Source organism: Mesorhizobium sp. M0306, assembly GCF_040321655.1.
Lineage (GTDB): Bacteria > Pseudomonadota > Alphaproteobacteria > Rhizobiales > Rhizobiaceae > Mesorhizobium.
The window spans coordinates 1-94,127 of the sequence record NZ_JAMYRY010000025.1; the positions used below are offsets into that span (position 1 = coordinate 1).

The following is a 94,127-nucleotide window of genomic DNA, read 5'->3' on the forward strand; positions in this document are numbered from 1 at the left end:
CCGACGGCGAGGTTGACCCGGCACGGGGTGCTCGTCGCATATCCTGATTCCGCTGTCGCATGAACCCCACGACTTCGCTTAGCGAAGCCGAAGTTGATCTCTGCCATCTACAAGGTCGAAGCATCAACCCCGCATATTTGTGTCGTAAGCTGACGTGCCGCGAATACGCCTTTTTCGGTTGGCGGGCTTTATGGCGGACGCGCAACCTATTCTTGTATTTTTATCAACGTAAACAATGTCGTATGGCGGAGAGGGAGGGATTCGAACTCCGCGCTTGGAAAAGCGTCCCTCGGCGGTATCCCTCTACCGACTCGAACCGCGACCGTTTCTTAGGTCGCGCCTACCGTTTTGCACGCCCTCCCCTGCCCGGCCGTGGCGGAAGGTTGAACCAGTTGGGCGACTGCTAGGTTCCAGACTGGAGGTAAGGTCGGCTCGCTAAAAGCACGGCAGGTGGCATGCGGCACATGCGCGACAACGGCGGCGGAGGGTTTGAGAGGGCCGGAGCCCCGAAAGCTTTCGGCAGTTCGAACGATATAGTCGAACGGCCGAAATCGGGGCGCAAAGCTGCCATTCGGCACAAAGATAACAAATAGCATCGGCGATCGGCTGAAGCCGCTCCTTGTCAGTCTGCTGGCGAACCGCGTAACCGGGACAGATTTCCGGGCGAAGGGGTTTGCAGGCGAGCGCGTTCGTGATTCACCCTATGCGTGACGCTACCACCGACTGATTCGTTTGAAGGCTGTCGCTCGCGGAACTCCGCGGGTTGGTTACTGCGCTGATCGGCGAAGTGCGCGGTCCAAACATGGTTCGAAGTGGTCGATCGCAGGGCCGCGTCGCACGGTGCAGAAGGCCATGCATCGTTGATTATGCGCAAACTGCTATCGCGCGCCTAGTCGGAACTCGCGCATCGAACAGTACATCACGTCTTCCGTCCCCAGCGCACCGGCGGCCTCCCCGCTCGCAATCCAAATAGACGTCTTTCAGCTGTTTGATTGGCATGTCAGCGTGAGCGAACGCGAGGTCCTGAGCGTCAGAAGCCGACAATGAAGCCGGACTGATTGCGATCAGCACGGTGCCGAGCGTCACAGGCGCGAGGGACTTAACAACTGACATGATCATTTTGAGATCCTCCCCAGCTCCCGTCGGTCAACATTCAGTCCTTGGGGTCGCAGGTGTAGTGCCGTTCGAAGGTCCCGTCCGCGCGCCGCTGCTTGTCGAAGCCGCGATGTAAGGCTCGATCGCGCGCTCGTGGACCAGCCAAAGGGGATCTCGGCCGAGGCGTAGCCACTGCCGGCGGCCAACCGTTTCGGGATCGAGGCCGAAGCGATCCTGGTGCGCTCGATCGTCGTGCCGGCCGCGCCTGCCTCCGCATGACGGATGGCGCGGCTTCGCAAATCGCACATGATTTCGTCACGTGAGATGCCGATGTCGCCAAGAACGTCATCGGGTAAACGGCTCAACTGGTCCGTTGCCGACAAGAGAGCTTTTCGCTCGGCGCGGAGGCGTAACCACCTGCGAAATGGACCAATGGCGGCAGCATGAATTATAACCATGATCAGATCGTCCCTTCATTGATCTGAATTGACCGGTACGGAACGGCGCGAACGGCACTCCGGGCGAGAGCGTCAGCCGTCCGCGAGGCAAATTAGGCGTAGTGGTCGATGGATTGGTTTTGCCGCGGCGTGCCCATACGGCGGGCGGTGGCTGGCCCCGGGCCACGCATGTAATAAAGCTCCGGGCGGTAGCGCGGCGCGACGAATTTGCGAAACCCCGCAGCAAGTTTTGTGACGGGAGCCAAGAATTTCATGACTGTTCCCTTTCCCTTCGCCGGCTTGCACACGAGCCGGCGGGCCTGACGTGCAACAAGGATATGACAGTCGAACCAGGCTCGGCTGTGGGAATTCCCACACCGGGGAAAACATTGGCGAAATCCGCTCCCAGTTTGCATCCCGGAAAGCGGGGCCTGCGGCCATCAAATTTCCTTGGATAGGGAGTAAGGTGAAGTACACTTGATTGAACAAGAGACCGTTGTGACAGGCTCTCTGGCCTTCATCTCAAGACTTTGCGATGCCGACCTCGCCGCGCTGACCAAACGGTGGCACGAGCGCAGCTATCGACACAACGAGCTAATCATTTCCCACGGCGACACTGGTCGCGATGTCTTCTTCCTGCTGGAAGGACGGGCTCGCGTGACACTGGTTTCAGCGGACGGCAGGGAGATAGCGTATCGCGATGTCGAACCGGGTGACATTTTCGGGGAGCTCGGAGGCATTGACGGGATTGCACGCTCTGCCAGCGTAGTCGCGCTGGAGGCAACCCGCGCTGCACGGCTGTCCGGCACAGCATTCCGGGATATCGTGATGACCCACCCGACTTTTGCCTGGATGCTGCTTGAGCATCTGTCTGCCCAGCTCCGGCGCATGACCGAGCGGGTATTCGAATACAGCACTCTGGTCGTGCGAAAACGGCTGATCGTCGAGCTCCTGCATCGGGCGGAGAAAGCCGCACTCGTGGACGGCGAGGTGTCCATAAGCCCGGCACCGACGCATTCCGAGCTGGCGGCAACGATGAGCACGCACAGGGAAGCGGTCTCGCGCGAAATGAGCGACCTCGCCAAGAGAGGCCTGATCGAAAAGCGCGGCAGCAGGTTATTGCTGCATGACGTCTCGGCACTACGGGCGCTGGTCGACAAGAAGGAATAGCGAAGGCTGTCGCTGCGGCGGGGGCACCGCACGTTTCATACTCCTCGGCCGCAAGTGATTATTCCTTCCGGCAAACCGGGCAACCTAGCGTGCCAGCGCGCGGATCGGACTTTGATCGCTTCACCCCTTGCAAGAATCATGACTCGGCTTCTTGATGCGGGCACGGAACGTTATCCCCAGCCTGCTTGCAGACTTACAAGGGCGGATCGAAGGGTGAAGCCGCATGACGTTAAATACCAAATCTTCGTCAGCTCGACCTACGCCGATTTGGTGGACGAAAGACGGTCGGTCATCGAGTCCGTCTTAACCTCGGGCATATTCCTGTGGGGATGGAGGCATTCCAAGCCAGCGACGACACTCAATGGGATTACATTAAGCGGCGCATCGATGACAGCGACTACTACGTACTCATCGTAGCAGAGTGGTACGGCTCAGAGTTGAAGGGTAAGAGCTACACCCAGATGGAGTACGAGTACGCCGTCGCCCAAGGCGTGTCTACCGTGGCGTTTTTGCTCGAAGGCGGTGCTCGCAAGACGTGGGCCGCGGAAAAGGTCGAGTTCGAGAAAAAGGCCAAACTCGAGAGATTCCGAAAGCTGTATGAAAAGAAGCTCGTCAAATATTGGCGCAACAAGGACGATTTGGCGGGTAAGGTTGCGATGGCTATTAGACGTTATGACCGTGGTCTGAGCGGCGGCCCGCCCTTAGTCTTTGCAGCTGTTAAGCAAACGGGGGTTGCTCGGGAGTGCCGAGCCGAGCCCCAAGCGAAGAAAGGACGAGCCATGGAGCAAGATAACGTTTTTTACGTCGGTGTCGATGTGTCGAAAGCCAAGCATGCTGTTGCGATTGCCGAGGGCGGACGCGGTGGAGAGGTCCGGTATTTCGGCGAGGCGTTCCCCGCGCGTCGTCACCGGAACGTCGTAGCCGTGAAGCCGAACCGTGACGGTCCCGTCATCATGAACAAGCGTCACCTCGCCAGTCATCGTGATCGTGTCGCCTTCGGACAGTTTCGCCATCGGCATCGCCCTCGCAAAGGCCGCCGCTGAACTGGACGTGGAAAGCGCCATCATCGACGGTGAGATCGTCGTATTGAACGAGACTGGCCTGTCTGACTTCGGAGCCTTGCGGAAAGCCATCACCCGACGCCAGCACGACCTCTATTCGTCGCCTTCGATCTTCTGCATCTCAATGGTCACGACCTGCGCGACATGGCGCTGGAGGACCGCCGCGAGATCCTTGCCGAGATGATCCCGGACGGTGGCCGTATCCAATTCAGCCAGGCGCTTCCCGGCGAGGCTAAGGCGATCTTCCCACCTGATAGACCAGGCGGGGCTCGAAGGCATGGTGTCGAGGCGCAAGCACAGCAAATACCGGAGCGGCAATTGCGACTGGCTGATGGATTGACCCACGACCTCACCACCGATTTGGCAAGCTTTCCGGGGCTCGTTCTCGAAACGATTGCCATGATCCACCCTGAGCTTTCCAAGCTCAGAGCTCCGGGGGTTCGAGTCCATGTTATGAGCGCTTTACAAAAAATCTAATAGAATCAATTGCTTAAATTCATGTTTTGGTGGGCCCGGAGGGTGTTCATAAAGCGATAAAAATCAATTTCTTAGAGATCAGTGGGACTTCAGAGTATTCAAATCTTTTCCAATGTTTTTCGATGTTGTTGTCCCACTCAGAAGTGCCTCAGTCCACCAAGCCGACGCACTGAACGCCTCACTCGGAAGGGAGGTTTGCGCAAGGCGAAAGGAAGATCGCGTCGGTGTGCAGCCTTCCTGAGAAAGGTCGCGGTAGCGCCAACTGCTGACGCTCAGCGCGAAGACATCAATGTCCTGTTATGGGGCCGTCAGAGGACCGGCCGCTTCTCGCGCCAAGAAAGCGATAGCAGACATGCAACTAGGTGGTACAAAGTCTCTAGCGTGACCCTTTCGAGACATTTGCGTGCGGCATTTGCGTCTCGAAAGCGGTTCTTTAGTGCTACCAGCACCAACGACCGTCTGCGGTCGTTCAGAACACGGGTTACAGTCTCTAAACCGGATATTGGACCGGGCAGCCGCCGGAAATTGATCGAATGGAGGTGATCGCCTGTCAGGAGGCGTTCAAAAATGACCTACGACCGCGATCTTCATCGCGGCCGTTTTCATGGTGTCATTCCCGGCTATGCTGACAAGTTCTTTATGATCGGCAGCTTGCGGATCGTCTTGCCCGTCGCCGCCCGTAGCGCGTTGGCGACGGCCGGGCCGATCGGCGGCACACCCGGCTCGCCAACGCCCCTGGGCGGCTCGTCGGACGGCACAATGTGCACCTCGACGCGCGGCATCTGCTCGATCCTGAGCGGCATATAGGTGTCGTAGTTCTCTTGGTCTACGACACCGCCCGTCAGGGTCAGCTCCTCCTGGAGGATCGCGCCTAGGCCGAAGCCGATACCGCCCTCCATCTGAGCGCGGATCTGGTCAGGATTTATCGCGGTGCCGCAATCTACCGCGCAGACGACGCGGTCGACTTTGAAATCATTTCCATCGTTGAAGGTGATCTCCACCACCTCGGCGACATAGGTCGAGAGGCTTTCATGCAGGGCCACGCCGCGGAAACGGCCTTCCGGCAGAGGCTTGTCCCAGCCTGCCTTCTCAGCAGCCAATTTCAGCACGCCGGCATGCCGTGGATGGTGACCGAGCATCGACAAGCGGAAGTCGACCGGATCACGGTTCGCAGCGGCGGCGAGCTCATCGATCAGGGTTTCCATTGCGTAAGCGGTGTGGGTGGAGCCTACCGAACGCCACCACAGCACTGGGATGTTCACGTCCGTGGTGGTCAGCTCGACCTTCAGGTTCGGGATCGCATAGGGCAGGTTGGTGGCGCCCTCCACGGAGGTCGGATCGATGCCGTTCTCGATCATCGCCGCAAAGGGCGAACCGCCCGCGATCGATTGGCCCACGATGTGGTCATGGAGAGCGACGACATTGCCTTCCTTGTCGAGCCCCGCCTCGACTGCGTGCACATAGGTCGGCCGGTACCGCCCACCCCGCATGTCGTTCTCGCGGGTCCACTGCACCTTCACTGGCTTGCCGGGTCCCAGTGCACGCGCTGTGGAAACAGCTTCTATAATGAGATCTGCGTCCGAGACCGCTCGGCGGCCGAAGCTGCCGCCGGTCTTCATCACGTGCAGCCTCACCTTGTCCGGCGTGGTGCCGCCTACTTTAGCGGCAGCCGCCTGATAAAGGTCGGGCATCTGGTGTCCGCCCCACACGTCGATGGTGCCGTCTTCGTTGATTCGGGCGGCCGCGTTGAGTGGCTCGATCGAAGCATGGACAAGATAGGGGAATTCGTAGTGCCCTTGGATGACTTTCTCAGCACTGGCCAACGCTGCGGGAGTGTTACCGTCGTCGCGCGCGGTGGCCGCGCCCGGATCGTCTGCTGCCTTAGTGTATTCGGCCATGATCTCGGCCGTGCCGCGCCTTTCGGCCTTCTCTTCGTTCCAGGTCACCTCCACGAGATCGCGGCCCTTGAGCGCCGTCCACATGTCCCTGCCGACGACGGCAATGCCGCGCGGCGTCTGGACGACATCGACAATGCCGTCGAGTGCCTTGGCCTTGGAGGCGTCGAAGCTCTCGATCTCAGCGCCGAACTTCGGCGGATGGATCATAACGGCCGTATTGAGTCCATCCATCTTGAGGTCGATCGTGTAGGTCTGCGCGCCATTGGTCTTGCCGGCGGAATCGTAGCGCTTGAGGCTGTCCGATCCGATCTGGGCCCACTTGTCGCGCGGCTTTAGCGGCACGTCGTCGGGAACCGGCATTCCCGCTGCGGCTTCAGCCAGGTCACCGAAGCGCGCCTGCATCCCTGAGGCGTGCGACACGACCCCGGAAGCGACTGTGATCTCGCCGCCTGGCACGTCCCACCGCTGCGCCGCGGCCGCCACCAGCATGGCCCGTGCGGCAGCACCCGCCTTGCGGTAGCGCTCCCACGACGAGCTCATCGACGTGGAGCCACCGGTTCCCTGCGCGGCCCCGCCCCAGGCGAGATTGCCGTAGAGCGCGGTATTGCCATATCCGCCGACCACGTGGACCTGCGCCCAGGCGCCGTCGAGCTCTTCCATAACCAGGGTGGCGATGCCGAAATAGGAGCCTTGTCCCATCTCGAACTGCGACGAGTGGATGACGATTCGGTTCTCCGGTGTGATCTCGACATAGGTCTGGAAGGGGTTCGCCTGGACCGCTGCAGGCGTCGTTTGTGCGTTGGCGGGCGCGGCCATCATTAGCCGGTAGCCCACGGCGAAGCCCGCGGTGGTGACGGCCGTGCCGAGGAGGAACTGGCGCCGCGTGGGCCCCACGGCATTATGCTTCGGGAGAAACTGCAACATGCCTCAAGTCTCCAGCCGGTTGGCGGTCTCGTGGATGGCCGCGCGGATGCGATGATAGGTGGCGCAGCGGCAGAGATTGCCGCTCATCGCCGAATCAATATCATCGTCCGTCGGCTTCGGCGTCTCTGTCAGGAGGGCCACGGCCGACATGATCTGGCCAGACTGGCAATAGCCGCATTGAGGTACGTCGAACTCGGCCCACACGGCCTGGACCGTTTCGCCGATCTTGCCCGACACGCCCTCAATGGTGGTGATCGAGGCTCCTTCGATGTCGCCGACTGCGGTCTGGCACGAGCGCGTCGGCATGCCGTTAACGTGAACCGTGCAAGCGCCGCACTGGGCAAGGCCGCAACCGAATTTCGTTCCTGTGAGTCCGATGCCGTCACGGATCGCCCAGAGCAGCGGCATCTCTGGATCGACGTCGAGTGTTCGCGCCTCGCCATTGAGGGTAAAAGCGACCATGGCTTGCTCTCCTTGTCCTGAGCTGGCTATCTCGTTGCGCCTCCGCCCGGCTAGGAACCGGAATCTTCTTGCTGAGGCATAGCGACCACAGACTAGGATCGCGAAGCTCGAGCAACAAGCCGCTAGCTGGCAATCGCGAGATCGTGAAGTGGCTCGTGTCGAAAGGCTGGAGGCAACTGAATGTCATTTTTGGGCCCACCGGCCGGTCAGTTTCCGGCTCGATGACCTGGTTGGCAGTCATTCCGCTTCTAAGCCTAAACCCCAGACATGAACTGTAGCAGCATCATAAAAGACGACATCAAGCGGCGATTTTTCGTTGCGCTGCACCGCTAGCTCGTTCGCGTGGTTCATTATCCGCTGGTTATCCGCGGATGCTGGTTCACCATAGGTGCCAGAAACTTGCCACGCGCTATGCGGTTAAGGATGTGGTCGTCATTCGTAGCGAGCGAATGGCCGAAAATGAAGAAGCAATGGCTGGCGGTCTTCCCATTCGCGGTGAACTGCTTGAAGCCTTGGTACAGGTAGGCATTGTGACGGATCTTCGCCTTCTTCTGGGCGCTGGTGGGCTGATGAAGGGCGGCTTAGGGTCATGATTCCCGCTGCAATGACCGATGAGTCACAGACGCTGCATTTCGCGCTAGACCGCAACTGCGGTATTCTCGATCATACGCTCAGCCATCCTATTCGCACCTCGTTGCCGCCGTTCGCCGCACCTATCGATCGGAGGCCTTCCAGCCTCGCGATAGCCGCGCTATGTGGCTGCACACAACCTGACGACGAACAGGAGCAAGATTGGACATAGAAGCCAGCACAAGATCGCCCTCCCCCTGTCCTTGCTCGTTTTCATGCGAAAACAATCGAACTGAGTGCTGCGGGGATAGCGAGGTCGATTTGGCCCACTTCAGAGCGAAGTCGGCCATAAGCCATTGATATAATTTTGGTGGGCCCTGAGGGTGCTTGGAAAGTCAGAAATATCAAAGGCTATTCGACAGTGGGACTGTGTTGCGTTACTATGCTCTCCGGTCTTTTCCGGTTGATTTGTCCCACCCCTGATGCCGATTGCGGTCATTCGCCGCTGCCTTGGTCAATTCCCGATTCCACAAGCATCCGGTCCTGAGTGGGCAGACGGGCTTCCTAGTGGTAATTAGTCAGCGACACGTTGACCGTTCTCGTCACGCGGGTGAAATCTACGTTCGACCATATACGTCGTCGAAGCGAACGATATCATCCTCGCCGAGATAATCGCCGCTCTGCACTTCAATGATCACCAGGTCAATTCTGCCTGGGTTCTCCAGCCGATGCTTATGGCCGCAGGGGATGTAGGCTGATTCGTTTGTCGCCAGGAACAACTCCTGCTCGCCATTGACGATTTTCGCGGAGCCGCTGACCACGACCCAGTGCTCCGAACGATGATAGTGCATCTGCAGGCTCAGCCGCCGACCGGGCTTCACCTCGATGCGTTTGATCTTGAAGCGCTCGCCTTCCTCAAGAACCGTGTAGGTACCCCACGGCCGATGTACCGTGCTGTGGACCAGGTGAGCTTCATGTCCTGAAGCCTTGAGGCCCTCGAACAGCTTCTTGACGTCCTGAACGCGGTCGCGGGATGCGACGAGCAAAGCGTCCGGGGAATCGACGATCACCAGATCGCTGACACCGACCGTGCCGATGACGCGCTTGTCGGAGCTCACATAGCTGCCGGTCGTGTCGACCATATGCACATCGCCGCGGATCCTGTTCCCGCTTTCGTCGGGGGCGATCAAATCGGCCATTGCGTTCCAGGATCCGATGTCGTTCCAATCCATGTCGCAGGCAACCACGGCAAGTTTGTTCGTCTTCTCCATGACAGCGTGGTCGAGCGAGATTCGCGGGGCGGAGCCGAAATGCTCAGGCGCGAGTTCGATTTTGGCAAAGCCTTCGCCTTGACTGAAGCGGCCGTTCTCGTAGCTGTCGGAGACGGCCTGGATCACCGCGGGGCAATGCGATGCCATCTCGTCGAGCATGGTTTGTGCGCTAAAGCAGAAAATGCCGGCGTTCCAGAAGAAGCGCTTGGACGCGACATAGGCTTTGGCTGTGTCCAGATCCGGTTTTTCAACGAAACGGACGACTTTCTCACCATCCGCTTCGATATAGCCGAATGCCGTGTCCGGTCTGGTTGGGGTGATGCCCAATGTGGCGATCCGCCCGAGCTTCGCATGTTCGATGGCCCGGCACATGACGTCTAAAAATGCAGGCAGGTTGCCAACCATGTGATCGGCTGGGAAGACGCATAGAATCGCGTCAGGGCCTTGCGTTGCCTTGGCATGGATGGCGGCTGCCGCAACGGCTGCGGCCGTATCCCGGCCTTCAGGCTCGAGCAGAAAGGTGCGTGGCAGGACCACGGAATCTAGTTCGTCGAACTCGTCCTTGGTAAGGAAGAGGTGTTCCCCAGATGTCACGGCGACGAGTTCCACTACGCCCTTTATCGAACCGACGCGCAACACAGTGTGCTGCATCAGTGAATGCCCGTCTGCCACTTTGAGGAAAGGTTTAGGGTGCGATTGCCTTGAGGCGGGCCATAGCCGCGATCCGGCTCCGCCGCTGATGATGACGGGAACCACTTTCATATAACAACCTCGATTTCGTCTCTGGAGTGATTGCCCGCGCCCTTTCGAGCGTTAGCGTCACGATCGCCGTCGCTCTGGCTTGGTCTGCGGCCTCCGAGTAACAGCGAAGTTCTGGCGCGTTGCCGAACGGCCTCAGATGACGACGCTATCGGTATCGTACGACGCTTCCATGGCCTCGATGAGAAATGGACATTCAACTATGCCTGTTGGTTGCATCCGCCGAATTGTGCAGGTGACGGGTCTTAACTGAGACCAGAGATTCTTTGGCTGTCTTCTATCAAAATCAAACGACTTGGCTCCTTCAGATCGAACTCAATTACGCGTGGTACGAAAAGGCGTGCATATCGTGTAAAGGCGCTCGTCGGAGGAAACCGAATTACAGTATCGCAGCGCCCGAGAAGATACATCTCAACGAGGGCGGAAATTGCGCCGTCCATCCCAAGTGCTGCAGTGTGTAAGGGGCCGTCTTGATCGGATCGGAAATGCTTGGGGACGGTGAGAAGATCGGGAAACCTGGCCGACAGGTGATCCAGGATCTGCGCGCTGTCCGTGCACAAGAACAGCCGCACAGGCTTGGGGTGCGGTAACGCTTTAGCCTTATCAACCGCAGTGCACACTTGTCGAACGGCGAACTCCGGATCGGCCCAGTAGGGCGCATGGTCCATGATGTCTTCACCGTTACCATGTCGAACATGAACCCCGATGATGCTGTGCCCCTCAAAACATTGTTGGTAAATGGCATCTATGCGTGTTTGAATTTCAGACCGAGGCTTGACACTCTGGAAGACCTGCCGCTCGGCATCCTCATCGCAGCGCCACATCAAGCAAGCGTCACACACTACTGTGTTCGCTTCGACATCGTGTTCGGCCTGAAAGAGCTCGCCCAACTCGTCGCGCTCTTGGAAAATCTGCTCATCTGGGCGGTAAAGGCAGTCGATCGCTGGCCTATTCCACCACTCCGGGAAGAATGGACCCGGGAAGGAAAAGTCGTTGATCCGGTCGTCGCAAATAGCCGGTACGCCAGCGATGTCATTGATCGGTTCGAAGAACACCGGAAAGGCATTTGTGAAGGGTTGGTCGAGATAGCAGGACCCGCGCCAGTCGACGGCTAGCGTTCGTCCCGACCGCTGAGCGTAGCGCCAAGCGGCCGCCAGCGACCATAGACAATCACCGAACCCCGTACGCCTCTGAGAGACGACGAACCTGCGCTTTACCAATCCACTGACCTGCATTTTCGGAAATCTCGTTTCAGAGACGAGGTTGCATCTGGCTTGGGATCCCTTAATCGATACTAGTCGACCGTTACGCCGGGCGATTTGGTAGAGGCTGCGCGTGGGGCAGAAGAGCTCCCTCTGCACTGCCTATCCTTATCTCTGTGACGCTCGCAAATCTTGACGCCGGGTACTCCCGCTTCCGGTTAAATTCAGCGTTCTCTAATGCGCCGGGCGACATCTGTAAAATTGATTGCGTGGATGTGGCCCATCCATGTGTTGGATACTAAGGCATTCCTTGATGATGGGCCTCTGCTGACGCGAGGCCGCGCTTTGCTAAGCGAAACAGCCGTTCGAGGCAGTCCACAAAGTCCCTTTTTCAAGTCCAATTCTTAACTGCCTCAACGTAACATGTCATTTGCGGGCGTTTCCTGAAGGACGGATGTGCAGGACCCGCCAGCCGTCGAATGTCAGGCGCAGGCCATCCACGTCATTTATGGCCATCATGGCGTCCGGTCCCATCGAAAGATGCGACACGGCGCCCTCTGACGCTTTCAAGTGCGCCAACATGGCGCAACTCGTGTCGACCGGATAGCTTTCGATCCGGCCGGACTGAGCGACTGGCACGCGATGCTGTGCGACGACGGCCAGAGAGGAATTTTGGCGTCTGCAGCCATGTGGAGGATCGTTCCGACGGTTCTGCGGGTTCTCGGTGTCGGAGCCGACACCTGTGCGAACCCGCTCTCGTCCGTTTTCGACAGGCCGTTGAGGTTCATGACCCTGTTGTTCGCCGAGATCACCCGCCAGTTCAGCGATCCAGGTGAAGATCGGCACGCCTGTCGATGCGGCGATCATCGCCTCGGCCAGCGAAGATGATGAAGAGGGCCATTGGGTCAAGTACAAGCGCCGACCAGCGTTTCATTGCTTCAAAGCCCATTTCGGTGCCTACGCCGATACGGCCCTTGTCGAGGAGATCGCCGTCACGGCGCCCACACCGAGGACGGCAACGCCGTTCCTGATGCTCTGCCCGACAATCCCGGCGAAGTGTTTGCCGACAGCGCCTACCGAGGCAATCATCTCGGCGACGCGGTGCGCGCCAAGGGTGGAAGGCCGCGCATCGTCGCAACCGCTGTGGGGGCGCGACGAGGCCGAAAGCTCGACGCCTGGAACCAACCGATCCACAGAATTTGTACTCGGATCGAGAAGATCTTCGGCACCTGTAGCCGGATGCGATGGCGAGGGCTGGCAAAGGCGGCCGTTCAAATTCGCCGCACTGCGATCGCCTACAGTATGAAACACAGTTTGATGGTCGCCTCGTCCCCCCATCGTTGAAGCCCAGCTACCGTTTTCGGGCTAGCGCGCCCGAAATTCCTTGGAGGTCAATACGTAATGCCCTACCCGGCTTTTCGCCGCCGTCTCAAATGTGCGGTTCGCCCAAAGCCCCCGACTGCCACGAACTTTGTCTTCGCGCGGAGCGAAACCTCGCGCCCACGACTTTGTGCCGCCGATGTGCCGCGCTGCCCTGTCAAACAATCCATTTTGTGGATGCACCTCATCCAAACAATCGATTTCACTGATCAAAACAATTTCCATTAGAAGACGCTGAAGCAGGCAATGATTAAGATTACTTGGTTAGCGCAAGAGAGCGGTAAGGTGGAGTTGTCGGCTTGGACCCACATGCCCGCAATTTTATCTGGGAATGGCTACGTGCCCTGTTGGCGCAGGGCAAGACGATTCTACTGGCCACCCACTTCGTGGAAGAAGCGGAGCGGCTATGCAACCGACCTGCGTGCTTGAGAACGGACGTAGACTCCCAGGAGGGCGTCCTCACTCGCTGATTGATGAGCAAATCGGGTGCGACGTGATTGAAATCTATGTCGCTCACCCCGTGAGCTGAGTTCGGCACTCAGGCCGCATGTGCGACTTAGGCAGGTTAGCGGCGAGACTCTGTTTTGCTATGCCTCCAAGCAGGAGCAGGTGTGCTCGCTGGCTGACACTGTCAATGACGAGCTCCGCGCCGCATCTGTCGAAATCCTACCATAGGGTATGGGGCGGGCCGCAGTTTGCTGGCGGTGTGGCGAGCCGGAGTCGAAACTTCAACTATAATAGAGCAGGAAGAAAATGGGCGAGAACAGGAAAGTTGCTCTGGTTACGGGCATAACGGGACAGGATGGTGCCTATCTTACCCGTCTTCTGCTGGAAAAAGGCTACGTCGTTCATGGGATTAAGCGACGTTCCTCTTCCTTCAACACGGGTCGCATCGAAGACATCTACCAAGACCCGCACGATCCCGATCCGCGCCTAATTTTGCATTACGGTGACCTCACTGATGCGACCAATCTCATCCGAGTAGTTCAGGAATCCCAGCCAGACGAGATTTACAACTTGGCCGCTCAGAGCCATGTCCAGGTGTCGTTCGAAACGCCGGAATACACAGCAAACGCCGACGGTATCGGAACATTGCGACTTCTTGAGGCGATCCGCCTCCTCGGTCTGAAGGACAAGACCCGCTTCTATCAGGCCTCGACTTCAGAGCTCTACGGCCTCGTGCAATCCGTACCGCAGAACGAAACAACGCCCTTTTATCCGCGCAGCCCTTACGCCGCCGCCAAGCTCTACGCCTACTGGATCGTGGTCAACTATCGCGAGGCCTATGGTATCCATGCTTCCAACGGCATTCTCTTCAATCATGAAAGCCCACTGCGCGGCGAAACTTTTGTGACGCGCAAGATCACCCGCGCCGCCGCTGCTATCTACCTCGGCAAGCAGGACAAGCTTTATCTCGGCAATCTGGATGCTCAACGCGATTGGGGCCATGCGCGTGAGTACGTGCGTGGTATGTGGATGATGATGCAGCAGGATCAACCGGATGATTACGTGCTGGCGACGGGCAAGACGACCCCTGTCCGCCAATTCGTCGAATGGGTTTTCGAAGATGTCGGCGTCGAGCTCGAATGGCGTGGTGAGGGAGTCGACGAAAAGGGCTATGATGTCGAGACCGGCAGATGCCTAGTCCAGGTAGACCCACGCTACTTCCGCCCCACGGAAGTCGATCTTCTCCTGGGCGATGCCACCAAGGCGAAGGAGAAGCTCGGCTGGGTGCATGAGACATCCGTGCGCGAGCTCGCCGCGGAAATGGTGCGGGAAGACCTCAAGGTCATGCAGACATCGGTAATAATGAAGGAAGCATAACGTGCGATCTGAAGGGAAAAGCGGTGTGTGGGTCGCGGGCCACAAGCATGGTGGGCAGCGCTGTTGTACGCCGCCTCGCGTCTGAAGACTGCAAAGTTATGGCCGCCCTGACGTTTCCCCCAAGTTTTATCCAGACGTGAGTTCGTTTCCGGGGGTGGATTTGCCCTGATGCGCGATGGACGCGACGGGTGCTGGTGCGGAGCGTTTCACGTTGCGCAGCGCGAGCGACCGTCGCGGGTTGAAGGTCGATGCAAATTCGTTGGGTGTCTGCCATCCGATGTGCGAGTGCGGACGCGCGCCGTTGTAATCGGCGCGCCATACATTGAGCCTCGCGCGGGCCTGGGCCAGGGACGTGAACCGCGTCTCGTTGAGGAGTTCATCGCGAAGGCGGCCGTTGAGCTCTCGATGAAGCCGTTCTGCATCGGTTTGCCCGGCGCAATGTAGTGCCATGCGACGCGGCTCTGATCGGCCCATGCCAGGATGGCATTGCTGGTGAACTCGCTGCCATTTTCACTGACGATCATCTTCGGCCGGCTGCGCTCGATCATGAGTTGTTCCAACTCCCGCGCCACCCGCACCCCAAGACCGAGGAATCCGCGACCAGTGCCAGGCACTCGCGCGTGCAGTCGTCGACGGCGGCGAAGATGCGGAAGCGGCGGCCGTCGGTGAGTTGAATCCGACACGAAGTCGAGCGACCACCGTTCGTTGGGACGCTGCGGCACCAGCATGGGTGCCCTGGTCCCGATGGCCCGCTTGCGCCCGCCACGACGGCGAAAGGGCCAGCTTCTCCTCGCGATAGAGCCGGAAGAGCTTCTTGTGGTTAATGACATAGCCCTCGCGCCTCAGCATCACGAGCAAACGCCGGTATCCGAAGCGGCGTCGCTCCTGCGCGATCGGACGAGTTGGGAATGCCAAAGTGGAACGGTGAACTCAACCCATCCAGTCCGCGTGCTACGAGAGCTTTCCGGACATATCGCGGGTGTCCCAGTTTGCGCCATGGGCAGACGCTTGGCATCAATGCCTTGAACGTCTCGTAGGGGCCGGAGAACGAACCCTCGGATTTCGGTTCGGCGGCCGGCCATAGCTGTCATTGGCACTGCTGAGACCGGCCGGCGGCTTCCGACCCGACTACAGTCGTTCAGGACAGGAGAGCGGCGATGTAAAACGGACCTTGCACTTCGCGGGCAGCACGAATCATATCTGTCTCAAAAGTGAGGTGCAGGACAGATCGGATTTTATCGGAAATCCATTGACTAAGTGGAGCCCGGCACCGTCCAGGCGAAAACAATTTCTCCCTTTAGTTGTAATCCACGCCTACGATCCCTAAATTCCCGGGGGCTGAGCAATGGGGAGGGGTTATAATGATTTACCACAACATGGTCGCGGGATGGATGGGGTTTCCGTACCTGAGTATTTCGAACGGCCTGACGTATTCCTACGCAATTGGTTATAAGCTAAAAGATAAGACGAACGAGCATTGGACCGCCCGCTTTATACGATTCAAAGACAAGAACAATAAGGCTGAATGGGGTGGAGCAACGGTATTCTATGAAGCTGTCCCGGCCCTCATAAATAATTTAGGCGTTAGTCCGAAGCGGACAGCATTTATTCCCGCTCTGTCATCCAGCGAAACTAAGGCTGACTCAAACAGGTCTTTGCCATGGATCGCCAAGGAATGTGCTCGCCTGTGCGGAGCGCAGTATATTGACACAGCCCTTTTGAAGAATGTGCATCAGAGGATCCATACGATCTTCTCCGGCGATGGCCGAACTGCAGAACTCGACAAAGCAAAATATCAGTCAATTAAAATAGATGCGGATCATGTCTTCGTTTTTGATGATATTATCACTCGTGGTGATACACTGTCACGCATCGCTCAAGCGGTCCTTGCCACGAATCCAAAGTGCAAGGTCTACGGTGTGGCGTTTGCAAAGGCTGAAAGTGTGGCCTACTGCCCCAATCCTGATAACGATCAAGTTCCTGCCAGGTGGGACGTTCTCTGGAAGCAAGGCGAACAGGAGCACGAAGCGAAATTCAAGAAGGGCTAGACCATGGCTGCATCGCCCATATCATCAACTTCTGTGGCCCTCACCGCCTTGATGAAACTCAAGGGAGTAGGGCGTCGCGGCGCCTTACGCATTGTCCATGGTCCCATTCCAGATGGCGATGCGAGGGAAATCATCGCTGACAGAGCGATGCGCGCAAAGCTTCCAGAAAGCGAGCTATTCAACGCGTGGGACCGCGCTGAAGTCGAACTGGAAAACACGAAAGCTGGCGGCATCAAGTTCTACTCCTTCCATGATGAAGGGTATCCGGAGCGGCTGCGAAATATCCCCGATCCTCCGGCCGTCCTCTATGTGAAGGGTGAGCTATCGGGTCTGCACGCAGCTAAATGCCTTGCTGTCGTGGGAACGCGAGAGCCTACCTCCTATGGAGAGGCCGTTGCCAGAAAATCGGCCGCAACTGCCGCCGAAGCAGGTTTCACCATCGTCAGCGGTCTTGCGCATGGCTGCGACACTCTGGGGCATGAAGGCTGCTTAGACGCTCACGGCGTAGGGATCGCGGTTATGGCGCACGGCCTTGATAAGGTTTACCCCGCCGCTAATCGCGGATTGGCTACGCGTCTGCTGGAAAACGGCGGTTGTCTCGTCAGCGAGTACCCGCTCGGCGTCACGCCGATGAGAACAGCCTTTGCAGAGCGCGACCGCATCCAGAGTGGATTATCAGATGCTGTGCTTGTCGTAGAAACGGACGTTAAAGGCGGAACCATGCATACGGTTCGCTTTTCACGCGAGCAAAGGCGAATGCTGGCTTGCATAGATCATCCAGCAAAGTGGAAGCACGAGGATAAGACAAAGGGAAATCAGATGATGATCGCGGAACAATGGGCGCGAGGCATTGCTGACGGCCCTGCTCTTACTCAATTCCTTAAGGAGATCGAAAAGGTAGAGCCTTCTATCGAGCCTGCACCAGAAAAACCAAAAAATGATGATCCTCAAACCTCGATGGCTTTCTAGATGATTATATTTGATTTCGACCAGACCCTTGTCGATACATCTTCAGTCGAGCATCTGCGCGCTGCGGGCAATTGGAAAGCCGTCATGGCGCAAGCGGCGAAACTCCCTGTGTACGATGGGATCAACGAACTGATCCAAGAACTGCATGAGGCTGGACAGACCATCGCTATCGTTACAAAAAGCCCGGACATGGTACCAAGGGCATTCATAAAAGCCCACGGCTGGCCGATAGATATTGTCGTTGGCTATCACCATGTGAAGAACCGCAAACCCCATCCAGAAGGCTTGCTGCTCGCCATGTCAAAGGCGGCGGCAGCCTCGGACGTCTCTTACCATGTCGGTGACCAGGCACACGATACCGAAGCTTCTCGCGGCGCAAAGGTGGTCGCAGTCGGTTCCGCATGGGGATGCTCCGATATGTCAGAACTGGAAGCTTCGAAGCCAGACGTTCTGTTCTCGTCGGTTGCCGCGTTGCGAAAATACTTTAAGTCCGAGTTAGGCATATAGGCAGCGGGGCCCGAAGGGCGGCACTCATTGCAAATGTCAGGATTTTTGGGACAACTGATTGGCCGCATTTTCGCAAGCCAGCCTAAGAACTGCCATTCCGCTTTCCACCACCATCAGATGTTAAACGTCGCCAGTACGGACGGCAGCTTTCAGGATCGTTGGCAATACCGCTGAATGGCGAACTTTCAGCGCAGAGCCGGCATTGGTTCGGGGCAGATCAGCTCGTCTATTGTGCCCTGTGTTTTCGGCTTGCCGCCGGCAAGTTGCTTCAATGCATTCGCCCGCCTAATAAGGTGCCCCTCGGACTCACTGGTCGCTGTCACTTATTCGGACCCTGAAATTGGCTGCCGTTGCGATTTCTCTGACTTGTCGACGACAGGGAGCCCTTCCTTTCTGGCCTTGGCAAACGCTCGATCGCTCTCCAGGAACTCCGCCAGCATGAACGGGATGAGTTCCGCTACCGATTCGGACTCGCCATAGGTCTGACGATAAAGCGCTGCATAGTCCTTCAGTGCTTGGTTCAGGTCTGCACTTACGCTTATGGTGATCTTCGAAGGAGTCCGGTCCGGAAGTTTGGCGAGTTTCAGATTGGTCATGATGACTCCGGTCAATTCGGGTACGGCCGCAGCACAAGATCCTTGTGCACGATGACGCGCAGTGGCCAACCGGGCCGGACAGTGATGGTGGGTTGGATATTGAGGTTCTTCTCGGTGATGCGCTGGCCAGCTCGACTGACGTTCTGCTGAGCGGATTCGCGGATTGCTTTGACCAGGTCGCTTTCGTCTTCCCCGAGGCTCAGCTCGGTGCCGACCCCTACCAACGTGGCCAGCGCAACGCCTTTGATCAGCTGCCAGGTGTGGAAATCCACCTTGTCCTCAAGCCCGGCATAGCCGGCGGTGTCCGTCGCCGGCAGATTGTCGATTTCGATCGAAGAGCCGTCGGGCAGCAGTATCCGTTGCCAGACCAGCAGCGCGCGCCTTTGTCCAAAGGCAACAACGCTGTCATAGGTGCCAATCAGGCGAGAGCCTTGCGGAATGAGCAAGGTGCTGCCGGTGACTGTGTCGTGCACATTCTCGGTGACCTGTGCGACGACGAGGCCGGGCAAGTCGGAATTGATGCCAGTGATCAGGCTCGCTGCGATGACGCTGCCGGCCATCAGCTGATACGGCGAAGCCGGCGTCTGCAGTGCATGCAGATTGTAGATTCCACTTGTGTTCCGCTGGCTGACAAAATCGAGCTTGCGCTGTTGATTGTTTTGGTCGCCCTCGGCCGGTGCAACGGAAGCTGAATCGCGTGCGGCATCGGATTGTGGAGCCGTTCCATCAAAGGGTGGACGCCCGCCCTGCCCGTTGCCGGCGGCATCCGCTTGCCGGGGTCGATTTTCGATCCGGAAGAAGACTTGCGATTCGCGCGCCTCGATCGCCTGCTGGGCAAGGCGCTGCTCCTCCGCCGAAACCTCCTGGCCCGGCGCGATGCCCAGCTGGCGTTGGTGCTCAAGGATGGGGCGGCCGAGGTCGCCGGGCAGCGGTGGTCCAAGCACCGGAGGCTTGGGCTTGATCCCGGAATAGTCCTTAGGCAGCCTTTCAATTGCCTCCGCGGTTGGCTTCCGCTCAGTGTTGTAAAGCTCTTCAGCCTGCTCTTTGATGCGCAGCGCCGGTCCCTGCAGCGCCATCATGGTGACGCCTAGAACGGTCCCGGAACCAACAGCAGCAATGGCGACAATAATGCCGCGCTTGAAGCGCACAGCGCGGCGAGGCGAGGCCCGCAGCTGCAGCTGTTCTGGATCGAGTTTCGGTGAAGCATCGGAGCGGGAAGTATCCGTCATGGGCCGTCCCTCACATGCTGGAACGCGAAAAGAGCAATTTCCGCAGCGGCGCTTGCCTGCCGTCGGTCCTCGTGATGCGCACCACCTGTTGCTGCTTGGCGCCGAGGCGCAGTTCGGCCGCGGCGAAGAGGCGATCGACAATGTAATAGTTGCCGCGTATGCGGTAGTTGACGAGCTGGTTGTCCCCGTCAGCACCGACGATGAAGAGCGGCGGGGCCTCACCCTGATCGATGCGGCGCGGAAACTCGATGTAGACCTTGCTGCCATCATCGAACGCGCGCGTCGGCCTCCAGGGCGGTATGTCGCCGGTAATCGAATAGCGGAAGCGAATATTTTCGAGAGCCACATTCGACGCCACTGGCATAGCAGCCTCGGCCTGCGCATCGCGCCGGCGTAGCGCGATAATCTGGTCCTCGCTGTAGGTCCAGGAGATTGCCGCCATGGCGGTCTTATCCGTGCTTTGAAGCTGCAAGTGATAGCTTCGCCGGTCCGTGGTGATCACCAGATTGGTGGCAAGTCCTGGCGCGAAGGGCTTCACCAGCACATGGGTGCGCTGGTCATCGCCGGAGCCACTGACGGTGTCGCCAATTACCCAGCGCACTGTATCGCCGGCCGACACGGATTGGAGTTTCTCGCCTGACTGCAGAGCGATATCGCTGACGCGCTCCGGTGCGGCATAGAGCTGGTAGAGCGCGCCTTCCGCAAAGGGGTAAACCTGCACCGCATTCACATAGCCATATTTGGTGGGTTGCTGCGTCGCCGCCTTGTTGGCATCGGCGACACGTTCTTCAGGCGAGCGCCTGTCTTCAGCAGCCTTGCCCGGCTCGGGCTGCAACTGGCCGGGCAGCGGTAGCGGTTTCGGCACTTCCACGACTTTGACGGGCTTCTCCGGCGCCTTCTCGATTGCCGCCGGTTGGAACTTGGCAGCATCATAGGAAATCTGAGGTAGCGGCACCGGCTTCGAGGCACAGGCGGAGATGACCGCAGCCGACGTCGACAGGACCAGCGCAGTGCGGAGCGACGAGAGTCTATTTATCATTGGCGGGCTCCTTTGGGGGAACGGAAGTCTGCGCGGCACTGTCGAGCTCGCGCGACCAGTCGATGGCATTGATGAAGACGCCGAGCGGGTTTTTGCGCAGCTGATCGGTATTGTTCGGCGGCCGGATCACAATGGTGAGGATCCCGGTCCAACGCGTTGTGCTGGCGAGGCTGCCGCGCTCAAAGACCTGCTCGGTCCATTTGACTTGAAAGGAGCTGTCGGACGCTCGAACCACGCTCGTCACCTGCACCGAGACGCTGCGCGTGCCGATCTTGCCGAACGGGTCGTTGGCCTTAGTGTACTCGTTGAGAAAGAGGGCTCCGCGGTCGGTGGCAAAGTCGTAGGCCGAGAGCCAATTCTGCCGCACCAGCACCGCATCGGTGGAAACAGAGCGGACATTCTGGATGAAGCGGCCGAGATGCCAGGCGATCTGGGCATCGGTGGGCTCGTAGTCCCGGATTGCTGGAGCGACGGCGCGCGCCTCGCCGAAACGATCAACCTCGACGACATAGGGCACGACGCAGCCCTGCATCGACTGCCACAAGAGTCCACCAGAGAGCCCGGTGGCCAGAGCGAGGCAGCCAAAGGCCATCAGGCGCCAGTTCCTTGCCTGCACGCGCGCAGTGCCGATGCGCTCGTCCCAAAGTTGGGCGGCCTTCTGGTATGGTGTGACGGGGTGGGGCGTTTTCCCGTAACGCTGAACAGGTCGCTTGAAGAGCATCTAGTCTTCCTTATCGTTGAGAGAGGGGTTGGCGCCGCTTCCACCCCGATCGCCATCGCGGACGGCCTGCGTGGCGGCGTGGCGATGGGCGCGCGCGGTCTGTTCGGAACGCAAGCGCCTCGCCCACGCCGGCGCGGCATTGGCACCTGACGCGGCAGGGTTTCCGGTCATTGATGCGGTCGGCGTGCCGCCCGTCGCGGTCCAGGCGGCATCGCGGCCGGCATCGGCGCTGCGCCGGAATGGTTCTGTTGCAGATCGCATTCCCCGAATCGCGGCGCCGCCAGCTGCGCCGGCAACGCCCTGCAGTCCAGCAGCTACGCCGGAGAGGCCGGACTCGGGCGATGTTGCACGCCTCATCTGCCAAGCTGTGGAAGCAGCCGATCCCATGGCCGTGCCGGCTCGAACGGCGGCGAGACCGCCGCCGGTTGCCATGCGCGCGCCGGCAAGCGCCGCACCTCCGGCAACGAGCGTTGATCCGGCGGCCGCCGCGGTGGTTCCGAGTGCGGCTCCCGCGCCAAGCTGCGGCGCGCCGGAAACAAGACCCGAGGCAATTCCCGGTCCGAAAATGCCGAGCCCAAGCAGCGCCAACGCGCCCAGTACCTGTGACATGGCCGCGGCCAAGTCCGGCTCCTTGCCTTGCAGGGCGGAAGCGAACTCGCCGAAGAGCGTGGAGCCGATGCCGACGATGACGGCAAGCACCATCACCTTAATGCCCGACGAGATCACATTGCCGAGCACGCGCTCGGCCAGAAACGCCGAGCGGTTCCAGAGCGCGAAGGGCACCAGAACAAAGCCGGCCAATGTGGTGAGTTTGAACTCCAGGATGGTGATGAAAAGCTGGATGGAAAGGATGAAGAAGGCGATGAGGACCAGGAACCAGGCGAGAAGCAGCACGAAGATGGTCAGCGCGTTGCCAAAAATCTCGGGGAAGCCGACTAGCTGGCTCGCTTGATTGAGCAGCGGCCAGGCGCCCTCGAAGCCGGCCGCGGCAATGCGGCCTGGCCGCAGGAGACTGTCGGCGGACAAATTGCCGGACGAAGCGTTGATGCCGAGCCCGGCAAAGGAGCGGTAGATAATGTCGGCAAGGCTTCTGAAATTGTTCAGGATGAATGCGAAGGCGCCGACATAGAGCACCTTTCGGACGAGCCGACCGAGAATATTGGGTTCGCCGCCGAACGCCCAGACCAGGCCCGCCAGCGTGATGTCAATGCCGATCAGGATGGTAGTGAGAAAGGCGACGTCGCCCGAAAGCAGACCGAACCCGCTGTCGATATAGCGGATGAAGGTCTGCATAAAGCGATCGATGACGCCGAGGTCATTCATGTCGCCGTCTTCCTCGTTGTCTTGAAGACTGCTGATCAGTTGCCGGGATAGGCCGTACCGGTGCCCAGGAAACGCTTCGTCGTCTCGCGGGCGGCTTCCTCAGACTGCGCCTTGCGGGCAGCATCTTCGGCTTCAGCCCGGAACTGGGTCGCGAGCAGCGTCTGGATCTGCATCTGCTGCTTGGTCGAAAGCGCGATCAGCTGATTGGTGGCCTGGCTTGCCTCAAGGGCACCTGCCGCGCCCTGACTGCGGTTGACGAGATCGGTAAGCAGGTCGCCGTCGGCCCGCACGTTCTCCACGATCTGCGACTGCGCGCTCATGGTTTGGCGGAACGCCTGCATGGCGTTTTGCCAGCGCTCGCGCGCGGCGCTCGCCACATCGTTGACCTCGATTGTGGCGTCGTAGCTTTCCGGATATTGCACACGCCACTGGTTCTGAAGCTTGTCGAGATCGAAGCTCAGGCCGCTGGCCTGGGTCATCAGGCCGTCGATCCGTTGGAGCGAACCTGTGAGCTGGCCCACGGAAGAAAAATCCAGGCGCTGCAGGTGCCGCGCCATGTTCTGCAGCATCGTCGCCTGGTTCTGAAGCGACTGGATCTGGTTGTTTATCTGCTCCAGGGAACGTGCCGCTGTCAGCACGTTCTGCGCATAATTCGACGGATCGAACACGATCAGGGCGTGGGCCGGCTGGACGTAGTCGGCCATTGGTTTTGCGATCAGGGAAACGGTGATCAGGCTGGTGAGAAGGCGGCGCCGCATCATGACGATTGCTCCTTGTCTGGTTGAGGGAATTGCTGGAGAAGCTCGGCAGCCCAATCGAGGCCGCGCGCAATCAGAAACCGGGCGGCAAAGCCCTCCTGTCCGTGCTCTGACAGCACCTTGTCGATTAGGGTCTGCGTGGCCGGATCAGAGGCGCCGCAGAGCGCAAGAGCGATCGGGCCGAGCCCGAGCTCGAAGAGGCGGTTGCCGCGGCGCGACTGCAGATAATACTGGCGCTTCGGTGTGGCACGGGCGACCAATTCGATTTGCCGCTCGTTCAGGCCGAAGCACTCATAGGCTGCCCGCACCTGCGGTTCCACGGCACGGTCATTGGGAAGAAAAATGCGCTGTGGGCAGCTCTCGATGATTGCCGGCGCGATCGACGAGGCAGCGATGTCTGCAAGTGACTGCGTGGCGAAAATGACGGAGACGTTCTTCTTTCGCAGCACCTTCAGCCATTCACGGATGCGGGCGGCAAAGAGAGGGTTGTCGAGATAGACCCACGCCTCGTCGAGCATCAGCAGCGTCGGCCGTCCGTCGAACCGCTCCTCGAGACGATGGAACAGATAGGTGAGCACCGGGAGCACAGCGCCTTGGCTGTGCATCAGCTCTTCGGTCTCGAAACACTGCACATCCGACAAAGCCAGCCGATCTTCATCGGTATCGAGCAGACGCCCGAACGGGCCATCGAGCGTGTACGGCATCAACGCGGATTTCAGCGCATTGGACTGAAGCAGGACCGACAATCCAGTGAGCGTGCGTTCCTGCGCCGGCGCGGTGGCAAGGCTGGTCAGGGCCGACCAGATCGCCTCCTTCACCTCCGGCGTTACGGTGACATTCTCATGGGCGATGAGGCCGGCGATCCATTCGGCTGCCCAGCTGCGGACAGCCTGGTCATTGATATTGCGCAGCGGTTGGAAGGCAAGCGCACCGTCCGCACCAAGCCCATGGTGCTCTCCACCCATGGCGAGTGTCGCCGCGCGGGCCGAGTTGCCCTTGTCGAAGACATAAACCTGTGCGCCGGCATAGCGGCGGAACTGCAGAGCGACGAGGGCAAGCAGAACCGACTTGCCGGCACCGGTCGGACCAACGATCAGCATGTGACCGACATCGTCAACATGGGTGGAAAGCCGAAACGGTGTCGACCCGTTGGTCTCTGCGAAGAGAAGCGGCGGGGATTCGGTCCCAGTCACGTTGGCGAGATGCTCGTTATCCACCGGACCGGCCCACGCCGACGACAGCGGCATGACATGGGCAAGATTCAGCGTGTGAACGAGCGGCTGGCGAACGTTAGCGTAGACATGACCGGGCAACGAGCCGAGCCACGCCTCGACCGCATTGATGCTTTCACGGATCGTGGTGAAGCCGAGCCCATTGACTATGCGCTCAACCGCTCGGAGCTTTTCCGCGGCGGCCTGTCGGTCCTGGTCCCATACCGTCACCGTTGTGGTGAGATAGCCGAAGCCGACGTGATCGCCGCCCAATGCCTGAAGGGCGGCATCCGCATCGAGCGCCTTGTTGTCGGCGTCACTATCGACGAGAGGGACGGGTTCGTTGGTCACGACCTCGCGCAGGATGGCTGCGACCGATTTGCGCTTGGCAAACCACTGACGGCGCAACCGGGTCAGTGTCTTTGTGGCTTCCTTCTTGTCGAGCGGGATGAAGCGCGTCATCCAGCGGTAGGCGAAATCCTGATGGTTGAGCGCGTCGAGGATCCCTGGCCGGGTGACGTTCGGGAAACCAAGGATGGTGAGGGTGCACAGATGCTGCTCACCCAGCATCGGCTCCAGGCCGCCGGTAAGCGGCGCGTCAACCAGAACACCGTCGAGATACATTGGCGTTTCCGGCATGGCGACCGGATGGCGGTAGGTCGAGATTGTGCCGTGCAGATAGGTTAGCGTCTCGGCATCATCGAGGGCGCGCACTTCCGGCATGAAGCCGGACAGCAAATCCAGGACGCGGTCGGTCTCGTCGCGAAACCACGCCAGCTCCTGGCGCCAGTCTCTAGCCCCTCCCGAATGATGCGAGTCGACCAGTGCGCTTTCCGCCCGCGCCTGGCCATCTGGCGCCGGCATGAAGACCAAGGTCAGATGATAGCGACTCTCGAAGTGCGCGACCTTGCCCTCGAAGGCCGCGCGCCGTTCCTCATCGACCAGCCATGAGGCAGCATCGGGAAAAGCCGAGCTCGGATAGCCCAGCGCTTCAACGCGCTCGGCCTCGAAAAACAACCCCCATCCGGAGCCCAACCTTCGTAGCGCATTGTTGGCTCGTGCGCAGATGCCGACCAATTCGGCTTCGGTCGCGCTTTCAACGTCGGGGCCACGGAACCGGAAGGTTCGCTGGAAGCTACCGTCTTTATTGAGCACGATGCCGGGCGCGACCAAAGCGGCCCAGGGCAGATGATCGGCAAGCCGATCGGCTTTGCCGCGATACTCCGAAAGGTTCAGCATGCAAGCCACCCCTTCAGGCGAAGATGACGGACAAGCACGCTGGCGAAGTCCGGATCGCGGCGAGCGGCAAAGACCGCGAGCGTGTGGCCGGCGATCCAGAGCGCCAGTCCGGCGATCCACTGCTGCAGGCCAAGGCCTATTGCCGCGGCCACCGTGCCGTTGAGGATCGCCACCGCTCGCGGCGCGCCGCCCAGCAGGATCGGCTCAGTCAATGCCCTGTGAAGGGGGACTTCGAAACCCTCGATATGCTGCTCTCCGGGGGCCATCAGACGAGTGCCCCGCCGCCGAAGGAGAAGAACGAGAGAAAGAAGCTCGATGCCGCGAAGGCGATCGACAGGCCGAAGACAATCTGGATCAGCCGGCGAAAACCGCCTGCCGTGTCACCGAAAGCAAGGGTCAGGCCGGTGGTGATGATGATGATCACCGCGACGATCTTGGCGACCGGTCCCTGCACCGACTCAAGGATCTGCTGCAGCGGCTGTTCCCAAGGCATGCCGGAGCCCGCTGCGTGGGCCGGGACGGTGAGAAGAAACGCGAGCGCGGTGGACGAAAGGAAGCGAAGCTTCTTGAGCATGAGGTGACCTTTCAAAACTGCTGGAGTTGCGGAAGCGTGAGCGGGGTGACGGCGTAATCACCGCTGCTGTCGAGACCGGTGACCTCAGCGATCGCGTCAATGCGGCGCGAGGATCCGCGCCCAGCGATAAAGACGATCAGATCTACCGCATCAGCGATGAGGCGGCGGGGAACGGTGACGACGGCTTCCTGGGCGAGCTGCTCGATACGGTAGAGAGCGGAGCGCGCCGAATTGGCGTGAACCGTCGCGATGCCGCCGGGATGCCCGGTGTTCCATGCCTTCAGCATGTCCAGGGCTTCCGCGCCCCTGACTTCGCCCACGATGATGCGGTCGGGTCTGAGCCGCAGGGTCGAGCGCACGAGATCGGCGAGCGTGACCGCCCCCCGCCTCGTCCTCAAGGCAACGCAATCCTTCGCCGCGCATTGCAGTTCGCGCGTGTCCTCGATCAGGATCACCCGCTCGTCGCAATCGGCGGCTTGTGCCAGCAGCGCATTGGCAAGTGTTGTCTTGCCCGACGACGTGCCGCCGGCGACCAGGATGTTGCGCCGCTCGCGGACCGCCTTCTTCAGCGCATCGGCCTGCAGCGGCAGCATGACCCGGTCGGCGACATAGTCGGCCAACGTGTAGAGTTTCGCCGCAGGCTTTCGGATGGCGAAGCATGGCCCCAGCACGACAGGCGGCAGCAGACCCTCGAAGCGCTCGCCCGATGGCAATTCGGCGCTGACAATCGGATTGTCCGCATGCGCCTCGGCGCGCACGTGGGAGGCGACCAGGCGGATGATGCGTTCGGCCTCAGAAGGATGCATGTGCACGCCGGTGTCTACCCGGCCTTCACCCAACCGGTCGAGCCGCAGCGCACCGTCGGGATTGACCATCACCTCAATGACGGTCGGATCGGCAAGGGCTTCGGTGATCGCCGGACCCATGGCGGTGCGCAGCATGGCGCGGCGGCGATGGTCGGCTTCCGGATGAGAACTCATCCTTCCCCTCCCCTGCGATCGTCGGTGCCAAGTGACCGTTTCCCGGAAGCGATTTGGCGGCCGACCTGTTCGACGAATTTGTCGAAGCGCTCCTGGGCAATCGCTTGCGTGGCCCTGTCCGGCACCGGCGTGTGAGCATGAAGCGTGATCGAAAAGCGGATGAAGAGCGCCAGGCTCTCCAGGATCATCTCGACATCGCGCCTGACATGTCCGAGGTCGCGGGAAAGACGGTCGAGCCTCTTGCCGTAGCGCTGGTCGAGTTCATTCTCCCCACGCCGCTCGATAAAGGTCTCGACCGCGTGCGCCACAATGGCCGATTTGGTGGTCGATGGATTGCGGCTGAGGTTCTCCAGCTTCTGGCTCAACTCGGGTTCAAGCAAAAACTGGTGACGAATGCGGTGGGGCTTCATGCTGCTCGTTCCCTCTGACCGGCGCTGATGCACCGGCGACGGGAACGAGCATCGTCGAGATCCTCGAAATCGCTTACGGCCGTTATCTACGCTGAGATGCGCCCGCGTATGGCGCGCCGTTCAGAAGCCGGGCACGATGTCCTTGTCGTCGCCCATTCCCTCGTTGAGGCCGTACGCACGTGCGGCGGTGGAAATCCGATCCATGACGCGCTTGTCGGCGAGCGTCTCGCAGTCATCGTCTGCGGGCGTGAACAGATCGCCTTGATCAGGCTCCTGGACGACGAGGGTCCGTTCTTCGCGCAGGCCCGGATGGCGCTGCTGCTGGACACCTCCGTCTTCGATTGCCGCGCCGGCACTGTCGTCATCGCCAGCAAGACGCCGATCCACGCCGCGCACCTGTCCGCTCCAATCGTCCGGGCGCGACGTGGGCCGATCCGCGTAGGCACCGTCGCGCAGCACCGGCGAAGGCAGCACTCGCTCCGTGAAATTCGGATCCTGGTAATAACGCAACTTCTTGGCGCGAATCGGCGGCAATCCCGAAACCAGGATTAGTTCGTCAGCCTGCGGCAACTGCATCACCTCACCCGGCGTCAGCAGGGGGCGAGCGGTCTCTTGGCGGCTTACCATGACGTGGGACAACCAGGGCGCCAACCGATGGCCGGCATAGTTGCGCATCGATCTGAGTTCCGTCGCGGTACCGAGCGCGTCCGAGATGCGTTTGGCCGTGCGCTCGTCATTTGAGGAAAAGGCAATCCGCACATGGCAATTGTCGAGAATGGCGTTGTTCTCGCCATAGGCCTTGGAGATTTGGTTCAACGATTGCGCTATCAGATAAGCGCGGATGCCGTAGCCTGCCATGAAGGCGAGCGCAGTCTCGAAGAAGTCGAGCCGACCGAGCGCCGGAAATTCATCCAGCATCATCAGGAGCTGATGCTTGCGGCTCTTCTTTGGATCGCCCTCCAGGCGCTCGGTCAGCCGCCGGCCGATTTGATTGAGCACCAATCGCACCAGGGGCTTAGTGCGCGAGATATCCGACGGCGGCACGACCAGATACAGCGACATCGGTCGCTCGGCATCCACAAGGTCGGCAATGCGCCAGTCGCAGGCCGATGTTGCCGCGGCCACCGTTGGATCACGATAGAGCCCGAGAAACGACATGGCGGTCGAGAGAACGCCTGAGCGCTCGTTCTCTGACTTGTTCAGCACCTCACGAGCCGCCGAGGCCACGACCGGATGGACCTGGGGCTTGTCCACCGTGCCGAGGTGGTTTGTGGTCATCATCCGCTGCAGTGTCGCAGCGAATGAGCGTTGCGGGTCCGACAGGAAGGTGGCGACACGGGCGAGTGTCTTTTCCTCTTCGGCGTAGAGCACGTGCAAGATGGCGCCAACTAGGAGTGAATGACTGGTCTTCTCCCAATGGTTCCGCCGCTCCAGCGCGCCTTCCGGATCGACGAGAATGTCGGCGATATTCTGAACGTCGCGGACCTCATCTGGACCTTTGCGCACTTCCAGCAGCGGGTTGTACCGCGCCGATCTCGGATCGGTCGGATTGAACAAGAGACAGTGCGAGAACTTCGACCTCCAGCCAGAGGTCAGCTGCCAGTTCTCGCCTTTGATGTCGTGAATGACGGCCGAGCCGGTCCAGGAAAGAAGGGTTGGAACAACGAGTCCGACGCCCTTGCCCGAACGTGTCGGCGCAAAGGCCATGACGTGTTCTGGTCCGTCATGGCGCAGATAGCGATAATTCAGTCCGCCAAGGAAAACGCCGGCCGGCTGAAACAGCCCCGCCTTCTCGATTTCCAGCTTCATGGCCCATCGTGAGGACCCATAGGTGGTGACCAACCCCCGCTGCCGTGCGCGCCAGAGGGACCCAGCTATCGCGGCGGCACAGCCCAGGAACCCGCTGGCTCCGGCAAGTATGCCAGCCTTGTCGAAGACTTCAGGCGCATAGGCGTCAAATTGGAACCACCATTCGAACAGTTTCCACGGCTGGTAGATCGGCCAGCCGACTGTCACAAACCATGGCGCGCCGAGTGGCGGCTGATAGGAGAGCATGTGGGCGCACCATTGGGTTGCAGTCCACACGCCAAGAATGACAATTGCGAATACGACAGCGATCTGCCCAATCAGCAACTTCGTGGGTGTCAATGGCTTGCTCCGCTCTTCTGGCCAGACGGACCAAACATCGCGCCGAGCGATGAGAATTCGAACGGCCGCTATGTGCGACTAGGTGCGATGACAAGGTTGATAGGCATTGTTCAGCTGCGAACAGCGAAAATCCGCCGCAGCAACCGATCGGCGGTGCCAGGTACGCGGTTTGGTCGCAGAAGATGTTGGGGCTTCAGGCGCGGGCACATTGAAGATGTGCTGACAGACAAACCTTTGGAGCCGACGCGTTTGTGCGAGTAGCGAGCTGAAAGGCTCGGCGAGAAGTCGTCGTTCTCAATCGGGCGACGGGGGATACATCGGCGAAGACGGCATAAGGCAGGATGGGCCAGACCGAGCCGACGGCAAGGTCGTAGCCAAGGCCGTGGAGCGCATAGCGCCTGGCCGGGAGGCCGCCGCCAGTCAGGCTTACGCGGCGCGTCGTTGAGCGAGGTGAAGACCCGAACGGGCTCGACAAGGGTCCACGGCGGTCACAATGTTGTGGTGGTGATCGCAGTAGACGCGATCCGGCGAAGTTGGCCCAGCACAAAAACGATAACCGCCGGGTACAGAAGCGTCTTCGCTCACCGGGAAGCGGCACTGACAGAGGCCTAGCTGAATGAGGGGGACGTCTCTCGAAGTTGGTCTGATATTTTCAGGCATGATGGTTTCCTAGTTCGTAGCAATTACCAGCTGACGGCCGCAGTGCGACCCGTCGGGACGAGCTTCTCTCGTTTTGGAGGGCTATGGGTCACCATATGGTGTTGGTAGCACCATCAATGAAGCCCTACGCCCTGCTTCTGAAGCCAATAGTTTGCGACTTAAGGCCACACGCGCGAACGCATTAGCAATCTACCATCGTGTCCCCGAGGCACTCGCCCGCCGCGGTTTGCCGGCGGCGGGGTGGCACTGGCTTGTGGCGCCCTAGGCCCACTCGCGGCGCTCGCACTCGATCTCGGTGCGGGTTTCCCTTGTCTCATCGCCCTGTCAGCGCCTTGCAAATGAGCGAAACCAAGCTGTCGCGCGCTCGCTCATGGAGCGCGCCGTTTGGCCGCCATGCAAGGAAATCATCAACGCTCATCCAATCAGCCGGGTTTGTGTCGGCGTCTGGCTGACTGAATTCCACATACAGATGCAGTTCGTCCGGCACGAAGACGGCCCTCCACAATCCTTCGATGTCATTGGCAAGGTTGTAGGCGAGGACGGTCATGGCGGGGCACTCCTTTCGCCGTGGAGCGTGCCTATCTCACGGGAAAATTCCATCACCAGAAGTTAGTATTGACGCTCGCGCTTTCTCAGAAATCCAACGTCCGCGTGATGCCGAAAGGTGCAGCCAGCTTTTTGTGCATCTCGATTGGGAACACGGGACCGCCGCGAAAGTTCGGTGCACGCAGCGAATCCTCCCCCTCCAGGTATTGCTGCAGATCGGTATCCCGATCGGCCCGCGCTCCCCGCAAGGGCGCGGGCCTCGGCCTGTGGTGCTCATATCTACTTCGATCCGCAAGATGGAATATGATCTGGATAGAAGGACCCCCTCGGTGTGGTTCGTCGCCAGCGGCAAGCGGCGAGTTTGAGGGGGTACCGCCGGAAACCTTTGCCGCGTTCCGGGCCGCGTTCGCCAAGGGCCGCTATTTCAACGACCATATCCGCAACAAATTTCCGCTACCATCTGGTTGCGAGCGATGACCCGGGATGACCAGACCTGCCGGCGGCTTAATCGGTCCTGTCGCTCCAACCGGCGGTTAGTAGACGCGTTGCCGCTGTGGCGCTTAGGGTTGGTTACGGGTGCGCGCTCACTTGGCAAGCCCAACCCCCCGCATCCCCCCGCCTGGTGCAAAGCGTTTGATCGGTCCCGCCGTTCTGGCAGTGCGGCGGGACTTTTTTGCGGTCCAGGTGGAGCATCGGCGCGCGGGGAAGGCGCGGTGCACGCAGCACCTTTTCTCATCCAACGTACGCGGTGGCGCGCTGAAGGGTCTCGACGTCGGTCTGCCGCCGGAGCTCAACTAGCTGGACTATTGCTCGACCGGAAGCGGCTCGTGCTGGGACTCAGCGTGGTGGAAGACCTGTCCAAGATCGCGCGCGTCGAACGTTTGGCCGCAGACTGGGCAGTAGACCAAGTGCTTCGACTCGTCCTCTACCGGCCCGTCATGCGGCCTGCCCTCATAGCCCGTCGCGATGTTGTCGGTTCTAATCCGGGGCAACGACAAGTGCCTTTCGTCGGTTTGGCGGCCTATATTTCTCTACCAACCGGACCTTGTCACGGTCGACCGTGACCAGCGGCCCGAGGTCGATCGTCACGGTGTCCTCGTCGATGCGCGTGACCTCGCCTTTTAGGTCGATTTGCTGGCCTCGGTTCACCTTGGTGTGGTCGATGATGGATGTGGGAAGTCGTCACCTGGGATAGAGACGGCTTACGCAGTCCTCTGTTATCCGCCTTCGAGCCGTGGCAGCACTCGCCACCTGGTCACCAATGCCTATTTCGCGAGCCATGCCATGGATTCTGGTGCGGGCACCGTCTTCTTCAAGAGGCTTCTAATATACGCCCGTCATCCTGAGGCTGACCTAGGACCAGAGTTACAAAAGTTGAACTTCATCGGGGAACACTCCTTCTGTCTGCCTGTTCGATTTGCCAGGCGCATCCCGCGCATTCAGACAGGAGAAAGAACATGAAACGCATCCTTTTGGCTTCGGCCGTGCTGGCGGTGTCGGCTGGGCTTTCCTTTGCCCAGACGACGAGCGGAACTTCGAGCGGAACCTCGACGAGCGGAACCTCGACCACGACAACCATGCCCAGTACGACGGATCAGGGCACCGGCACGACGAGCAGCGGGACCAACCTGTCCGGCGATCAGGGCACCGACACGACCACCACCAGCGGCACCACGAATTCGAACTCGGCCAGGGACTGCGCGCCCGGCCAGCAGACTGGCAGCGCTCAGCAGGCGGCGCCAGGTCAGCAGGACACGACAGCCAAGACCGCCGCGCCGGGCCAGGTGAAAAAGACCGACCAAGGTTGCTGATTGGCACATCGGCAAAGATTGGAATCACCAGCGTGTGGCTGGCCAGTCTCCCCCGACCACCGCCTGAACTCAACTCGGCTGGCGAGCAGGTTGCCGCCAGCCGAGCATCAGTTGAGGAACCTTTGCGCTTGCTTGTGCTTTCAGTGGGCACCCCTGGCTTCTGTTTGCTTTCGGTCAGATAGATACGCGATCGCCTCTATTCTAGCGCTGAACAGACCTGATGGCGCGCTGATCCACAGACATTCGCCAAAGCCCGCGTCTCTGGATCGAGGAGACGCGGGCTGGATCGGAGCACCACCGATCTTGCAGCAATATCGTATGGAGGATGTACTGCGTGCACCGAACCTTACCCGCGCCCCGGTGTTCCACCTGGAGCGCAAAAAATCCCGCCGCACACTGCCAGGGCGGCGGGACCGATCAAGCGCCTTTGCACCAGGCAGGGAGTTCGGGGGTGGGCTTTGCGAGGTGCGCGCGGACCGAAAGCGAACCTAGGGCAACAGCGGCAACGCGTCCGCCAACCGCCGGTTGGAGCGACAGGACGATTGAGCCACCGGCAGGTCAGGTCATCCCGGGTCGCTATCGCTCGCAACCAGATGGTAGCGGAAATTGTTGCGGATATGGTCGTTGAAATAGCGGCCCTTGGCGAACGCCGCCCGGAACGCGGCAAAGGTTTCCGGCGGCACTTCCTCAAACTCGTAGCGTTTGCCGCTGGCCACGAACCAGACCGAGAGAATTCTTGTGTGGGATCGTATTCCGTTTTGCGTATCGATGTGGAGGGCATGACGGCGGCGCGAGTCGAAAAGCAATCAACGAGCGGAAAGGCCGCCGCGTTCCTTGTGACTATAGTGGTGCGGTGAGGCACGAGGCTCAATGCGGAGCGCCAGCGGTCGCGATCGGGCCGTTTTCCTTGCGCCGACCCTCGCGATCTTGGTCTTACCCACGCATCGCTGCGGGATGTTCGCAAGGTGAATTGAGACCCGCCAAGACACTGATCCTCTGGGACTGTCAGGGCTGTTCGACGCATTCTATTCCGGAACAATGTCTTCTTCTGAAAGTTTTTCCTTAAATAGCAAAGGAGATTCGAAATGTCAGAAAGCCGGGAATGGTTTGTCCAATGGCTTAGAGACGCTCATGCCATGGAAGAGCAGGCAGAAACGATGTTGAACGGGCAGTTGAGCCGTATCGAGAATTATCCCGAACTGAGCGACCGGATCCGACAGCACCTCGACGAGACCAAGCAGCAGGCTGCCCGGCTGAAGACTTGTCTAGATCAGATGGACGAGGGTTCATCCATGATGAAGGATGCTGGCGGTAAGCTGACGGCGATGGCGCAATCGCTGAGCGGCGTCTTCGCTGGAGACGAGGTGATGAAAGGATCGCTCGCGAGCTACACGTTCGAGCACATGGAAATCGCCTCCTACACGATCCTGATTGCCGCCGCTCGATCGCTCGGCGAAACCGAGGTTCTTCGGGCTTGCGAAGAGAATCTGCGAGAGGAAGTCGCGATGGCGGATTGGCTGAAAACCCGTCTTCCCTCCACGACCGAGCAGTTCCTTGCGCGGGCCGAAGCGGACAGCGACAGCGCCAAACGGTGATCGGGTGGGAACGTAGTGATCGTGAAGTCGGGCTCGGCGCGATGCTCGTTAACACCGGCTCCGATGGCGACGGGAGAGCTTCCGCGGCTTGGAACTGAATAGGAGCGGCGGCGGACGGCAACGATCGAGGGTGCCCGTCGATCGTTGCCGCCAAAGAGAAACACAGGGAAAATTGCTTGTAGGCGTTGCCGTCGCATCAAAGCGCGCTCGATACCTGCTTCCGGCGTCGGCGTTCTTCGGATTTACCGGAACGACGTACCTGAAGGCGAAAGATCGATTTCCGCGCCACACTCCGCGTTAATGGCCATCGCCGGATCGAGAGGAAGTCAGCCGCTCCAGGGCTGGGCGGCGGGCGCGCCAACGTCTTCGGACTACTGGTGAAGCAAGTCCGATGTGCGCCTATCGCGACCCCGCTTCACCTGCCGTCCAGCCGTTCGCGCATTCGCGATCGTCGCTCTCGGCAACAGGCGGCGCGCGCGGCCAGGACGTGTCGCATGTGCGCGCTGTCGAAGGAGGCGCCCAGCAACATTGCACGTGAAGGCACGCGGGCATCCGATCGATCGTTAACCTTTCTCTGCAATGAGCGCCTTGTCGCCGGCGATCGGCCTCCGGCTCTTACGCATTATGGAGATCACATGTTGGTCCCGGCACCCGATGCCGGGAGCAGGTCTGCTTCGGAGCGTCGTGACAGAACTGGGCGACATGGTTGCGGTGGAGTAGGCGCCGTCGCCCTGGATGAACAACAACTGTCGCATGCGGTGCATACGTTGTCGAAGCTTTCGGTCGGCCGCGGCCGCATCGACGACCACAACGGCATCAAGTCGTTGCTGAAAGCCCGCAAGGTATCGTCAAGACATAGCGTGCCGGCGAAGATCCGCCCTCGCGACAGGGATTCGTCAGGCCGATCGGTCGGCAACGCGACCGGCCAGATGAGCGAGAGCTTACCCTCGGTGCTGGTCTCGACCCGGCTCGTATTGAGGCCTGAAGGGACATCTCCAAACGCTCAACGACGGTCGTCGATCACTGCCGACTACGGTCGAGGTCGTATGGCTCGTGGCCTAGCTCGTTGTGATGAAGCGCCTCTGCCATACACCTGATGTCGAACGCTTGGCCGCACGCCGGGCAGAGGACGAAATACTCCTCCTCCCGAAGTGGCGATGCATCGTGGTCTTGGGGGATGACGATGTCATTGTATTCGTCGGGCATTGGGTCCTCCGGCAACGCCGCCCGCCATGCTGGAACGCCTGCCGGCCGGATTTGTTTCAAAGTTACTGCGCTTAAGAAGAGGGCCGGAACGGGTGAAGCACAACGTCGGTAAGCGCAAAGCGAGGGCGCCCGAAACTCATCACGTGAGCTGAACGACTGCTTTTGCCAACTCGATGCTCGAAACCTGCCGATCTGCTTAGGCCGGTTCCGGACATTCGTGACCGGCCTCATAAGTCATAAGAAGCGCCCACCACCTACGGGACTCAAGCCGACATTCCCCGAGCCTTTCGCCAGGAACGGACTCTTTGCCAACCGCACATTTGAAGGCTATGCTTCCCACATCGGCCGCCAGCGCGTCGGACGCAGCCGACAGTAAGAGGTACGTGCTCTTGCCCGCATGGGAGAGAGAGCCATGCCCCAATCCCTTCTTCGCAACCATGTATTGAAAACCCTCTCCTCGGAGGATTTCGCGCTTTTGAGGCCGTCACTGCATCACGTCGAACTCAACAGCAAAGACCAGCTGGAAGTCTCTTATCAGCCGATCGAGCGTGTGTATTTTCCAGAGATGGGCATCGCGTCGGTGGTCGCTACGATGACCGGAGGGCGGCAAAGCGAGGTCGGCATCGTCGGCCACGACGGCATGACAGGAGTTGCCGTTATTCTCGGCCAGGACAAGTCGCCCAATGAAACCTATATCCAAGTCGCAGGTAATGGCTGGATCCTCCCGGTTGAAGCTCTTCGCTCTGCGATTGCGGAGAGCCAATCCCTTCGCGAGTCACTGCTTCGCTATGCCCACGCGTTCCTCATCCAGTCGTCCCGGACGGCACTGGTCAACGGCCACTCCAAAATCGAGGAGCGCTTGGCCCGCTGGTTGCTGATGGTCCAAGACCGCGTCGAAGGAAATAAGATCTACCTGACGCATGAATTCTTGGCGACAATGCTTGGTACCCAGCGCCCCGGCGTTACCACGGCCCTCCAAATGCTTGAATATCGGGGGCTGGTTCACGCCAAGCGCGGCGAGATCACGATTATCGACCGCGTTGGAATGATACGACTCACGCATGGTGCTTACGGGGAGGAGGAGCAAAGTCACTTCGGCCTAGCCTCCGCCTAACTGTCCTAAATCAGACAAACCCTTGCAAGCTACCGAATTCGTGCCGTAAATCGTGTGGGTCAGGGTTCAGGGAGGAATTCTCGATGACCACCACTTTTGACACAGTCACGCTTGAAAGAGCCGCCGAAGCCTATGTTCTCTCCAGAGGCAAGGCCCACTTCCTTTCGATAGCACAGGCAATCCGCGCCATCCGAACACTCATGCCCGCATGCAGGGCCACCGACCGCGAGCTGGAGGAGCTCTTGGCGGCAGCATCCATTATTCACGGTGTGCCAGTCGCGTTCGACTTAAAAACAGCCGTGGCCGCAGAACCACGGCTCCATTCATAGGGCCGGTGATGCCTGCGCTCGCGCAGACGCCTACGTATCGGACGTTCGCCAAGCGATTGTCCGCCACCTGATCGACAACATCGGCAGCCCGAGCATTTCGATATCCGAGGTTAGCCACACCGTGAGGAGAATGCTTCCCTTTTGCGAACTCACGGACTGGCAACTTTGCGATCTCATTGCGCGAAGCGCGATCGATGCGGGATTCACGATTGAATCCGACGGGGTGGGTCCCGAAAACGCATGTCGAGGCTCAATAGCGGAACAGCCGCTTTAGCCATGTGGCTCCCAATCACGGACGGTCAGGTTGTGGCCCACGTACAGCCGCCAGGCGGCAACGCGCCTGATATCGCACTTCGAGATCAACTCGGCCGCTTCCTGTTAGCCGGAGTTGCAAGCGGCCCCGCTAACAATCGTGGTTGCGCCTTTAGGGCATCGTGGTTCAGACCGCTGGCGGATTTAGAACTCATGTTGGCTTTGCGATCGGCTCATCGCTGCCGACTATCGGGGACCTATATAAAGGGGCATGTCCACGCGCCGTAAAATCAATGCAACAGCGAAGCTGATTGGAGAGTGGCCTTTAAGCCAGCTGCAACGTTTGGATCGTCCGTCAGAGCGAGGGGTATTTTTCTCGAAATACGCGCCCGCCTTCCAACGGAGTTCAGGAAATTGCTCAATATCGAGTCCCGCGTGCTTACCCTGCGCCTGCCTGAGGGCGCAGAGAATGATCTGCAGGTGGTATTCGGGATCCTATCCAAAGCACTGCAGAATATCGAAGACCTGCCCGTAATCCCCCGTGAAATCGAGGACATTCTGACGATCTCGACGGCCGAACGGCACCGCTGGCTGAAAGATGGTCGCTTGCAGAGCGCCGGGACGAAAACGGTGAAACTTCGCGGGCGGGCAAGGACATCACCTTTCACGTGTTCGACCCGCAGCACGTTGAGGATGTGCTTGACCGCGACCTGGTAACGGTCTGGCGCGAACAGGACGCAGCGACAGCTGCAGAGAATAGGCGGCGAGCCGCGGGCGCGTCACCGATCCCCGGGATCTTGGTGAGCGCGCCGGCGGCGATGATCCGGTCGAGCGGCTGCGACAGCGCCGTCAGACTGTCTGCCGCGCGCAAGTATGCCTTTATGCGATAGGGATTGTCGCCGCGCATAGACGCCCGTTGTGCGTATTCCCTCAAAAGACTGGCGACGGTCCTCGGATTGATCTTTGCCATGGCTTCAGCCAAACGAGGCCGATCTCCGCAGGTTCCGATCAGGCAAGGCCATGAGAGCCGCGTTGCCGTTTAGATCCCGGCTTTACTGCCTTTCTTCCCGCGTCGGCCGCTACAGATCGGGCAAGGATTGGTCAGCGCGACCCCGCCCCAGCGAGTCAAGGATAGCGCGGAACTGAAAGGCAGCGGCGCGGACGGCCTCAAAATCGAGGCCTTCATCGGGGTCGGGGTCGAACACGAGGCGGTCGGCCTTTTCGACATCCGTATCCGGTTTCTGCCATCGGCTTTAGAAGCCTGACATTCCGGTTCCGGTCCCCTTAAGTGTGCGTCCGGTTTTGATCCTCTCGTCGAACCCATGTTTCGATTGACGATTAGTCGACGTGCCCCATTGACGCCAAGTACCTCGCCCAGAGCAGCTCCGATGCCAGTTTCAAGAAGTGCAAAATGGCCCATAAATGCGCCGACCAGGGGGAATGCTCTCGTATCCGGGTCTATATCGAGCAGCGCGGACTTGGTCAGCATTAGACAGCCTAACGGGTCCTTCCCAACATAGCCATGGGCACCGGCCTGCTACTCACGGAGCACCCCCTCCTCCTTGGCAGCAGCCTCGAAGCCTGACGGACCTCTTCCGAAGTCACGCGGTCCTGAAAGGGGTCGGCGCACAGTTGCACAGCCTTCCTCCACTTAGGTCCCATCTTGGTCCACTTCAGGAGTTCCTCGGCGGCACTCTCGACATTGTTGCACCCGTAAGTGACCCCAGGTCGGTCGGTCTTGACGTACACCGGAGGGGAGAACCAATGGGTTGCCACAACACCCTCCTACTCAGGGGAGAGATACATCTTGGCCTCCTTTGCGGCAGCCTCAAAGGCCTTTCGTACCACCTGAGGGTCAATCGGATCGCCCTCCAGATCTGACAGGCAAAGGGTCACCGCCTTGTGCCAGCGAGGTCCTCTCCGGGTCCACGTCTTGAGCTGCTCAAGGGCTGCCCTCGCATTGTTGCAGCCATGCCTGGCCCCGGTTTCAGTCTTCACGAACACTGGAGGGACGAACCAGATGGGCGCCATGATACCTCCTAGTCAGGGGAGAGATACACGTTGGCCTCCTTGGCAGCCACCTCAAAGGCTTCACGGACCTCATGGGGGGAGGATTTGCCCTCGAATGCATCGAGGCAGGATTGGACAGCCTTGGTCCACTTCGGGCCCTTTGTGTCCCACGCCATGAGTTGCTCGGCGGCTCCCTCGACGTGGCTGACCCATGGCGAATGCCCGGACGTTTCGTCTTCACGTAGACCGGGGGAGAGAACCAGAGGGGACCCATAAGGGGGAACTTAGAGCGGCAAGAACCCGCCGACCAACCCCGCTTTAGCCGCAGCTAAGGGAACGATGTAGGCCCTCGCGGGTTTAGAGGTCGTGGTCCTTCTCGGATGTGCAGCCGCTGTGGCGGGGTCCGTCGCCTCTCCCTCACCGGCAGCGGGCTCCTTTCGCGAAGGCGGTGTTGGTAATAGACACCTAGAACCTTATACCGCATCCAATTTAGCTAGTTCTCATTGGGGGAGTAATGTCCCCTCCTCTTTTGCAGCAGCCAGGAATGCCTTGCGGGCCTGCTCAGGTTCCATCTCGTCGAAAATCACGGCCATGCAAACGCGCACCGCGAGGTCCCAGCAAGGGCCACGCTTGGTCCACTTCATCACCTCCTCGCCGGCTTTCTCGGCGTTGTTGACGTTGCGGATGATCCCGGGACGCTCGGTCTTGACCGGGACCGGAGGGTTGAACCAGTGGAGAGCCATACGTCACTCTTTGTCGGCCCGATCAAGTTCCTCCAGCAAATACCTTTGCTCAGCCGGGAGCTTCCGTTCTGCAGGCAGGTTTAGCAGCTTGCACGGTAATTGTGGATTACCTCTGACTATTAAAAATGACGCAGGACGGCGCGCCTCCGTTGCGATGCCACAGTGACTGAAGTTGGCTGACAGCTACTCCTGGGCGTCGAAAGCCACGCAGAGGCCCATGGCAGTTGCTGCCTCGACGATTGCCTCGGTTAGTTCTTCGTCGGAGGCCACCAAATAAGGCGCAGCCTCCCGCGCTTCGCGTAGTGCCGCTTTTATCGAGACCGGATCGCGACGGTCCGCCCTGTTGAGGAGTATAGTGATTGCTTGCTCTAGAAGCGGACCGACCCTTTGCGCGACGCTCATCCAGCCCTCCCCAGGGACCACGCCGAAGGGGAATCTACTCACTTCCTGACGGACATCAACGCCATGTACGAATCGTACAAATTGGCACGGTGTAACCCAGACCCGCGCCGGCTTTTCCACGAATGACTGCCAGGGAGATCACCACCTGACGCAGAAGTCGGCTGGGCACTCCGGACCACGAATCCAACGCCGACGGGAGATTTAGGTACCGGGCTCGGCGTTGTCGCCACGGAAGTGGTAGCTGTCCACCACCCTCTCGCGAGCAGGGCCGAACAGTGGCGTCGAGAGTAGATCCTCCAGCTTGGCGTTGGCCGACCAGGGCTCGTCTATGAGGCACCAGTCAAGCAGGAAGTGGTCGCCAACTTTGGAGATCAGCAGCCCAACGCCGATCCGAGTTTTGAGATCGTACTTCGCCGCTTGGGTAAACAGTTCCACTGCGTTCGTTCTCATCCTGATCCCGTCCTCGCCAATGACTGGCCAGTCGGGGTCCATACTTGCGACCATGAAAGTGCAATCGGTCATCGGGAACGCGAACCTGAATGGTCGACGAGGTGTTCCAGCCTTGCTAGCCTCGAGGGACACGACAAGCCGCCTTTTGAACTCGCGCCAGATGGATCGGGGGACGCGAGCGAACTCCTCCATGATCCGGTAGTAGTCCGTGCTCCTTTCAGGGTTGACGATGTGACTTTGGAGGTCCCGCATGATGTATGAAAGATCAAACCCGCCAACATCCTGCACGAAGGCGCGCAACTTCTCGATCGATCCAGGCTCCGGCAAGTCCATCTCCGACAGGAACGCGACCATGATGTCGGGCTCCTCCACGACCACGCCGGCCTCGCGCAGTTGCGGCAGGACCAACTCTCGATATTCGAAGTACAGCCGCACGTCGTCGGGGACGCGCAGTTTGTCCAATATTCCCAGATAGTCGTGCGCGGCCACGATATGAATGAAACCCACCGTGGCCGAGACGTGGAACTTGGTCTCCCTGCAGTCCGCAGGCAGCAGCCGGCCAGGAAGGAAGACGACGATCTTCTTGAGGTCTAGGAGGTCGACCCCCTTCACCGCTATCTCGTGGCCCTGTGCGTTCGTGAGGCGGATCTCCTCGTGCTCGGCCAGGTATCGCACCGTGTCCTTGATCTGATCCGTCGCTTTCCGGAGCACCTTCCTCGGGAACCACTGTCGCTCAGCCTCAGGGTCCGACGTCTCCTCAGCCCGTTCCTTGAGCTGGAACACCATAGCCAATGATCCGATCTTCACCATTCCGTCCGCCAGTTCGACCTGCTGTTTCGGACGAGGGAAGAATCTCGTTTCGGAGAAGGTGAACTCCTTCCAGAAAGTGGTGGCATTGAGATGTGAGGTGAATTCTTCCAGCGTCATGTCGTACAGATAGGCTATTGCCGGTACACGTTGAAGTGCGGCTAGGGATCGTCAGCAATCAGATAGCCGCGCGTCGGTTACCGGTATTGAAAGAGAGATAGAGACGCCTCGCTCTCCTGACCCCATCATGCGGCGGCTCCGCGCCGACCGCGAAGAGAAGCGAGTGACCCGCGGGGCGACATGGTCCGGAAAAAAGACAGGAAACGCTTGACCTCACCGACCCCAATCAGAGAAGTCTGCTAGTCATCGTCCTATTTCGCTCCGCCAGTTCCCAACAGTAACTTGGCCAAAGCAAAAATAATAGTGGCTATAGCAACGCAAAAAGCAATAATCAAAAAAATTCCCCCAGCGTTTAGATCTTCAATCCAAACGACAGCAGCCAAGCCGATCAAGAACCCAATAGCTCCGGCCGAACCGTATTGTAAGAAGTTCATCTATCCGCCCTTGATGCCGAAAGCAGACGCAATCTCCTTGCCGTATTTATTTGATACGTCTCGTATCTTTTTCTTGAAATTATCCAAGTTCCATCCTGGTTTAAATAAATCGTTGTCACCCTGTATCTCGCCCTTCCAGGCGTTCATCGCAGCGACGAAATCACCGTATTCTTCGAACTTTGACATGTCCTCATACAAGATTATTGGCTTCTCGTCTCGTATGCTTTTCCCTGGCGCCCAAGCAATCAAAAATGGTCCTTTCCCGTCAGGCGACCACCCAGCGCGCCTAGCGGAATCGATTGCGACCGTTGACATGGACAGACCAAAATTCGAAACAACTACCTCGCAGTCTTCCTTCTTTGATCCCGCGTTGAGTTTGTCGGAAATATTATCATCATTTATCGGCCAAACTGTAACCATCTGGTTGGCTGGCGACAGATCTAAGTTGAAAGCAGAGACAAAACTATTGAGATATGCCTGGCACACCTTAAGATGTCTATCTTTGTCAAACTCAGAAGCTTTAGCAGGAAATGCTAAAATGCCGTATGCCCCGAAATTTTCAGGAGGGTATTCTCCTGGTCCGCTGAACATCCGACTCGCCTTAACTCCTTTGGACAGTGTATTACCTACATCTTGCACTGCATTGGTTAATACCTGACCTATTTCTTTTATCGCCTTTAGATCCTTGAAAGGATCAGTAAACCAGTCGGCGTCAGCCTTGACTGATGAGAAGACCACGATGGGGAGGCAAAGCAGTAGAGCGGACAATTTCCGGGCCATAGTCGAAGCCTTATTGTTTCGAGTATTCCTGCATAACATTATCATACTGCGGTCCTTTTCCAAAACATTTGCGGGCTGTTGAAAAACTGTTTTGTTCACGGAACGTATCGGGATCAGACCGAGCACAGACCAGATTCAAAACAGGTATCTCCGAGCCTTTTTCATCAGCCTGTTAGGAGGCCACAGGGGGTTGGGTCACGCCTTGACCCGGCGTGCGGGAACCGGCGGGGGGAGCACCGCGCAAGGGAACGGGCGCACGACGCGGCACGGCGGCTATGCCGTCAGCCAGCGCGTCAGAAAGCGCATCGAAGAGGCGTTCGGCTGGATCAAGACGGTCGCCGGGCAGGAGAAGACAAGTTGCGCGGTCGCGACCGCGTCGAGTGGGCCTTCACCTTCGCTGCCCCCGCCTACAATCTGGTGCGATTGCCGAATCTGCTGGCGGTGCCGGCATGACCGCGCCCGCGGGCTGCCAACTGGTCGGCCACTGGCGGATCATCGAAGCCGATCTGTGGGATCGCAGCTGCCTGAACCTCGGTAGACCCGCAACCATCACCGTCGGACCCGACAACCATGGCGAGATCGCCTTTGGCGCCCTGCAAGCCGGCCTCGATATCAGTTACAGCTCCTCGACGATCTTCTTCACATGGGCCGGCTTCGACGAGATGGATGAAGTCACCGGCGATGGTTCGGCCGAATTAGCTCGACGACGGCTCGATCGAGATCATATTCGCCTACCACAACGGAGACGAAGAACAGCCTGCTAACGTAAAAGGCTGTTCAGATAGTCCTCGCTCCCGAGGGCGTAGCAGACCATGAGCCCGTACAACAGGATTGGAACTGTTGTCTGCTTGCAATGCGCCGGCGTGTTGGCCAGCAGCATTTGCGACCGCCGTTACGAAGAGACTGATCAATAGCGACCAAGACCGCAATCCGGAGCGGGACAGCTTGAATAGACCCGTGCGAGCAATGTCGCAGTGTCCCCTGAGCCAGCATCTTGGCCGATGACTGCAAATTCCGCAGTGTGGTTCATGATGTTCCAGAAAGAAACGGGCCTGAACGGGTGCTTTACCCGCCAGAGCCCCGCCTGCGGCCAGCGACGGGAATGGACATTTTCTGATATTCAACTGGCAGGGGATACCAATTGTCGCAAACGATGGCCCTCACATCCCGCCCGCCCGATGGGGAGTGGTCAAGCCGTACGGGCTTCTCAAACACTCTCGTGAGAACTAAGGCTTTCGAAAGCGCAGCGCCCCACCGGAAAACATGAGGGCAGCGCCTGACTTCTCATTCGCCTTCACGGTAAATCCCACGAGACTTTCGGGTTCGGCAAATACAGGCACATTAAATTCAACGATGAACGAGTTTCCGTTGACCTTTGCAATCGTGGGCAACGACTTTGTGACCTGCTCCACCCAGCAGGGCTGATAGCGCAGCTCGACCTGGTAGGGCGGCGTTCCACCGGACAGCTTTCCAGCAATTGATGCCTTACTGCCGCTTGGCAGGGATTCCTGATTCCAAGCGAGTTCCGAGATCGTCAAGGCCTGCGGCGCCGCCGTCCCAAATCCCGCGGAGCCGTAATAGAAGCCCAGAATGGTCCCCAAGACACCTATGATGATGGCGAGCAGGTCCTTGCCTAGTGGAAATCGTAGTTTAACGTCCTCCGGCCCCATCCAGAACGTCGAAACGGCGACCAGCACGATCACCCCGGTAGCACTCGAGGCAAACAAAAAGGTCAGAAGTCCGCGAGCACCTTCAGCCGATGAAAGCGTCGTGAAACGACCTGGGTTGTTTATGCCCCATAATACCATACAATAAATGCAAGAAAGCGACCGCGCCGGCAGCTAAGACCGCCAGGCTCATCACATCCGAGTAATCATGGCCAGCTTTGTGCTCAGCTACTTCCAATTGGCATATTTACTGGTCAGCGTCTGCTGAAGACGTCGCTTCTCATCAGCGTCAGAAATCGCATCAATCTTGGTATAAATGTCGCCCAGCACCATCTCTGCCAAAGGGATTTTCGCCCGCAAGAAACTCAAGGTCCTTATCGCCGGAGCTTTTCTGGTTGGCGATGTACGTTGAGAAACCGACAGCACCACCAACAGGCTGTTTGTGCCGAACAACCCATAGATATACTGCCAACACGGCCGAAATACCCCACCCGATGACCGCCCACGAAATTGACGTCATGTTCTATGCCCCCACCCGCACAATTAGTGTTGCGGTTAAACATGATTGTTCATTTGCCCCCCTAGCCGAAAGGCTTATTCTTCTGCAAAGACGCTCCCTTAATTCGGGCCGCAGATCTTCTCTAAAGTGTCCGTTCCAAAAAGAGTTGAGTGATTTCAGCAGGTTGTGATTCCGTCGGATTTGCAAGATTCGATGGAGATCACGATGGCCTGGACTGAAATCACCCGTGCGCATTATGAGCGGCGTTGCGCCCGCTACGCAAGCGATCTGACCGATGCAGAGTGGGTGCTGATTGCGCCAATGATGCCGTCGGCGAGCCGCATCGGCCGGCCGCGCAAGACAGACCTGCGCGAGGTCGTGAACGCACTTCTTTTCCTCGCCTCGTCGGGCTGGCGCGTGGCGATTGCTGCCGAAAGACTTCCCACCCTTTTCAACGGTGCAGAAGTACTTCTATCGCTGGCGTGAGGCGGGCTTGTTGCGGACCATCAGCAACAGCCTCGTCATGGCGGCGCGCGAGGCTGAGGATCGGGAAGCGAGCCCGACGGCGGGCGTGATCGACAGCCAATCGGTCAAGACCACGGAAAGCGGCGGAATTCGTGGCTTCGACGCGGGAAAGAAGATCAACGGGCGCAAGCGTCACATCGTTGTCGACACCATCGGCCTGAGGTCGGGCTCGTCGTCCACGCCGCTGATATCCAGGACAGGGACGGCGCACCGGCTGCCCTCAAGACCATTCTCGAACGCTGGCCGTGGCTGCGACACGTCTTCGCCGACGGCGGATATGCCGGACCGAAGCTTAAGGGCGCGATGCAAAAGATCGGCACGTTCACCCTGGAGATCGTCAAGCGGACGGATAAAGCCAAAGGCTTTGAGGTCCTGCCGCGCCGCTGGGTCGTGGAGCGCACATTCGCATGGCTGGGGCGATGCCGCAGGCTGGCCAAGGACTGGGAGAAATCCCTCGCTTCCGCAGAAGCCTGGATATACGTCGCTCACATTCGCCTGCTCACCCGCAGGCTCGCAAGAAGTTGATATCAAAACACTCTTTTTGATTCAGGCTCTAACACCAGTCCGAGCACCTAAGGACTACCCGCAGGCGGGGATTCCCCGATCTCTTGCCTCTTGTCGGGAACAGGTTTCGACAGCAAACCCGTTCGACCAGATGGTAACTTGGTCACTTCCGCCTACCCCCTTGTAGCAGCTGCCGTCGACCGGCGAAGTCTTCTCTTTCAACCCAGTTGCCTGAGAGCGCCTGAAAGCCAACACCGAAGCGCAATGAAGCATGAGCTCCGTTATCATGTGATCATCAAGCTGATTGGAACTCAGAGCCTCCTTGATCCTGGAAATCTGGTCAGGGGGGCCTATGTCCTCTGCACCGACACTGACCAACGCTTGAAAATGTAGGCGTTCCTGACTCTTTGTCTTCTTGTCGTTTTTGGTACGCGACTTGGCTTTGTCAGCTTTCTGCGCTTCGGGAACTGTTTTCCTTGATTTTCCCATCGAACAACACCTTCACTGGAGGGGACTGACCAGGCCTCTGAGCCCGGTCTGAAGCTGAGTATTGAGATGCGTAGCCTCGGCCAAAGGCGTAAGGCCCGTTGGCCTTCCCTTGACCGATTTATCAAGCGGGCCGAACGTGAACACGAGTTCGTGGGTCCGGTCGCGATTTGTGCTGAAGAATGTTCCGGAGGGGTTCACACTCGCCCGAACGAGCTTCCAGGTCGGCGTGATCGAACCGGAAGTGACGATCTTGAAGGACACGGTTTGCGAAAGCACGTTTTTCTGTCCGGTGATCGGCACGCTGGATCCCGGGCTGTCAGCAACATTGAGTATCGTGGCGCCGATGCGACCTTCAAGAAGTGAGGACAGCTTCAAGTCACTGTCGACAAGGAGGGAGCCTTCCTTGTTTCCAAGGGGGTCGCGGCACCCTCTTTTAGAGGAGTCGACGGAGAAAAACTGGGGCCTGTACAAATCCGCCACAGTGAAAAAGACGTTCGTCTTTTGCAGACGGGTCGCTTCAGCGGAACCTGCTAGTCCAGCAGCCGCAGTGAATATCGATGAAGGGCCCGAAGGTGGGGTAAGAAGGACCGTCGGGTTCACCGATGTCTTTTCGACAACTGTGAGGTTGATGGCGACCTCAACGCCCCAGTTGTTGAGGAAATCGGTATAGGTCTGTTGTGTCTTTCGATATTTTGCGTCTCTTCTGTCATTCTCTATCACTTGCGTTACGGTGTAACTAAGCTCGCAGCCAACGCTTCTGATGATCGTGCTGATCATGTCGCTTTCTTTAAGCGTGTTTACGTTGGGCCATTCGCGAGTGCTCGGAACGTACGTTCCGCAGTCGGCAAGGGCAAGGCAGAAGACAGACGTCAGCACGCAGCGCCAGAAGCACATAGATACCACCCCCAATGCTCAGACTTAAAAATGTATAAGCTTTTCGGGAAGGGACATAATTGCCTCCTCGACTTACCCCCTATGCTCAGCCGTAGCCTTCTAATGATAAAATCTAAATGCCCGCTTCGGCGATAAAGAAGGTAGATGCGATTCCAATGAAATCCTTGTGCCTGAACGGCACTCGATGACGGAAAAGTTTATGAAGCCCCCTAGCCTCTTCTAGGCCATCATCACTCAAGTGTGTGATATTGGCAATATAGCTCCGCAGCGATTGTCGTTGCCGGAGTTATTTTTTCTAATTCTGGTCACAACTGTTGGCAGCGTCGCGGTTGGCCCCGAAGGCTCTGACTTTCGGATTCTTCGACTTCTGGTTGGCGCATCGGGGAAACGACGACGCCACTACTGTACCGACAAAAAACCGGCAAGATGCACATCGCGGCTTGGATAGCTTGTTTCGGCGCCTTCGAAGCGGTTCAGGAGGCGCGTTTGCCCCCGGCAGCGTTCTCATCCATGCAGCGATCGAGCAAGCCATTCTGGTGACGAGATTCCCGGGGTGAGTGCCGTCGCGTTTCGTTCTCCGTTTCCTTGCCCTACACCTAGTTTTAGTTTAACGGTCGCTGCCAAGTTCCCCACGTAAAGTAAAAGGAAGCGGGCCGACACCTCTTGGGGGCGGTGGGGAAGGAAGCTTATGGGGCCGTCGGCCTAGCGGGTTGGGGTCCGCCACCGTGAAAGATACCAGGGTTGGCTATTCCAAATAATTGCGCGATCGCGGGAGGTCTGGCTAAACCTTAGCTTTCCGCTTCGCTGGCCCCTTCTTAACCGATGCACCAGGTTTCCGACCTAATCCGATCGATTTCGCCAGTTCCGATCTCTGTGCGGCATAGTTTGGCGCAACCATCATAATCTCTGGCAAGTCCCCATTTGGACCGGTATTCGTCGGGTGTCATTCCAAGCAAGCCCAAGTGGCGCTTCATCGACTTGAATTGGCGACCGTTTTCCAGAGAAATAATGTAGTCGCGAAACACCGACCTTTTCGGATTGACCGCGGGTGTTTGAGCTGGCGCCTCGACGACCGCCGGCTTCCGAAGCGCCGAGAGGGCGGAATTCACAGAAGCAATGAGGTCAGGCAGTCCCGCAACCGGGACAGAGTTGTTCTGGGCAAAAGCGGCGACGATATCCGCAGTCAATTCAATCAATTCAGCATCACGCCGATCGGCTTCTTCAGTCAATGGTTCGAACTCCTTTGTTGCCTCGCCTTCGTATTGAGGAAAGTCCGACAGTGCAAGGAAATCAGCAGCCTAATCAGCTTTCCAAAGGCTGAAAGTCTGGACGGAGGAAGGACTTGCATCAGCTTTGTCGCCCCTTCCACAACTACTTTCCGTGAAAGTACATCTCTATCGTCCAGCTTGGGCGCCCTGCTCCAATCGCTATGTCCACGATGGATCTGAATCAGATTTTTCGCCTGGGCCCCCAGCCAGACTCTCACAGACGGAACTGTGCATGGCGGAAATGAGAGGCGAATCAATCGGATTGCAGGTGTCGGGATCGAGCCCATCCGCGCGTCCTTATATAGACTCGTCAGCAAGACGAAGCATGCGCAGCTGGCTCAAGCGATTGCTGTCCGTCCGAAAAATTCGGGCAATGATCTATCCTCTGCAATAACCGCGATACGAAGAGGTTGGGCCGCAGGGTCGAATGTCGCGCGCAGGAGCTTCCTCAGAAAACTGGTCTCGTCGTTGACGTCGCACTTCTGGACATCAACACCAGATATTGGTGTGAACATTGGGCACTCTGCGGCCCGCGCGATCCCCGGCGTCAGCAGCAAGAGTACGAAGAGGACAGCTGCCCGCAGTATCATGGTGCCTCGCCCATCTCTCCCTGATCTTTTAGCGAGCGTTCCCAGAAGAATCGCGCTTGATAAGCAGTTACAGCAAGCGTCGTTACACCGAGGAACGTCAAATCGTCCTTCCCGCTATCAGTTTAAGAATTGGAATCAGGGTTAGCGGGGCGCAGCAAAGCGGAGGCAGGAAACTCGCAACGGTAAATCTTGCGGTGCCACCGCCTTTAAAATAGACGCTCCCCAGATACCGCTCCTATGGTCCCAATCAGAACAGCTACCAGATTGATGACATCGCTGGTCGCAACGAAAGCTTCATTCGAGGGAAGCGCGAAGGGACTGACGAACGCGCCACCAGCGAGGTAACATATTTCCGAGAAATAAGATCACCGCTCCGACTGTGACGGCCTTTTGCAAGACCTTCATCGGTGAGAGCGTGAAAATCACAACCGCCAAAGCGACCGATGCGACAAAGACGACGAGCGAAATCATATTACTGCTCCTATCCACCTAAGGCCGCAGGTCCTCGAAAAGATAGAAGTTGGCCGCATCAATCTTAGGGCGACAAAAGCTGCTGTACCCTGGCTAAGGTTTGCGCAGGTTCCATGGCCGAGATGATTTCTGTCGGCTCGCCACTCGTGTGAAACGGCGTCATAAATTTGATCGGGGTTCCGTTGATTTCTGTTAACTGGCCGCTCCAAGCCAGTGAATAGAGCTTCTTCAGGTCGGCAGTGTCGTCTGCGGTCAACTTACTGTCCGCGCCGTAGTTCATGATGCTGAACTTCTTATGCGTCCCAAAAATGATGGAGGGCCAAGCGGTCTCACTGACCTGCGCGAAAAAATGCCTAAGTCCAAAAATGTGACCGATTTCGTGAACTAAGGTCTCAATCTGCTCTGTCGGGTCTTGTTCGAATATCTTGGGATAGATAGTCACGACGTGCCGCCCGCCGTCGGGGAAGAACGCGCTGGCCAGTACGCAACCGTTGACGTCGCAGTCGTCGCTGTGTTTCACCACAATCTCGAAATCCCAGGCGTCGTCTCGCTGCGCGAACTTGATTGGCACTGCATCGCCCCAAGCAAGAATGGCCTTCGCGAACAAATCCTCAACTTGAGCCTTGACTTTGGCGGGATCTGCAAACGATTGCACGGAGCTCTCACGGAACTTCCAGCGCAGCGTTGTTCCTTTTGCCCACAAAGGAATAAAGCCTTCTGAGGCGTCGACGACGATTTCTAACGGGGATTTGCCCTTTGGGGTCTTGTGCCCGCGTTCTTCGGTGTCGCAGCGGACACCCTCGCGGATGACGTGGACAAGGGGCTTGGTATTGCGCTCGGCGGCTTTATCGTCCCGGAGTTCCGGCGAAACGCTGGCTTTGGTGGACTTCGCGGGCGATAGTGTCTTTTCTTTTGTCCGTGCCATATGAAAGTTTCTCCCCATCCGTGATGAAACGCATTCGGCGATCTTGGTCTGCCGGGTTCCCGACTTGCAGCGCCCCACTAAACCCTTTTACGCTGGGACATTCTTAAACCAGCTTGCCCGCGTCCCGGGCAAAGCCTGCCCGTGGTCTTCCATTGCTGAAGGCGCAGCGTCCGGTTCGGGGCCGTAAATAATCCTTAAGGCCGCTTGCATCGTCGGCACATCCAAGACCCGTCCCGAGTGACCAGGATGATTGTGCCCAGCGTGATGGGTTGGGGATGATGACGCACGCGCTCCCTCCCACGGCTCGTCGTTCTTCACCCAAGTCCCGTCGACCGCGAACCATTCCACACCGTCAAGGGTCATTGGCTTGACCACTCCAGGTCGTACAGCTTCGTGGGCGCGATACCAGTCGTTGATGCGGTCATCGACCCACCCGTGCAGCCGCCAAAAAATCGGATTAATATGCGATGAAAAAGTCTCGCCTAGATAGTCGTACTCGGGATCCAGCCATTTTTCATCGAAGTCCAGTGCGTCGCGGCCGTTGGGAAGCGGCAAACCGCGCTTGGCCACATCACCGGTAGGGTCGCGGGTCACCGAGGTCCACCGCATATGCATCCAATTGTGGATGGTGAACTCAATCCGTGAACCAAGCTCGCCGAGCGACAGGGAGGCGAGGTAGTCCGCGGAGGTATAAAGCGCCTCCCATGCCTGGAATCGGCCATAAAGCGTTGAGGTTTTCCTCAATTCGAACAGCCAATTCGTCGTGTCAGGGTCACCCGGCACGACCCACGCTGGCGGCAGGGAGTATCCGTCGAGATTGCCAATCTGCGACGCCTTCGTTTCGGGCGCAAACGACGAGGGGAACTGCTGCTGCGGCAGACGTCGCCAGGTCCCGACAGAGGGATCCATAGCTCGAACCTCCTTCACCATGCGCCGGTGCATGTAGAAAAAATCTTCGCCCGAACCGTTGGCAAGTCGATCGGCCGCCAGACTTGCTCGCTCTTTGGTTTTTGGGCCAGGCTGCCAACCGGTTGCGCGCAGAGCCTCCTTCTTGGGGTCGCTCAGGTTGTCCCATGTGTCGCGCGAGGCGTGCCAAAGCGCATGATGGTAGCGATGCTCTGCCGAGCTCATCATGTCGATGATGCTTTTCGCTAGGGGTATCGTTTTGCGTGGTTCAAGGAAATCCGACTTGACCGCGACAAAAGAGAACACTGAACCCGCCGGCGCTCCATTATGGGCCACGGTGCGCGTCACGGTCCCTACGATCGTTGGGCGATTGCGCGGCGCGTCCGGCCACTCGGGGGATAGGTAGCCCCGGTAGTCGTAGATCCAGCCGTCATACTCGGATTGAGGCTTGCCCTTGGCACGCCAGCTGATCACCGCAGGGTTGCCAGGTATAACGGTGCCTTCAACGAGTAAGTAGGGTTCGGTACCTACACAAAGATCTGGGCGCTCCCCCAATAAACCATAGATGTGCCCGTCCTCGCTAACTTCGAGGGATAGTTCGGCTTCCCAGACTGTCAGTTTGCCAAAATCGCCAACATTCCCCGGCACATTTAGAAAGCTACGGTACGTCCAGATGCCAGGGATATCTAGATTGATACCCATCGACGCCCCCCACCCCTTCATTTCCGCTTCCTTACATTAGCAATAAAGCTTGGCGAGTCGACTCCTATTTGTCGTAATGTCGAAGTTGGCGGGTGCACCTTGAACAATCAGCGCACTAGATTCAGTTAAGACCCCATATGAATTTGCGAATGAGCGTCATCGAGGGTTTTCTCTGATATCGACATGTATGATGAACGAGCTCAAAACGTCCGGGAGTAGCGCGAGAACAGCTGAAGCCGGCGTGTCTGCAAACGCTCAGGCGGGTGGAGGCCGTCTCGGATTCGGAAGCGGCTGTTGTGTTGCGGTCCTTGCCGACGACGACTGTCCATACCACCGTCTTCATGTTGTCATAGATGGCTTGGGTCTTGATTTTCATTGGGACTCGTTCTTTAGTTATGTTCGAGGGCTACGTTTTCTGCAGAATAAACTGCGTTCAGACCCTGCGTTTGGCGTGAGTATTGTGGCGGACCGCAAGGCTTACGGGGTCGAGCATTTATGCGCGATCGTATGCCAGGAGATGCTTAGCTGGATTGACGAGATGTCGGTCCACGAGATCGTCTAACGTTAATGTTTTTTTTCACGCAGGCGGCGATTACTGCGGCGCACCGCGGACCGCCTTCCCAAGAAACAGCCAAGCATTCGGACCTGATTTCACTGCGATGCCTATCGAAGAAGCGAATAAAACGCGTAGGCTTCAGCGTCATTCGGATCGTCCGCGGGGTCTACAACGGCTACAGAAGGTTTAAGTACGACTTGCAAGGAGTGAAGCCAGACTCGCAGTTCTTTCGGGACCGCCAGTGGGGCGACTTTGATATCTGCCTCCAAAAATTCTACCCCCTTACAACGGGAGTGGCCCTCGGGCGCAGATCTATATGGAAAATGTCAATGCATTCACCGAATATTGCGCAGCCGACCGGCGACTGACGCACACTTACGTTCCGGGATCATGGGTGGGGAAATGGCAAGGGCTGCAGCTACAAAGAGAACCTTCGACGCACTGCCTGACACGATTGACTTCCGAGATGCAATCTTTACGCCGACACTTATCCGTGTCGCACCCGAAAGTGATATCAGCGCCTATTATGGCCTTGGCATACCCGTCCTGGATCAGGGCCGAGAAGGCGCATGCACCGGCTTCGGTTTGGCGACGGTCGCAAACTATCTCCTGAGGGTCCGAGAAAGGAATCCGGCGGCCGACGAAGTAAGTGCCTGGATGCTTTACGCGATGGCCAAGCGTTATGATGAGTGGCCCGGGCAAAATTACGAGGGATCCAGTGCGAGGGGAGCCATGAAGGGATGGTTCAAGCACGGTCTTTGCGCTTATGCGCTCTGGAAGGAACGCGATCCCGATCCCACTGTTGAGGAAAAGCGGTCGGCGGACGCGCTTGCTCGTCCGCTCGGCGCTTATTTTCGCGTGAATCACAAAGACCTCGTCGGCATGCACGCGGCGATTAACGAAACCGGCATTTTGTATGCCACGGCGCGCGTTCACGACGGATGGCAGTCGGTCAAGCCGGAACAGGAGAATATTGAATATCGTCCCGGGCAGATTGGCGGGCACGCCTTTGCGATCGTAGGTTACAATCGCCGAGGCTTCTGGGTTCAAAACAGCTGGGGGGAAAAGTGGGGCGCAAAAGGGCTGGCAAACCTGTCCTACACGGACTGGCTCGCGAACGGCACAGACGTATGGGTCGCGTCACTCGGCGCACCCGTCGACCTGACCTCGTCGCTTGCTACCGCAAACATGAGAGCGGACGCTCCGCGCAGCTACCAAAGCCAGGTTTATGCAGACCTTCGTCCATACATCATCACGTCGAAGAACAATGGTGTCTTGGACGACAAGGGCACCTATGGCTTAACCCCTGCTGGGTTGAAAACTCTGATAACTGAGCGGATGCCGCGCGCCATGTCATCATGGCAAACTAGGCGTGTGCTGCTCTATGCTCACGGCGGTTTGGTCGGTCAGGACGCTGCGGTGCAAACGGTTTCAGGCAATCTCGCGCCGTTGCTTCAATCGCAGGTCTATCCTCTCTCATTCATCTGGCGCTCGGACGTTTGGACGACTTTGTCAAACATATTGAGGGACGCAATTGGGCGTCGGCGGGACGAAGGCCTCCTGGACAAAGCCAAAGATTTCATGCTCGACAGGCTAGACGACACTCTGGAGGTCGGCGCGCGAAACCTCGGAGGTAAAGCGCTGTGGGACGAGATGAAAGAAAACGCGCGGATGGCGACGGAAGAAAAACTTGGCTCGGCGAACTTGGTAACCGACCATCTCATCAAGCTCCACAAGGACGGTGAGATTGATGAGGTCCATCTCGTCGGACATAGCGCCGGATCGATATTTCATGCCCCGGTCGTTTCAAAATTCGCCAAGGCCAAAGTCCCCTTAAAAACTGTCAGTCTTTGGGCGCCTGCGTGCACAGTCGCGCTCTTCAATGAGACCTATTTGCCAGCGCTCAAGAAGGGAATGATCGAGAAATTCGATCTTTATACGCTTGACGACCCAACGGAGCAGGACGACGATTGCGCCGGCATCTATCATAAGTCGCTGCTTTATCTTGTCAGCAACGCGTTTGAAACAACACCTCACATCCCTGCTCTAAAGGACGGAGTTCCTATCCTCGGCATGGAAAGATTTGCCAAAGATGCGCTGGGGACGCTATTCGACGGAACAACCAAGCAGTGGAATTTAGCTCCGGGTCCAGCCTCTAAAGCAAGGCACCACGGCGATTTCGATAACGACGAAGCGACATTACTGTCAACGCTGCATCGAGTGCTCGATGGTTCCGTAACCAAGATAGCCAAGGATCTCGCGAAGCGTAGGCCGACTGGCTCCAACATACAGAAGCGAGAATTCAGGCAGTCCCTCGACCAAAAGCTCGGCCAGCCTTCCGCAGCGAAGTGAAACCCATGCTTCCTAAGTCCCGGTGGGCCAGTCCGTCTACGCTGATACGCCTGGATATGTTACGGAGTTCAGAGCTCACGGAGCTTACTCTCCACGAACCGCAACACTTGGTGGCCACCTGCCTGCGGCTTCCCGCTCGCTGTGATCGTCGACTATGGATCGGCAAGAAGCGGGGGGCCGCCTCGGCTTACATTGAGCTTTGCCGCTAGGCGGGTCTTTCAACCGCGAAAGAAATCCATCAGATTGGCCCGTGGTGAGCGCGCGGTCTCCGCGCCGGCAGCGCCAGAGATTACTTTCTGTAGTATGAGAGGGGTCAAGAGTCCAATTTGGAATGCCGTCAATGCCTGCGCTTGGCTTCCAAAATTCAACCAAGTAAAAGCACCCGAGACAAATATCATCAGCGCTGTGATAATCCAGTACGGTGCACTTTTTAGATACTCTGGAAACCGTGGATTTGTCTTTAGGCCATACCAATGAACAAGCTCGGCGACGAAGCCCCCAAAAAGGCCAACCAGGAAAACGCTCAGCGCAGTGGTCAACGCTACTCCGCCACTCATGTCCAATCCTCCAGTTCGACTGCCAACCAGTCCAGATATGTTTGTAGTATAGCTGCCGATCGCTTTTCCAGTCCCATCTACATGAGTTCGCGGTCTCGGCTGCGTTATTCTGTGGAGGGAGCCTTTTCCTTGGCCAATGCAATTGCCGTTCTCTCTTCCAGCGATCCGCCCACCGGTCTCCATGATGAGGATCTTACGCGCAAGTCGCTGGAGACCATGTTTCGAGACATAGGGTCCAGGGAGGGGCAGCAAGCATGCGAACTCATTCTGGTGCTCTCGGGTCATGGTGACCAGACTGGGGAAGAGACTTGGTTCTGTACCTATGACGCTCGTCCTGATGGGATTGACCTGGCGGGCAGCGATCTTGCCGATCTGGTCATGCTTGCCAGACCGGCCAAGGTATCGGCGGTACTTGACTTCTGCCATGCCGGCGGCGTCGCGCAAGATTTTCAGGCGTCCTTGTCAAAACAAATTGGCCACGAAAATGTCCTGATCCTTGCTGGCGCATCCACGCGGCAACTGGCCTACGAGCACCCTGCCCTTGGCAGGGGTTTGTTCACGATCGCGCTGCACGAGGCACTCGTCGACAAGAGACTGTTCGCGCTCGCCGGACTGCGCAAATCCACAATAGCAACGCCGTTTGGCGTATCGCTATCGAGTGACCTGTCGCGGCTTTTTGTGTTCGCAAGGGAGCGCACCGAACAGCTCGCCTATCTATTTGCGGGCGGTCGCATGCAGACGCCGGAGCTGCATGGCGCTGGCCATCTTGAGCTTTCCTGGTCTGATGCAACAATCGGTCCTCCTTCTGCACCGGAACCGCGACGAGCGCTGGCCGGCAGAATCAGACGTGTGTTTGGCTGGGGTGTAACGATCGCCGCTACAATCGGCCTGTTGCTTTACTTCCTGCAGTACCACATCGCTGTTCAGCCGAACGGCTGGATCGAGTTGCGGCCCGGCCCGGCCTGGATGTCCTCGTTGCTTCCCGTTGCGGTAGGATCGGGTGTCCAGTTGGCAGTCGCAGTCGACGATCTTGAGCCCGCTTCGCCTCGCTGGGACGAGGAGCGGATCAACGCCCGAACCGCCCTGATGCGCGGCGGCATAGGCGGGCTGGTCAATCACCCGGTAGGTGATCAAGAAAACTGGGAGTTTCGGCTGACATCCGAATTATCCAAGGAAGCTGCCCGCCGAATGGATTTCGTCTCGTCACGCATTGACATGACCAGTATCTGCGAGGCGACAAACATTCGGCGCGATCGAATCCGCGAATATCAGTTTGCACTCGAAGCTGCGTTGCTCGATCGGGCACGGTCCTGCCCCCCTACTTATTTTCTTTTGAATGGCCCCGAGATCGTCGACCTCTACGCCGTCGAAGACGTGCAGACGATCGCCGACTACGGGCTTTCGGGGCTTTCCGACCAGGCAATACGGACTTATTTGGCGGGCCTTGCCTTGGCCTATCGTGAGCTCGGGGATGAGGACACGAGGCGACGCTCACTGGAAGCGGCAGTATTGTTGATCTCCGTTCGCGCTGAACGCGGAGCGGTCAAATCGGCGGATTGGCTTGCCTTATTGCGATTCGTCGAGGAGATAGCACGAAGCCCCAAGCTTGCCGTCGCACCTAACACCGCAGTGTTTCCGCGTCTGGCCAAGTGCGGAATGAGTTGGTGTGAACTGTCGATGAAAATTGTCGAATATTTTGCCGCGGGCCCGGAAGCCTCCGGCATGGGCAGCGCGGAAGGCTTGATGATGTGGCTGATGGCGAAAGACTCTGAGAGACAGGCGGCGGAAGGGGACGCCACTCGTTCATGGTCGCTCCCGCCCCTCCTGTTGCTTGCTCGCCGCGGCGAACTCGACGAACGAGACCTCGACCTGATCATTCGGCGTTTTGGCTTGTTCGTCCTTAATGGCGAGATGTTCTATCCAGACGCCATCTGGTTGCCGAGATTTGCGCGCGTGGTTCCCCTCAGCAAAGAGTGGACCACTGCGCTGTGGAACTGTGCGCTTGACACAACAGGCAAAGACCCGCGCTGCCTCGCTCTCGATTCTGGTTTAGCTGCACGCGTGCTTGCCGCGCAGGGTCGCTTCCTCAGCACCGCGGCATTGGCCCGACTGGTCTCGCGACTCGACGATAGCATCAAGGATGAGCGCGATATCGCGGCGTATGCATCCGAAATGATCGACCTTGCATGCTGGGCGCCCATGCCCGATCGCTGGGTCTCAGGTCTGGAAAGAGGCGTCGCCTACGACGTACAGATAGCGCCGCCGCGCGCTGCCGATCCACTGACAGGCGTACAAATCATCGAAGTCACCGACGTCTCCGTAGCGCAGGCGCTGTCCGCGTCGCTGAAGAGCGATCACGGCAGCACGTCGGCGACAATCGACCTGCTCAAAAGGTACGCGTCCAACCACTTGTCCTATGCGGGCCTTGACATCGTCTATCGCGCGCTGGCGCACAAGCTGCGACAGATGGACGATCCAATCGGCCTTGACCTCGTGCGTTCGCTCCAGGACTCGAAATCGGATACACAGGCACGGGCAGTTCTCCTACGCGTCCTGTCGATCGCAACGAAGCTCGACGGGCTAAAAGACGCTCGTATCGTAGAGGGTCCCCGTTTCTGGCGTCTCGATGCGGTCCTGGCAGCGCGCAAGCAGCTTGGCGATTACCAGTTTGAACTGGATCATTTCTGCGAATAGTGGCCTGCTGCCGGTTTTTCGGACACGCTGTTAGTTCAGGGGGTCATTGATGCGTCGCCTATTTGTGCTTCTGAGCCTGTTGTTTTCGAGTCTGGCGGGCGCGGCTGCCGCGCGTGATATCAGCATTGCCACCTGGAATCTGGGTTGGCACATGGATCGCGCGACAGTCACGGACTGGATCGAAGCCTGCACCGCAACTTACGAGTTGGACCTGGCCACAAAAAGATACCGCCCATCGACACAGATCGGTGCGCGGTTCGGATGGGACATCAACGCATTCGATATAGAGGGTTGGGATGCCGCCCGCTTCCCTGTTTGCGATGTCTACGGAGCCAATAAGCAGGGATTCGGATTTGCCACCGTCCGCGTCACACTCGCCGCGTACGAGCAACGCCGCACCCAAATACAAAATTTCATCGCGAACAGCGTTCCGGCCGATATCATCGCCTTTCAGGAAGTAAGCGGCAAAGAAGCTGTTCTTGAGGTTTTGCCAAACGGCGCTGCCGATTGGCAGGTCTGCTCCTTCACGACCTTCAAGGTCCAACGTCTTGCCATCGCATGGAAGAGGTCTCTGGGCAGCCAGATCGCTTGCGCGACCGAAGACCCTCTGACGCTCAAAGATGTCAGGCCACCCAAGGATCAGCCCCGGCCAGGGCTGTCCTTGGCCATCGATATCGGCGGAACGCGTCTGCAAGTCCTCAATGTGCATCTGAAATCGAGCTGCGTCTCCCCCATCGGTGGAAACCCACTTGCTGGAGATGCGTCCGCTTGCCAGATCCTGCACGACCAGATCGTCCCCCTAGAGACCTGGATCGACCGAGAGACGGCGGTCACCGACAAGACCATCCTGCTGGGCGACTTCAATCGCAACCTCTGGCACGAGCTTGAGGACTCCCGAGCAGTGCGAAGTGATGGCAGCGACCCTACAACCCCACTCCCCGCGGGCGTGCGCGTGAGCTCCCTGTTTGAGGAAGTCATCGACGGCAAGCCTGCATCGAGCGCCTTCACGATGCTCAAGGAGCTGTGTCCTCTCAATGAGGTTGGGAAGCTTCTGTGCGGGATGGGTGAGACGCGGGCACTTGATACGCCAGAAGTCGATGTCTTGAGGTTTCACACCTATCTTGGGTGCCGAAATCCCATCGGGCTCGACCACATCTTGCTGGGACCGGGCCTTGTCCCTCGAGGTGATGCGACGCATACCTCGATTGGAAGACTCGGGGGGAGTCGTCATCCCAACAAAGACAATCCCGAGCCGCTGCTCGGCATCGCAGACCATTGCCCATTGATCGCAAGTTTTAGCTTTTAGGTCTGAGAGACTCGGCGCGTTCTTCGCTTGGCCGGTTTCATGGTCGCACAGATGAATAAGGACGTCTTATCCCCTGCGTTTAACGGGGCCCCAATCTTTGGAACCCTGCCGCGAAGGGGTGAGGAGATGGCGTTCGCCGACCCCTCGGTGTTGTATTGTTGCGTTTCACGAGTTCTACAGTAGTGTGCAACTGACTGATTTTCATGGGGCTGCGCTGGAATTCCAGGACGGTCGTCAGCGCAAGGCGGCAGTCGTGGGGGGATAGCGCATGCCGACCAACAACTGGATCCGGTTTCTTCGGAACTACGGGCCCATTCCGACCAACGACAATATGTACGACGAGACCATTCAGCGGGCTTTGGCTCGCTTGAAGATGCAGCCTATTGAGCTGCCCGCCCAGCATCTTGCGTGGCTGGTCGATAATTTCAGGTCGGACGAGTGCCAGTCCATCATCCTCACGGGCACCGCCGGCGACGGAAAGACCTATCACTGCCGACGCGTGTGGCTTGAGCTCGGAGGCACGATTGAGGACTGGAACGCCGGAGAGAAGATCCAGCGCCTCAGCTTGGGGTCTCGCCAACTCATCGTCGTCAAGGATCTGAGTGAGCTTCGCTCCGACGAGAGTAAGCCGCTGATTGAGCAGATGGCGTGGGATGTCGCAGACCCCAATTCCCCCAGGGTCTACCTGATGGCAGCCAATCATGGCCAGCTTCTCGAAAAAATGAAGACCGCCGGCAGCGACAAGACGACAAGCGCTCTGGTCGAGGTGGTCGAGAATCTCCTGGTCGTTGGCCGCAGTGGGAACTCTGCGATTAAGCTCGATTTGAGGGATCTCAGCCGGTCTGCCGCCGCCGTGATGATCGATCAGGTCATTGACGCGGTGACGCTGCACCCCGGTTGGAGCGGCTGCGGGGGTTGTCCGGCGCTAAATGGGGCAACCTGTCCGATCCGCGAGAACCGTGAACGGCTGGTCGGGACCCACGACAATCGTCTCTTCCGGCGACGGCTCGGCAATCTGGTCGAAGCTAGCGAACATAATGGTGGTCACTTTACCATCCGGCAGGTCCTATCCCTCGTCACGAACATCATTCTTGGCCATCCCGACGCACGCGACGGACTAATGGCGTGCACCGATGTCGCCGAATTGGCAGCCGCGGGAACGGCGGAGCGTGCCAGTCCCTACCGCAATGTATTCGGCGGGAATTTGAAACCAAGCCGCGCAGAAAGAACCGAACCCTTTCGCAAGCTCAACCTGTTCGGCATCGGCTCGGAAACGAGCAACAAAGTCGACAATATGCTGGTCTACGGTGCCGACGATCCGGCGTTGGTGGAAACCTACCGAGCCCTCGTGCAAACCGATCAGGTTTACGGCGAGACGCCAGCCTATAAACGGGCGCAACAGTCCTACCTCGAGGGCGACGATCCGAGCGCTGTCGCCCGGTTTCTCGGGCTCCTTCGCGGGCAGCGTCAGCGGTTGTTCTTTACCATCTCAGACGACCTGGCAGACACGTTGGACCTCTGGGACCTGACCGTCTTTCGGTACGCCGGGCTCTATCTCGAAACCAGTCGCGCGTTGGCCGAGAAACGAGCATTGCCGCGGCAGGTGATGCCCATGCTCGTGCGCGGGCTAAATCGGGTGTTCACCGGCATGCTGATCCAGAACCAGGACGAATTGGTACTTGCAAGTTCGGGAAGCCAATCGCAGTCGAGGACCAGTCCTCTGCTGGAGGAATTCGTGTCCGTCGCCCGCCGGGCTGGCGAGGAAGTGGCGTTGCTCGGTGACGGGGATGGAGGCATGAAGCTGGTGGTTCGGCTTGCGCGTGATGATCCGCCTGAAGTCACGCTGCAATTGTCGACGACCCGCTTTGAGTTCTTGGGCCGTGTGGCCGAGGGCGCATTGCCTACGAGTTTTTCGCTCGAGTGCCACGAGGACCTTCTTGCGTTTAAGGCACGGCTTCTGAGCGCCGTCGAACGGCGGCGGTTCCTTGACGGTGACGATCGCAGTGACGGGATCGTCCTCAAGTTCATCGACCTCAATTCTGATGGTCGTGCATCATCGCGTAGCGTGACGGTGAGGCTCTGATGATGGAGATCTTGAAACGCCCAATTTCCCATGAGGATCGCACTGGACCCGCGTTCTGGGTCGATGAAGCGATCTGGGGGCATCGCCTGCATGACGAACAGACGCCCTGGCTGATTCTGCTTGAATTCCTTGGCGTGCTCCGATCGGAGCACGTTGCCGGCCGCGCCTTGGCGGAAGAGGAGTTCAACGCACTGTCCTATCGTCCGCAGACGCAATTGCGACTGCGCAATCTGATCTTCAACAATCCCTATCTTCTGACCATCGGGGCCGAAAAGCTTTCCGACGATGCAGCCTGGACCAAATGGCTGGAGTTGATGGAACAGAACGCCGGCGGCCTTGAGAGCCGCGACTTCAGTTACCTCCGTGGCCGCTTCGACAGCTTCGACGACTTCGCCTCTGTGGTGGGGTTCTTGCAGTCGTCCGCCATCGAAGGCACCAGCAATAAACGCTGGAGTTCAAAGTTCGTCTTCCCCTTCGGTCCCAGCGCGCTTTACGAGGATGCCGCTGTGACGGCGTCCGGTGTTTCGACCGACAGACGTTTCTTCGCTCGAACCGGCGAAGTTCTCTACCTGATGCTTTGCCGGTCCAAGCGAGTCGCCGAGCTCAAAGAACGGCTGGTCGCAAAGCTCTTTGAGCAGCCAACCGTCTACGATCGGTTGGTCGCTGCGCTGCAAGGGGAGCCACAACTTGCCGAGCGTGATCGGCCGGGTTCATACTTGCCTTGCTCGACCCACCCGATCTTCGATCAGCTTGCCGAGGATTGGATAGCTATTTTGGATAGCCCGATTTCGGTGTTCGACGCTCTGCCGCACATCGTAACCATCACCGGGCTCAATCTTGTTCGGTACCAGCTTGACCGGGCGCGAGAACTACTGGACTCGGTGCCCATCACGATGATTTGCGAGATCGTATCGCCACGAAAGACCGTGATCCGTGACCTTGCGGCGGACTCCTTTCAGGCGAACAATGCGCTGCCGGGTCTTGCCATTGAGCATTACGTCCGCAGTGCCGAAAGTTCTCATGAGTGGCAGCTCGCCGTTACATCGGACGATGCCGTTCTCAGCGCGGCGGAGGTATTGGGACGCCAGTTCGACTGGCCGGATCCTGATTACCTACCGACCGGGATGAGCAATCCTGGCGACCTGATCGACGAGCTCGTCGGCAGAGCAAAGACCAGGCACGCGCAACATGTGGGCAAGGTTCATTCGACCTGGGCGCGGCAGATCGGGTTGAGCTCGCGTCGCTCAAGCCGCCGCGTGCGCTACGCACCGACCGACCGGCTGCTCAAGACGCTGGTTGTTTGCTGCGTGAGCGAGCGGATGGAATTCAAGGACTTCCTCGCCGCGCTGCACGACCGCTACGGTCTCGTGATCGGAGATCAACAGGCAGCGAGCATCATCGGCGCCGGAAAAGCCGATCAGGAAGACTTCTCCGACAATGCGCGGCGACTGGAGGAACGGCTGATTAGCCTCGGCCTGCTCAACCGGCTGTCGGACTCGGCCGCCTATGTGGAAAATCCGTTTCGCCGCGAGGTGCGAGCATGAACGCTCTCGATCTGATCGGCACGGCAGGGGCTGCGGCGCTGCAAGAGCGCCTGCAGGGTCTCGGGGCCGACAGCGGCACAGCTCGCTTCATGCTCGATCGCCTCACCGGGCCGCAGGTTTCCGCGATCGTCAGGCAGTTGGTTTCTGACGCTTCGATCCAGTCGCAAGTCAAGATCGCCGTGCCCCGCGCTCTCGTCGATGGCCAGGGCCTGCCCGATTCCGTGATCACCGACGAGAGGACCGTGGCGTGGCGGCATGCCGAATGCGACCGTCCCGCGCTCCTTATCGCGAATACCGACGACGATCAGGGCGCTTCATTGCACGATGTGGCGCTGATCGGCGCCAAGGAACTCAAGGAAGGACCCGCCTATTGGGTGCTTCCCGCATCCGATGGTCTTGGGCTGCCGGAAGAGCACGTCCAAGCATGGCACATAGCCCTCAAGGCCCTATCCAGTGTCGATGACTGGCCACTCGCACAACTCAGCAACTATGTTGCCATGACGCGAGACGCGATCGACAGCATGTCGCTGCCCGTGGCGGACGCACTTGGCTGGGCGCTACCTGCACTGCAATTGCCGCGCGACACAGGATATTTCCGCTCGCAGCGGCCAAAGGACCTGCAGCAGCAAAGCCGCTGGCGACGCCTTTACGACAAACTCATCACTGACCGTCGACCATTGCTTTCCAAGCAGCGGCCCAACCGCCAGCCGATCGAAGCCGACGAGCTGCGGGATCAGTTCGAGACGGTTCGAGACGAGATCGCCGCCGAGCTGCACCCGATGATCGAGGCATTCGTCGACTCGCCAGCCGGGTGGCGGGAGGCGACCGAAAAACTCGCTGAGCTCGAGTGGGAACAGGACAATATCCTTCTCATCTTCTCGGGCCTCAAGCTCAAGAAGTTGAAGCTTCCGGAAGAGACCGCTCAGTTTTTCGACTACGAGCGTCCCGATCGCCTCAACGATCCGGACAAGGCGTATCTCAGCGATCTCAAGGGTCGATCCCTCAAGGAATCGCGAGAGGACGACCGCGAGTTCTTCGAAGCTCATCGGGAGGATCTGGCGGCCAACAGGCAGTTGCGCGCCAAATGGGAGAAGTTCGTCTACGGACGCCCTATTGAGTGCAGGGATTTCCTCGATGGCTTGGTCCGCAGCATCGAGCGGCTTTTTGCTCAGCTCGGCACGCTCAAGATGCCTCGCCGGATCGAGATCCGGTCTTCACGCCGGACCAAGACGCAATGGCTGGACATGAATGCGGACGTAGCCCGCGCCTTCAGCCTCAAGTACAAGGCCCTTCGTCAGGTTCTCCCACAGGCGGTTAGCTGGGACACGCCGCACATTTTCGAGTTCGAGGTGCTGCTCGAAGCCGCAAGCAAGAGCCGGAAATTCCGCGAGAACGTCTCGACGTCGCGCGCCAACATTCAGATAAAGTTCGACCTCACTCTGACTGTGGGAAGCGGCCCGGGTGCGGAGAAAAACACGGTCCAGTTGATCTGGCGGGCCGAGCCAAACGCGATCGGCTTGGCGTTGCCCGATGACTTGGCCAGGCTCGAAAAGAATCCATTCGGCATTGCCGAAGTGTCACGCATGCTGGTCAGCAAGAAGGGAGCGATGCAGTCGGTGTCCCTCGCCGACGTAGGCACTTTGCAGCCCTCTTTTCGCCAGGATGCGGGATCGTTGGTTCCACGATCGACCAATGTTGAAGACTTAAGCAAGGCTCTGCCCAGGGCCATCAAGGCAGCCGTCGCGGGCAGTCGTATAACGCCCCCTGCCGGCGCAGACCTTGGAGAGAGGTGGACTGCCTTTGTCGTGGGCTACTCGGCTGCCATCGACGATTGGCGGACGAACGGCATGGGGGGAACACCCCAGCTCGAACAGGCCGATCTATACGCAAGGCTGCTGGATCAACTTCGTAGCTCGGCGCCAGGCGATCTAAATCGGCGGGACCTGTGGGAACCGATCCTCAGGATCGGCACGGTTCAGATTGCCGGATCGACGCCGGCTGCGATCGTAGCACCTTGGCACCCCATGCGGATGGCCGCGACGGCAGTCAAGATGCGCTCTCTCTGCGGATTGATTGACCACTTGCTTAAGGCAGAAGAGGTCAACTTCGGCGACCAGCGGCTCTTTTTTGCCGATCTCCGCTCCGAGCTCGCGCATCCCTACTACCCGGAGGCAGTACCGGGTTTCACGGGAGGCGAGGCGGTTCTTTTGACTGAGACGAGCACGCTCAACGACTACAGCTTCATGGAACGGCCGGTTCGCGATCCCTCGGAAGCCTCCACCGATGTGGATCCTGCCGAGGCTGCGCGTGAGATCCGCGGGCTGATCGGCCGTTATCTCGACCTGCAGCCGCACGAGCGCGCCAATCTGAGTATCATGCTCTACAACTGCGATGCTGCAGGCCTGCCATTGGCCACGGTCAACGCGTTGGGGTCAGTTCACGAAGACGAGGTCCACTGCAACGTCCTCGTCCGCCATCGAGACCGCTCGAAGCTCAACAAGGTCTATACCGATCTCCTCGATCAGTCGGGCAACGACCCCGACGCAATCGTCGTCAGTGAAACGTCGCTCAACTTCATGTCGAAGCTCAGAATCGGGGTGATGCTTGAGGGCAGCACGGGGCGCCGGGCGCCTGACGAGCGCAGCGTGGACGTGGCGTTCCTGCATGATGTCGTATCGCGTCAGGCCAAGGAGGCCTGGTTTTCCGTGCCTCGCAAGGATGACTCGGATCCTTCGATCGCCGACCACGTCCCGCCTCGCTGGTCGTATCGGCGGGTTGTTGGAGAAGAACAGCTCACCGCAACAAGTTATCTGGTTTCGCCTCGCCAACCTCGGGTCGGCTGGTCCTATCTCGACGCTCTGGCAGCCGTGATCCGCAAACAGTCGCATCGCGACAACGAGCATTATCTGCCCGCGCGTCAGATTTCGCTGCAGGACCATGGCCTTGAGGCCATGTTCAAGGATGTTCACGGCCTGGCCGAGTGGGTCGCCACTTATGACGACCTCCTCGACAAGCGGCAGCTCATGGCGCAGGGCATCAAGGTCATCCGATATCGGCGCGAACGGACGCACGGCCGCAACATGGTGGTGTCCTCGACCTCCGACCTGCGTGTCCTTCCGGTGCTTGTCCGTCGACGCCTCGATCAACTCAGCCTCGGGCTTAGCGACGAGCGTCTATCGGCGCTTGCCCAGAGGATGATCGCCGACGCGACGGCCATCTCCGGCGATGTCATACTGCGTGCGGCCAAGCGCGGCGTATCGGCTGGTGAATTAATAGGCCTGGTCCTCAGTCGTGCGCTTGTTGCTGAGGAGCTTCTGAAGCGTCCGGCATCGTGGTTCCTTCTCGACGATTACGCACAATGGCTGGGCCAGCGAGAGGAAGGGATTGCCGACATTCTTGCGCTCAGCGTCGACCCGGGGCCCGATGGGCACCCCAGGCTTCGCGCTGTGGTGACCGAAGCGAAGTATGTCGAGGCCAGTGGCCTGGCGGAAGCCAAACGTCATTCTAGCCAACAGTTACGACAAACGATGCGCCGGATCGAGGACGCGCTCTTCGGCGATCCAGGACGGCTTGACCGTGACCTATGGCTTTCGCGTCTTGCGGACATCCTGCTCGATGAGCCGTCGGCACTAACCGCAAGCTTTTCGCTTGAGGAGGTGAGGAACGGCATCCGCAACGGCACGGTGGAAATCGATCTAAAGGGCTATTCCCACATTTTTGTCTCGGGACCCGCAGACGCGGGTGGCTCCGCCGGCGATCAGGACGAAGTGACCGAGGTCCGGGGACTGCAGGAGATCTACACGCGCGAAGGTCTGCGGCAACTGATCAAGGCCTATGAGGCCTCTGACCGGTTGATGCCGATCAGAAGCGCCTTGGGAGATCGCAGGCCGTGGGAGACATCTGAGTTTCGCGCGCCAGCGCCACGCGTTCGGTGGACCACGAAGAGTGGCCCAGCCAGTGGTACCGGCCCCGAGCCGGACGCGTCGCCGCTGAGCCCTCCGCAAACGACACCCGCGCCCCTTCCGGCTGGGCCCAAGGGAAGTGCCGATACAGCGCCTCTTGCCGATGCCGATGAGGGTGGTCCTCATTCGGCTGCCCACGCCACTCCGCCTGATCGGGAGGAGGAGGTGGAAGGACCGATTCCCGGGGACATCGAGAGTTTTGCCGGGATGGTGACCCGACGGGCGGGGCAGGTGCAGTCTGCGGCTGACGAGGACGAACAATGGCTCGAGGCAACAGCCGGCCGGCTGCGTACGGCTCTTATGGGGTACAATCTACAGGCCAAGATCGCTGGGACGCGATTGACGCCAAACGCCGCCTTGGTGCGATTTGTCGGCAGCGATCGCCTGCGCGTTGAAGACATCGAGGCCAAGCAGTCGGCCCTTCTGACCACGCATGGCCTGAGAGTGATCTCGATCTCGCCACTGCCCGGCGAGATCGTAGTGGGCGTGGCAAGAGCAAAGCGGCAGATTGTCTCAATGTGGGATCTCTGGGAGCGCCGTGCCCTGAACCGCAACGCCGCCGGTCTCAACACGAGCTTCCTTCTCGGTCTGCGCGAGCTGGACGGAGAAATTCTCTATCTCAACTTGGGCGGCCCCTTTGCTGGCGTCTCACAACACGACCCGCACACGCTGATTGCCGGCGCGACTGGCAGCGGCAAATCGGTGCTGATCCAGGCGCTAATCCTCGACATCGCAGCGACCAATCCTAGTGCCTTGGTGCACATTCACCTGATTGATCCGAAAATGGGCGTCGACTACTCCGCTATCGAGCGGTTGCCCCATGTGAAGGGTGGGATCGTCGTTGACCAAGCGGCCGCGATCGAAATGATGGAGGGGCTCGTCGTCGAGATGGACCGGCGGTACGAGCTGTTCAGGCAAAGCGGGGCTCGCGACGTCCGATCGTTCAACATCAAGGCCGCGCCAGAAGCACGGCTGCCGATGAAGTTTCTCATCCACGACGAGTTCGCCGAATGGATGCTGACCGAGGATTACAAGGGTGCCGTCACCTCGATCGTTTCCAGGCTCGGAGTGAAGGCGCGAGCCGCCGGCATTCACCTCGTCTTTGCGGCACAACGGCCCGATGCCGGGGTCATGCCTGTTCAGCTGCGTGACAATCTGGGTAATCGGCTGATCCTCAAGGTCGCCAGCGTCGGAACGTCAGAGATCGCCCTCGGGATGAAGGGCGCCGAGAACCTGCTCGGCCTCGGGCACCTGGCCGCGCGGCTGAGCGGCGAGGCCTCGACCGTCTTTGCACAGGCACCATTCCTGTCCGATGAGGATATAGAAGACGTCGTGTCGGCGATCGCTGCTCAGGACGGCTGAGCTGGCAACACCGGAGGCGGGGCAGGACCGAACAGGAGAACGAGGGCATAAATGACACCGGCGCATGACATCGCCACCGCGACCCACAACAGAACTGAATGATCTTTACCGTTGAGGGCGGCCATTTCTTGTCCTTGTTCTTGAGCGAGACGGCGTAGTCGCCGCCGAGCTTGTTCAAATTGGGGTCAGAACAAGAGCAGCGCGAATCGTACTCTACGGTCGAACCGAACATGAACGGTGTCTGATCTCGAATGCGGGGTCCAGTTGGGACAGAAAATGGACCCGTCGACCGGTATCGATTTCATCTAAACGCTCCCCGACTTCGGCTCGCTGGGGTTCGATGCAGTCCAATAGTGCGCGACGCTACATCGGTTCGGTTCCCAAGAACCGGGCTTTCATCGCATTTAGTAGGTGCGTGGCCCGGCCGCGCGTCACGGGGGTGACTGTCTCCGCTGCCGCTGCGACGATTCAGACAAACGCGTCAATCGGCACCGTCGAAATGTGAACTGCTCGGGTAGTTCCGAGCACGGCCCGATGGTCTGCGGTCGACGCGAGCGTCACCTTCCTTACCGATCTGAATTCGGGCAACGCACCGTATTTCACGAACAGTTCAAGTTTGACATCCTGTTCGGGCCACATGTCAGTGGCGAGACCGGGTCCTTCCAAGGGCACGAAGAGCACGTTCGCTGTCCGAGCAGACCCCGGCAGCACCGCAAACTCTCCGAACGGGATGCCTGCGGAGCGATCTACCGTCTGCGAGATAGAACCTTCAGGCAAGACGACCGACGGAAGATACCGCATCTGCCTGCCTACCCCGTCAACCTTCACCCGGAACCATTCGACAACGACCACGGACAGCCCGCCGTTGACGACAGTAAGCGGGAGCACGAGATGGAACGCTCTTTCGTTCATATTGATGGGCCCCGCGAGGGTGACGGTGCTCCACAGGACCTCGCAGTTGGCCACCATCCGGTGCTCAATGGCCTGAGGGTAAGCGGCCAGTATCCAGTTGACGAGCAACCCGTCGAAAGTCTCGCGCTTGAGGGAGTCTCCCCTGATGGAACCATCGAGGATCTTAGATGAAACCGTGACGACGATCGCTTCCCTGATCGCGATCGGAGTAGGAGCGATAGTCTTGTCGGAAAGATACCGGTCCAATTTGGCAATAGCCTGGTCCATCAACGCCAATGTATCTATAGATGATGGAGGGGGAACTTCGACCCCATCAAACGGCACATCGTCAAGTGCCGCCTGTGCGAGGGGGCCAGAGAGCAGCAGTTGATACCTGTCAGCCGCCTGAGACTGCTTCAGTTCCCTACACCAGGTCACCACTGCCCCGCGGCCGATGATGTTCTTGGACGACTTCACTTGTTGGGCGAGCCGTCTTCCTTCCGGCAACTCCCACAAGATATCTACCTTATCGTTGGCAGAATCCGGCTCGACGGTGACCGCAGTCCAGTCGTTGCCGGGTTCGAGCGCATCAAGAAGACAAACTAGCGCCTGAATCGCGAAGCCACGAACTGCCTCACGCCCTCCCATCGGCCAGCTCCAGCTCGAAACTCATTCCGGAATTACTCCTCATCTGAAGCGTAGAAATCGCGGGCCACCCGACCCCAGTTCTCCCGCATCTCCTCCATGGCCGCGCTCGCCTTCGTGCTCGGCGACTCGTCTTCCATGCGGGCCCAGGCAGCAATCAGGGCCAGGACCTGCCGGGCGTATGGGTTGGGGGTGGCGTTTTCTTCGCGCAACTCCTCGAATAGCGCGGCGTGGGCCGGGTGCCGCGTATTTAGGGTCACGGTAATGAGTCCACCGACCAACGAAACATCGAACATGGAAGAGCCCGAGATGTCGGCGTGCTTGAACCTGAATTTCGAGGATTTGGTTACGTAGTCTACCGCGATTTCCCGAGCCTTTTTGGCATCGACCCCGTCGTTCGCGATGTCGGAACTGATCGCGTCCATACGCTCGGTATCGGGTGCTTTCTCGTCGCGATCGCTCTGCCCCGTATCTCCCAGGCGTTCGCGTCTCCGCTTCACCGAAGCCGTTGCCGCCTTTTCGGCGCGCGTCTCGTCCGTTTCCTCCGATTTGGCGACACGCTCGCCTTCGCGCATCTTCGCTACCTTCGCCCGCATCGCGTTCAACAGGCGATCAATCTCCTTGCTGATCCTGTACATCGGTAGGCGCGGATCTCGATCCTCTTCTAGCGAAGCCTGGAAGTCCGCCTCCGACATGGCCTCGGCTTGCGCATCCTCTTCGAGGTCGCGTCGGATGAAGCCTGTGGCGGACTGCTTGTTGTTCGTCACTCCGAACACGTCGTCCAAGGCGGGATCGAATACGACTTCTACCCCCCACCAGCGTTCCCTTGGGTCATACGAGTTCTCGAAGCTGCGATTTAGCTCGAGTTCCCTGTCCGCCCGCACCACCGAGATGCCGATGTTCTTCCGGGCATGCTGGCCGATCGGTTTCGCTCCGCCGCCCCGCCTCGCCTCGGGCTTACACACGGAGGCGCGGATCTTGACAATCGACTCGCCCCCATTGTACCCGACCGTCAATTCGACCGGCTCGCCGAACGGATCGAATGCCGGAATCTGGTCATAAGGGCTAGGTGCATTGGTCCCGCTCATCAGGAAAAGGGGATCGTTCGGACGGACGAAGCTCTGATAACCGGGGGCGTATATCCCGTCCCCCGCCTCGTAGGAGGCGAGCCGTATCCTTACCGAGCGCTTGTGGATGAAGTGGCGGTAAACACGACCGGCAATAAATTCGGTGTTTCTGAGCAACGCCCTACTCTGCTTCCAAGAGACACGGTCGAGGTCGCTCCAAACCACCAAAGTCCCGTGAGGGCCGATCTCGGCCGCGACAAGTTTGAGCCATTCCTTGGGAATAGCCGATACTTGCGGTTCGGGTACCTCGGTCATCTGTCCCCGCTCCACCTCACCGACATCGAGGTAGCTGTGATACACTGACCCTTCTTGCCAGCTCCATACGTCGACGCGGCGGCACTGCGAGATCGAGGAATTCGGGAGGCCCATGCCGAATTTGCCGATCCCCTTCTGGTCCTTTACCTGAAGGCGCGTGCCGTTACCGAACTGCAGCGCTCCCCGAAGGGTTTTTGGGTCCATACCAGCGGCATTATCGAAGACTGCCAGCCTTGACAGCCTGCGCCTGGAACCGCCTGCTGGGACTTCGTCGATGCAGATCAGCTCCACATCCGTAATCGTCCCCACGCTTTGACCGGATTGTATCGAGTTATCGATCAGTTCGGCCAACGCGTGCGCCGTGTCGCGATACCCGGAACTTCTCATCGCTGAGATGGAGAGGTTCTGCGGAATGACGGGAAAGCTCATTGTTTTTCCTCGTTTTCAAATCTATTCCACCGCGAGAGGTCTTCCACGAGCCGCAGGAATGCAGGTACGGGATCGGCGATGGCCAGGACCCGCAAGGGCTTGTCCGGCTTTTTGCGACCGCTTGCGGTTCGCCCCACCATCTCGGAAAGCACGGCTGACGAACTCGTCGGTCTGGCCAGGACTAAGCAAGTGACGTCGGGGACCACGTGCCCCGGCACGAAAACCCCATGCACGCATAGGACGGTCGTGTCCAATCGTGAGTTGAAACGCTGCATCTGGACGACTCGGTCGTTCCACGCCATCTGGCCAGTAATTGCCATCGCCTTTATCCCGAGGAACCCGAGCATTCCATTCAGGAGGTTGGCGTGGTCGGCGGTCGTGGCCTGAAGGACGACCTTTTCGTTTGCCCGGTTCAATTCTTCCATCAACTCGATGAGCATCGCATTGCGTCCGACATCGGACGCCAGAGCGTCCGCCAAATCCTGATGCAAGTCCAACTGGGCAGCATCGACGGTCAGCCCCGTCACTGGCGAGAATTTCGTCGTCACATCGAAGGGGTCTATGTCGCCAGCTGCAACGAGCAGTTGCGGAGCTTGGTCGACCATGCATATAGACCTTCCGGTCAGGGCATCCATCACGCCGGTCGCATAGCTGCTCTGGCGCAGGGTAGCTCCGGAAGCGGAATAGATCGCCGCAATGCTGAACTGCCCTCCTTTACGCATTTCCTGAAGGAGGGAGGCGCCGATAGGATGCCCGAGGTGCTCCGCGTCATTCATGACGACCACACATGCCCTCGCGCCCAGGCTTGCCAGGTTCTGGCCATCCGCGGCGACCCTGTCAAGGTCGGCGATGACAATTCCGCTCGAGAGGGTAGCTAGGTCCGGGAGCGCGTGGTTGCCGTACAGCCTGTAGGCCGTCACGTCGACAAGACCCAGATCATGCCAGACATGGGTGAGCTCCAGAAATGCCTCGTCACAGAGAGCTGGATGCGGGGCAATCCAAACGACAATGCTGTCGGCAGCCGCCGAGCGGAACAGGTCCAGCGCCGCTGCAGCGACCAGCCGAAGCTTCCCCGCGCCAGGCGGCATGTGGACAAGCACAACCTGGCTACTGTCCGCGAGACGGTTCCGCAGTTCGCGGAAGGCATTCGCCTGGTGCTCCCGGAGCTTGTTGCTGCTGGGCGCTTTGCTGGAGCTCTCCTGCTCGACCTGGTCGGACCCGTCGTACGCGAGGCCGAACCACCTGAAGAGCAGGTCGGTATAGAAGGGTCGATCGAACGCAACGGCGCGCAGGGTCAACTGTGGCGCGCCAGCGGGAAGTTCGAGCAGCTCGCACAACTCTGCCGCTTCCGAGGAGTTCATCTGCTCGAACAGCAGCTTGCGCACGTCGTCCCGTTTGAGTGCACCCTCGGCACCGAATATGCCGACCACGAACTCGGCCAAGCCGAGGGGCGTCTTTGCCTCGGGCCGTTTGATCTCAAGGAGCTCGATCGCCGAAGCTCCGAGCAATCCGGTAAGACTCGACGTACCGCAACGTTCTAGAATTCCTACGAGCTTGGTCGCCACACTTCGCCCCCGCGGGAATCACCCGGAATGCCAGGTGCGATTGATCGCACCGTTCAAACCCAAAACCAATAGAGGGACCGTTGCAACGCTTCCAATCTCGGTTACCTTCCGCACCGCGACCTTGACTGAAGCATACCGGCCGCTCACCCCATTCGCAGCGATGAAAGCAGGACGCATTACATGCAGGAACTTTCGGAAGACCCGGACGAAATCCGGCTGTTCGGTGAAATAAGGGAGGTGTTCGAACGCTATCCGAACGCAGCCATCGACCTGCAAGAGGAAGCGATCAACATCCTGCAGGTGGTTCAGGCGCTGCGGGGAAGCAAAAACGTGTTCTTGGGAATGGCGGAGGACGAGGTCCGGGCTGGCCCATACCGGGAAGTGGTCAGGCTCGCGAAGGATTACGGGTGCCTCTCCGGCAGCGGCAAGGTGAACGTACACCATAGGTATAGGCCGCTGAAGATCGACGACGCCCGCGTCGCCCGTGAGGTGGACAGCAGGAGCTCGGCAGCAACGTCGGTGTTCTGGCTTACGCGAAACGAAGCCATTCACGAAAAATTCGTGGCAGGCGACACCTCGTTCCTTTCGGACGCGCAGCTACTGGACTATCCGCAGTGCTGCGCCGCGTGGCACTACGACTGCTATTTCGCTCGAGGCGTAGAGGCCTTTGCGGAAGTCTATGGGAAAAACACTTCGGTAGACGACATTCTTGCCCACCTGCGCGACACGGGCTGGCACCAGGGTTCCGGCTGGTTCTTGCCACGGGCGTATTACCTAGCAGGTATTTTGCGGGGCAATTATGTCTACCCGTTCGTAGACCACATAGCTTGCCCCGGCTGCCTGAAGGACGTCTCCGGCCCCACCGGCGTGATGAACTCGCGAAACTCGGACGCCATAGAATCCTTAGACCCTTCCAGGCACGCCTCGGTGCTCAAGTACGCCAGGGGCCTGCCGTCGAGGGTATCCGCCATCATGGCATATCCCGGCGATGCCATCGCTATGGAGATCGATGGATATGATCTGAGCATTCGCGCGAGAGACGCCTACATCAGGCACAGCCGCTACCTATTCAAGTCGCTCGGTTTAGGGGAACAGTTTCCGCGCCGCTAACGAACGTCGATGTTTGTATCCGGAAAAGATCTACCTTATCCGAAGCAGCCGAGGACAGCTCGATTTGAACCAGATTTACCTTGACGGACATTCCACGACGCCGCTGGCGCCCGAGGCCCTGGAAGCGATGGCACCTTGGTGGCACGCGCAGGCGGGCAACCCGCATTCCCCTCATCTCCGCGGTATGATGGCGTCGTCCGCCGTCGAGGCGGCCCGCATGGATATCGCCAGGTTGGTCAATGCCGATTCGCAGGAGCTGTTCTTCACGTCGGGAGCAACCGAAGCCAACAACATCGCGGTTCGGGGTACTGCCCTTGCCGCGCTCGATGGCGGGAGCCCCCGCCGGCAGATCATTGTCTCCGCAATCGAACACAAGAGCGTACTGGCATCCGCCCATTCGCTCGAGAAGATGGGTTTCGAGATCGTCGAAGCGCCTGTCAGTCGAAACGGTGTCGTCGATCTCGACCGGCTCGAACCACTGATCGGCGAGGGGACACTTCTGGTCTCGGTCATGGCAGTCAACAACGAAGTCGGGACGATCCAGCCCGTTTCGACAGTGGTCAATCTCGCCCGGACGGCCGGCGCCCTCGTCCATGTCGACGCTGCGCAGGCGGCCGGCAAGGTACCCCTGGATTTCTCCGATTTCGACTTGGCCAGCCTGTCTTCGCATAAGTTCTACGGCCCAATGGGGATCGGCGCGCTCTTCGTTTCTTCCGCATCCCCGCTCCGGCCCTTCGCGCTACAGTTCGGCGGGGGGCAGGAAGCGGGAATTCGCCCCGGAACTGTTGCCACGCCACTGGCGGTCGGCTTCGGAGTCGCAGCTAGCCTGGCCAACGAGCGTCTACTGACCGATTCCGCCCATCAAAAGGCGATGGCTTGTACGCTGTTGGATGAGTTGGCGTCGCTCCAGACAAAGTTCATCGAGAACGTTCCCCAAAAATATCGTGTGCCGGGCAGCATCAGCATCAGGTTTCCGGGACATAACGCCATGTCACTCGTGAGCCGCGCAGGTGGACGCCTCGCGATTTCTGAGGGCTCTGCTTGTACGAGCGGTCAGATAGACGCTTCTCACGTCCTCTCCGCCATGGGATATACTTCGGAAGCGGCAGCAGAGACTGTCAGGATTTACTGCTCTCGATTCACGACCGGGATCGAAGTAGCGGAAGCTGCTCGAATTTTGTCGGACCTCGTGCGAGATTAATGATTGTCGCTGGCGACCGTCTCCAGTAGCATTCAATCATGACTGACGAGCTTCACCTCCCCATGACACAAATTCGCGTCTCGGGCCATGAGACCTTCCCGCTGCGCCTTCTTTGGCTGAAGAAGGCGTACGACGTGGCGTCGGGTCCCCACGGAGTCGACCGCAGAACATTTCACGAACAAAGCGCAATCGCCCGCTTCGGCGTAGGTAAGAATATGGCCCTTTCGATGCGCCATTGGGCTCTCGCCGCAGGCGTCATCAGCGACGACGGCGAAGCAGCCCTAACCGCAACGGATTTCGGGCATATGATTTTCGGGAACGACGGGCTCGATCCATATCTGGAACAGCATTCGACGCTATGGCTTATTCACGCCAACCTCGTCGCAATCCCGGACGTGGCCACGACGTTCTACTATGCGTTTAACAGGATCAACCAGTCGGCATTCTCGCGCGAAGACCTGGTTCAGGCGATGGCGGTGATCGTGGGATCCCGTGGAGGCCGTGCAACGGTGGAAACGCTGAAGCGGGATGTCGAGGTGTTCGTACGGAGTTACGCCGCGCGAAGCCAGGACGCCGGGGAGGACGCATCCGAGCCGCTGATGGTCGAGCTCGGCCTTCTGCGGGAGCTGAAGTCCAGCGGACAGATGGAATTCGTACGCGGCCCCAAGAATACCCTCCCGGATGGCGTATTCGCGCGTGTCCTCAAGCGTTACTGGGGACGTAACCACCAGCAGTCACCGACGCTGTCCGTGGAGCAGGCCCAGTATGGGCCAGGCTCGCCGGGCCGCGTGTTCAAGCTCGACGAGGACAGCCTTGTCGCCAGGCTCATGAGGATTTCCGATGTTACGGGCGGCAAGATGACTTGGACGGATACCGCAGGGCTCCGACAGGTTGCCCTCGTAGGCAATTTGGCCGAAATCGATGAACTGACGCTAATTGCAGCGAGTTACAAACGTCGGAGGGCGGCGTGACCAAGCTTTCCAAGGTCGTCAGGGTCGAGCGTCGCTTCGCCCTTTCGGCAAGACTGGACACCGATTTTAACGGCACGCCTCCCCTTACGGGCTATGTCCTGCAGTCGAGCGTCCGGAAGTCGCTCGAGGCGATGCTGGGCGGGATAGGGGAAGGCTCGCAGTACGCATTCACATGGACGGGGCCCTATGGCGGCGGCAAGTCCTGTGCGGCACTGCTCGTGGCCAACCTGGTTGCCGGAAGCAAGAAACAAAGGGCTCTGGCCGAGGAAATCGTCGGCAACGACTTGGCGGAGGCTTTCAGCCACTCGTTTCCAGGCCGCGGAAAATCGTGGGGCATCCTGGCGCTGACCGGCCGGCGCACGAGCCTATCAGGCGGCCTCGCGGACGCGGCTTCGGATAGGTTCGGCTGGTCTGGCGAGGATAAGGCAACCGCTGCTGCCGACGAAAAGGCGCTGGTGGACCGACTGGAAGCGGAGGCCCGGTCCAAGGGCGGCCTGCTGATCATAATCGACGAACTCGGGAAATTTCTCGAACACGCTATGGGAGGGAAAGGCGACATTCATGTCCTCCAAGACCTCGCAGAGCGGGCCGCACGGTCGGACGGTCGGTTGGTCGTCGTCGGGATACTGCACCAGTCTTTCGAACAATATGCCGGACGCCTCAACCGCAGCGCGCGTGACGAGTGGGCCAAGGTTCAGGGCCGCTTCCAGAACGTGCCGTTCGTCGCCCAGGCTGACGAAGTGGCGGCATTGCTCGCCCGCGCGATCCATTCCGAGCAGACGCCCCGGAGCGCCCTCGACCTTGCCGCGAGGACCGCGACGGCCATATCCAAACGTCGGGCGGTTGACGTACCTGTACTGGCGCAAGTACTGGCCGATGCCTGGCCGCTTCACCCCGTATCCGCCCTGCTGTTAGGCCCGCTGTCGCGGCAACGCTTCGCGCAGAACGAAAGAAGTGTCTTCGGTTTCCTCTCGTCGGCGGAACCCTACGGGTTCCAGGCACATCTCGCCCAGGCCGACGTTGAGGACAATGCGCTCTACGGACCCGACCAACTCTGGGACTACCTGGTGGCTAACTTCGGCACCGCCCTGATTGTCGGGCCCGACAGCAACCGGATGACGCTAGCCATCGAAGCGGTCGAGCGCGCCACGTTGCAGGGTGTGTTAGCCGCCTATCTGACCAAGGCCGCGGCCATCATCGAATTGTTCCGCAACGGATCGGGGCTTGCCGTCGCCGATGACGTTCTTGCCCTGTGTGCGCCGACGCACAGCCCCGACGACGTTTCCGCGACGCTGGATGACCTGGTGAACAGGGCGATCCTTATCCGCCAGGCAAGGCTTGGGGGCTACGCCCTATTCGCCGGCAGCGATTTCGATCTGGACGATGCCATCTCAAAAGCCAGTCTCAAGCTGGATGCCGACGTCCTGGCCGATCTTCCTTCCCGCCTGGGCATCGGTCCGATCGCCGCCAAGAGCCACTACTTCGCGACGGGCGCCCTCCGGCTGTTCAACGTCGTCCTGCAGTTCGCGGATGACGTTCCGTTAAACCCGGCCGCATGGGCAAAGAGGACGGCGGCGGCGCTGGCCAAAAGGCAGCGAAACTCCTCTGGCCTTCTGGTGCTCATCATGCCGGATGCACGCACGTTCGATGCCAAGCCGGAGGTGGCGGCCAAGATTCTCAGCCGCGAACTAGAGGAAGCCGGCGTTCTCGCAGCCGTGGCGGCTACCGACCGTGTCTATTTGCTGCGCGACCATGCCTCCGATCTCTATGCGATCGATCATGTCGAAGCTTCCCATCCCCGGCTGGAGGGTGACCGTATTGCCCGCCGCGAGCTGACCGCCCGTCGCGCACAGATCACCGACGCTGTCCGCGGCGAGCTGGTTGAAGCCTTCTTCGCCTCGCGGTGGTGGGCATTCGACAAGCGGGAAAGTGACTTGGACGGCAAAGGACTGACGGTAGTCGCCTCGGCCCTCTGCAACGCGTCATTCGATAGCGCTCCGGTCATACAGTCCGAACTGCTTTACCGGGACAAGCCTTCGTCCAGTGCCATGGCCGGCCTCCGCGCGGTGTTGCACGCCATGGTAGCGAAGCCGGACATCGAGGATCTCGGCATCGAGAACTACCCAGTGGAGCGGGGTCACTATCTGACGGTCCTGTCTCCGCTGGGGCTTCATCGCCGCGACGAAACGGGGGGCTGGAGGTTCCATGATCCCGACAAGCAGGGTGCGGGAGCTAAACTTGCTCCAGCTTGGAAATTGCTCAAGGAAAAGAGCGTCAACCTCGGCGAGCTGTTCGACCGATGGGCCGGTCGCCCGTTCGGCATCAAACGCGGTGTCATGCCGATGCTGGCGCTCGCCTATCTCCTGGCGAACCGAAGTCTGGTGGCAGTCTATGTTGACGGTCTTTACCAGGCCGTCATCAACGACGTCGTAGCGGATCGCCTGCTGCAGGATGCGTCGGCCGTCGAGTTCAGGCGTATTTCCCGGTCCAAGCGCGACGTGGAATTCATCCGTCAGCTCGCCACCTTGCTGTCCACGGAGGAAAAGATTCTCGAGGCTGAGGCCCTTCCCGTGGCTTCCGCCCTCTTCCAACGGTTCCACGCGCTTCCGCTTTGGACTCAGCGCACCAGGCGCCTGGACGAGCGAGTGCGGCGGGTCCGCGATGTCGTCCTCAAGGCAAACGATCCCGAGGTACTGCTGTTCTCCGAACTGGCGACTGCCCTTAAGGGCGAGACCGATCCTGCCGTGACGATCGCCGCGTCGCTGTCCAAGGCGGAGACTGCATACCCGGCCATGGTCCATGAGCTTACCCGCCAGCTAGCGGAACACCTCAGCGTGGAAAGCGACACCTTCGAGGGTATCGGTTTCCGCGCCTCTACGGCCGCCGGAGTGTCTGGCGAACTTCGCCTCGAAGCCTTCATCATGAGAATCGGCGAATTCGAGGGCGGAGCGGGCGACATGGAAGGTCTGGCAAGCCTGCTCGTTCATAAACCGCCGCGGAATTGGTCGGATCGCGAGCAGGAACAAGCCGTGTTCGAGATGGCCAAGCTCGCCCGCCGTTTCCGTGATGCCGAGGCGTTCGCGTCGGTCAAGGGCCGCGCGCCGACGGCCAGGGCAATCTCCGTGGTGATCGGGCTGGATCCCGCACAAAGGCCCTTGTTCCACGCATTCCATGTGTCGGAAGACGAGTTTGCCGAAGCAGACGGAATAGCGGAAGAGCTATTTCGGCAACTCAAGACAAGAGACCTCCGGTCGGCGGTATCGCTCACTGCGCTGGCCAAGATAGTAGAGCGGCTGTCGGCAGAACAGGAATTGGAGCAGATATGACCGTGGTTCGCGAGCGTCACATACTCGGTATATCAGGCGGGCGTGACAGTGCCGCCCTGGCAGTTCACATGCGGCAGACCCGACCGGATATCGACCTCGAATACTTCTTCACTGATACGGGCAAGGAGCTGGCCGAGGTATATTCGTTTCTCGACAAGCTGGAAGGCTTCCTGGGCAGGCCAATCACGCGCCTCAATCCGGACCGCGACTTCGATTTCTGGCTCAAGGAATACAATCACTTCCTGCCGTCGCCACAAACCCGATGGTGCACCCGGCAACTCAAGCTCCGACCGCTGGAGCAGTGGCTGCGCGACGATCTGGAGGCAGGTGTCACGATCCACTCTTACGTCGCCATCCGCGCCGACGAGCCCAGCCGAGAGGGCTACCAAGCTACTAACGGCAACATGCAGATTCACTTCCCGCTCCGGGAAGACGGAATCAACCGGGCGGGCGTGAGTGAGACTCTGGAGAGCGCCGGCCTGGGCGAGCCCGAGTACTACCGCTGGCGTACGCGCTCGGGATGCACTTTCTGTTTCTTCCAGCAAAAGATCGAGTGGGTGCGTCTGATGCGCGAGCATCCAGAGGCGTTCGCAGACGCTCGTGGATACGAGAAGACTGCCCGCGAGCATGGATCGCCGTTTACCTGGAGTCAGGGAGAAGGTCTGGACGAGCTCAGCAAGCCGGAGCGCGTCGAGGCGATCGAGAAAGAATTCGAAGTCCGCAGGGCACGGTTGCTTTCGCGTCGGCGCATCAATCCGCTTGCAGGCGATCAAGCGCCGACCGTGGATGATGTGTATGGCATCGGCGAAGCCGCTGCCGGCTGTGTGATCTGCCATAAATAGCACAGGCATAATGGCTTGGGTGACGCGAAAGACGCGAAACCTCTAAGCACTCGTTACAACCACGGCGATGAACAAGCTAAACGAGGGAATGGTCGGGTAAACGAAAGGTACCTTCGAAGCAAAGCTTGGAGCTTACACTGCCGAATATGTCGTCGCGGCGGGATTGCATAGGGGCTGAGCTGGCTGCGGCCCCGCTCGTCCGCGCCCTGATTGGATTGCGGCAGGACTATTTCAGTGGTGAAGATGGAGTCCTGCTGGCTCGATCGCCACGCCAAAGGCTGGCGAGGGATCCCGTAGCAGGCGCCAATCTGCTCCTGCGCTACTGGCACAGCGCGCTGGATGCCGGCGATGATAACCTGGATAGCCTCGACAAGCTGGTTGCTCAGAGAGAATTTGGACTCGTCAAATCCTGCCTGAGGCGGCAGCTGCCGAATGCACCGCCCGATCTGCCTGAGTCCGCGTTGCGCCAGGCCTTGGTGACACCGGCATCAGTGCTTTCGGACCAAGAACTGACTGATCTGGGCCACGCTTGTCATGACATGGTCAACCTTGGCCGCGAGCAGAAGTACGGAGTTACATGCGCTTTGTACCACAACATCCGCCTAAAAAGGCACACCCTGCCGCGTATTCAAAACGAACGATAATGTTGCATTATCATTCGTTGTTTACGAGGGCTAGGGGACCATGGTAGAATACGCCAGAAAGGTAGAATTTTGGAGTCTTTCGTGTCCCTGAACATCAAAAATCCGGCCACCGTTGCTCTCGCCGATGAACTCGCACGCCGCCAGGGTATCAGTAAGACAGCAGCCATCCATCAAGCCCTTAGCGAGCGCTTGCATCGCTTGGGCTTTGGAGAGACCGCTCAGGAGTGTCTGTTGGCAGAATTGCGCGCCATCCGAGAAAGAGTGGCACGATTGCCTGAACTGGATACTCGCAGCGACGAGGAGATCATCGGGTATGACGAGCATGGAATCCCTAATTGATGGTGATCGATACCTCAGCCGTTGTAGCGATCCTTCGTAGCGAACCTGAGGCAGCAAGGCTGGAACGAGCGCTGGTCTCCGACCCAATCCGTCTGATCCCGGCAACCTGCGTGCTCGAGGCACGCATGGTGCTGGTCAGCAGGCGCGGCGAACACGCATTGGCCGAGATCGATCTTTGGCTGCGCAAAATCGAGGCCGACATCATTCCTGTCAACTCCGAATTGGTTGATCTGGCGACCCAGGGTTGGCTGACCTACGGCAAGGGCCACCACCCGGCGGCGCTGAATTTTGCCGATTGCCTGTCCTATGCTTTGGCAAAGCGCGCAGATGAACCGCTGCTTTTCGTCGGCAAAGACTTCTCTCAAACGGATATCGAAGCGGCATGAGCATGGCTGGCGACGCGCAACGATCATCCGCTGCTTCCGGCGAGGACGACATGCCCGACATCGTCGATATCGTCATGCAGATGGGCGATGCCGACCTAGCCTCGTCCCCTCCCCTTCCAGCTATTGCCAATCCCAGCCTGCCTGCGCATCCGCATCTTGAGGCGCTCGCCGGCCGCGCGCGCGATTATATCGAGGCGGCGAGTTCGGCCAACACGCGCCGCGCCTACGCAGCCGACTGGAAGCATTTTTCGAGCTGGTGCCGGCGCCAAGGCATCGAGATGTTCCCGCCCGATCCTCAGGTCGTCGGGCTCTACATCGCCGCCTGCGCGTCAGGTACGGTCACTGGCGACAAAAAGCCCAACACCGTTTCAACCATCGAGCGCCGGCTTTCGTCGCTCTCCTGGAATTTTGCCCAGCGCGGCCAGCCGCTGGACCGCAAGGACCGGCATATCGCCACGGTGATGGCTGGCGTTCGCAACACCCACGCCTCCCCTCCCCGGCAGAAGGAAGCGATCCTGCCCGAGGATCTGATCGCCATGCTCGAGACCCTCGACCGCGGCACGCTGCGTGGTCTGCGCGACCGCGCCATGCTGCTTTTGGGTTTTGCCGGCGGCCTTCGCCGATCCGAAATCGTCGGCCTCGACGTCGGCAGGGATCAGACCGAGGACGGACGCGGCTGGGTCGAGATTTTTGCCGATAAGGGTCTGCTTGTCACATTGCGCGGCAAAACCGGCTGGCGCGAGGTCGAAATCGGCCGCGGCTCCTCCGACGCCACCTGCCCTGTGGTCGCTCTGCAGACCTGGCTAAGACTGGCGCGCATTGCGCACGGACCTCTGTTCCGGCGCGTTGCTGGTCAAGGCAGAGCCGTCGGTGCCGATCGCTTGAACGACCAGGAGGTCGCACGCCTGGTCAAGCGCACGGCGCTCGCCGCCGGCGTGCGCGGCGATCTGTCGGAGGGCGAACGGGCCAAGAAATTCGCCGGCCACTCACTGCGCGCCGGCCTCGCCTCGTCGGCCGAGGTCGACGAACGCTATGTGCAAAAACAGCTCGGCCATGCCTCCGCGGAGATGACTCGAAAGTATCAGCGCCGGCGCGATCGTTTCCGCGTCAATCTCACCAAGGCGTCCGGGCTCTGAAAAGCCCCCTCCCCTGCCCCGTTTTGTCCGCTGGGATGAGGCGGTCAGATCTCAGGCGATAACAATACCTCATCGAGCACAGCGAGCGCTGTATCCAGACTATCGGCGGCCGCCGCTTCGTAGTCAGGCATGATCATCAACTGCGTTATGGCACGGCCCACAAATTCCGGGTTTAGCTTTTCCAACCGATCCTTGGTCCGGGAGACCTGTTCCGGGAATGCGCGCAGATTGAAGCGAACAAATGACGAGGTCTCTTATCCCCGACACGAATAGCTCGCGATCTCATCGGGATTTCCCTTACCGTCATAGGCAGCTTGAGTGGGATAAGCGCAGATCGGCTGGTGCTTGCCAGGGAATGCCTTGCTGCCAGCCGCGAGAGAGTCCGGAGCCTTGTCTTGGTTTATCCAGCCCTCGATGGCGGCCAAAGGATCAAAGTCGTCGAAGGCTTGGCCATCGCCGCAGTGGGTCATCCCCGGGATTATGAACATGCGCACGAAACGGCGAGTCGCTTCCAAATCGCCGCCGCCTGTGACCTCGACGACTTGCTTGTACCAGCGCACCAGATCGTTGGCCGAGAAGACCGGATCGGAAAGTCCCTGAAACAAGAGCAGCTTTCCACCGTGGGCAGCGAAGCTGGCGAGATACGTGCCGGTCGCATCATTGAGCTTGGCCGTATCCGCAACGCGTGCCGGATCCTTGTCGAAGTCGAAGTTCAGGGGGTCAAAATTCGGCGCCGGGGGCGTCATGAAGTAGTATTGAAGCGAGCGGGCTCCCAGAACGATGTTGTTTGCATCCGACTGGGAAGTGGGGGATTTGCCCAGCTTCCACATTCTCCAGTCCGCGCCCGCAACGCCCGTATCATATGGCCAATCGCTGTAAAGCTTTTCGCCATCGGAGCTTTCCGGACCCGCGAACGCGCGGCTCATGGCCTGCACTTGACCAGCCGTGAGGCAGCTGTCCGTCTTATCGCCTTGGCAGGACAGGACCTTTGGGTCGAACCGGCACTGCTGCCAGGCGTTGATGACGCGATCCTCAATGCCATCGCGGGCATCACAGGCAGCGAGAACCGCGTTGGCGACGAGGTTCAGATCCTGCTGGGAGAAGGCGCGGGATAGAATGGGATGGCCGGCCTCATCCTTGGGAGCGATGCTCATGTACTCGCGAGTATCCCAGGCTTGGGCAATGTTGGCGGCACTGAGACGAAAACCCGGGCTACCTGCAACAATCCCGTCGAACTCGAGCGGATATCGCTGAGCCGCTATCAACGCCTCACGACCGCCATTCGAGCATCCCATGAACACCGACTTTTTCGGAGCCGCCCCATAGAACTTGGCCACCACCTGCTTCGAGACCGAAGTGACTTTGCCAATGGAGGCGTACGCAAAATCAATGCGTGCGGCTTGATCGACCCCGAAAGCCGGATCGGGGCTTGGGTGCCCGCCATCCATGCTTACAACAGCGTAGCCGCGCAAGAGCCCGGGAGCCGCGGTCGAGTTCCGGCAAGGAATGGTCCCGACGGCCGGCGCCAGGAAGCCATCAACTGCGCCGCCGCCCTGGAAAAGGAACATGTCGTTCCAGGTCGTCGGAAGACGCACCTCAAACCGGGTGCCATATGATTGACCATCGACCCCCTGGCGTTTCCCGATAACACCTCGGACAAGGCAGTGCCCGCCCACTTTTACCGCCTGAGGCGAGGCGCCGGTGAATGCAGTGAAGGGATCTGCGGGGATCTCCTGCGGCTTTTGAAGGCTAGCCTCGGTAAAGATCACGCTTGGAATTGTGAGCTTGGCGATGGACCGGCACGCCTGATCCGACGCGTTTGCCGCCAGCGCAGGCGCACATACACATATGATCGCCAAAATCAGTGCCAGGGTGCACCCGCGGTCCCGCAGCTTGAGCCCGTTAGCCAAGAACATACCCATCCTCCCTGGATGCCCCGATAGCCCGAAAGCTGATCGCATTGGTAGCTAGTTGTGAGCTTTCAGAAGGTTATCCATCCGGTCCGGACCGGGAAAGCTGAGGTTGTCGAAGCTTCAGTGATTCCAGTGGGACCGGATGAACATCCATAAGAGTACCCGTCTGACGCCGCTCGGTCGAGAGCGAATTGTAATGCAGGTCGAGAGCGGACAGACGCCTGAGGCCGTCGCGAAAGCCGCAGGCGTCTGCCCGCGGACGGTTCGCAAATGGCTCGACCGGTATCGCGCCGAGGAAATGCCAGGATTGCGGAATCGCTCATCTCGCCCTCATCGGCTGCGCCGGCCGACGCTGGTGCGCGCGAGCGGTTGGATGGGCTTCTGACCGAAATGTTGGCCGGTACATAAGCCGCTTCATCTTGCTTCGCAAGTTCGAGCTCGGCAACAATTCCGCGGCGGCAAACCGGCTGCTTGACCGACTGGAGTTCCTGCGCGGTGGGTCTTGATCCGCAAGTGCTCGCCGGCATCCGCAACACCGCATCGCTCGCCTGCGTCGGCAGGGTGAGCGCTATTTCACCGATGGCTTGCGCGATATCAGCTCGGATCGACGCTGGGCGATCCTTGCCGTTTGCGCCGTGGAATGGGAGGCGGCGGTCGCCGATGCCGTGGTCGAGACCCATGACCGGATCGTAAGGAAGACCTGGCGAGAGACTAAGGAGGAAACGGGCTTGACGCTGCAGAGGCTCTATTCGGCCGACATATGCGAGCAATTCTATGAAGCGGACCGCGACGCCATTAGCCTCCTGCCGGTTTTCGTGGGTTTCGCGGGGTCGACAGAGACGGTGCGACTGAATGCCGAACACAGCGAGTTTCAGTGGGTCCCCTTCGATCAAGCGGTCAACATGGTTCCGTTTGCCGGGCAGCGGAACGTGCTCAGGCACGTCCAGAAAGAGTTCGTCGAGCAAGAGCCAAATCGCTGGCTGTTAATTCATCCGCCACGCTAGGCAGCCGGGACGACGCGAGCGGCCGATTCCCACCCCTCCGGGCCGTCAGGGAAGGTGGAAAATCGACCCAAAGCGTCCTCCAAGCGGCGAATTTCGAAGTAAGTTTTCCGCCTTGCTGGAACCCTGCACCTTCATAGAAGCGCAGAGTGGACTCCCTCCGAGATCCAGTCGCCAACAGAACCTTGTAGCAATCGGCGTTCCATGCTTTGTCGAGCGCGGCATGAAGGACGGCGCGGCCCAGCCCAGTAGCCCAGTCCGGCGATGGTTGGCATCTGTCACGACGTTTTCGATTACCCCGTAAAGACGGGCTCCCCGGGACAAGTTGGGAACGATCGCGAGTGTGCAGGACGACACGAGCAGCCCTGCCATATCGACCACGAAGACAGTGATCCGATTCGTATGATTGGAAAGTGGATAGTGACAGACCCTCAGCCTTCAAACCAACAACACACGAGCATGGGCGGGTAACCGCTGCATGTCGGTTGTCCACCCTACTGAGACAGATGGGAACCGGACAGCTCGCGACCCTTTTCGGACCTTGGTTCGAGAAAGCTCTACCGGAAGCAAGATGTTCGTTCGTAACAAAATGGACCGATCTCTGCTCTGTGGCGTGTGCGTTCAAGCCGCTCGGGGCGATACCCGCAGAAACCAGCGAGCTTACCATCGAACACCTGCTAAGCTCATTAGCAATGAAGCAACGAAGGTGGAGGCTAGGTGTTTAGTCCCGGCATTTGATGGGTGGGATCGAGTCGGAACCGTTCGGGCTCTTTTGCCCAGATTTTGCAGATGAACTCGTAGGGTGTTAGGCCCTTGAAGGTCTTAAGCCGGCGCGCGAAATTGTAAGCTAAGATGAAGTCGGCGAGATGCCGGCGCAGTTGATCGTGATCGTCATAGTGGAAGCGCTTGACGGTGGCGTCCTTGATGGTCCGATTCATCCGCTCGACCTGGCCGTTCGCCCAGGGATGGTTGATCTTTGTGAGCCGGTGCTCGATGCCATGTTCGTCGCAGATGCCGTCGAAGATGTGCTGAAGGGATGCTGGTCAAGGTCGCCAACAAGGATACCGAAAGCGTCGTCTCGGCACTGATCAAACAGGCACGGAAACTCCCCGGCGAACTGTACCAGTCGTTGACCTGGGACCGAGGTAAAGAGCTCGCCGATCACCAGCGCCTGACCTTGGCCTCCGACGTCGAGGTCTACTTCTGTGATCCGCGGTCGCCGTGGCAGCGCGGCTCCAACGAAAACACCAACCGATTACTGCGCCAATATCTGCCGCGCGGAACCGATCTATCCCTGCACAGCCAGACTAAGCTCAGCGCGATCGCACGGCAGCTCAATGAGAGGCCGCGAAAGACCTTGCTTTATCAAACCCCAGCTGAAAAGTTCGCGGAGTGTGTTGCAGGGATCAGTTGAACCCACCCCGCTAAGCGGGCAGAATTTCTGCGACAGCATTTGCTGAAACCCTACTTTACAACAGTGTGGCGCTTCCGGCCGAGCGAAAGCCGGATCGGGAGGTCTTGGGACGATATCATTGTATCAATCTCGACGAAGTTGCCGTTGATCCGCACACCTCGTCCCGAGATCGCCCTTCGCGCTTCCCCTTTGGAGGAGGTCAATCCGGCGCGTACCAGCAAATCCACAAGGGCTACTCCGGCCAAGCCCTCGGCGTCATTTAGATGAAGCGTCGGTAGCCCCTCTGCGGCTTCGCCCTGCCCAAATGCTTGGCTAGCCGTGGCCTCCGCCTGTTTGGCGGCGTTAGTTCCATGTGCCAGGGCCGTAGCTTCGTTGGCCAGACGTTCTTTGACGGCGTTTAGCTCGGTTCCTTCAGCCTGTCCAAATCGCTCGATCTCGTCCATCGGCAGATCGGTGAAAAGCTTCAGGAACCGAACGACATCAGCGTCTTCCGTGTTACGCCAGAATTGCCAGTAATCGTATGGCGAAAGGCGATCTTCGTTGAGCCACACAGCTCCGGCAGCCGTCTTACCCATCTTGACACCTGAAGAAGTCGTCAGAAGCGGCGTAGTCACTCCGAAGACTTCCTTTCCATCCGTCCGCCGTATCAAGTCGATGCCATTGATGATGTTCCCCCACTGGTCGGCTCCACCCATCTGCAGACGGCAACCGGTCCGGCGGGATAGCTCAAGGAAGTCGAACGCTTGGAGGATCATGTAGTTGAATTCTAAGAAGCTCAGGTTCTCCTGCTTTTCCAGCCGCGACTTCACACTGTCGAAAGAGAGCATCCGATTGACGGAGAAATGCCTGCCGACGTCTCTCAGCATGTCGATCCAACGAATGCTGTCCAGCCAGTCGGCATTGTTCACCATCACGGCATCCGTCGGGCCGTCTCCGAAGACAAGGAGACGGTCAAAGACCTTTCTGATCCCTTCAATGTTGGCGGCGATCCGGTCGTCCGTCAGCATCGGCCGCGCCTCCGAACGGAAGCTGGGATCGCCGATGCGGGTGGTCCCACCCCCAATGAGAACGATGGGTTTATGGCCAGTCTGCTGAAGATGACGAAGCGCCATGATCAGAAGAAGATGGCCGACATGAAGACTGTCAGCCGTCGCATCGAAACCAGCGTAAGCGGGTACGACGCCTGCTTCAAAGGCGGCATCGACACCCGGCAGGTCGGTCCCTTGATTTACATAGCCGCGCTCAATGAGCGTCTTCAAAGCGGCCGAACATGGTTCGGAATGACCGGTTGATAAATCGGGAAGTGCCATAGGGAATTCTCCTGGTATTGCCGCCAGGGGGTCCTCTCAATGAACAAGCCGCCTGACGGCGGCTTGTTTCAAGGCATGATCGAAACGCGCCGCTCCTTATGGAAGCGTCGCATAATAGATTGCAGCGATGAGCGCGGACTTGATCATGTGCCGATGCATAAAGGACTTTATCCGCACCTGCAAGCAATCTGAAATGGCTACTTCGGGGAGCTGCCGAGCCTTTGTCGCGACGATTTTGCAACTGACTTTTGCACCGTCGCAGAACTCAACTTTTGCGACAACATCTCACCAAGGCGTCCGGGCTCTAGAAAAAAGTCCCCCTCCCCTGTTGCGGTCACTATGCATTTTTATATAGTCACCGTAGTCACAATGGTCACGGAGGCCAGAATGCAGTCTGCTCCAAAAGAGGATGCCAACTGGACCGTCGCTCGGGCCAAGGCGCGGCTGTCGGAAGTCATCGAGCGTGCGCAGGCGGCGCCGCAAACGATCACGCGCAACGGTAGGCCAAGCGTCGTTGTCGTCTCCGCCGAGGAATGGCAACGCAAGACGGTGCGCAAGGGTACGCTTGCGGAGTTTCTGCTGGAGTCGCCGCTACGCGGCGCGGAACTCGACCTTGAGCGTCAACGCGATGAACCGCGTGATCTGCCGCTGTGAGGCTACTGCTGGACACGAATGTCCTGTCCGAGGTGACAAGGCCGGCGCCGGACGCACGCGTTCTGGAATGGCTGGACAAGCTCGACGAGGATCGCTCGTTCATCAGCGTGGTGTCGATCGCGGAAATCCGGCGCGGCGTTGCTCTCATGGGCGAGGGTCGGAAGCGTGAGGCGCTGGCCGAATGGCTTGCCCGAGACCTGCCTCAGCGTTTCGAGCAGAGAGTCCTCCCCGTCGACGAGCCGGTTGCTCTGGCCTGGGGCGATCTGATGGGTCTTGCGAAGCGCCGCGGCCGCGGGCTGACGTCAATGGACGGATTGATCGCAGCCACAGCGATTGCCCAGGAGCTCACTCTGGCAACGCGTAATATGAAGGATTTCGAAGGCTTCGGAATAGAGCTCTTCGATCCGTGGACTGCGTGAATCGCCCAGCACCTCATCCCGAATGCTCGAAGCGAATTTCGAAAAAGAAGTGTGGGTTTGCTCTCATACCCTTTGCTGAAATGTTGTGACAGAGCGCATGGAATGCCACGCGCTTCAAATCGGAGTAGCCATCCAGGAAGCCTGAAGCCCTTTGAAGCGCATGTCCGTCAGCTATTCATAGCGTGGATGACTTTGATCGAAACAAACGATTTCATAACTCTTCGGAAATCTTGCATGGACAAAAGCACGTCCGCACCGATCACCCATCCAAGGAGAAAATCTTCCATGCGCCCTGACGTGCAGTGGAGGTCGTGCCGAGAAGTGAGTTGCAACTGGCCGACCATGTCGGCGGTTCGACGCTAGTCGTCCCCAATGTTCCTGAGCTGCGAAGTCTTGCAGGCGAGCCCGCTGCCCAGCGCGATTCTGCTTGTGGGCGGGCTTATTGCCGCAGGCAGATCCGGTCGGCTCGTCTGGGCAGCGGATTGGAGACCCGGCCGGCAGCGCTACCATACAACATCAGCGCACTTTACATCTACGCGGTATTGCCGTGCTTCCAGTCGGTGCCATGTTTGGCCGACACATGACGCGATGCGGCCTCCTGCACAGCCGAAGGCGTTATCGGATGTGCGACCGGGAAGCAGGTGGACAGTGCAGCACGTGTCACTCGCTGTGCGACGGTCTTTCGGGGAATGAAATCGGGCCAGTTCACGGCGCGGTGATCCAGCCAAGCTCTCGGCGTCATGGAACGGCAGGCGCCACGATCGAAGCATCTCATGTTGATTCAGGCGGACCCCTTATGAGGCGTTCTTTGATGCCGGTGATGCCTGACAGGCGGTTGCAGCTGCAAGCGACAATGCGGCCTATTTAGTTGGAAACGGAGGCAGGCCAATTTGGCTTGCCCGTCACTATGTGGAGAAAGAAATGCTGTGTCTAGGAATTAGCGGCGGACTTGACCAAGTCCATGAAAACCGATTCGAGCTTCGGAACGCCTTTATGCACGATGGCGCCGCGGTGCTCGTCCGAGACGGACGGGTGATAGCAGCCGTCGAAGAGGAACGCCTCAATCGGATGAAACACTCCAACAAGCTCCCAATTCGTTCGATTCAATACTGTCTGTCAGCGGCGGGGGTTCAGCTCAACGACATTGATCGTGTCGCGCTCTACGCCAGCGAGCCCTATGCCAACGCCATGCTTGAAGGTATGTCCGCATCCCACCCGGACATTCTCTCCATTCCGTTGGATGCTAAAACGTTGGTGCAGGATCTGTTAACGCGTGAGTTCGGCACTAAGTTGGACAGTTCGCGTATTTCATTCGTAAGTCATCATCAGGCGCACGCCGTGAGCGCCTTTGCAATGTCGGGCTTCGAACAAAGTCTCATTCTAGCGATTGATGGCTCTGGTGATTTCCTATCGGGCCTCTTGGCGGTAGGGTCTGGCACAGAAATTACGCAACTCGAGGCTTTCCCCGAGAACAATTCTCTTGGGCTGTTTTATCTCGAGACGATCCGCTATCTCGGCTACGGCTTGTTCGACGAGTATAAGGTAATGGGACTCGCGCCCTACGGCGACCCCGCTCCCTATCGCGAGCTCTTCGAGCAGTTCTACGAGCTCTCCGCCAACGGCGGTGGCTACCGTGTTCACCTCGACCGCATCGGTCCGGCGTTGCTCCGCAATATCGAGGTCAGGCGAAAGGGAATGCCCTTCACCCAGCAGCATCGAGATGTGAGTGCGTCACTGCAGGAAGCGCTTGAGCGGATCGTGTTCCACATTCTCCGGCATCACCGTGAGGCCACCGGCATGAAGCGGTTGTGCCTGGCGGGGGGGGTGGCCCACAACTGTACGATGAACGGTAAGCTGCTGTATTCAGGGCTTTTCGAAGACATCTTCGTGCAACCCGCGTCTCACGACGCTGGCTGCGCATTGGGAGCTGCGCTGATAGTCTCTAACGAGATGGGCCGCCCCGCGCCGTGTGAGCGACTGCAGGAGGTCTATTGGGGTCCTGATCTCGGGAGCGAGCGCGCCGTGCAACAGGAACTGAATGCATGGGCCGGACATCTCGAGGTTGAACGCTCTGATGACGTGGCAAGCAGTGCAGCCGACTGGATCGCCAACGGCGCCGTGATCGGCTGGGTGCAGGGTCGTTCGGAGTTTGGGCCACGTGCGCTGGGCAACCGCAGCATTCTTGCCGACCCTCGGCCCGCCGCAAACAAGGACCGGATCAATGCGATGGTCAAGAAGCGCGAAGGCTATCGGCCCTTCGCGCCATCTGTGCTGGAGGAGGATGCGAGCGAATTTTTCGACCTCCCGGACGGTAGGCACGAATTTCCATTCATGAATTTCGTCGTTCGCGTGCGTGACTCAAAGCGCGCCTTGCTCGGTGCCATCACGCACGTCGACGGTACCGCTCGCCTGCAAACAGTATCGCACAACGCCAATCCCGCGTACTGGGAGGTCATCAATGCGTTCAAGAAGCGCACAGGCACTCCAATTCTGCTCAATACGTCCTTTAACAACAATGCCGAACCGATCGTGGATTCGGTTGCAGACGCGATTGCCACCTTTCTGACGACAGAGCTGGATGGACTTGTGGTCGGGCCCTTCCTGGTAAAAAAGCGGGCTGCAACGCTGCAGGATTGGACTGCGCTTGCGGTTTCGTTGCCGCCCTATGTGTCCCTCCATCAAACCCGCGCTTACAAAGCGCCAGATCGTCGGGAAACTCACTGCGAGATCGGCACGACCCACTTCAACAGTGACAGTGTGCGAATTTCACACGACTTGTTTAATCTGCTGATGCGGATTGAGGGCGAAGCCATGTTGGGAGATCTCCTCAATACAATTGCGCCGGATCAGGCTAAGCGTGACGCTGTGATGGAGGGCCTGCGACGACTGTGGGAGCAGCGCCTCGTTCGGTTGCATCCCTCACAAGCTGCTCGCACGGATCAAGACTGCGATCAAACGCTGGACCAGCATAACAGGCTCTCAGCGTGATAGCGATGCCGCTATCCAAGCTCGGCGAATAAACGTGTTCATCGACGCCGCCTGCCACCGCACGGGGGGGCGGGGGGGGGCGTGATGCCAGGGGTGGTTTGTGCCCGGGAAGTTGGGCGCCCCCGGCGCGGAGGAAAAATACCCGGCGGGGGGGGGGGTGTTTT

At 59.1% G+C, this 94,127-nt stretch carries 77 protein-coding genes and 11 pseudogenes; 40 read left to right on the forward strand and 48 right to left on the reverse strand.

Annotated features, from left to right (window positions below; all coding sequences use genetic code 11):
- Positions 1-1,645: 1,645 nt before the first annotated feature.
- On the reverse strand, positions 1,646-1,807 hold the full coding sequence (locus tag NKI95_RS25865; RefSeq protein WP_167522729.1) for a hypothetical protein: 162 nt from the start codon (positions 1,805-1,807) through the stop codon (positions 1,646-1,648).
- A gap of 223 nt (positions 1,808-2,030) precedes the next feature.
- On the opposite strand from NKI95_RS25865, the gene NKI95_RS25870 reads away from it, so the two are divergent.
- From NKI95_RS25870 to NKI95_RS34510, 3 genes and pseudogenes are all read left to right on the forward strand, one after another.
- Positions 2,031-2,702, forward strand: a complete 672-nt coding sequence (locus NKI95_RS25870) for a Crp/Fnr family transcriptional regulator (RefSeq protein WP_029356805.1) — start codon at positions 2,031-2,033, stop codon at positions 2,700-2,702.
- Positions 2,703-2,840: 138 nt separating this feature from the next.
- A pseudogene (locus tag NKI95_RS34505) lies at positions 2,841-3,307 on the forward strand (DUF4062 domain-containing protein); the annotation flags it as partial.
- A gap of 600 nt (positions 3,308-3,907) precedes the next feature.
- A complete protein-coding gene (locus NKI95_RS34510; RefSeq protein ID WP_502908392.1) occupies positions 3,908-4,240 on the forward strand; it encodes a hypothetical protein in 333 nt (110 codons plus the stop codon).
- 620 nt (positions 4,241-4,860) lie between these two features.
- Here NKI95_RS34510 and NKI95_RS25885 read toward each other — a convergent pair.
- The 6 genes from NKI95_RS25885 to NKI95_RS25910 form a co-directional block, all read right to left on the reverse strand.
- Positions 4,861-7,062 carry a xanthine dehydrogenase family protein molybdopterin-binding subunit gene (locus tag NKI95_RS25885; RefSeq protein ID WP_352720236.1) on the reverse strand — a complete coding sequence of 734 codons (2,202 nt, stop codon included), beginning with the start codon at positions 7,060-7,062 and terminating at the stop codon, positions 4,861-4,863.
- 3 nt (positions 7,063-7,065) lie between these two features.
- Positions 7,066-7,524: a (2Fe-2S)-binding protein gene (locus NKI95_RS25890; RefSeq protein WP_352467057.1), complete on the reverse strand. Its 459-nt coding sequence runs from the start codon at positions 7,522-7,524 to the stop codon at positions 7,066-7,068.
- Between the two features lie 350 nt (positions 7,525-7,874).
- Positions 7,875-8,063, reverse strand: coding sequence for a hypothetical protein (locus NKI95_RS25895; RefSeq protein WP_352720339.1), 189 nt, complete (start codon positions 8,061-8,063; stop codon positions 7,875-7,877).
- 648 nt (positions 8,064-8,711) lie between these two features.
- Positions 8,712-10,127, reverse strand: a complete 1,416-nt coding sequence (locus NKI95_RS25900; RefSeq protein WP_352589324.1) for a mannose-1-phosphate guanylyltransferase/mannose-6-phosphate isomerase — start codon at positions 10,125-10,127, stop codon at positions 8,712-8,714.
- Positions 10,128-10,369: 242 nt separating this feature from the next.
- Positions 10,370-11,359, reverse strand: a complete 990-nt coding sequence (locus NKI95_RS25905; RefSeq protein ID WP_352720238.1) for a nodulation protein NodZ — start codon at positions 11,357-11,359, stop codon at positions 10,370-10,372.
- Between the two features lie 393 nt (positions 11,360-11,752).
- Positions 11,753-12,193: a hypothetical protein gene (locus NKI95_RS25910; RefSeq protein WP_352720239.1), complete on the reverse strand. Its 441-nt coding sequence runs from the start codon at positions 12,191-12,193 to the stop codon at positions 11,753-11,755.
- On the opposite strand from NKI95_RS25910, the gene NKI95_RS25915 reads away from it, so the two are divergent.
- The 3 genes and pseudogenes from NKI95_RS25915 (at position 12,159) to gmd (ending at position 14,530) form a co-directional block, all read left to right on the forward strand.
- On the forward strand, positions 12,159-12,632 hold the full coding sequence (locus NKI95_RS25915; protein WP_352467054.1) for a hypothetical protein: 474 nt from the start codon (positions 12,159-12,161) through the stop codon (positions 12,630-12,632). The genes NKI95_RS25910 and NKI95_RS25915 overlap by 35 nt on opposite strands.
- A 370-nt stretch (positions 12,633-13,002) precedes the next feature.
- Positions 13,003-13,318, forward strand: a pseudogene (locus NKI95_RS25920) (nodulation factor ABC transporter ATP-binding protein NodI); the annotation flags it as partial.
- A gap of 141 nt (positions 13,319-13,459) precedes the next feature.
- Positions 13,460-14,530, forward strand: coding sequence for a GDP-mannose 4,6-dehydratase (gene gmd / locus NKI95_RS25925; RefSeq protein WP_023718702.1), 1,071 nt, complete (start codon positions 13,460-13,462; stop codon positions 14,528-14,530).
- 126 nt (positions 14,531-14,656) lie between these two features.
- On the opposite strand, the pseudogene NKI95_RS34515 reads toward gmd, so the two are convergent.
- Together NKI95_RS34515 and NKI95_RS34520 are read right to left on the reverse strand one after the other, a co-directional pair.
- A pseudogene (locus NKI95_RS34515) lies at positions 14,657-15,078 on the reverse strand (transposase family protein).
- On the reverse strand, positions 15,041-15,445 hold the full coding sequence (locus tag NKI95_RS34520; protein WP_502909253.1) for an IS3 family transposase: 405 nt from the start codon (positions 15,443-15,445) through the stop codon (positions 15,041-15,043). Before NKI95_RS34520 ends, NKI95_RS34515 begins: the two are co-directional and overlap by 38 nt.
- Positions 15,446-15,891: 446 nt before the next feature.
- On the opposite strand from NKI95_RS34520, the gene NKI95_RS25940 reads away from it, so the two are divergent.
- The 3 genes from NKI95_RS25940 to NKI95_RS25950 are packed head-to-tail and all read left to right on the forward strand — an operon-like array spanning position 15,892 to position 18,054.
- The gene (locus tag NKI95_RS25940) at positions 15,892-16,578 is read left to right on the forward strand and encodes a phosphoribosyltransferase (protein ID WP_352720241.1); all 687 of its coding nucleotides are present in this window, start codon (positions 15,892-15,894) and stop codon (positions 16,576-16,578) included.
- A 3-nt stretch (positions 16,579-16,581) separates the two neighbouring features.
- Positions 16,582-17,547, forward strand: a complete 966-nt coding sequence (locus NKI95_RS25945; RefSeq protein ID WP_352720244.1) for a DNA-processing protein DprA — start codon at positions 16,582-16,584, stop codon at positions 17,545-17,547.
- Positions 17,548-18,054: an HAD family hydrolase gene (locus tag NKI95_RS25950; RefSeq protein ID WP_352720246.1), complete on the forward strand. Its 507-nt coding sequence runs from the start codon at positions 17,548-17,550 to the stop codon at positions 18,052-18,054.
- Between the two features lie 323 nt (positions 18,055-18,377).
- On the opposite strand, the gene NKI95_RS25955 is transcribed toward NKI95_RS25950, so the two are convergent.
- From NKI95_RS25955 to NKI95_RS26020, 13 genes are all read right to left on the reverse strand, one after another.
- Positions 18,378-18,650: a DUF2274 domain-containing protein gene (locus tag NKI95_RS25955; protein WP_352720248.1), complete on the reverse strand. Its 273-nt coding sequence runs from the start codon at positions 18,648-18,650 to the stop codon at positions 18,378-18,380.
- Between the two features lie 11 nt (positions 18,651-18,661).
- Positions 18,662-19,879, reverse strand: coding sequence for a TraB/TrbI/VirB10 family type IV secretion system protein (locus tag NKI95_RS25960; protein WP_352720341.1), 1,218 nt, complete (start codon positions 19,877-19,879; stop codon positions 18,662-18,664).
- Between the two features lie 10 nt (positions 19,880-19,889).
- On the reverse strand, positions 19,890-20,918 hold the full coding sequence (gene trbG / locus NKI95_RS25965; RefSeq protein ID WP_352720249.1) for a P-type conjugative transfer protein TrbG: 1,029 nt from the start codon (positions 20,916-20,918) through the stop codon (positions 19,890-19,892).
- Entirely contained in the window at positions 20,908-21,639 is a 732-nt protein-coding gene (trbF, locus tag NKI95_RS25970) for a conjugal transfer protein TrbF (RefSeq protein WP_352720251.1), read from the reverse strand. The genes trbG and trbF overlap by 11 nt, the downstream gene beginning before the upstream one ends.
- The gene (trbL, locus tag NKI95_RS25975; RefSeq protein WP_352720253.1) at positions 21,640-22,962 is read right to left on the reverse strand and encodes a P-type conjugative transfer protein TrbL; all 1,323 of its coding nucleotides are present in this window, start codon (positions 22,960-22,962) and stop codon (positions 21,640-21,642) included.
- Positions 22,963-22,997: 35 nt separating this feature from the next.
- Positions 22,998-23,723 carry a P-type conjugative transfer protein TrbJ gene (trbJ, locus tag NKI95_RS25980; protein ID WP_352473678.1) on the reverse strand — a complete coding sequence of 242 codons (726 nt, stop codon included), beginning with the start codon at positions 23,721-23,723 and terminating at the stop codon, positions 22,998-23,000.
- On the reverse strand, positions 23,720-26,170 hold the full coding sequence (gene trbE / locus NKI95_RS25985) for a conjugal transfer protein TrbE (RefSeq protein ID WP_352720255.1): 2,451 nt from the start codon (positions 26,168-26,170) through the stop codon (positions 23,720-23,722). The genes trbJ and trbE overlap by 4 nt, the downstream gene beginning before the upstream one ends.
- Positions 26,164-26,436, reverse strand: a complete 273-nt coding sequence (locus tag NKI95_RS25990) for a VirB3 family type IV secretion system protein (protein WP_352720256.1) — start codon at positions 26,434-26,436, stop codon at positions 26,164-26,166. The genes trbE and NKI95_RS25990 overlap by 7 nt, the downstream gene beginning before the upstream one ends.
- Entirely contained in the window at positions 26,436-26,744 is a 309-nt protein-coding gene (locus tag NKI95_RS25995) for a TrbC/VirB2 family type IV secretion system protein (protein WP_023680310.1), read from the reverse strand. The genes NKI95_RS25990 and NKI95_RS25995 overlap by 1 nt, the downstream gene beginning before the upstream one ends.
- A gap of 11 nt (positions 26,745-26,755) precedes the next feature.
- Complete coding sequence (gene trbB, locus NKI95_RS26000) at positions 26,756-27,724, reverse strand: P-type conjugative transfer ATPase TrbB (protein ID WP_352720257.1); 969 nt, start codon at positions 27,722-27,724, stop codon at positions 26,756-26,758.
- A complete protein-coding gene (locus NKI95_RS26005; RefSeq protein ID WP_352547797.1) occupies positions 27,721-28,134 on the reverse strand; it encodes a CopG family transcriptional regulator in 414 nt (137 codons plus the stop codon). Before NKI95_RS26005 ends, trbB begins: the two co-directional genes overlap by 4 nt.
- A gap of 120 nt (positions 28,135-28,254) precedes the next feature.
- Positions 28,255-30,282, reverse strand: coding sequence for a conjugal transfer protein TraG (locus tag NKI95_RS26010; protein ID WP_352495884.1), 2,028 nt, complete (start codon positions 30,280-30,282; stop codon positions 28,255-28,257).
- 973 nt (positions 30,283-31,255) lie between these two features.
- On the reverse strand, positions 31,256-31,489 hold the full coding sequence (locus NKI95_RS26020; RefSeq protein WP_352720262.1) for a hypothetical protein: 234 nt from the start codon (positions 31,487-31,489) through the stop codon (positions 31,256-31,258).
- Between the two features lie 302 nt (positions 31,490-31,791).
- Between NKI95_RS26020 and NKI95_RS26025 the strand changes: the two genes are divergently transcribed.
- Both NKI95_RS26025 and NKI95_RS26030 read left to right on the forward strand, forming a co-directional pair.
- Positions 31,792-31,965, forward strand: a complete 174-nt coding sequence (locus NKI95_RS26025) for a KTSC domain-containing protein (protein WP_352720264.1) — start codon at positions 31,792-31,794, stop codon at positions 31,963-31,965.
- Between the two features lie 980 nt (positions 31,966-32,945).
- The gene (locus tag NKI95_RS26030) at positions 32,946-33,299 is read left to right on the forward strand and encodes a hypothetical protein (RefSeq protein ID WP_352720266.1); all 354 of its coding nucleotides are present in this window, start codon (positions 32,946-32,948) and stop codon (positions 33,297-33,299) included.
- 563 nt (positions 33,300-33,862) lie between these two features.
- Here NKI95_RS26030 and NKI95_RS26035 read toward each other — a convergent pair.
- Positions 33,863-34,015 carry a KTSC domain-containing protein gene (locus tag NKI95_RS26035; protein WP_352720268.1) on the reverse strand — a complete coding sequence of 51 codons (153 nt, stop codon included), beginning with the start codon at positions 34,013-34,015 and terminating at the stop codon, positions 33,863-33,865.
- Positions 34,016-34,384: 369 nt separating this feature from the next.
- Between NKI95_RS26035 and NKI95_RS26040 the strand changes: the two genes are divergently transcribed.
- Positions 34,385-34,894: a ferritin-like domain-containing protein gene (locus NKI95_RS26040; RefSeq protein WP_352720270.1), complete on the forward strand. Its 510-nt coding sequence runs from the start codon at positions 34,385-34,387 to the stop codon at positions 34,892-34,894.
- Positions 34,895-35,914: 1,020 nt separating this feature from the next.
- On the opposite strand, the gene NKI95_RS26045 is transcribed toward NKI95_RS26040, so the two are convergent.
- Positions 35,915-36,100: a hypothetical protein gene (locus NKI95_RS26045; RefSeq protein ID WP_352720272.1), complete on the reverse strand. Its 186-nt coding sequence runs from the start codon at positions 36,098-36,100 to the stop codon at positions 35,915-35,917.
- A 412-nt stretch (positions 36,101-36,512) separates the two neighbouring features.
- Between NKI95_RS26045 and NKI95_RS26050 the strand changes: the two genes are divergently transcribed.
- The 3 genes and pseudogenes from NKI95_RS26050 to NKI95_RS26060 form a co-directional block, all read left to right on the forward strand.
- A complete protein-coding gene (locus NKI95_RS26050; protein WP_352720273.1) occupies positions 36,513-37,214 on the forward strand; it encodes a Crp/Fnr family transcriptional regulator in 702 nt (233 codons plus the stop codon).
- A gap of 83 nt (positions 37,215-37,297) precedes the next feature.
- A complete protein-coding gene (locus NKI95_RS26055; RefSeq protein ID WP_352720274.1) occupies positions 37,298-37,543 on the forward strand; it encodes a hypothetical protein in 246 nt (81 codons plus the stop codon).
- A gap of 523 nt (positions 37,544-38,066) precedes the next feature.
- Positions 38,067-38,568: pseudogene (locus NKI95_RS26060) on the forward strand (hypothetical protein); the annotation flags it as partial.
- Here the strand turns inward: NKI95_RS26060 and NKI95_RS26065 are convergent.
- The 9 genes from NKI95_RS26065 to NKI95_RS26110 form a co-directional block, all read right to left on the reverse strand.
- A complete protein-coding gene (locus NKI95_RS26065; RefSeq protein WP_352720342.1) occupies positions 38,460-38,765 on the reverse strand; it encodes a hypothetical protein in 306 nt (101 codons plus the stop codon). The pseudogene NKI95_RS26060 and the gene NKI95_RS26065 overlap by 109 nt on opposite strands.
- Before the next feature lie 109 nt (positions 38,766-38,874).
- Complete coding sequence (locus tag NKI95_RS26070) at positions 38,875-39,000, reverse strand: bifunctional DNA primase/polymerase (RefSeq protein WP_352720276.1); 126 nt, start codon at positions 38,998-39,000, stop codon at positions 38,875-38,877.
- 580 nt (positions 39,001-39,580) lie between these two features.
- Positions 39,581-39,826, reverse strand: coding sequence for a DUF982 domain-containing protein (locus NKI95_RS26080; protein ID WP_352720279.1), 246 nt, complete (start codon positions 39,824-39,826; stop codon positions 39,581-39,583).
- A gap of 8 nt (positions 39,827-39,834) precedes the next feature.
- A complete protein-coding gene (locus NKI95_RS26085; protein WP_352720280.1) occupies positions 39,835-39,981 on the reverse strand; it encodes a DUF982 domain-containing protein in 147 nt (48 codons plus the stop codon).
- Between the two features lie 324 nt (positions 39,982-40,305).
- Entirely contained in the window at positions 40,306-40,548 is a 243-nt protein-coding gene (locus NKI95_RS26090) for a DUF982 domain-containing protein (protein WP_352720281.1), read from the reverse strand.
- A 183-nt stretch (positions 40,549-40,731) separates the two neighbouring features.
- Positions 40,732-40,950: a hypothetical protein gene (locus NKI95_RS26095; RefSeq protein ID WP_352720283.1), complete on the reverse strand. Its 219-nt coding sequence runs from the start codon at positions 40,948-40,950 to the stop codon at positions 40,732-40,734.
- A 201-nt stretch (positions 40,951-41,151) separates the two neighbouring features.
- Positions 41,152-42,327 carry a hypothetical protein gene (locus tag NKI95_RS26100; protein ID WP_352720285.1) on the reverse strand — a complete coding sequence of 392 codons (1,176 nt, stop codon included), beginning with the start codon at positions 42,325-42,327 and terminating at the stop codon, positions 41,152-41,154.
- A 251-nt stretch (positions 42,328-42,578) separates the two neighbouring features.
- A complete protein-coding gene (locus NKI95_RS26105; protein ID WP_352720286.1) occupies positions 42,579-42,761 on the reverse strand; it encodes a hypothetical protein in 183 nt (60 codons plus the stop codon).
- Positions 42,762-43,541 (reverse strand): hypothetical protein, encoded by a 780-nt coding sequence (locus NKI95_RS26110; RefSeq protein WP_352720288.1) that lies wholly within the window; start codon positions 43,539-43,541, stop codon positions 42,762-42,764. It abuts the gene before it with no gap.
- A gap of 247 nt (positions 43,542-43,788) precedes the next feature.
- Between NKI95_RS26110 and NKI95_RS26115 the strand changes: the two are divergent.
- Together NKI95_RS26115 and NKI95_RS26120 are read left to right on the forward strand one after the other, a co-directional pair.
- Positions 43,789-43,994, forward strand: a pseudogene (locus NKI95_RS26115) (transposase); the annotation flags it as partial.
- Positions 43,991-44,305 (forward strand): hypothetical protein, encoded by a 315-nt coding sequence (locus NKI95_RS26120; protein ID WP_352720290.1) that lies wholly within the window; start codon positions 43,991-43,993, stop codon positions 44,303-44,305. The pseudogene NKI95_RS26115 and the gene NKI95_RS26120, both read left to right, overlap by 4 nt.
- 462 nt (positions 44,306-44,767) lie before the next feature.
- Here the strand turns inward: NKI95_RS26120 and NKI95_RS26125 are convergent, their stop codons facing one another.
- Together NKI95_RS26125 and NKI95_RS26130 are read right to left on the reverse strand one after the other, a co-directional pair.
- Positions 44,768-45,244: a hypothetical protein gene (locus NKI95_RS26125; RefSeq protein WP_352720291.1), complete on the reverse strand. Its 477-nt coding sequence runs from the start codon at positions 45,242-45,244 to the stop codon at positions 44,768-44,770.
- 192 nt (positions 45,245-45,436) lie between these two features.
- The gene (locus NKI95_RS26130; RefSeq protein WP_352720293.1) at positions 45,437-45,661 is read right to left on the reverse strand and encodes a hypothetical protein; all 225 of its coding nucleotides are present in this window, start codon (positions 45,659-45,661) and stop codon (positions 45,437-45,439) included.
- A gap of 271 nt (positions 45,662-45,932) precedes the next feature.
- On the opposite strand from NKI95_RS26130, the pseudogene NKI95_RS26135 reads away from it, so the two are divergent.
- Positions 45,933-46,757 (forward strand): annotated as a pseudogene (locus NKI95_RS26135) (IS5 family transposase).
- Positions 46,758-47,237: 480 nt separating this feature from the next.
- On the opposite strand, the gene NKI95_RS26140 reads toward NKI95_RS26135, so the two are convergent.
- From NKI95_RS26140 to NKI95_RS26160, 5 genes and pseudogenes are all read right to left on the reverse strand, one after another.
- Positions 47,238-48,002: a hypothetical protein gene (locus tag NKI95_RS26140; RefSeq protein ID WP_352720295.1), complete on the reverse strand. Its 765-nt coding sequence runs from the start codon at positions 48,000-48,002 to the stop codon at positions 47,238-47,240.
- A gap of 898 nt (positions 48,003-48,900) precedes the next feature.
- A pseudogene (locus NKI95_RS26145) lies at positions 48,901-49,348 on the reverse strand (Ros/MucR family transcriptional regulator).
- A 923-nt stretch (positions 49,349-50,271) separates the two neighbouring features.
- On the reverse strand, positions 50,272-50,448 hold the full coding sequence (locus tag NKI95_RS26150) for a hypothetical protein (RefSeq protein ID WP_352720297.1): 177 nt from the start codon (positions 50,446-50,448) through the stop codon (positions 50,272-50,274).
- Positions 50,449-50,512: 64 nt separating this feature from the next.
- Complete coding sequence (locus tag NKI95_RS26155; RefSeq protein WP_352720298.1) at positions 50,513-51,373, reverse strand: matrixin family metalloprotease; 861 nt, start codon at positions 51,371-51,373, stop codon at positions 50,513-50,515.
- An 87-nt stretch (positions 51,374-51,460) separates the two neighbouring features.
- Positions 51,461-52,981: a hypothetical protein gene (locus tag NKI95_RS26160; protein WP_352720300.1), complete on the reverse strand. Its 1,521-nt coding sequence runs from the start codon at positions 52,979-52,981 to the stop codon at positions 51,461-51,463.
- A gap of 958 nt (positions 52,982-53,939) precedes the next feature.
- Here NKI95_RS26160 and NKI95_RS26165 point away from each other — a divergent pair.
- Positions 53,940-55,889: a C1 family peptidase gene (locus NKI95_RS26165; RefSeq protein WP_352720302.1), complete on the forward strand. Its 1,950-nt coding sequence runs from the start codon at positions 53,940-53,942 to the stop codon at positions 55,887-55,889.
- Between the two features lie 218 nt (positions 55,890-56,107).
- Here the strand turns inward: NKI95_RS26165 and NKI95_RS26170 are convergent, their stop codons facing one another.
- A complete protein-coding gene (locus NKI95_RS26170; RefSeq protein WP_352642569.1) occupies positions 56,108-56,428 on the reverse strand; it encodes a hypothetical protein in 321 nt (106 codons plus the stop codon).
- Between the two features lie 147 nt (positions 56,429-56,575).
- On the opposite strand from NKI95_RS26170, the gene NKI95_RS26175 reads away from it, so the two are divergent.
- From NKI95_RS26175 to NKI95_RS26195, 5 genes are all read left to right on the forward strand, one after another.
- Positions 56,576-59,140 carry a caspase family protein gene (locus NKI95_RS26175; protein WP_352720304.1) on the forward strand — a complete coding sequence of 855 codons (2,565 nt, stop codon included), beginning with the start codon at positions 56,576-56,578 and terminating at the stop codon, positions 59,138-59,140.
- Between the two features lie 49 nt (positions 59,141-59,189).
- On the forward strand, positions 59,190-60,446 hold the full coding sequence (locus tag NKI95_RS26180; RefSeq protein WP_352720306.1) for an endonuclease/exonuclease/phosphatase family protein: 1,257 nt from the start codon (positions 59,190-59,192) through the stop codon (positions 60,444-60,446).
- Positions 60,447-60,714: 268 nt separating this feature from the next.
- On the forward strand, positions 60,715-62,529 hold the full coding sequence (locus tag NKI95_RS26185; protein WP_352720308.1) for a hypothetical protein: 1,815 nt from the start codon (positions 60,715-60,717) through the stop codon (positions 62,527-62,529).
- Positions 62,529-64,073 carry a methylation-associated defense system protein MAD7 family protein gene (locus tag NKI95_RS26190; RefSeq protein ID WP_352720310.1) on the forward strand — a complete coding sequence of 515 codons (1,545 nt, stop codon included), beginning with the start codon at positions 62,529-62,531 and terminating at the stop codon, positions 64,071-64,073. The genes NKI95_RS26185 and NKI95_RS26190 overlap by 1 nt, the downstream gene beginning before the upstream one ends.
- On the forward strand, positions 64,070-69,397 hold the full coding sequence (locus tag NKI95_RS26195) for an FtsK/SpoIIIE domain-containing protein (protein ID WP_352720311.1): 5,328 nt from the start codon (positions 64,070-64,072) through the stop codon (positions 69,395-69,397). The genes NKI95_RS26190 and NKI95_RS26195 overlap by 4 nt, the downstream gene beginning before the upstream one ends.
- 468 nt (positions 69,398-69,865) lie before the next feature.
- Here the strand turns inward: NKI95_RS26195 and NKI95_RS26200 are convergent, their stop codons facing one another.
- From NKI95_RS26200 to NKI95_RS26210, 3 genes are read right to left on the reverse strand one after another with little or no spacing between them, the layout of a single operon-like run.
- Positions 69,866-70,936: a hypothetical protein gene (locus NKI95_RS26200; protein WP_352720313.1), complete on the reverse strand. Its 1,071-nt coding sequence runs from the start codon at positions 70,934-70,936 to the stop codon at positions 69,866-69,868.
- Positions 70,937-70,968: 32 nt separating this feature from the next.
- Positions 70,969-72,744, reverse strand: coding sequence for an ATP-binding protein (locus tag NKI95_RS26205; RefSeq protein WP_352720314.1), 1,776 nt, complete (start codon positions 72,742-72,744; stop codon positions 70,969-70,971).
- Positions 72,741-74,309 carry a DEAD/DEAH box helicase gene (locus NKI95_RS26210; protein ID WP_352720315.1) on the reverse strand — a complete coding sequence of 523 codons (1,569 nt, stop codon included), beginning with the start codon at positions 74,307-74,309 and terminating at the stop codon, positions 72,741-72,743. Before NKI95_RS26210 ends, NKI95_RS26205 begins: the two co-directional genes overlap by 4 nt.
- Before the next feature lie 180 nt (positions 74,310-74,489).
- On the opposite strand from NKI95_RS26210, the gene NKI95_RS26215 reads away from it, so the two are divergent.
- From NKI95_RS26215 to NKI95_RS26255, 9 genes are all read left to right on the forward strand, one after another.
- Positions 74,490-75,419, forward strand: a complete 930-nt coding sequence (locus NKI95_RS26215; protein WP_352720317.1) for a hypothetical protein — start codon at positions 74,490-74,492, stop codon at positions 75,417-75,419.
- Positions 75,420-75,483: 64 nt separating this feature from the next.
- Positions 75,484-76,620, forward strand: coding sequence for a cysteine desulfurase family protein (locus tag NKI95_RS26220; RefSeq protein ID WP_352720318.1), 1,137 nt, complete (start codon positions 75,484-75,486; stop codon positions 76,618-76,620).
- Positions 76,621-76,658: 38 nt separating this feature from the next.
- A complete protein-coding gene (locus NKI95_RS26225) occupies positions 76,659-77,591 on the forward strand; it encodes a DUF4007 family protein (protein WP_352720320.1) in 933 nt (310 codons plus the stop codon).
- Positions 77,588-80,917 (forward strand): hypothetical protein, encoded by a 3,330-nt coding sequence (locus NKI95_RS26230; RefSeq protein WP_352720322.1) that lies wholly within the window; start codon positions 77,588-77,590, stop codon positions 80,915-80,917. Before NKI95_RS26225 ends, NKI95_RS26230 begins: the two co-directional genes overlap by 4 nt.
- Positions 80,914-81,759 (forward strand): phosphoadenosine phosphosulfate reductase domain-containing protein, encoded by an 846-nt coding sequence (locus NKI95_RS26235; RefSeq protein ID WP_352720324.1) that lies wholly within the window; start codon positions 80,914-80,916, stop codon positions 81,757-81,759. The genes NKI95_RS26230 and NKI95_RS26235 overlap by 4 nt, the downstream gene beginning before the upstream one ends.
- A gap of 125 nt (positions 81,760-81,884) precedes the next feature.
- Positions 81,885-82,403 carry a hypothetical protein gene (locus NKI95_RS26240; protein WP_352720326.1) on the forward strand — a complete coding sequence of 173 codons (519 nt, stop codon included), beginning with the start codon at positions 81,885-81,887 and terminating at the stop codon, positions 82,401-82,403.
- Between the two features lie 81 nt (positions 82,404-82,484).
- Entirely contained in the window at positions 82,485-82,742 is a 258-nt protein-coding gene (locus tag NKI95_RS26245) for a type II toxin-antitoxin system VapB family antitoxin (RefSeq protein WP_352720329.1), read from the forward strand.
- Positions 82,742-83,128, forward strand: a complete 387-nt coding sequence (locus tag NKI95_RS26250; RefSeq protein ID WP_352720343.1) for a type II toxin-antitoxin system VapC family toxin — start codon at positions 82,742-82,744, stop codon at positions 83,126-83,128. Before NKI95_RS26245 ends, NKI95_RS26250 begins: the two co-directional genes overlap by 1 nt.
- Positions 83,125-84,264, forward strand: coding sequence for a site-specific integrase (locus NKI95_RS26255; protein ID WP_352720330.1), 1,140 nt, complete (start codon positions 83,125-83,127; stop codon positions 84,262-84,264). The genes NKI95_RS26250 and NKI95_RS26255 overlap by 4 nt, the downstream gene beginning before the upstream one ends.
- A 44-nt stretch (positions 84,265-84,308) precedes the next feature.
- On the opposite strand, the gene NKI95_RS26260 is transcribed toward NKI95_RS26255, so the two are convergent.
- Both NKI95_RS26260 and NKI95_RS26265 read right to left on the reverse strand, forming a co-directional pair.
- Positions 84,309-84,449, reverse strand: a complete 141-nt coding sequence (locus NKI95_RS26260; protein WP_352720332.1) for a hypothetical protein — start codon at positions 84,447-84,449, stop codon at positions 84,309-84,311.
- 69 nt (positions 84,450-84,518) lie between these two features.
- Positions 84,519-86,180: a tannase/feruloyl esterase family alpha/beta hydrolase gene (locus tag NKI95_RS26265; RefSeq protein ID WP_352720334.1), complete on the reverse strand. Its 1,662-nt coding sequence runs from the start codon at positions 86,178-86,180 to the stop codon at positions 84,519-84,521.
- 193 nt (positions 86,181-86,373) lie between these two features.
- Here NKI95_RS26265 and NKI95_RS34525 point away from each other — a divergent pair.
- Positions 86,374-86,463, forward strand: a pseudogene (locus tag NKI95_RS34525) (helix-turn-helix domain-containing protein); the annotation flags it as partial.
- Positions 86,424-86,914, forward strand: a pseudogene (locus NKI95_RS26275) (hypothetical protein); the annotation flags it as partial. The pseudogenes NKI95_RS34525 and NKI95_RS26275, both read left to right, overlap by 40 nt.
- A 977-nt stretch (positions 86,915-87,891) precedes the next feature.
- Here NKI95_RS26275 and NKI95_RS26285 read toward each other — a convergent pair.
- Positions 87,892-88,209 (reverse strand): annotated as a pseudogene (locus NKI95_RS26285) (integrase core domain-containing protein); the annotation flags it as partial.
- Between the two features lie 5 nt (positions 88,210-88,214).
- Between NKI95_RS26285 and NKI95_RS26290 the strand changes: the two are divergent.
- Positions 88,215-88,592: pseudogene (locus NKI95_RS26290) on the forward strand (IS30 family transposase); the annotation flags it as partial.
- Between the two features lie 50 nt (positions 88,593-88,642).
- Here the strand turns inward: NKI95_RS26290 and tyrS are convergent.
- On the reverse strand, positions 88,643-89,902 hold the full coding sequence (gene tyrS, locus NKI95_RS26295; protein ID WP_031212411.1) for a tyrosine--tRNA ligase: 1,260 nt from the start codon (positions 89,900-89,902) through the stop codon (positions 88,643-88,645).
- A 39-nt stretch (positions 89,903-89,941) separates the two neighbouring features.
- On the opposite strand from tyrS, the gene NKI95_RS26300 reads away from it, so the two are divergent.
- The 4 genes from NKI95_RS26300 to NKI95_RS26315 all read left to right on the forward strand — a co-directional run bounded on the left by NKI95_RS26300 (position 89,942) and on the right by NKI95_RS26315 (position 93,963).
- On the forward strand, positions 89,942-90,094 hold the full coding sequence (locus tag NKI95_RS26300) for a hypothetical protein (protein WP_352720338.1): 153 nt from the start codon (positions 89,942-89,944) through the stop codon (positions 90,092-90,094).
- A gap of 195 nt (positions 90,095-90,289) precedes the next feature.
- Positions 90,290-90,556 (forward strand): type II toxin-antitoxin system prevent-host-death family antitoxin, encoded by a 267-nt coding sequence (locus NKI95_RS26305; protein ID WP_023679089.1) that lies wholly within the window; start codon positions 90,290-90,292, stop codon positions 90,554-90,556.
- Positions 90,553-90,975 (forward strand): type II toxin-antitoxin system VapC family toxin, encoded by a 423-nt coding sequence (locus NKI95_RS26310; protein WP_352480554.1) that lies wholly within the window; start codon positions 90,553-90,555, stop codon positions 90,973-90,975. The genes NKI95_RS26305 and NKI95_RS26310 overlap by 4 nt, the downstream gene beginning before the upstream one ends.
- 921 nt (positions 90,976-91,896) lie before the next feature.
- Positions 91,897-93,963 (forward strand): carbamoyltransferase family protein, encoded by a 2,067-nt coding sequence (locus NKI95_RS26315; protein ID WP_352720344.1) that lies wholly within the window; start codon positions 91,897-91,899, stop codon positions 93,961-93,963.
- The last annotated feature ends 164 nt before the right edge of the window (positions 93,964-94,127 follow it).

What these genes read in the sequence shown, in the direction of transcription:
- NKI95_RS26025 (WP_352720264.1), top strand. Translation starts at nt 31,792, where the DNA reads ATGATCTGGATAGAAGGACCCCCTCGGTGTGGTTCGTCGCCAGCGGCA.
- trbB (WP_352720257.1), bottom strand. Translation starts at nt 27,724, where the DNA reads ATGAGTTCTCATCCGGAAGCCGACCATCGCCGCCGCGCCATGCTGCGC.
- NKI95_RS26080 (WP_352720279.1), bottom strand. Translation starts at nt 39,826, where the DNA reads ATGGCGCCCATCTGGTTCGTCCCTCCAGTGTTCGTGAAGACTGAAACC.
- NKI95_RS26095 (WP_352720283.1), bottom strand. Translation starts at nt 40,950, where the DNA reads ATGAGCGTCGCGCAAAGGGTCGGTCCGCTTCTAGAGCAAGCAATCACT.
- NKI95_RS26235 (WP_352720324.1), top strand. Translation starts at nt 80,914, where the DNA reads ATGACCGTGGTTCGCGAGCGTCACATACTCGGTATATCAGGCGGGCGT.
- NKI95_RS26215 (WP_352720317.1), top strand. Translation starts at nt 74,490, where the DNA reads ATGCAGGAACTTTCGGAAGACCCGGACGAAATCCGGCTGTTCGGTGAA.
- NKI95_RS26020 (WP_352720262.1), bottom strand. Translation starts at nt 31,489, where the DNA reads ATGACCGTCCTCGCCTACAACCTTGCCAATGACATCGAAGGATTGTGG.
- NKI95_RS26200 (WP_352720313.1), bottom strand. Translation starts at nt 70,936, where the DNA reads ATGGGAGGGCGTGAGGCAGTTCGTGGCTTCGCGATTCAGGCGCTAGTT.
- NKI95_RS26045 (WP_352720272.1), bottom strand. Translation starts at nt 36,100, where the DNA reads ATGCCCGACGAATACAATGACATCGTCATCCCCCAAGACCACGATGCA.
- NKI95_RS25960 (WP_352720341.1), bottom strand. Translation starts at nt 19,879, where the DNA reads ATGACGGATACTTCCCGCTCCGATGCTTCACCGAAACTCGATCCAGAA.
- trbE (WP_352720255.1), bottom strand. Translation starts at nt 26,170, where the DNA reads ATGCTGAACCTTTCGGAGTATCGCGGCAAAGCCGATCGGCTTGCCGAT.
- NKI95_RS26090 (WP_352720281.1), bottom strand. Translation starts at nt 40,548, where the DNA reads ATGGCTCTCCACTGGTTCAACCCTCCGGTCCCGGTCAAGACCGAGCGT.
- NKI95_RS25990 (WP_352720256.1), bottom strand. Translation starts at nt 26,436, where the DNA reads ATGGCCCCCGGAGAGCAGCATATCGAGGGTTTCGAAGTCCCCCTTCAC.
- NKI95_RS26065 (WP_352720342.1), bottom strand. Translation starts at nt 38,765, where the DNA reads ATGGCAAAGATCAATCCGAGGACCGTCGCCAGTCTTTTGAGGGAATAC.
- NKI95_RS26150 (WP_352720297.1), bottom strand. Translation starts at nt 50,448, where the DNA reads ATGATTTCGCTCGTCGTCTTTGTCGCATCGGTCGCTTTGGCGGTTGTG.
- NKI95_RS25905 (WP_352720238.1), bottom strand. Translation starts at nt 11,359, where the DNA reads ATGCAGGTCAGTGGATTGGTAAAGCGCAGGTTCGTCGTCTCTCAGAGG.
- trbF (WP_352720251.1), bottom strand. Translation starts at nt 21,639, where the DNA reads ATGCTCTTCAAGCGACCTGTTCAGCGTTACGGGAAAACGCCCCACCCC.
- NKI95_RS34510 (WP_502908392.1), top strand. Translation starts at nt 3,908, where the DNA reads ATGGCGCTGGAGGACCGCCGCGAGATCCTTGCCGAGATGATCCCGGAC.
- NKI95_RS26180 (WP_352720306.1), top strand. Translation starts at nt 59,190, where the DNA reads ATGCGTCGCCTATTTGTGCTTCTGAGCCTGTTGTTTTCGAGTCTGGCG.
- NKI95_RS25865 (WP_167522729.1), bottom strand. Translation starts at nt 1,807, where the DNA reads ATGAAATTCTTGGCTCCCGTCACAAAACTTGCTGCGGGGTTTCGCAAA.
- NKI95_RS26190 (WP_352720310.1), top strand. Translation starts at nt 62,529, where the DNA reads ATGATGGAGATCTTGAAACGCCCAATTTCCCATGAGGATCGCACTGGA.
- NKI95_RS25900 (WP_352589324.1), bottom strand. Translation starts at nt 10,127, where the DNA reads ATGAAAGTGGTTCCCGTCATCATCAGCGGCGGAGCCGGATCGCGGCTA.
- NKI95_RS26085 (WP_352720280.1), bottom strand. Translation starts at nt 39,981, where the DNA reads ATGGCGTGGGACACAAAGGGCCCGAAGTGGACCAAGGCTGTCCAATCC.
- NKI95_RS26265 (WP_352720334.1), bottom strand. Translation starts at nt 86,180, where the DNA reads ATGTTCTTGGCTAACGGGCTCAAGCTGCGGGACCGCGGGTGCACCCTG.
- NKI95_RS25910 (WP_352720239.1), bottom strand. Translation starts at nt 12,193, where the DNA reads ATGATCGCCGCATCGACAGGCGTGCCGATCTTCACCTGGATCGCTGAA.
- NKI95_RS25890 (WP_352467057.1), bottom strand. Translation starts at nt 7,524, where the DNA reads ATGGTCGCTTTTACCCTCAATGGCGAGGCGCGAACACTCGACGTCGAT.
- NKI95_RS26205 (WP_352720314.1), bottom strand. Translation starts at nt 72,744, where the DNA reads ATGAGCTTTCCCGTCATTCCGCAGAACCTCTCCATCTCAGCGATGAGA.
- NKI95_RS25940 (WP_352720241.1), top strand. Translation starts at nt 15,892, where the DNA reads ATGATTTACCACAACATGGTCGCGGGATGGATGGGGTTTCCGTACCTG.
- NKI95_RS26185 (WP_352720308.1), top strand. Translation starts at nt 60,715, where the DNA reads ATGCCGACCAACAACTGGATCCGGTTTCTTCGGAACTACGGGCCCATT.
- trbG (WP_352720249.1), bottom strand. Translation starts at nt 20,918, where the DNA reads ATGATAAATAGACTCTCGTCGCTCCGCACTGCGCTGGTCCTGTCGACG.
- NKI95_RS26100 (WP_352720285.1), bottom strand. Translation starts at nt 42,327, where the DNA reads ATGACGCTGGAAGAATTCACCTCACATCTCAATGCCACCACTTTCTGG.
- NKI95_RS26315 (WP_352720344.1), top strand. Translation starts at nt 91,897, where the DNA reads ATGCTGTGTCTAGGAATTAGCGGCGGACTTGACCAAGTCCATGAAAAC.
- NKI95_RS25950 (WP_352720246.1), top strand. Translation starts at nt 17,548, where the DNA reads ATGATTATATTTGATTTCGACCAGACCCTTGTCGATACATCTTCAGTC.
- NKI95_RS26300 (WP_352720338.1), top strand. Translation starts at nt 89,942, where the DNA reads ATGAACAAGCCGCCTGACGGCGGCTTGTTTCAAGGCATGATCGAAACG.
- NKI95_RS26050 (WP_352720273.1), top strand. Translation starts at nt 36,513, where the DNA reads ATGCCCCAATCCCTTCTTCGCAACCATGTATTGAAAACCCTCTCCTCG.
- NKI95_RS26055 (WP_352720274.1), top strand. Translation starts at nt 37,298, where the DNA reads ATGACCACCACTTTTGACACAGTCACGCTTGAAAGAGCCGCCGAAGCC.
- NKI95_RS26030 (WP_352720266.1), top strand. Translation starts at nt 32,946, where the DNA reads ATGAAACGCATCCTTTTGGCTTCGGCCGTGCTGGCGGTGTCGGCTGGG.
- trbL (WP_352720253.1), bottom strand. Translation starts at nt 22,962, where the DNA reads ATGAATGACCTCGGCGTCATCGATCGCTTTATGCAGACCTTCATCCGC.
- NKI95_RS26120 (WP_352720290.1), top strand. Translation starts at nt 43,991, where the DNA reads ATGACCGCGCCCGCGGGCTGCCAACTGGTCGGCCACTGGCGGATCATC.
- NKI95_RS26040 (WP_352720270.1), top strand. Translation starts at nt 34,385, where the DNA reads ATGTCAGAAAGCCGGGAATGGTTTGTCCAATGGCTTAGAGACGCTCAT.
- NKI95_RS26160 (WP_352720300.1), bottom strand. Translation starts at nt 52,981, where the DNA reads ATGGGTATCAATCTAGATATCCCTGGCATCTGGACGTACCGTAGCTTT.
- NKI95_RS26250 (WP_352720343.1), top strand. Translation starts at nt 82,742, where the DNA reads ATGGTGATCGATACCTCAGCCGTTGTAGCGATCCTTCGTAGCGAACCT.
- NKI95_RS26305 (WP_023679089.1), top strand. Translation starts at nt 90,290, where the DNA reads ATGCAGTCTGCTCCAAAAGAGGATGCCAACTGGACCGTCGCTCGGGCC.
- NKI95_RS26140 (WP_352720295.1), bottom strand. Translation starts at nt 48,002, where the DNA reads ATGATCAGCACGATCATCAGAAGCGTTGGCTGCGAGCTTAGTTACACC.
- NKI95_RS26155 (WP_352720298.1), bottom strand. Translation starts at nt 51,373, where the DNA reads ATGGCACGGACAAAAGAAAAGACACTATCGCCCGCGAAGTCCACCAAA.
- trbJ (WP_352473678.1), bottom strand. Translation starts at nt 23,723, where the DNA reads ATGATGCGGCGCCGCCTTCTCACCAGCCTGATCACCGTTTCCCTGATC.
- NKI95_RS26165 (WP_352720302.1), top strand. Translation starts at nt 53,940, where the DNA reads ATGGCAAGGGCTGCAGCTACAAAGAGAACCTTCGACGCACTGCCTGAC.
- NKI95_RS26110 (WP_352720288.1), bottom strand. Translation starts at nt 43,541, where the DNA reads ATGGCCCGGAAATTGTCCGCTCTACTGCTTTGCCTCCCCATCGTGGTC.
- NKI95_RS26195 (WP_352720311.1), top strand. Translation starts at nt 64,070, where the DNA reads ATGAACGCTCTCGATCTGATCGGCACGGCAGGGGCTGCGGCGCTGCAA.
- NKI95_RS26105 (WP_352720286.1), bottom strand. Translation starts at nt 42,761, where the DNA reads ATGAACTTCTTACAATACGGTTCGGCCGGAGCTATTGGGTTCTTGATC.
- NKI95_RS25995 (WP_023680310.1), bottom strand. Translation starts at nt 26,744, where the DNA reads ATGCTCAAGAAGCTTCGCTTCCTTTCGTCCACCGCGCTCGCGTTTCTT.
- NKI95_RS25885 (WP_352720236.1), bottom strand. Translation starts at nt 7,062, where the DNA reads ATGTTGCAGTTTCTCCCGAAGCATAATGCCGTGGGGCCCACGCGGCGC.
- NKI95_RS25955 (WP_352720248.1), bottom strand. Translation starts at nt 18,650, where the DNA reads ATGACCAATCTGAAACTCGCCAAACTTCCGGACCGGACTCCTTCGAAG.
- NKI95_RS25945 (WP_352720244.1), top strand. Translation starts at nt 16,582, where the DNA reads ATGGCTGCATCGCCCATATCATCAACTTCTGTGGCCCTCACCGCCTTG.
- tyrS (WP_031212411.1), bottom strand. Translation starts at nt 89,902, where the DNA reads ATGGCACTTCCCGATTTATCAACCGGTCATTCCGAACCATGTTCGGCC.
- gmd (WP_023718702.1), top strand. Translation starts at nt 13,460, where the DNA reads ATGGGCGAGAACAGGAAAGTTGCTCTGGTTACGGGCATAACGGGACAG.
- NKI95_RS26005 (WP_352547797.1), bottom strand. Translation starts at nt 28,134, where the DNA reads ATGAAGCCCCACCGCATTCGTCACCAGTTTTTGCTTGAACCCGAGTTG.
- NKI95_RS26255 (WP_352720330.1), top strand. Translation starts at nt 83,125, where the DNA reads ATGAGCATGGCTGGCGACGCGCAACGATCATCCGCTGCTTCCGGCGAG.
- NKI95_RS26225 (WP_352720320.1), top strand. Translation starts at nt 76,659, where the DNA reads ATGACTGACGAGCTTCACCTCCCCATGACACAAATTCGCGTCTCGGGC.